Raw genomic sequence first — 112476 nt, 5'->3', positions numbered from 1 at the left:
TTTGGGGTCAAATCTATAAAGAACTTGAGGAAATATGCGGCGATGCAGCGATATGGCAAGTGGTGGACAGGATAGGATTCGAACCTATGTACGCTTGCGCGGGCAGATTTACAGTCTGCTGCCTTTAACCACTCGGCCACCTGTCCACTGGCTTGCCTCTGGCGGGATTTCCCGCCGTGCTGGTGATCTCAAATCAATGAGCTAACCTGCCGAGAGGCGCCCCAATGGCGAAGCTGCGCTTGCCTGTCAATGGGCCTGCTGGCATGGCGCGAAAATCAACCACATTCCGGTTCTCAATTTAGGATAGTTCAATGGCCAAAGGTGGCGGCAAACGTGCATTGAGAGGCCGCGCTGGCCGGATGCAAGGCGGACGCGGCAGCGGGCGCGCCAGCAGTGGTCAAGTGCGCTTTTGGGGGCGGCACGCCGTCGAAGCTGCTTTGCAGAACCCGGACCGCAATCACCACAAGCTGTGGGCGACCCGCGAAGGCATCGCCTCGCTCGATGGCGAATTGCCCGATAATTTCCCGGTCGAGTATGCCGAAGTTGCCGATCTTGGCCGGCTGGTATCGAAGGACACGCCGCATCAGGGCCTGGTGCTTGAATGCGCACCGCTTGAGGATATCCACCTCGATGATGTTCTGACCACCGCTGACGGCAAGCCTTTGCTGGTTCTCGATCAGGTGACAGACCCGCATAATGTCGGTGCGATCCTGCGGTCGGCTGCGGCTTTTGGAGCTGCGGCTATCGTAACCCAAGACCGCCATGCGCCGCCCGAATCCGGGGTCGTCGCAAAGTCTGCATCGGGCGCGTTGGAAACTGTCCCGTGGGTCCGCGTCGTCAACCTAGCCCGCGCAATGGAACAAATGGCCGAGGCAGGATATTGGCGGATCGGCATGGCAGGCGAAGCCGAGGCAACTTTGGCCGAAGCCCTCCCTGCAACGCCGGTGGCATTGGTCATGGGCGCAGAAGGCGACGGCATGCGCCACAATATTGCCGGACATTGCGATGCCCTTGCCAAGCTGCCGATCAGCAGCAGCATCGAGAGTCTCAACGTATCCAATGCAGCGGCAATCGCGCTTTATGCTATCGCGACGCGCGAGGACTGAACGACCATACAAGGAGCTCCTATGAAATTCCCACCTATCCGCCGTATTTCGGCCACCTTGCTAGCGGCATTCAGCGCGGCCATGCTCACAGGCTGCTTTATGATACCGGGGAATTTCGATGCCAAACTTGATCTTAGATCAGATGGAACATTCACCTATTCCTACAATGGCGAGATACGTTTCCTTGGTATGAGCGAACTGGCGCAAAGGTCGCGAGGGCGGAACGAGGTCAGTGAATGGGACCCGGGCTCGCAAACATGCTGGGGCACAGTGTCAACCGAAGCTACCGATGCCGAGATCGAGACAGCAGCGGTGGAGGCTGTAGCCGAAGAAGCAGATGTGGCTGAAGCAGCTGCAGAGGGAACAATTGTCCCTGTGACCATTGAAGATTCTTACGATGACCGCGAATGCACAGAAGAAGAGTTGGCCGAGCGGCGCAAGGAATTTGACGAGCGACAAGAGCGGTCGCGCGAACGCCAAGAACGCGAAGCCAAGCAAATGCAAGCTGTCTTCGGCGGCATTGATCCAAGCGATCCAAGCGCTGGCAAGCAGATTTCCGAACGTCTGGAACGCCAGCGGGGCTGGAATAGCGTCGAATATCTCGGCGAAGGCCTGTTCAAAGTCGATTTCTCGATCACCAGCCGGATCGATCATGATTTCACTTTCCCGACAATGGAAGGGATGAGCGCAGGCCAGCCGTTCCTCTACGCCTTCCGCCGTGACGGTGATACCGTGCGGATTGAGGCTCCTGGCTTCACAAGAGGGGGCAGCAGCGGCGCGCTGGGTGGCGGATCGATGAACTGGCTGATGCTTGCTGGTATGGAGCGCGGAAGCCGTTCAGGCGATCCTGATCTTTCGGAATTGCTCAAGAATACCAATGGCACATTCACCATCACCACCGATGGAGAAATCCTGGCGAACAATACTGACGCGGGATATAGCGATACCGCCGCTGGCAGAACGCTGGTCTGGAAGATCAGCAGCGACAGCATGGATTCCGCAGCGCCCATGGCGCTGGTCAAACTCGCGCAATAATCGCTTCCGGACAGGTCCGGACAAAAGAAAGGCCCCGTTTGCTTGAACTGCAAACGGGGCCTTTTCTTTCGGGCCCAGTCCGGCCCGGTATCAGCAAGAGATCAGTTGACCGCGTCTTTCAGGCCTTTGCCGGCTTTGAATTTCGGCTGGTTCGATGCTTTGATCGTCATCGGTTCACCAGTGCGCGGGTTACGTCCGGTCGATGCCTTGCGCTTCGCGACTGAAAATGTGCCGAAGCCGACCATGCGCACTTCATCGCCATTCGACAGAGCCTTGACGATGGAATCGAAAACACCCTCAACCGCGCTTGCAGCATCGCTCTTCGACAGGCCGCTTGCATCCGCAACTGCACTGATCAGATCGTTTTTGTTCATTCTGTGAACCCCCAATAATATTTTTTGCCTCGAGGCGCAGAAGGCGCCTGAGCGAAGATGCTGGATAGAAGGGATTTTTGCGGCTTCTGTCAAAGGCAATTCTCGCCTGAGCCGCTAGAATTGGGACGAAATGCGCCAAATCGCGATGAATCGCTGACGCCACAGCAAATAAAGGCTCTTGTCGCGCATGATACAGCGCAGCGACTTTCTCCCGAGTCGCTGCGCTGCAGCAATCAATGCGCTGTGCGCGGAATCACATCGCTCGCGGCGGCAGCGCCGGGTTGGCTGGCCAGATCATCAGCCTCTGTCCATTCAATAGCCTCAGGCGCCGAAGTCAGCGCCGTTTCGAGCACCTGATCGACATGCGCGACCGGAATGATTTCCAGGCTGTCTTTCACATTTGCGGGAATCTCGGCCAGATCCTTGACGTTTTCTTCCGGGATCAGAACGGTTTTGATCCCGCCCCGAAGCGCCGCGAGCAGCTTCTCCTTAAGACCGCCGATCGGCAGCACCCGACCACGCAAGGTCACTTCGCCCGTCATCGCCACATCGGGACTCACCGCGATACCCGAAAGCGTCGAAATGATCGAGGTAACCATCCCGATACCGGCGCTCGGACCATCCTTTGGCACTGCACCTTCGGGCAAGTGGATGTGGATATTCTTGCGCTGGAAAATCGACGGTTTGATCCCGTAGGCCGGTGCCCTCGCCTTCACGAAGCTGAAAGCCGCCGCGATAGACTCGGTCATCACTTCGCCAAGCTTGCCGGTCGTCTTCACTTCGCCTTTGCCCGGTGTGGTGACGCTTTCGATGGTCAGCAGTTCACCGCCCACTTCTGTCCATGCAAGACCAGTTACTGCGCCCACCTGCGCTTCCTCGTCGGATACGCCATGCTTGAATTTGCGCACTCCGGCGAAATCACCAAGATTATCCGGCGTGACAGTCACACTGGTCACTTCACCTTCAAGGATCTTGCGCAGGCTCTTACGGGCCAAACGGGCGATTTCGCGTTCCAATGTCCGCACACCCGCTTCACGGGTGTAGTAGCGAATGAGGTCGCGCAGGGCCTCTTCGGTGAGTTCGAACTCGCCTTGTTTCAGGCCATGCGCATCCACCTGCTTCGCCAGCAAATGCCGCTGCGCGATCTCGACCTTCTCATCCTCGGTATAGCCTTCCAGCCGGATGATCTCCATCCGGTCTAGCAAAGGCTGCGGCAGGTTCAGACTGTTCGCGGTCGTGACAAACATAATGTCCGACAGGTCCAGATCGAGCTCGAGATAGTGATCCTGGAATTTCGAGTTCTGTTCCGGATCGAGCACTTCAAGCAGCGCCGATGCCGGATCGCCGCGGAAGTCCTGACCAATCTTGTCAATCTCGTCGAGCAGGAACAGCGGATTGCTGGTCCCGGCTTTCTTGAGGTTGGTTACGATCTTACCCGGCAGCGAGCCGATATAGGTCCGACGGTGCCCGCGAATTTCGGATTCATCGCGCACGCCGCCAAGCGATTGGCGTACAAATTCGCGTCCGGTGGCACGGGCGATGGATTTACCAAGGCTGGTCTTACCCACACCGGGAGGACCAACGAGGCACAGAATTGGACCTTTCAGCTTGTTGGTCCGCGCCTGCACCGCAAGATATTCGATAATCCGGTCTTTGACCTTCTCCAGCGCGTAATGATCCGCATCGAGAATTTCCTGCGCCTTGCCCAAATCCTTTTTGAGCTTGCTTTTCTTGCCCCATGGCAGGCCGAGCAGGACATCTAGGTAGTTGCGAACAACTGTCGCCTCGGCGCTCATCGGCTGCATGCCTTTAAGCTTTTTAAGCTCGCTATCCGCTTTGGTTTTCGCTTCTTTGGATAGCTTCAGCTTTTCGATTTTCTCGGCAAGTTCGGCCAGCTCATTGGCTTCCTCGGCTTCGCCGCCAAGTTCGCTCTGGATCGCTTTCATCTGCTCGTTGAGATAATATTCGCGCTGGGTCTTTTCCATCTGGCGCTTCACGCGGCCACGGATTTTCCGTTCGACCTGGAGTACCGACAGTTCGCCTTCCATGAAGGACATGACCATTTCCAAGCGGCGCAGAGGATCGTTCTCTGTCAGCAGAGTTTGCTTGTCGGAAACCTTGGTGTTGATCGAGGCGGCAATCGCGTCAGACAACGCGCCTGCATCGTCGATTTCGCCGATGTCATCGCTGGCATCTTCGCCGAGCTTTTTGTTGAGCTTGGCGTATTCGCCAAACTGCTCGGTGACGGAACGCATCATCGCGGTAACTTCGCTGCCTGATGCCGTAACGGCTTCCAGTACCTCAACATCGGCAATCACATGTTCGCCTTGAGCGCGCAGCTCGTTCAGCTTCGCGCGCGACGTGCCTTCGACCAAGACGCGCACTGTGCCGTCAGGCAGTTTCAGCAGTTGTAAAACCTGCGCGACGACGCCAACGTCGTAGAGATCTTCCGGCTGCGGATCGTCACAGCTTGGATCCAATTGGGCGAGCAGGAAGATGTCTTTACTGCCTTCCATGGCCACTTCCAATGCAGCCACCGACTTGTCGCGCCCGACAAATAGCGGGACGACCATGCCGGGAAAGACCACGATGTCGCGAAGAGGCAGAAGGGGGTAATTGCTCATAATAATGTCCGTAATATCCGGTGCGCATTAGAAATCGGCGCAGCCTGTATGACAGAGATATGGGAAGCGATACGCCGCCCTGCAATGCTCGATCTGGAAGAAGCTGTGGACCGGAGCTCCAGCACTCCGCCCGCTTACAATTCGACAGTGACAGTCAATGTATCGCGGTAGACGCCTGCGGGGTTGAATGTGCTGACATTCGGGATGTGCCCATAGACGTTGAATGTGCCCTCTGCGGGTCCGCTAGCGCGGAAGCGCACACCTTGCCTGCCGAGGCCCCATGGCCGTGTGCGGGATGCATTGAGATAGACATTATAGGCAAGGAAATCACCATTCTCGTTGATCATGCGACGCTGCCTGCCGCTCGGGTTCTGGCCATAATCGATGGTGACATTGAACACGGTGAAACGGGTGCAGCGCAAATGTACTGTCCCCGCTGCTTCGGAATCGCCGCTTGTTCCGACATTGGCGATCTGAAATCGCATCGGCGTCGCCTGCACATCACAGCGCGCCCGAACCTCGCCGGACACGGGCATGGCTGCGCTATCGGATGCCTGCGCCAAGGCCGGTCCGGATATCAAGGCTGCTGCCGCAAGGCCGAGTGCGCCAATAGTTCTGCGAAAAATCAATTTTGCGATCCCGATATTCTCAACCAGGATCAAATAGCCAATTACGGCTTAAATTAGGTTAACGCCAGAGCGCGAACAGCACCAAGCGTTATGCAAAAACCAGACAGATCAAAAATTCGCTGTCAGCACAACATTATCGCGATAATTATCCTTGGTGGCCGCGCTCAGAAATTCAGTGTGACAGTGATGGTGTCTTGATAGACCCCGGATGGCGTTTCCATATCAACCGTGCTGATCCTGCCATACGCCATGATGCTCTTGCCAGTTGCACCTTCGACGGAGCCTGATACGCCGTCGCCACTGCTACCCCATTCCGTCGATCGCGAAGCATCAGCAAAAATCTGGTAGTTCAGGTAGCGGCCGTCTTCACTTACCATCCGGCGTTGTTCACCCGCTGAATTGGTACCACGATCCATATCGACTGTGAAAGCTGTTGGCGATGTACAGTCGATATTGATGCGGGCGGAGCCGTCGACGCTGCTGCGTCCGGTGACATTGGTCTGGCTGAATACCATGGGCGAGGCCAAGATATTACAATTATTTTCAATCACAGCCGACACGCTCATTGTCGATGAGTTGCTCTTGGCAAAAGCCGGAGCAGAAATCACAAAGGCAATGATAACGGCAAGCATTAAGGAGGACAGGCGCATGTAGCGTCCTTTTGGTAAATGGCCTCCTAGCCACCGACCGATATGGCCGCTTCTTATGAAAAATTTGTTAACAACGGAGTTTTTCATGGCGAACCGGATAGTACCGCTGCCAACATCAGTGTGAAAAAAATTCTAACCGGACAGATTTAGGACACAACGCACTCCGACGGTCAGTCGAAACATTCACCCCATGCCGGGAAGTTCAAAGCCCGGTGGCAGACCCATGCCGCCTTGGATGTTCTTCATTTCCTGTTCGGAAACGCGATCAGCCTTGGCCCGTGCATCGTTGAATGCAGCGGTCACAAGATCCTCGACCATCTGCTTTTCTTCGGGCTTCATCAGGCTTTCGTCGATGTCGACGCCCAGAATGCGCCCCTTCGCCGAACATTTCACTTTGACGAGACCGCCGCCCGCAACGCCTTCAACTTCGATGGCGTCGAGTTTGGCCTGAACATCGTTCATCTGCGTCTGGATGGTTTCGGCGGCTTTCTGGGCAGCCTGGATCATTTCTTCCATCGATTTCATGCGCGTTTACTCCAATTTCGTTGACCCTGAGGGTGAGCCGTATCTTCTTCAACCATTTCGGCATCGGGGAATGCTGCGAATGTGGCCTCGACCAGCGGATGCTTCAAGAGCGCATCTTTGGCGAGCTGCTGCTCAGCCTCCTGCTGCTCGACCAGAGAGGGCTCGCCCTCTTCCGAACATTCTTCAACAATCCACCGCTCACCGGTCGCACCCATCAGTGCATCGCGCAATTGCGGGCCGATATCGTCCTTGAACTGACTGGGCCGCGAAAAGCGCAAAGCACCTGTTTCAAGCGACACCACGCGCACCTGCAATTGCATGATGCTGGCCGCAAGGTGATTGCCATTGGCTTGCACACTTTCGACCAGCTGCGACCAGCTTATATTGGCTGATGGCGCAGAAGCTCCGGAGCCACCGGCAGCAGCATCTGCCGGTGCAGCAGCTACTCCTGTGGTTGCCAGATGCTCCAGCTTCTTCGCCAGCTTGCCCGGATCGGGCAGCTCGGCAGCGTGGAGTACCCGCAGCAACGCCATTTGTGCGGACACCAACGAATCGGGTGCCTGGCGCACCTCGTCATGCCCCTTGAGCAGCATTTGCCACAAGCGATGGAGCTGGCCGGGGGACAAGCGCCCGGCCCACTCTTTCAGAGCCTCGCGCTCTTCGCTGGTAGGCGCATCGGCTTCGCCGCCGCTGACCTGAGCAACCGTAATGCGGTGCACCAAATCCATGATCCCGCGCATCAGAGCGAGAGGTTCAACACCAAGCGAATATTGCTCGTCAATTGCGGCCAGCATGCCTTTCGCGTCGCCGCCGAACAGCAATCCGAGAAGCCGGCGCTGTGCGCCTTTATCGGCCAGACCGAGCATGTCCTGAACGCGGGCGGCCGTCACCTGCCCTTCTCCGCCGAGATCGGCATGGGCAATCGCCTGGTCCAAAATTGACAGACCATCGCGCACGGATCCCTCGGCAGCGCCCGCGATCATGTTGAGCGCTTCATCCTCAGCCTCGACATTCTCCAGGCCGCATATCTTGCCGAAATGCGATTGGAGAAGGTCGGTGGGTATCCGCCGCAGATCGAAACGCTGGGTCCGGCTCAAGACTGTCACCGGCAACTTGTCGACTTCGGTCGTCGCGAACAGAAACTTCACATGGGCAGGCGGCTCTTCAAGTGTCTTGAGCAACGCATTGAAAGCATTGCGCGACAGCATGTGAACTTCGTCGATGATGTAGATTTTGTAGCGCGCCGAAACAGCGGCATAACGCACCGCTTCGATGATCTCGCGCACATCATCAACGCCGGTATGCGATGCTGCATCCATCTCGATCACATCGATATGGCGCCCTTCCGCAATCGCAGTGCATGGTTCGCACTGGCCGCACGGATCGATCGTCGGCCCGCCCTGCCCGTCGGGTCCGACGCAGTTTAGTGCCTTGGCGATCAAACGCGCGGTCGAGGTTTTCCCGACACCGCGAACGCCCGTCATCAAGAATGCATGTGCCAGCCGGTTGCGCTCGATCGCATTTGCCAGCGTGCGCACCATCGGCTCCTGCCCGATCAGTTCGGAGAATGTCTGCGGACGATATTTCCGTGCGAGAACACGGTAGGGTTGGTTCATCTCGACCGGGGCTTCAGCCGGTGCCGGTTCCGGAATCGTTTCCGGTTCAGGTTTTGACGCAGATGTTTCCTTCGCAGCGCCGCCAAACATCGAATCTTGCCCCGCTGCCTCCAGCTCGGCCGCGGTCGGAGCATCGTCTTGCTCCTCGGTCTCCCATGGCGGGTTGCCGGAATTGTCTGGTGAATCGCCCATGCCAGATTGGTAGGCGCTGCGGAGGCGATTGTCATGCGCCTGTTTGCAGGAATATGTATAGAAAAGGAGCCGAGCGACCCGCCGCAAATCGTTGTGGCTGCTTCCTTCCGGACCTGACCAGGTTGGCGAACGCAAACGTCCACCCGACTCCCGAGCGGGCATATGGCGTCGAGGTCCGCCAGAATCAAGCCGCAAAAGGAAGGCTTTGTAAGGTTTGCCCTGCAATCACCGCCTATGGCGCGCGCCTGAAAACCTGATAGAGCATCCCGCCATATCCACTTCTGGAGTGCCCGATGCCGTCAAATTGCCGCCTTTTCCTGCCGTGTACCGCCGTTCTTGCAATGGTAGTGCCGCATCCGGTGATCGCGCAGGACATAGACTTTGGCGATGACACCGGCCGCTATGCCAATGATGGCGAATGCGATGATAGCCGGTTCTCGGGATCGGGAATGACTAGCACGGTCTTGCTCGAATCGGATGTTGCCACAGATGCGAGTGACTGCCGCGCGGCCTATGAACGCGGCGACCTGGCGTTTCTGCCCGGCATACCCCGCCTGCCAGCCGAAGAGATCAATTGGGGCGACGATAGCGGCGAGTGGGCCAATGACAGCGAGTGCGACGACTTTCGCTTTGTCGGGCCAGCGATGGCCGAAGCACTGCTGATCGATGGTGTTGGCAAGGATGCCAGTGACTGCCGCGACGCCTATTCAAAGAAGAGCGTAACGCTGAATCCGCTTTTCAATGCTGGGGCGGACAATACCGGGATCAATTTCGGTAATGACACTTCTGCCTTCGCGAAAAACGGCCACTGCGATGACGTCCGTTTCACCGGCACATATGCGGCCGATACGATCTATCTGGTCGATGATATCGGGAACGACGCGACCGATTGTAAAGCCGCGGTTGATGCCGGGGAAGCCCGCTGGCAAGGCAACGATCTGCCAATGGATCTGGGCCAGGTTCCTGGCGATGACGCAGGCTAACCAAGCCAAGTCTACGAGAAGAAACTACTAGCGGAATCTACTAGCGGAAATTGTCGGCGTAGGCCTGAATTTTGAGAGTTTTATGCGGCGTCGAATGCACGCGTGCGGCAATGCCGTATTTCTCGGCATAGGCCTTTGCCGCGTCTTTGTCCGGGAACGACAATTGCACCTGCGCCTGTGTGTCCGCGCTACCGGTCCACCCCATGAGCGGATCAGGCTTGCGCGCTTCCGATTGTTCGAATTCGAGAATCCATTCGTCAGTCCGGGCTTTGCCGGATTGCATCGCGCTTTGCGGGCGTTGGTAAATTCGTGCGGCCATGAAGGTCCCTTTAGGTCAGCTTTGCCCGCGTGAAAAGGCGTTCTTCGTTTTCAGGCTCGGCTTTTCCAGCCATGGGTGCTCGGGCCAGCGATGTTTCGGGTAACGCCCTTTCATATCTTTGCACACATCCTGCCAACTGCCGCGCCAAAATCCGGGCAAATCGCGCGTGGCCTGAATCGGGCGGCCAGCCGGACTGGTGAGGTTGAGTAACAAGGGTTCGTAGCCAATCATCGGATGCTGATCGAGGCCGAACAGCGCCTGAACTCTGACATCTACGGACGGAGCGCCTTCTCCCACATAGTCGATTGTATGATGCGTATTTGCAGGCGTTGCGAACGCGCGCGGGGCCAGCGTATCCAGCTTCTGCCGGTCATTCCAAGCCATTTGACCGAGGATCGCATCGACCAGTTTGCTCTTCGGCAGTTTGAGATCACGCCGCCCTACAAGCAGCGGCGCAAGCCAAAGCCCGGCATTCTCGACAAGTTGTTCCTGAAAGGACTCCAGACCGATGAAGCGCGCGCGGGCAACAAGCTCTGCAGGCAATATCGCATCGATCCGATCAAGCGCTGTATCGAGCAATAAATCCTGCATAGCGGCTGGATTAGGCTCAGGATCGGGACCGGTTGAAATCGTAATCTCGCCAAGCTTGCGGACCTTCCGCGCTTCGGCGCGTTCGTCTTTGGTATTCCAGCGCAACGTCGACCGGCGTTCGATCACATGGCCGAGATGGGCCTCAACCTCGCTTGGATCGAGCCGGGCCGCAGCGGTAATTCGCGCACCCTTGGCCTGCCCCTGCGCGTCAGCGATAACAAGCCATTCGGCTGAACCCAGCGGTGATGCAGGATCGAGGAAGTAACCCCGTCCACCTGCCGAAGCCCAATTCTCACCCGAGGCGTCGCGCCGTTTGGCGATGTTGTCGGGCTTGGCAAACGCCAGGAACAGCGCCGGATTAATCGGCTCGAATTCCGCTCCTGAGATCAAACGCTCGGCCCGCTCGGTCCAACGCGCGGCCAGTTTGCGGGAGGCTTTTGCGCGCGGTGAAGTATCACTGTTCCATCGATCCAATCGCTGGAGCAAATCCTCACTGCGCCCGCCAAGGCCGCGCTCTTGCAGCAGCAATGCGAGCCGCGCTGCTTGCTCCGCCCGGCTGACTTGCGCGCCATACAGGATCATTGCCGCCGAAACCGGATCCATCGGTAGCGACGCCACTTGATTGCCAAACGGGGTAATCGCATTCACCGCGTCAAGCGCGCCCAGCTTCCGCAGCCGTTCGCGTGCCGAAGCTATCGATGCGGCGGGTGGTGGATCGATCCATGCGAGCGATGCCGGATCCTGCGTACCCCATTTGGCCAGCGCCAGCATTAACGGTGCCAGATCGCTGGTCTCGACCTCAGGCGGATCGAATTTTGGTCGCCCGGCATGTCCGGCTTCTTCCCACATACGGAAAGCGACACCTGGCCCCAACCTGGCTGCGCGCCCGGCCCGTTGCGCAGCCGCTGCCTGGCTCGCCCGAACGGTGACCAAATGCGTTGTCCCCGCTGCCCGGTCAAACTCGGCGCGTCGCGCAAGCCCGCTATCGACGACCACACTGACCCCATGGAGTGTAAGCGAAGTTTCAGCGATCGCGGTTGCCAAGACAATACGCCTAAACCCGTCACGATTACGCTGTATCGCGGCGCGTTGGCCCGCCGGATCAATCTGGCCGTGGAGTGGTAATACCGGCACATCCGGCAGTTTTGTCGTGAGCCGCTCCCGGACACGCTCTATTTCGCGCACACCGGGAAGGAATGCCAGAACATCGCCGTCTTCCTGCCGCCATGCGGCCAGGACAGCCTGGGTCATTCGATCTTCAATACTCAGCTCTGCGCGCGATCCCAGCCATTCGATCCGCAGCGGATGCGCTTTACCTTCGCTCTCGATCACCGATGCTTCGGGACCAAGCAATGCAGCAAAACGCTCGCCATCGATGGTCGCGGACATCACGCAGATGCGCAGATCGTCGCGAAGGACCGCGCGGCTTTCCAACGCAAGCGCTAATCCAAGATCGCTGTCAAGATGCCGCTCATGCGCCTCATCGAACAGAACAGCGCTGACGCCTTGGAGCTCAGCATCCTCGACGATGCGGTTCACGAAGATCGCTTCTGTCATCACCAGAATCCGCGTTCTGGCGGATTGTTTGCTATCCAGACGAGTCAGATAGCCGACCGTCTCGCCCGCCTTCTCGCCCAGCATTTCTGCCATGCGCTCCGCCGCTGCGCGCGCCGCCACTCTGCGCGGGCTGAGCAGAATGATCTGGCCCGTGCACCAAGCCTGATCGAGCAGTGCCGGTGCCACGGCAGTCGTCTTACCCGCACCAGGAGGAGCAATCAGGACAGCAGCGCCGTCTCTGTCGAGAGCCGACAGTAAATCCGGCAAAACTGCATATATGGGAAGATCAGACACCTGTCAGTCCTAACGCCAACAGATGAGCTGCGAAAGCTCGTATCGCGGCCCTAATATCCCCGTGCGACGGCAAAATGCGCCGCTTCGGCCATCGCTTGGCGGGCATTGCTGTCAGGGAAGATCGAAATTGCATCAATCGCACGGTGGGCGAAATGCCTCGCGCGCTCACGAGTGTCTGCGACCGCGTCATATTTGGCGATCAGCGCAATCGCTTCGGCGAGCGCATCATCGCCGGAAGTCACACCTGAAATCGCGTCTTTCCAGAACTTGCGTTCCGTATCGGTCCCGCGCGAATAGGCCAGAATAACCGGCAACGTCATTTTCCCTTCGCGGAAATCGTCGCCCTGGTCCTTGCCCATTTCGGCAGCATCGGAATCATAGTCGATTGCATCATCGACAAGCTGGAACGCGACACCCAGATTGCGGCCATAATCGTCGAGTGCGCGCTCTTGCTGTTCGTCACACTCGGCAACGACGGCTGCAATCCGGCTTGCAGCGGCGAACAGAGCGGCAGTTTTGGCACCGATAATGTTGAGATAACGTTCTTCGCTGGTCTCGATCTGCCGCTGTGCGGTCAATTGATCGACTTCACCTTCTGCAATGATCGCGCTCGCGCTGGAGAGGATTTTGAGAACTTTGAGGCTGCCATCCTCCGTCATCAGCTCGAAGGACCGGCTGAACAGGAAATCCCCGACCAGCACCGTTGCGGGGTTGCCATAAATGATATTCGCGGCCGCTTTGCCCCGGCGCAGATCGCTGCCGTCCACCACATCGTCATGCAGCAGCGTCGCGGTGTGAATGAACTCTACCGCAGCGGCAAGCTTGTGGTGACGATCACCCGTATAGCCGACCAGTTCAGCCCCGGCGAGCGTCAGCATCGGGCGAAGACGTTTTCCGCCACCTGAAATCAAGTGGCCAGCGAGTGCCGGGATCAGCGGTATCTCGCTCTGCATCCGGTCCAGAATAACCGCGTTGACCGAATTCATACCGGACGCAGTAAGCGCCAGCATCGGATCAAGTGTCGCCCGCTTGCGCGGCATGGGAATAACCTTGGCGCTCATGGCCTACGCTCATGGCCGCGCCTGAAAATGTTTGCAAGGCAGAACCGGCGTAGAAACGATGCAAAGAGCGTGATAGAGACTTGCGTGATGAGCAACAATGATACCGACCAACAACTCGCCGCGTTCCGCCGCAGCATCGACAATATCGACGCGGCGCTGATCCACATGCTCGCCGAACGGTTCCGGATCACGCAAGCGGTTGGCGAGTATAAGGCAAAGGTCACGCTGCCTCCCGCCGATCCGGACCGCGAAGCCCGGCAAGTCGCCCGCCTACGCCAACTCGCCGAAGAAGCGCACCTAGATCCGGAATTTTCAGAGAAATTCCTGCGCTTTATTATCGACGAAGTGATCCGCCATCACGAGAAGGCGCGTGAGGGCTGAATCTGCTGCATAGTTGCCGGCACATCGCATTTACCCGAAATTATGGTTTCTAGCGTATTAACCATCAATGGCCAGCGCAGCTCTCAAACCATCGTCCGTTTTCGGAAGCGGCTCAATCCAGCCGGATCAACGCGCCGCTCAGCGATTCCGCGTGCTTATGCCCGGCTCGATCACGCTGCTTGACGGGGTCTTTGATTACGCAATTGAAGACATCTCGCTCTCGGGCGCGCGCTTCATTACCGATGTTCCTTTGGCTAAGCAGCAGGAGGGCATCTTGCACTGCACACCTTTGGAAGTGCTGTTCTCGGTTGTTTGGACCGATGGTAAAACTGCTGGCGTCCATTTTGAAGAAGAGATTGCGCTTGGCACTGTCCGGGCGCTGCGGTGGCACAATGACAGGTTTCGTAGCCAGCACGACGCTGCGCTTCGCGGCCTCGTGCAGGCATGGGCCAGCAAAGAGCCTGTGACCGGAGCGGTTTAACGCGCCCTCGGCAAGCTTAGCTTGACCAGCAATCCGCCCAAATCTTCGCTCTCGTCAAGCTCGACCCCGCCGCCATAAATCTCTGCAACATCGCGCACGATCGCCAGGCCCAGTCCGGTTCCCGGCTTGCCTGTGTCGAGACGCGCACCGCGATCGAAAATCTCGACCCGCTTTTCTTCCGGAATACCCATCCCGTCATCCTCGACCCAGATGACGCATTGCTCGTCGTCGGGCTCGGCATCGACGGTAACAAATACACTGCCTCCGCCATATTTCGCCGCATTCTCGATCAGATTGCCGAGAATTTCATCGAGATCCTGCCGCTCAATCGAGACGACAGCTTTCTTCCGGCCGTCCAGATCGATCCTGACTGCAGGATAGAGCCGCTCGACCGCGCGCAGAACGGCTTCGGCGCTGTCGCAGACTTGGGTGCGCGCGAGCCCGACAGCGCGGCGACCCACTGCCCTCGCCCGGGCCAAATGGTGATCAACGTGGCGGCGCATCGTCGTTGCTTCGCGAATAACCGTATCGGGCAAATCCGGTGCGCGCGCGGTGGCGGCATTGTTCACTACTGTCAGCGGAGTTTTAAGCGCATGGGCCAGATTGCCCGCATGAGTACGCGCTTCCTCCGCCTGTTTCTCCGAATGCGCGAGCAGCATATTGAGCTCGTCCACCAGCGGTTGAACTTCCAGCGGAAGAGGATCGGTCACGCGATTGGTGCCTGTCGTCCGGATGCGCTGGATCGCCATTCGCACACGCCGCAGAGGCCGCAAACCATAGAAACTCTGCAACGCTGCCATCACAAATAGACCCAGGCCGAGGACTGCGAACGACCAGATCAGAATCGAACGGATGCGCGTTATCTGGCCATCAAGCTCTTCGCGCGCTGATGCGACGGCGAATGTCCATTGCGTATCGCTTTCGGGAAGTGTGAGTGACCGTTCGGCGATGCGCAGCGGCTCACCATCGAACTGGTCGCTATCGTAATAATGAACATCGTCATCGACATGATCGAGATTGATCTGAAGCGTGCGATCCCACAGGCTGCGCGAGGGCCAATCCTCATGCCCTTCACCGCTAATCTGCCAATATAATCCGCTATTGGGCTCAAGGAACCGCTGATCCCCTAGAGGACGATAGAAGAATACTTCACCTTCGGGCCCAACCTCCGACGAGGCAATCATGCCGGTCAGCAAATATTCCAGTTGATCGTCGAAATTATCCTCGACCAGATCAACGAGCGCGCGGTCCAATGCGAACCCACCCGCGAATAACAGAACCAGAATCCAACCTGCCGCGATCACCATCATTCGCCGGCTCAGGCTGCCGGTGTGGTGAAGTGCGGTGTCGCTCGTATCGCTGTCTTTAGCGCGCGCTTCTGCCACTAAATCTGGTTCAGGCGCGTTCATCGGAACTTAGGAAGCGCGCGGCGCTTCGTCAGGATCGTCGAGGCTGTAGCCCAGACCGCGGATGGTCGTGATGACTTCCGCGCCGAGTTTCTTGCGGATGCGCGTTACGAAAACTTCGATCGTGTTTGAATCGCGGTCGAAATCCTGATCGTAAATATGTTCAATAAGCTCGGTCCGGCTGACGACTTTACCCTTGTGATGCATCAGATAGCTCAGCAACTTATATTCCTGCGCTGTCAGCTTTACCGGCTCACCGGCCAGAGTGACACGGCCAGAGCGCGTATCGAGACGCACAGTACCGGCGGTCAGTTCGGAAGACGTGTTGCCAGATGCGCGGCGAATAAGCGCCCGCAAACGCGCGATCAGTTCTTCGGTCTGGAATGGCTTCGCCAGATAATCATCCGCGCCTGCATCGAGACCGGCAACCTTGTCCGACCAGCTGTCGCGCGCCGTCAGCACCAGCACAGGGAACGTCCGGCCTTCCTTGCGCCACATGCCGAGCACAGTCAGTCCGTCAATTTCCGGCAGGCCCAAATCGAGAATGACTGCATCATAATCCTCGGTCGAACCAAGGAAATGACCATCTTCACCATCGGTGGAGAGGTCCACAGCATAGCCGTTTTGTTCGAGCGTCGATTTAAGCTGTCCGCCGAGTGTCGGTTCGTCCTCGACAATTAGGATGCGCATAGTGGTATCGTCCCCAGAGTTTCGTTTGTTTGCTAAGTGGTCTTTTGTTGCAAACGCGTCAACTCACCAGCGATTTCTCTATTGGTCTTGCGAGTTCTTTATTGGCTGCGCCGGAGCACCCGATTGGTCCGCGCATCGACATCGATAAAGATCATTTTGCGATCGCGGATAAAACGCAGCCGATAAGCCATCGCCGTCGAGTCATAGGCTGGCCCTAGATATTGGTATCCTTTGGCTTCCATCGGATCCACATGCCGGCTCTCGATCTTACTCAGCGGAAGCACATTTCCCGCGCGCATTTCCTTACGCGCCTCACCCTGGTCGGTGCGCGATTGGGCAGCAGCCGGAACCGAACCGCACCCGGTTGCCACAATCGCGCCGACAAGAGCTGAGAGGAAGAGCTGTTTCATAATAGCTATGTGCCTAAGCCCCATGGATTGAACAAGGTGTGAATATTGCAGCCGCTTGGCGTTCAGGCGCTAGCGCGTCATTTCGTATTTGACGGTAACCGTCACACCGGTGCCGACCATGCCCGGCTGAACGGGAGTGGATTGTTCGACGGCAACGTCATTCGCAACCCTCATGCTCATCATCGGCATCGGCTGGTTTCGGGAAATGCTTTCGCTAACCTCGAGCAGCTTGATCCCCGAATAACCCGACCAAGTGGCATATTCCATCGCCCGCATCTGTGCGGTGTCCATCGCTGCCTTGCGCGCCTGCGCCTTCGCCGCCGTGTCGTCATCTATGGAAAAACTGGGACCGCCAATATCGTTTGCACCTGCCGCGACCAGTGCGTCCAGCACTTCGCCAGTTTGCTTCACATCCCGCAGAATGACGCTCACACGGTTTGATACAGCGTATCCGCGAAACACCTGTTTCTGGGTTTGGCGGTTGTAATCATATTGCGCATTCAGATTGATGCCAGATGTCTGGATATCATCCTCGTCAATGCCCAGCGCCTTTATCCGTGCAATCACCGCAGTCATTTCACGCGCATTGATCTGCATCGCCTCAACCGCAGTTCGCGCCTCCGACGTAACGCCAGCGCTAATGGTGGCCAGATCAGGCGCGGCTTTCACCGTTTCTGTAATGGACAGCTCGACGACCGGACCTGCAGATTGGATCTGTATTTCGGCAGCCGCAAGCGGCGCAGAAATAGCGGTGGCAACAAGCATTGGAATGGCATAACGAACCATAGAAACTCTCCTTAAGTCGTCAGATATGGGTCAGACATTTAGCGCAGCAGGCTTGCGCAGGTCTGAACCGGCGCTACGCTCTTCATTCAACTAATGAGGGGCCACCACACAATGTTCCGAAGTATTTTGCTTGCCATCGCATCGCTTTGGGCAGTCGCTGCGTCCGCGCAAACCGGGATGGAGCCGGTGCCCGAACGCGCCGCGTCGGAAGGCCAAGGCCCTTACAGCACAGTAATTGTGCGCGGGGCGACAATGATCGATGGAACAGGCGCCCCGCCCGAAGGGCCGGTCGATATTGTGATCGAAGATAACCGGATTGCCGCGATTGCGCGCGGCGGTGTGCCCCAGACCGCTCTGGATGAAGCGGTACGCGTGATCGATGCGCGCGGCATGTATGTGATGCCCGGATTTGTCGATGTGCACGGCCATAATGGCGATCCGCGCAAGGCACCGCAGCCTTCTTACGGATACAAACTATGGCTCGCCCATGGGGTGACGACAGTGCGCGGTGTGTCCTTCGGCTTCGGACCGGACAGCGACGATCTCGATCACAAGGTCCGCAGCGCTGCGAACACTATCGTTGCCCCGCGCCTGTTTGCTTATGCGGTGCTGGGCGACAAATGGTCAGGCGGCCCGATCAGCACTCCGGCCAAGGCCCGCGAATGGGTCCGATGGGCGGCAGCAGCCGGTTATGACGGGATCAAATTCTTCAACACCGATGCGCCCGATGTAATGGCAGCGGCAATCGACGAAGCGGAGAAGCAAAAGCTCGGCACCGTCGCGCATTTGGGACAACGCGGCGTAGCGCAGGTCAATGCGGCCAAAGCGGTCGAGATGGGTCTCGGCGGGGTCACGCATTTTTACGGCCATATGGAATCGTTGCTCAAAGACGGAGCGCTGCCGCGCTATCCCAACGCCTATAATTATCTCGACGAGCAATCACGCTTTTCCGAAGTCGCGCGGCTCGCGGACCAGATTGTCGAACCCGGCAGCGACCCATGGAACGCCTATGTCGATCATCTTCTCGAAAGCGGCGTCACGCTGAGCCCGACATTCAACATCTACGCCGCATCGCGCGATGTCATGCGGGAACGCAACGCCGATTGGCATGAAAAATACACCCTGCCCTCACTGATGAACTTCTACGCGCCCAGCCTGACCAATCACGGCAGCTATTATCACGACTGGTCGACCGCCGACGAAGTTGCCTGGCGCAAATTCTATGGTCCATGGATGCAGTTGACGAACGAGTTCAAGAACAAAGGCGGCCGCGTCACGGTCGGGTCCGATCCCGGCTATATCTACCAGACTTGGGGCTTCGCCTACATCGGCGAGTTCGAGATGCTGCAGGAGGCCGGCTTCGCTCCGCTGGAAGTCATTCAGGCTGCGACCATGAACGGTGCGGACGAGATTTATCAGGCGAAAAGCACCCCCGCCCCGTTTGGCACGATCAAAGTCGGCAAGCTGGCCGATTTGGTGATTGCGCCCGAGAATCCGCTCGCCAATTTCAAAACGCTCTACGGCACCGGTCATCTGCGTTTGAACCGCGAAACCAATGTGCTGGAGCGCGTTGGCGGGGTGCGCTGGACGATCAAGGACGGCATTGTTTACGATGCACATGCTCTGCTGAAAGATGTCGAGATGATGGTGGCGGAGAAGAAAGCAGCACCGGAGTAGATCGCACTGCTTGCGGCTACGCGCAGAGTCACCTAACCCGCGCCATCTATGGCACAACCACCGATCCTCAGCTGGGAAGGCCTCGGCCTGCAACAAGGCGGCCGCTGGCTGTTCGGCGGACCTGACACGGACGGTCTCGACCTGCATATCGGCCCGCGCGACAAGCTTGCGCTGATCGGCCGCAACGGGGCGGGTAAGACCACATTGTTCCGCATGATCAATGACCAGATCGAGGCCGATCGCGGCGAGCGTAAAGTGAAACTCGGCACGCGTATCGTGGTGCTGGAGCAGGAACCTGATTTCACGCCGTTCGATACGCTGATGGACTTCGCACTGTCCGGCGAGAACCCGCCCGAGGCCTATGAGGTCGAGGCCATCGCCGGGCAGCTCGGCATTGACATGAGTACGCCCGCAAAAGGCGCCAGCGGCGGTGAAATGCGCCGCGCGGCCATCTCTCGCGCCCTCGCCCAAGATCCCGATCTGCTGCTGATGGACGAGCCGACCAATCATCTCGATCTGGCAGCAATCGAATGGCTCGAAAGCTGGCTGGAACGCTACAAAGGCGCGTTCATCGTCATCAGCCACGACCGGACATTCCTCAAACGCCTGACCAATGCGACGATCTGGCTCGACCGCGGAGTGATCCGGCGCAAGGATGTCGGGTTCGGCGGGTACGAAGCATGGGAAGCCGAAGTCTATGCCGAGGATGCACGGATCGCGCACCGGATGGACGCCAAACTGAAGATCGAAGCCCGCTGGCTGGAACGCGGCGTCACCGCTCGCCGCAAACGCAACCAGGGACGGCTCGAAAAGCTCTGGCAGATGCGCGCGCAGCGTGCCGCGCTCATGGACCCGACCGGAACCGCCAAACTTGGTCTCGAAAGCGACGACAGTAACAAGTCCAAGTCGGTTATTGTCGCTGATAAAGTTTCGAAGTCGTATGGAGACCGTGCAATCATCCGCGACTTCTCGCTGCGCATCCAGCGGGGCGACCGGATCGGTGTCGTGGGTGCAAATGGTGCGGGTAAAACAACCTTGCTCAAACTGCTGACCGGCGAATTGGAGCCCGATGAAGGCACTGTCACAATCGCCAAGACACTGACAGGCGTGAAAATCGACCAGCAACGCGCCTTGCTCACACCCGACAAGACGGTGCGAGACGTAGTCGCAGAAGGCAGCGACTGGATCGATGTGCGCGGCACCCGCAAGCATATTCAGGGCTATCTTAAAGAGTTCCTGTTCGATCCGGGTATCGTCGATACCAAGGTCGCGACCATGTCCGGCGGAGAGCGCTCCCGCCTGCTGCTGGCGCGCGAGTTCTCTCGGAAATCGAACCTGTTGGTGCTGGATGAACCGACCAACGATCTTGATCTGGAGACGCTCGATCTGCTGCAGGAAGTGATCGCCGATTATGACGGTACCGTGCTGATCGTCAGCCACGACCGCGATTTTCTGGACCGGACGGTCACGCTTACGCTCGGGCTGGATGGCAGCGGCTTCGTCGATATCGTTGCCGGCGGCTACGAGGATTGGGAGAAGAAACGCTCGGCACGCAGCAAACCGGCAAAGAGCAAGACTGCAAAAACCGCTACCGATGCCCCCGCCCCGCGCAAATCAGCGAAGCAAAACAGCAAGTTATCATATAAAGACCAGCGCGATTATGAACTGCTGCCCGCCCGGATCGAGGAACTGGAAGCCGCAATCAGCAAGGGTGAAGCGATCCTCTCCAACCCGGATCTTTACACCAGAGACCCGCAGAAATTCGCCGATATTACCAAAGGCATCGAGAATGCCCGCACCGAGAAAGACGAAGCGGAAGAACGCTGGCTGGAGCTGGCCGAACGCGTCGAGGGATGAGCGCGCTTCACCGCGAGATTGCTGCCTGCCGGATCTGCGAGCCGCATTTGGCAGACGGCGTTCGCCCGGTGGTGCAGTTTTCCGATACGCCGCAGATTCTGATCATTGGCCAGGCGCCCGGATCGAAAGTCCACGCCAGCGGCATCCCATGGGATGATGATAGCGGCGACCGGCTGCGCGCATGGACCGGACTAACAAAGGATCAATTCTACGATCCCGGAAAAGTCGCGCTCGTCCCGATGGGCTTCTGCTATCCCGGCAAAGCGAGCGGCGGCGACAGACCACCGCGCAAGGAATGTGCACCGCAGTGGCATGACCGGGTGCTCCAAACACTGCCTAAGGATCGTCTGACATTGCTCGTCGGGACATATGCGCAGGCGTATTACCTACCCGAAACCCGCAAATTATCGCTGACCGAGCGCGTTAAGCGCTATGAAGAGTTCTTACCAAGAACCCTACCTCTCCCCCACCCGGCTTGGCGCAGCAGGATTTGGATGGGCAAGAACCCGTGGTTCGAGGCCGATATTCTCCCTGTCTTGCGCAAGCGCATCAGCGATTTACTCAATTGATCCGATAAAAATCAGCCACCCGATCAAGCGCCAACTTCAGAACCAGCTTCCCACTGCGCGCTGGCCAAGAAAGTGCTTTCTCGGCTTGGGGCAGTCCTTCACCCGCGCAGACCACGCGCCAGAGAATATCGGACAGGCCGCTCCCTGCCTCAGCCAGCGCCCCATCGAAGCGCGCCTTGGCCGCAATCTGGCGTTCGGTGCCGGACAGGCCGCAAGCCGCGCCTTTGCCCTTGATCCGCACTAACTCCCAGCTCATCGTCACGCGCGCGCCCAATTGCGCGCGTTCGTAATCGGCGCGGAGCTTCTCACCTGCCGCAAACAGCCGGTCATCGATATGCCCGCGCGCATGAAGCCACGACAAAGGCGATTCCGCGAGATTGACAGTAGCACTGCGTCTGCGGGCCCGGGCCTTGCCTCGCTTCGGGCCTTCGCTGGTCAATTCGCGTTCGACTAAATGGCGGCGCATGGGGTTCTCCCTCTTCATTGGAAACGTGACTGCGAATCGCCACTTGCCAAACTGGTGTATCTGTAGGAAAGAGAAACCGATATGGTTCGTTTGAACTGGACTTTGGGAAATCTGCATGATCAACCGCATCCGTGATATCCGCAAAGCCAAGGGCTGGACTCTTGCCGATCTGGCAGAGGCCTGCGACCCGCCCACAACCGCGCAGACCATCGGACGGCTTGAAACCGGAATGCGCAATCTGTCGATCAAATGGATGGACCGGATCGCAGACGCGCTCGAAATCGACCCTGAGACATTGGTGCGGTCCGAGAAGGCCAGCACCCCGCAAGTCGTCGCCGCGCTGACAGACAATGGTGCCGAAGCGCTTAAATCGCCCGCCGAAGCGATATTGCCGACCGAACTCGACAGCGGCAGTCCGTTGATGGTTCTCTCCATCACAATCAGCGCGGGCGAGTATCGTAGCGGCGATCAGCTGTGGATGCGGCAATTGACGCCTGATGATGCCGGAAGCGCGATAAATCGTGATGTTCTGGTTCCGCGTTCCGGTGGGCGCTTTGCATTCGGACGCTTGATAGACCGGCAGGGAACGCTCGTCGGGATATTGCCGCCCGGCATCGGTGAGAAGCAGCAGGTGGTAGATGATCCCGCGTGGATTGCTGTCGCCGAAATGCTGGTGCGCCCGCTATGAGCCCCGATGCTGACAGACCCAAACGCGTTTTATCGCTATCGACGCTCTACCCCAATGCGCACACGCCGCGTTTCGGAACATTCGTTGCGCGGTCGCTAGAAGCTTTGGCGAAGCGCGATGATTGGGATGTCACCGTTGTAAACCCCATCGGCATACCGCCCATAGCGTTCGGCAAATACAAGCCGCTGGCGGCCGCAGCAGTCGACGGCGTGGAGAATGGCGTCAGCGTCCACCGCCCCAAATTCACTCTGATCCCGAGCCTGGGCGCGCGTAGCAATCCGGGTGTGATCGCGCGCAAAGTACTGCCGCTGGTGCAGCAACTTCATGCCGAGCAGGCGTTCGATATAATCGATGCGCAATTCTTCTATCCGGACGGGCCAGCGGCGGCATGGATTGCGCGCGAGATGGGCCTGCCCTGCTCGATCAAAGCGCGCGGTTCGGACATCAATTTCTGGGGGAGCAAGGGCTTCGCTCGCGAACAGATGCTGGAGGCGGCAGAACATGCCACAGGCCTGCTCGCAGTATCGGAGGCTTTGGCGCGCGAGATGTCGGGTCTGGGCATGCCTTATAACAAAATATCGCTCCACTATACCGGGCTCGATCGTGACCGCTTTCGGCCGCGCGCGCATGAAGGACTGCGGCTGCAATTGGGCAAGACGCTCGGCATTGATTTGCCCGAAACCAAGCCGCTCCTGGTGTCAGTCGGCGGGCTGATAGAACGCAAGGGGCAGGATCTCGCCATCGGCGCTCTCGCCAGCATTCCCGACGCGCAACTGCTGTTGGTTGGCAAAGGACCGGACGAGAAACATTTACGCAATCTGACACGCGATATGCGGGTGGACGAACGGGTGCATTTCCTCGGCTCGGTCGATCATGATCTGCTGCCCATCATCCTGTCGGCAGCCGACGTGATGGTGCTGCCGTCCGCCAGCGAGGGGCTCGCCAATGCATGGGTAGAATCGCTCGCCTGCGGGACACCGATTGTCATCAGCGACGCGGGCGGCGCGCGCGAATTGGTAACCAGCAGTGACGCCGGGCTTATCGTGGATCGCAATCTGGATTCAGTCGCCGGCGGAGTCAAAGCTCTGCTCGCCAATCCACCGACCACGCAACAAGTCACCGCAATGGCCAGCCGCTTTAGCTGGGAGCAGAACGCGGCCCAGCTGGCAGAATATTACGACCGGCTAATCGCCGCCCAGGCGTAACAATCAGCTCTCGCCGCGCGCGAGCTTTTCCTGCCTGTCGGCGACCGTCTCTTCGGGAACGAAGCTGTTCGAATTGACACCCAGCCAGATCAGGATCGGCGCGGCCATATAGACCGAGCTGTAGGTACCGATAAACAGGCCAAGCGTGATCGCAGCGACCAGGCCGAACAGGCTTGCAGGGCCGTAAAACAGCAGCGGCAGCAAAGCCACGAGCAGGGTCAGCGATGTCATCACCGTCCGCGCCAAAGTCTCGTTCACCGAAAGGTCGAGCAGCTCCGGAAGCGGCATCTTGCGATACTTCTTCAAATTCTCACGAATACGGTCATAGACGACGATGGTGTCGTTCAATGAGTAACCGATAATCGCCAGAATCGCGGCGATGATCTGCAGGCTGAATTCCAATTGGAACAGCGCGAAGAAGCCCAGCGTGAGCGAGACGTCATGCGCCAGCGCGAACAGGGCACCGACGCCGAACTGCCATTCAAACCGGATCCAGATATAGAGCGCAATCGCAATCATCGCGGCAAGCAGCGCGTAGACTGCTTTCTCGCGGAATTCGCCGGAGACTTTACCGGAAACCGAATCCACCCCGTCGATGCGCACTTCGGGGTGTTCGACTTTGATCGCATTGGTAATCGCGACTGTCATCTGGTTGGCGAATTCGGGAACGCCTTCGGCCTCTGGCGGCAATTTGACGCGGATGGATACCTGATTTTCCTCGCCGAAGCGCTGGATCACCGGGTCTTCCACTTGTTCGAGCGCCGAGACTGTTTCGCGCAATTCCGCAACAGGCGCGGTTTCTTCGCCGACAAAGGTCGCGCGAATTTCCTGACCACCGGCGAAATCGACGCCGTAATTGAGGCCCTGTGTGAACACCAGGCCCCAGCTGGCAATCATCAGCAATACGCTGATGATGTAGAACGGAATCCGCAGTTTCAGGAACTTGATGTTCGTGTTTTCGGGGACGAGTTTTAGCAGTCGCATAATCTTTGCTCCCCTTAAACGTTCAAATCTTGTGGCCGCGTCTTACGCAACCAGCCAGCGACCCACATGCGGGTCAGGGTAACGGCGGTGAACACGCTGGTGAACAGGCCGATGATCAAAACCACGGCGAAACCGCGGATCGGACCGGAGCCGAACAGGAACAGCAGCACGCCGGCAATGAAGTTGGTGATGTTGGCGTCATAAATCGCGCGGCTGGCTTCTTTATAGCCATTCTCGACCGCGGCAATGACACGCCGCCCTCGCCTTCGTTCCTCGCGTATGCGCTCGTTAATCAGCACGTTGGCATCGACCGCCGCACCAATAGTGAGAACAAAACCGGCAATGCCGGGCAAGGTCAGCGTCGTGTTGAGCGCCGCCATAATGCCGAGCAACATCATGACGTTGATGCCAAGCGCGGCCGTGGCATAGACACCGAAGCGGCCGTAGCTGGCAACCATCAGCGCGATAACAGCAACCGAACCGATCATCATCGCGATCATGCCGCGCTTGATCGAATCTGCGCCCAGATCGGGGCCAACGGTGCGCTCTTCCACAACCGTCAGATCGACCGGAAGCGCACCCGAACGCAGCGAAATTGCCAGCTGGTTGGCAGTGTCGGTGGTGAAGCTACCCGAGATCTGCGCGCTACCGCCACGGATGGGCTCGTTGATATTTGGCGCGGAAAGCACTTTACCATCGAGGATAATCGCAAATGGCTTGCCGACGTTCTGTTCGGTCAGCGAGGCAAATTTGCGTCCGCCTTCGGCATCGAATGTAATCGAAACAACTGCCTCATTGGTTTGAGGGTCAAAGCTCTGCTGGGCATTTGTAAGGTTGTCGCCCTTGATACCGCCAAGCCGCTTGACCGCCAGGAACTGCCCCTCTTGCGCCGAACCTTCGACATAAGGAAAAATTTGACTTCCCGGAGGCGCAACACCGGCCGCAACATTGCTTGGCAGCGCGTCGAGATCGACGAGCTTGAATTCAAGTTTGGCGGTCTGGCCGAGCAGCGCTTTAAGCTCGTCGGGGTCCTGCAAACCGGGAACCTGCACCACGATGCGGGTATCGCCTTGGCGGATAATGGTTGGCTCGCGCGTACCCAGCGCGTCGATACGTTTGCGAACAACTTCAGTGGCGCTGTCCATCGCCTGCGTCACGGCATTTTCCGCGCCATCATCGGTTTGCGACAGCACGAAGCGAGTCTCGTCGATAACTTGCAAATCCCATTCCTGGATCAGGCCGGTGCCGTTAATCAGCGGCAGCAATTCTTCGCGCGCGCGGTCAACATCGGCTGCGCTTTCGACCATGAAGCTAAGCTGGCCATCACGGGTCGAGACATCGCCAAACCGGATGCGCGGCTCTGCATCGTTCAGCACACCGCGAGCGGACTCTTCCATATTCTCGAGCCGCTGCGCCGCCACCTGCCCGGGATCGGCTTCGAGGAGAATGTGGCTACCGCCCGCAAGGTCGAGGCCAAGATTGACCGTCGGCTCCGGCAGTTGCTCGGGCCAGCTGACATTTGCGGCGGAGAAAATCGACGGAAGCGCCGCCGCAATCGCGAGCAGCGTGATCATCCACAGCCAAATCTTACGCCAACGAGGAAATTCAAGCATTTACCGCAACCCTGTCTCAATCAGCCTGCCACAGAAGAATTTCTGGCGGGCTTAGTCGCCAATCAATCGTTTGCAGCCGCTTTGCCAGCAGGCGGAATGATATCGCCGATCGTGTTCTTGACCGCTTTCACGCGGACACCCTGTGCCAGTTCAATATCGGCATAATCGTCATCCACTTTGATGACTTTGCCGATCAAACCGCCAGCAGTCACGACCTTGTCGTTCTTTTTGATCGCAGCGATCTTTTGCTGGTGTTCTTTTTGGCGGCGCATTTGCGGCCGGATAATCAGAAACCAGAAGATCAGGCCCATGCCGACGAGCGGAAGAAATTGTATCCAGGCCGGCGGCGCACCTGCGCCTGCAGCAGCAGAAAGTATATTGAGCATCGAGTGAACCTGTACCCTTTTAGAAGTCCCGAACCTTGAGGTAGCATCGATACGTGGCGTATCCGCGCTATCCCTCGGCAATAAGTGGGCGCGGTTAGCAGCATTGCAAGGACAGGGCAACGCGCGCGCGCTGTCATATGTGTGCGATTTGGGCGCAAACGGGGCACAAGTGTGGTTGCCTTACATCACACCCGCATCTATAGGCGCGCTCTCACCTGTTTGGGCCACTGATCGGGACGTAGCGCAGTCCGGTAGCGCACTACACTGGGGGTGTAGGGGTCGGAGGTTCGAATCCTCTCGTCCCGACCAGTGGCCCAAAACCCCGAAAATTGCCGGAACGACCCGCGCTTGGCCATTGCGAAGCGCCTGCGCGCGCCCTAATCCCGCGCGGATAGGAGAGTTTCGCGATGTCTACGCCTACCCCATTACCAACCTCATTTCGGGCTAGATCCTGGCTGTTCGCCCCCGGCGATAGCGAGAAGAAGATGGGTAAGGCCGCTGACGCCCAAGGCGAAGCGCGCGCAGATATCATCCTGCTCGATCTCGAAGATTCGGTGATGCCGGAAAACAAACCGGCGGCGCGCGAATTGGTGCGTGACTTTCTGGCGGGCCGCGGTGATCGCAATAGTCTGTGGGTGAGAATCAATCCGCTGTCGGGCGATGATGCGACCGACGATCTCTCGGCGGTCATGCCCTCCGCGCCGGGCGGATTGTTCTTGCCAAAGGCGGAGGGGCGCGCTGACATAGAGATGCTCGACACAATGCTGCGGCACCACGAAGCCGCAAATGGCATCGAAGTCGGTTCGACCAAAGTCGCCGCGCTGGTCACCGAAACCGCCAAAGCCATGTTCCACACCGGCGATTATGCGGGTGCACCGCGTTTGGTGGCGATGAGCTGGGGCGCAGAGGATTTGTCCTCGGCTCTTGGTGCGCGCGTGCAATTCCAGCCGAACGGCGCCTATATGCCGACTTACGAACTGGCGCGGAGCCTGTGCCTTCTCGGTGCCGCAGCGGCCGGCGTCGCGGCTATCGAAACGATCCAGTCCGATTTTCGTGATCTCGATGGTCTGCGTGAGAGGGCCTTGATGGTCCGCAGCCAGGGCTATCGCGGGATGCTCGCGATCCACCCTGCCCAAGTGCCGGTAATAAACGCAGCCTTTACGCCAAGCGCGGAGGAGTTGGACGAGGCCCGCGCTATCATCTCGGCCTTCGATGCCAATCCGGGCGCAGGAACCGTAGGGCTTAACGGGGCGATGCTGGACCGTCCGCATTTGGCGCTTGCGCAGGCATTGCTGGCCAGCGCTGACGAATAACGGTTAGAAAACTTTCCTACACAAACCAATTTGGTTAGCTGAATTGCGACTCATATTTGAATGGAGCGCAATAATGCCACTTCTCGACTCGCTAATCGGCCCCATCACGTCCATCATCGACAAGATTATTCCCGACAAAGAAGCGCGCGCCAAAGCGAAGCTGGAATTGCTCAAGCTCGAAGGCACGCACGAACTGCAATCGATCGAAGCGCGCCTCTCGGCCATTGTCGCAGAGGCCAATTCCAAAGACCCCTGGACCAGCCGCGCACGCCCCAGCTTTCTTTATGTGATGTATGTGCTGCTGCTGTGGGCGCTTCCGATGGGAATCCTGGCCGCATTTAATCCTTCGGCAGCAAAGGAGATCGGTGCCGGAATGAACGCCTATCTCGGCGGCCTGCCTGAACCGCTCTATGCACTGTTTGGTACCGGGTACCTAGGCTACACCGCTGCACGGCAGTGGGGTAAGGTTAAGGGAACGGATCGGTAGAGCGAGAATTTCAAATCGGGCGCAATGCTAGCGTCCGTTAACGATCCAGAACCGGTCATTCTGCTGCAAAGGGCGACGCCGTGCTCAGGGCATCCAATTGTGGCTGACAGGGTGGGAATGGGAGAGGTTGATCTAACGACCTAAATACCGAATTGAAATCAGGTTCTTCTGGGAAAAATCTCTCGATCTGATCAACTCCAGCCTCTGTCTTCCTTAGCCGCCAGACCAACTCATCAATGAGGAAGCAGCTGACTGTAGTGCGCGAGCTCTCGGCTTGTACTTTGCAGTTGAGACCTTCTCTAAGCTCAAAACTTACTCTCTCACCTTTGGGAAGAATGAAGAGAAGTCCAGCATCAAGGCAATGAAATTCATCAGTCGAACAATTGGTTATCCTACCCGTGCCGACGTGACCAAATATTTCAGGACCACCTTGGGTGACTGTCCCATAATCACCATTCTTAAAGTCGATCACGACCCTTCTGTTGTCCGTTTGATCTGACGAAACCGCATCGAACCGATACACAGCAGGTTCGATGCATTCCTTCTCTTCAAAATCGGCTACATTCTTCTCAACGTCAGTTGGTTGGCTACAGGCTAAAGCCGCGAACACGGCTAGTGTGGCAACGAAGCGAAGCTGCATAATAATGTACCTGTAGATCACCGGAGTAATGGGTCAACCAAGGTCCGCTTCCCACCCATTAGCAGACAAGCGACGAAGACGGGAGTCGCACAAGATTTACCCTTTGAACCCTGTTCCATGTGTTCCACCCATTCAGTCTTCCAGTCCTTAGCCTGAACCGCTAAGTCAGCCCAATGAACGTTCCTACAACCAACACCGTCTACGTCCTCAACGGCCCTAACCTCAATCTGCTCGGCACGCGGGAGCCCGATATTTATGGCTCTGAAACGCTCGATGATATTGCGGGCATGCTGGAAGATCGCGGGCGGGAGTTGGGCCTCGAAATCGACCTTCGCCAGTCGAATCACGAAGGGCATCTGGTCGACTGGCTGCATGAGGCACAGGCTGAGGGTGCGAAGGCCGTTTTGCTCAACGCGGCGGCCTTCACCCACACCTCCATCGCGCTGCTCGATGCCATTCGCGCAATCTCCACGCCAGTGATCGAAGTGCATCTTTCGGACCCGACAACGCGCGAGGAATTTCGGCATATTTCCTATGTCGCAATGGCTGCCAAGGAAACCGTGCAAGGCCTTGGCGCAAAAGGATATCTGGTCGCGCTGGACGCTGCGGCGCGGCTGTGATTCCGCGCATTGCAGGTGCAATCAGCCCTTGCCCTGACGGCGCTGGGCGAATAGGCGGAACGCTTACGCATATTCTGCTCACGCTAACATGAGGCATTTATGGCCGCCACAAAGGGCACTACCGGCAAAAACTCCGGTATGAATGTAGATACCAAGCTGGTTCGCGAACTGGCTGAAATGCTCGGGGATACCGGGCTTACCGAAATCGAAGTGAAAGATGGCGAGCGGAAAATCCGCGTCTCGCGCGGCGGCGGTGTTGCCGTGGCAGCTCCTGCTGCGGCTGCCCCCGCCGCTCCAACTGCTGCACCTGCCGCGGCTCCAGCACCATCCGCTGAACCGGCGGCACCTGCAGAAGACACTGCCGATGCGATGAAATCACCGATGGTCGGCACCGTCTATCTCTCGGCTGAACCGGGCGCAGCGCCATTCGTCACTGTTGGCGACAGTGTGAAGGAGGGCGACACGCTGGTGATCGTCGAAGCGATGAAAGTGATGAACCCGATTGCCGCCGACAAATCCGGTACGATCAAATCGATCCTGGTCGAGAATGCACAGCCGGTCGAATTCGGTCAGCCACTCGTCCTAATAGGCTGATCGCATCATGGGTATTTCCCGCATATTGATTGCCAATCGCGGCGAGATTGCGCTGCGGATCCACCGCGCCGCGCATGAAATGGGTATCGAGACCGTCGCGGTCCACTCGACCGCCGATGCAGAGGCGATGCATGTGCGCCTTGCCGATCACGCGGTTTGCATTGGCCCGCCATCGGCAACGGATAGCTATCTGAATACCGCCGCGATTATATCGGCGGCGGAGATTGCCCAGGCTGATGCGATTCACCCTGGCTACGGCTTCCTCTCCGAGAACCAGCAATTCGCGGAAATCGTCGAAGCGCATGACATTGCGTGGATCGGCCCCAAGCCCGAGCATATCGGCACGATGGGCGACAAGGTTGAAGCCAAACGGACAGCGGGCAAGCTGGGCCTGCCTCTCGTTCCCGGTTCCGACGGTGCGATCAGCGACGTTGGCGAGGCCAAGAAGATCGCGGCAGACATCGGCTATCCGGTAATCATCAAAGCTGCATCGGGCGGCGGCGGCCGCGGGATGAAAGTGTGCGAGAGCGAAGACAAGCTTGAATCGCTGATGCAGGCGGCGGGCAACGAAGCCAAAGCGGCTTTCGGCGACGCGACTGTCTATCTCGAGAAATATCTGGGCGATCCGCGCCACATCGAGTTTCAGGTGTTCGGCGATGGCAAAGGCAATGCGATCCATCTGGGCGAACGCGATTGCTCGTTACAACGCCGACACCAGAAAGTGTTCGAAGAAGCGCCCTCACCGGTTCTTTCTAGCGAAGAGCGTAACCGTATGGGTGATATTTGCGCCAAGGCGATGGCCGACATGAGCTATCGCGGTGCAGGCACGATCGAATTTCTGTGGGAAAATGGCGAGTTCTACTTCATCGAAATGAACACCCGCCTGCAGGTCGAGCATCCGGTGACCGAAATGATCACCGGCGTCGATCTGGTGCGGGAACAAATCCGCGTTGCCGATGGCAAGCCGTTATCGGTCAAGCAGGAAGAGGTCGCGTTTAACGGCCACGCGATCGAATGCCGGATCAATGCCGAGGATCCCTTCACATTTGCGCCATCACCCGGCGAAGTCACATCCTATCATGCAGCGGGCGGAATGCATGTGCGCGTCGATAGCGGGCTCTATGCCGGCTACAAGATCCCGCCCTATTACGACAGCATGATCGCCAAGCTGATTGTCTACGGCCGCAACCGCGAAGGCTGCATCATGCGCCTGCGCCGCGCGCTGGAGGAAATGGTCATCGAAGGCGTGAAGCACTCGGTTCCGCTGCATCAGGAACTGATCCGTCAGGACGATATCCTGAACGGTGATTACAGCATCAAATGGCTCGAGGAATATCTAGCGAAGCGCGAAAAAGGCTAGGCTTCTTCCGACGCCAATATTGTCGTGTTTCGCCAACTTTAGCAGCGCTTTGTCGGTTGTCGGATAGCGTAAACGTGCTTCACCCCCCGAAGCATCGAGTAACCTATGAGAATTCCCGATGATCAAAGCCGCTCACTCATGTCTGATCCTAGCCGCGCTTTCCGTGATCGCCACCCCTCTCGCTGAGCAGCGAAAAATGCCTGCGGAACCGGCAGAAAGCGAGGCTACCGCCAAGACAGATCGTGCCCTGCTCTGGCACTAGAAGACCGACATACGCTACCGCTTCTCGTTTGGTGCCCCGTCACGCGATCTCGCGTCGATCCGGCATCTCAAAGCCAATTTCGATTGGTATGCAATATCCGACGATCTGTCCGAGAAATCGGGCATGTTCAACAGCTACCACATGTATATCGGCGTCACCAACGAAGGGCGCCATGAGGGCATTATCTATGATGTTAGCGTAGCCGGTGCAGTCAAATCGGACATCGCTGTCGGGTTGTTAAACAAGATCAGCGGCCTTACCCTTTTGCAGAAGAGGGTGAGGCTTTACTGGTCAATTTGAGCGATGTCCAAAGCGCCGCAATTCCCAGCAAGAAAGATCCCTCGAAGACTGACACCGTACACTTTCGCACATTCCAATTTCCGCAGAAGTCGTACCGAATGATGAATGCGCTACCTGAAGACAATCGTATGCGCTTCCTATATCGCAAACCTGACGGCAAAATCGGAAATTTCGGTTATCACTCATCCGTTCGCGACGACGACAATATTTGTGCCTATACAATCGGTTACGCCAAAGAGTTGAGCCAAGTCGCAGTCAAGCAAGCCGGGCAATAGTCTAGCAATGCATCGGGAATTGGGTTCGGCAGATGGCTAGAGGAATGGTAGGCGGAACGTGAGGTCTGGCCAATCGTTACTGACCTGAATTGGAAAAAGGTCAGGATCAGTGCAGCAGCCGGAACTCAACGAAGCCGATGTCAGCGCTGTCATCGAAATGGCGCTAAGCGATCATGTCAGCTTCGCCGATATCGAACGCGAATACGGCCTGTCAGACAGCCAGACCAAGCAATTGATGCGCAGCTCGCTCAAGCCTTCAAGCTATCGCAACTGGCGCAAACGCGTGCGAGAATTCAGCGACCGGCGCGAGCATTATAAGGAGCGAAATCGCGCCTCGGCTTCTTGCTGACAAATCTGACAGCCATACCGTTCATGGGGAGTGGACGTGCAGGACCCCTCTCAGTTTCTGGGACAGCGGGTCGTCCTAAGGCTCACGCAAAGTCAGGATGTAAGCGCTGATCTTGTCAGCATCCTCATCCGAGAGCTCCAAATTCATCTGGTTCGGGAAATTGTAGGAATCGTGAAGGAAGTTGCCGAGTGTCTGGCGCGTCAGCCCCTCCCGATTGGCGATCGAGACAAAGTCGGGCGCTTCTGCATTGGGAGAAATCTCTCCGTCTGCGACAGCATGGCAGCCTGAACAAAGAGTAACGGCAAGATGCTCGCCTTGCGTTTCCATGCCTGAGGCTTCGACTTTGGAGTCCGTAGCACCATTTTCAACAGGAGTTTGGCAGGCTGCAAGCGCAACAGAAAAACCGATGGCAATACTCGCTTTAATTCGCATTATCTTACTCCAGCGGCACACCCGGCTCATGTTTGGCCGTGCGGATCGTCAGGCTTGTCTTCACACTCTCGACATTGGGGGCTGGCGTTAGCTTGCTGGTCAGGAATTCCTGAAAACTCTGCAGATCGCGGCTGACGATTTTCAGGATAAAGTCGATTTCGCCGTTAAGCATATGCACTTCGCGCACTTCAGGCAGCGCGTTCATATGGTCTTCGAACTCTCTCAACGCGCTTTCTGCCTGACTTTTGAGACTGACCATCGCAAATACGGTGATAGCGAAACCGAGCTGCGAGGCGTCAAGCTCTGCATGGTAACCACGAATGACCCCCTGCTCCTCCAACGCGCGGACGCGGCGCAGGCAAGGCGGCGCAGTCAGGCCTACGCGCTCTGCCAAATCGACATTGGTGACGCGCCCTTCATCCTGCAATTCTGCAAGCAAACGCCGGTCAATTTCGTCCAGATTGGCCATCTATTAAGCCCCTATTCTTCTGCGCGACTGCAATAATGCGAGCACGCGTAATGATTGCCGCTTCGTCAAGCGCTTACGGCTAATATTATTGTTTCTGCCAGCAATTGTCCCGCTTTGCAACGTCCCCTCGCTGGCCTGTTCCTTACCCAATTGAATCGGCTAGACCCCAAGCTGCCCCGGAGTGTTTTCGGGCCATTGACGATTCACGCGCCCCCGCCGGAGACAGACAGACTGCCATGCATTTCGATGACCGCCTTGCCACCGTGTTGCGCCACCGCGCAGCCGGCGAGCGTGCTGCACGAACGCAGTTCCGGCAATTGCTCGACCTGCTCGGCAGCAAGCCGAAACCGCGCGACGGAGAGCGTGACGAAAGCCTGCTAGCCGCCGCATGGCTGCGGCTGGGCGCGCTCGGCGAGGCCATTCCGGCAGACGAACGCGCGGCGATGATCCGCGATCCGGGACTGCGTTTTCGTAGCGCCGAACTGGCCGCGCATCTGGCAGAGGACGAGCCAGAGGTTGCGGCAGCAGCGCTTGGCCGCGCCGATCTCACGCAGGATGATTGGGATGCACTTGTCCCGCGCCTGCCTGTTAGAGCGCGCGGCTTCCTGCGCCTGCGACGGGATTTGCCCGAAGCGACCAAGAACACACTTGAACGGCTCGGCATCCACGACCGCGGTCTGCCTGTGCCGGACAAGGGCAATGATGTGGCTGAGGAGCCTAGGGCAGAGGCTACACCTGCTCCGCCACCAGCTGAAAAAACGCCCCTGCCAGCGCCTGAACCAGCCAATGATGTGCTGGCCCAGGAAGAGGCGCTGCGGGATAGCGCCGATGAAACCGCGATCGGCGCACTGGTCAAACGGATCGAGGAATTCCGCAAGGCGCGCAGCGACCACCGCGAAACCGCTGACGCTCCGCGTCTGCCGCTGGGCGAAAAAATTGAGAGCGGCCACGCTGCGCTGCAAGCCTTCGCATTTACAGCCGACTCAACGGGCAAGGTCGAATGGGCGGATCGTGAAGTGGCGCCGATGATGATCGGGATGATCCTCGACAAGCACGTCGCGGGCACCGCCTTGCGCTACCGTCAACCGATCCAGAAGCGCCAGATGACGCTGTACGGCGCGCCGCTGATAGCCGGCGAGTGGGTCGTCGATGCCCGTCCTCGCTTTACGAAGCCTGACGGGCGCTTCTTTGGTTATGCGGGCATGTTCCGCCGCGCAGATCAGACCGACAATTCTGGCGAGGAACAGCAGGAGTCCAGCGAAGCAGATCATCTTCGCCAATTGCTCCACGAACTGCGCACACCGGTGAACGCGATCCAGGGCTTCTCCGAAGTCATCCAGCAGCAATTGTTTGGGCCAACACCGCATGAATATCGCGCATTGGCTGCGAATATTGCCGGTGACAGCGCGCGGATGCTGGCCGGTTTCGACGAGTTAGACCGGCTTGCACGGCTGGAAACCGGCGCGCTCGATATGACCGCCGGCCAGTGCGACCTCGGCACGATAGTCGGACAGCAACTCATGCAATTGCAGGGTGTGCTCAAGCCTCGCACGGCTTCATTCGAACCGACGCTGTCCGAAATGCCGCCCGTTGCCCTGGACGCACAGGAAGCCGAAGCATTGGCATGGCGCCTGCTCGCGACGCTGGTCGGCACGATTGGCGCAGGCGAAAACATACAGATCGAGCTGGCAGAGCAGGATGGAGCCGCGCGCCTGTGCTGCGAACTTCCCGTATCGCTGGTCTCGGAAACCGATATCTTCGCCGCAACCGGCAAACCGCAAGGCGGCGCAATCAGTGCGGGCATGTTTGGCGCGGGCTTCTCGCTCCGTCTGGCCCGGGCGGAGGCACGCGCGGCCGGCGGCGATCTAACGCGTGTGGATGATTGGCTGCTGCTCACCCTGCCGCTCTTGACCGCGCCTCTGGCCGAACCTAGCCACACAGGCTCTGATAACGCAGCCTAGGGCACCCAGCGCCGCCTAGCGACTGTATCTGAGCAGGGGAGTACCGGCTATTGTCCCGGTCCATGATCGAACCGCCCGTAAAGGGGTCTGAAGCCAAATTCGCGCCGTCCTTTGGCCAGCGTTCGCTTCTGACCGTCGATACCGAAGAGGAATTCGACTGGGACGGCCCATTCAGCGCCAGCGGACACGGGCTCGATCACGTCCCTCGCCTGCGTAAGTTTCAGGAATTCTGTGAAGGGATCGGCGTCAGTCCGGTCTATCTGATCGACTGGCCCATCGCGACATCGAGAGGGGCCATGGAAATCCTCCGCGAGCCGCTTGCGCAGGGCAAAGCGGAAGTCGGCATTCAACTGCACCCGTGGGTCAACCCTCCGTTCGATGAAGAGGTTAACCCGCATAACAGCTATTCCGGCAATTTGCCGCCCGAGCTGGAGGAAAAGAAGTTCCGTAATCTGCGCGATGAGATCGAAAAGAATTACGGCGTTGCCCCGCAGATTTACCGCGCAGGCCGCTATGGGCTCGGCCCGGAAACCAGCCGGATCATGAAGGACGCGGGAGTCCCCATCGACAGTTCGGTGCGGGCAAATTTCGATTACACGCCCGGCGGCGGTCCCGATTACAGCAAACACCCCCTCGATCCGTATTGGGTTGATGAGGAAAAGCAGCTGCTCGAATTGCCTCTCACCACAATCTATTGGGGGATGCTGCGCAAGCAAGGTCGCGCGCTGTATCCCGCTCTTGCCCGCGTACCGAAGATGCGAGGGTTGGCATCCAAGCTGGGGTTGCTCGAGCGTATCTCGCTAACGCCGGAGGGCGTAACAGCCGAAGAGGCACTGCGCGGGATCGATATCGCGATTGATGATCAACTGCCTTTGCTGGTCCTGTCATTCCACAGCCCCTCGCTTGCGCCCGGCTACACGCCCTATGTGCACACGGAAGACGATCTGGACGGGCTGTATGATTGGTGGCGGCGGATATACACCTATCTTGATATGCGCGGTGTGCGGCCAACGACGGTGAAGCAAATCATGCAATCGGTCGAAATCTGACCAATATTTTGCATTTGCAGCAAACTGCCGCTTGCAAGCTGCGAGAGACGCCGCTAGGCGCTTGCCGCTGCTCAGCATTCGCTGCACAGCAACCGCTAAGGCATCCTACGGGCCTGTAGCTCAGTTGGTTAGAGCTGGCCGCTCATAACGGCTAGGTCGGGGGTTCGAGTCCCTCCGGGCCCACCGGATGCCAAACGAGCAAACACCCTTTGCCGTGAGCGGTACGTATGATCGAGTCGGGGAGTGGCGCAGCCTGGTAGCGCACCTGTTTTGGGTACAGGGGGTCGCAGGTTCAAATCCTGTCTCCCCGACCATCATATTCAATAACTTAGCCAAAAACACATTCACCCCGTTAGGGGCTAGGTAAGCACGGAGTAAGCACCGGCATCGACGTGGTAGCGCTTGCGAAGTAAGCCATGACAGCTACGTTCAATTCCGCAAAGGATTACGATGAGACAGTTGCTTAGTTCGCTTAAGGAAGGCTCTATTTGGTTTGCCGCGATCCTCACAACGATCATAGCGGTACTTTTTGTGTTTGGACTCCTAGTCAACGATGAATATGCGAATCGCGGCTCACAAACTATGGTGCTACAACAGGTTGAGGGGACGACCGAGCCATACGAAGTAACCTTGCTTTTGCATCGCTATTTGCGTGAAGAAAACGCGGTTGAGGTTTCTCTGACCGTCGAGGCCAGACAAGAGCTTCCAGAAAGCGTCAGCGCGTCTAAAAAGTGCCTTTCATTGGATGTCCATGAAAGAAGTCCCGACCAGTTATTCTATCCCCAACAGGTGGCATTTGAGTGTAAAAAAGTCGGTGGACGTACGTTTTATGGCGGGCAGTCTAAACGGTTTTCAATACCCGCTCATCAAAGCGTTGCACCATTCCCCTTTGACGACATCGAAATTGTGCCAGCCGCCTTTCTGGCTACGCCAGAAAACAATCCAACAATAAAGTATCAGGTCGTAAAGCTCTTCCCTGATCGGACCATGAGATTGACTGGCAACGAATTGAATTGGGAGGTTACCTTGGAACGATCTGTCGTCGAACAAACGACGATAGCCGTTAGCGCCTTGCTGTTCATATTTCTTGCGGCACTAGTTGCTGTGAGGCTGGTTATGACAGCCGCCCCAATAAGCGGCACACAAGACCTTCTTACACTGGCAGGTTACATTATCGCCGCAGTTGGATTTCGCGATATGTTGGGATTGGCCAAATCTCCAAGTTCAACTGGATTTGAGCTAGTCGTTTTTGTGTTGCCCTTGTGCCTTTTAACAGGCGTGATGGTTTGGCGAAATCTGTCAGACTGGAAATCTAAACGACAGAATGAGCCTTAAGCTCAACTCTGGGTACCTTTATAAAGCCCGCGCTGGAATCCTACGAAGTTGGTGCGGATATCTTTTACACTGCCCAGCCGTTCCGCTGCATCGTGTGTGCTGCCGTACTTGAGGGTCAGCAAGCCTTTCAGATTGTCGGTATCGAGCTGCTCTACACCTTCTGCAACATAATGTGACAGAACGAAGTCGAGGAATTCCTGTGTCTTCGGATCGTACTGCGAGAGTATGTCCCCACGCCTGCCTTTAACACGCTCTGTGCGGGTCGTGGGCGGCCTAGCGTAAGCGATGTAGGCCAGCACATCGAACAAGTCGCTATCCTCGCCCTTGGTTAACTTGCGGATTTCGTCCAGTTGCTCGCCACTAAACCCACGTTCGGCCAGTCCTTCGATCAGCCCCCTGCGTGTTGTTGGATCACTCCAGATTTCGCGAAGCTCGGTTTCATCCTTAAACAGATCAGGTAGCTGGCCGAATAGCGTCTCAATAAACTGGGCAACCGAAAGCGGTGTGCCATCCGGCCCCATAAACATAGTCGCTTCAATGTGCTGGAATGTTCGCTCTTTGCCATCTGCCAGCTTGATCTTGAGCTTTTGCGGTCTGTTAGACTCGCCACCACCCTCTTGGCCTCCTTGACCGCATTCAGTGCCTGTCTCGCCACTGCCCTCACCTGTTTCGGTACCAGACTCTGCGCCAGTCACCGGATCGATTGGATCGCCGTCCCAATCAGGGTCTTGGAAATGGTGATGGGCTTTGACGAAATCCAGAATCGTGAAGTAGTCTTTGCCATCGTAGAGACGCGTCCCACGCCCGATAATCTGCTTGAATTCGATCATTGAATTGATGGGCCGCATCAACACGATATTGCGAACGTTCCGCGCATCCACACCAGTCGATAGCTTTTGCGAGGTTGTTAGTATGGTTGGGACGGTTTTTTCATTGTCCTGAAACTGCCGAAGGTGTTGCTCGCCCAGCGCGCCGTCATTGGCCGTCACACGCACGCAGTAGTTAGGATCAGTGCTTTGCTTGTTCTGGTTGATGATATCGCGGACTAGAGCCGCATGATCCTGCGTCGCGCAGAAAACCAGTGTTTTATCTTGCGGTCTGGTTTTCGACATGAAGGTGCGGACGCGATATTCTTCTCGCTGCCGGATTTCGATGCTGCGGTTAAAGTCGCTTTCGACGTAGCGTTTCCCTTCTTCGACTTCGCCCTCCAACACGTCGTCATCAGGCGTGTAGAGATACTCGTCGATAGTGGTGGCGAGCTGGACTACTTTGAACGGCGTCAGGTAGCCGTCATTGATGCCCTCTTTTAGCGAGTAGGAATAAACCGGCTCGCCGAAATAGGCGTAGGTATCCACGTTGTTGTCGCGCTTGGGAGTGGCAGTCAGACCAATTTGCACCGCTGGGCTGAAATGGTCGAGAATTGCACGCCACGTGCTTTCATCATTCGCGCCTCCTCGATGACATTCGTCGACCACGATACAGTCAAAGAAATCGGGCGGATACTCTCCAAAATATGGGTCCGGCTGGCCAGCCGCATCCGTACCGGACATGAAGGTCTGGAAAATCGTGAAGAAAATACTGGCGTTCTTTGGCACTCTCCCCTTCTTGCGAATATCGGCTGGCTCAACCCGCGACAATGCATCCTCAGGGAAGGCAGAGAAGCTGTTGTAAGCTTGATTAGCCAGAATGTTACGGTCGGCTAAGAATAGGATACGCGGGCGACGTGTAGGCTCGCCTTCGCACTTCCAGTCCCCAAGATTCCAGCGAGAGTGGAAAAGCTTCCAAGCAATCTGAAATGCAATGGCGGTTTTGCCTGTGCCGGTCGCGAGCGTCAGCAATACGCGGTCGTCGCCCTTTGCGATAGCGTCCAGCGCAGCTTCAATGGCGTTGTCCTGATAATAGCGTGGCTCAAATGTGCCGCCACGAGTTTCATAAGGAACAGCGGCGAAACGGTCGCGCCATGCGTTTTCCTCTGCAAAGGTCGCGTCCCACATTTCCTCCGGCGTAGGGTAGCGGTCAACATAGCCTTCCTTGCCGGTTTCCATGTCGATCCGGTAAATGCGACGACCGTTGGTGGAGAAGGCAAAACGGGTCTTTAACGAAGTGGCGTCGCGTTTGGCTTGGCCAACACCTTCGGTATCGGAAAGGTCGCGCTTTTTGGCTTCGATGACCGCCAGCTTGCGGTTGCGATAAGTTAGCACATAGTCGGCAATGCTGGGCTTTGCCCGCTTGCCGCTACCCTGCAATCGCCCCGGAGCAATAGTTTCGCGCCGTACGCGACTTTCCGCCACTTCGCCCCAACCTGCTAGTTTGAGGGCAGGATCGATAAGCTCGGCGCGGGTTTCCGCTTCGTTCATGTAGCTACTTCCCTTGCGCATTGATAAGATGTGCGGAGAAAGCAGAATGGAGAATGCACTCGCGCATCACATTTAGCTCGTCGATCTTCATGGAATAATTGGCTTTAAGTAAACTTATGTTTTTGCTCATCTTATCTAGGTGATCCGTAATCTCTCGCTGCTTCTCCAAGGAGGGAAATGGAAACCTCTCATTCGCGAAGGTCGCCAAATTTATGTTTGCTTGCGCGCTGCCCTTACCTTTAGACTGCAAAGTAGATTTCAGTGATTGCAGCAAATATTCGACGTAGAATTCTGTGGTAAGTCGGTCATCCACCACTATTCCAATAATACTATCGGGGAAGCATGCTTCGAAATCCAGAACTGCTGTTTCCGCTATATTGGCCGCGATGGTTACACACAGCGTTCCTTTCGGCCATAACTTGCTCTGAGCTAATCCGTTATCGTTGTAGGATTGCGAATAAGATCGGAGGATGTGGTTGCTATTTCGCACGTCTCCAGTTTGGACAAACGGATATCGCCCGCCATATAGCTTCGGATCGTTTCTAGGTCGGTGTTTGGACTTTCCTCGTCCAAAGTCGATTGCCGCTTCCGCCAAAGTTAACTGGTTGCAACTATCCGCGAGGCTATCGAATGCCCTGCGCAGCTCGACATCAAACAGTTCCTGCGCATTTGCCAAGTTCTTTTCCGCATTGGCGACGACGGTGCCGATTCCAGCGAGTGCCTTATCCAAAAAGGCTACGATCTGCTTCTGCTTGGCAAGAGATGGAACAGGAATTCGGATTTCCTCAATCTGTTTTGGACTGACATTTTTTTGCGCCGCGCCATGACCTTGCCGTGAAAGAGCATCGCGAAAAGCAGCACTAGAACAGAACTGGTAGAGGAAACACGGATCAAGTTTGTCAGAAGCAACGGTTATTCGCGCGACACGCTGGTTTAAAGCAGCTGGAAGATTAGCTTCATCAACTTTGGCGACACGTCCGACATTTCCAGTAAGCGACGTTAGAATGTCCCCCTCATTCAGTGCAAATTTTCTCGTTTTGTCGTCAAGCGCAACATATTTTGGGCTTGTGAGGGAAATCTGATTTTGCTGAACGTTGCTAATTCTAACTAGAAAATGGCCCTTTTTTACATAGTCGGCACTTCGGAATGCAAATCCACTTTGTAGTTTGATAAGTTCGCCGAGCGGAACGGTCTTCATAGCATTGCCTCGATATCGGCTATGATCGTAATATTTTCAGCGTCCAGCTTCTTCATTTCCGCGATAATTTCTTCCGGCGACCGGAGCGGTGTCTCCTCCGGCGCATTTGGATTTTTCGGTGACAAATCGTAGTTTCTGATATCGCTTTCGTCGACCGCGACAGTCCAGCTATTTTCGCTATCGGCCGACGTCGGATAATGCCTTACAAATTCCGCCATGTCATCGTCATTCAGCGGGTTAGTCTTACCCATGTTGCGGCCCGGATCGAGCTGGTAATACCAAATGCGCTTGGTCGGCTTACCCTTTTCAAAGAACAGCACCACCGTCTTAACTCCCGCACCAAGAAAGGTACCACTTGGCATGTCGAGGATTGTATGGAGATTACAGCTTTCCAGTAGCTCCTTACGCAGGGTCACGCTTGCCTTCTCGGTGTTTGACAAAAAGGTGTTCTTGATAACGATAGCCGCGCGGCCACCTGCTTTTAGCGACCGCATAAAATGCTGGAGGAATAGAAACGCTGTCTCACCCGTCTTTATCGCAAAATTCTGCTGAACTTCTTTCCGTTCCTTTCCGCCAAATGGCGGGTTAGCCAGCACCACATCGAACTTATCCTTCTCTTGAAGGTCCATCACATTCTCAGTCAGTGTATTTGTATGGATTAGGTTCGGTGCCTCAATGCCGTGCAGAATCATATTCATCGTGGCGATGACGTATGCGAGACTCTTCTTTTCCTTCCCCACGAATGTGCTTTCCTGAAGCGTCCGCACATCACCAGTGCTTAGCTTTGGTTTGGCGCGCATATGATCGTAGGCTTCGCACAGGAAGCCGCCAGAGCCACAAGCCCCGTCATATACCGTCTCGCCAACCTGTGGATCGACAACGGCTATCATCGCACGAATGAGCGGCCTTGGGGTGTAATACTCGCCACCATTTCGGCCAGCGTTGCCCATATTCTTGATTTTGGCTTCGTAGAGGTGCGAAAGCTCGTGCTTCTGGTCCTGCGAGCGGAACGATAGCGCATCCACCAATTCCAACGCATCGCGCAACGAATATCCGCTGGTGAACTTGTTTTTGATTTCGCCAAATATCTCGCCGATTTTGTATTCGATGGTGTCGGCGCTTTCCGCGCGAGCCTTAAAGCCGCGCAGATAGGGAAACAAGTCATCATCTAAGAATTGGATCAGGTCATCACCAACCCGCGCGCTGTCATGGTCAAACTCGCCATCATCGTTCTTAGGGGCTGCCCAGCTTGACCACCTGTACCGACGATCAAGGATAGGCGTGTATTCCTTACCCTCTAGCTCTGCTTCGATTTCCCGCGCGGAAGCGAGGTCATTCAGATACTTTAGAAACAGCAACCATGATGTTTGCTCGGTGTAATCCAGTTCGGTTGTGCAGCCCGCCTCCTTCCACAATACGTCTTCGATATTCTTGAAGGTCTGCTCAAACATGCGTAGGAAATCCTTAGTTCAATTGTATCGCCTAGGCTTAGCCGATGACAGGCGATTGCCAATAGGGAAAGCTCCCCCATCAAAACCCTATTAGATGACGCAAAATAGGGAAAACGACCCTATCGGCCAACACTGCCGAATGGGGCATAATCGCTTCAAAGGTCTTTGAAATTCCAAGACGCAGCAACCAGAGTCGGAAAAATACGGCGTTTTCTGATCTGAATACGAGCGTTCAAGGACGTTGGAATCTAGTCCATTTCATAGTCTTCATGCCCAGCATAAACGCCATTCAGAAACGCTTCTAAACAATCATCGTCACGCAAGAAGGCCAGCAACTGTGGATCATGCTCCAGGCCCTCCACTGACACTCCCTCAGAAGGAAATTGCACCTTGGCGATCAGCCATTCGCTCCCTGAAACAAATGCTTGGCCAAACTTGGAAAGGTCGTCGATGGCGACCGTGTTTTCAATTCGTTCAACCTGCTTGAGCAATTTGCGTGCTGCTTGTTCGTTTTCCAGAGCGACCAGCCGATCAATTCGTTTTGCCAGAGCCGTTTGGTAATCAGCCAGCACCAGCTTTCCTTGTGGCTTTTGCGGCAATTCGATTGCGGCAAAGGTACCGGAAGGGGTCCATGCGAAGGTTGTTGCGTCATCGGCGTCAATCTGATCGGCTACACAAGATTCATCCCAGAGGTGGGCAGTCGTTTGTGTCGTTGGCTCTAAGATCACTTTGAGTTTGCAACCTAGCGGCGTTGATTGCTTGGTTTGCTCGACGGTGAAGCCCCCGCCCTCGACTGCAGAAATGGCACGTAGTTGAACATCGTTCATTGAGCCGAAAAGAAGGACATTGTGCCACGTGTAAAGCGCCGCCAAACCGGAAATAGTGGCGGGAAGTTGCCATAAGCTGTCGGCATTCACGAAGTAGAATCCCGCCGTTACGGCTAGCCCAATAAACGTCGCTAGAAGTCCATCAAACGCCCTTCGCTTAACTTGAGCTGCACGCTTAGCAGATATAGTCAACGCAGCTTCTACAGCCTCCTCACGGCGTTGGTGTTGATCTTGGCAATAGCTAGTCATGAAGCCGCAAGTCCCTACCCGATCCAATCCCTCAACCACGCCCTAGTTTCACACGGTTTTTGTGTAAATGACAGGAGGGCCGACACACGCCGCATAACGATTGCGGGTAGCAAATTTGGCCAAGGGCTTTCACGACGAACGGTATCGAAAACTGATTGGCCAGTTGGTTGATCGGCGGAAGAAGCTCGGCTGGTCGCAACGCGAATTGGCTGAAAAGATTGGCCATCATCAACAGCATGTTTCGCGCTATGAGATAGGCGAGCGGCGTCTGGACTTTGTAGAATTTGCCGATGTGGCCGCTGCACTAGAATTAGAGGCCTCAACGCTGATCGACTCAGTGAGACGCTGAAGAAGGATATTGCAATGCCTATCCGACCATCGTTCGCGGAACGACGCCCGTCTTACGGCAATGCCGCCCCTGAAGGGGGCGTATAGAAAAATTGGATATATTTTTTTCAGTCGGGTACTTTCAGATTTGCCCCCACCCCCGTTTGAGATAACCTCAATGGAACCACTGCAGAATCAGGGCCGCGTTCCTGCACCACGTTGGGGTAGGTAGTAGGCGGAGCCGTTGTTATGGCCCCGCCCCTGTCTAAGTAAGCTGGCTCTTTATGCTCGCTCGCCGAACCGTCAGAAACACCACTGCGTGGTATATTATATGTGGTACGATTATCGCACCCGCTAAACTAGGCGATTCCTGCACGACGTGGTTGATTTTCATACTCGTGCAGATATCCGGCGGGTATACCATTCAACCCAGATGGCTTCTTTTTTCGCCACGACAGGGTCAATTGGGCAGCACGTCGCTTTTCCTCTTTTGAAAGCAACTTCTCGTCCATAAATTCCTTTGTTGGCTGAGCCTCCCCAATCTTATGCATCGTCAGCGCATAGGTGGTCGCATGGCGTGTTTTGTTGTTGAACGAACCCGGCACCATGATCTTCAGAAAGCCCCGCTCGATCAATTCATCAATGTACTTTGCTGCAGTTGAATGTTGCCTCACACCGATAGCCAATGCGGCATCACGCTGCGAAATCCATAAGTGGCCGTTATTGGAACCATTATAGAGTCGCAGAAACTCAACAAGCAACGCTCGCGCAGGCGCTGACAGCAATCGATAGGATTTCGATCTTAGCATCCACTCATCGAGCTTCACGAAACGTTCGGTGTCATTGCGGCCAGTTGCGTTTGGCTTTTTCGGTCTTTTGCTATTCTTGGCCATTTTGGGCCTTTCTATGCGTGCATCCATGCGGTTGAGGGGGTTTCTCAGGCGACTTCCATATGGTCGCTCGTGTTGCGGATTTCAGAAGCGACTAGCCAATCATCCAACGATGCTCGCCGATAGATTACACTTCGACCAATCTTGGCGTAGCGTGGCCCTCCACCAAAAACGCGAAACTTCTCTAAGAGGCTTTCAGACACGTCCAGATATTGGGCTGCCTGTGTCGTTCGCATGTTGGGTGGAAATTGGGTTTTCTGCATGTCTAGCCCTTTCGGAAGAGCAACGGATCGAGGCACAATCCAGCTCTGTCTTGATGAAGGCGCTTTGATCCGTTTCGCGCCACACACCCTTTGATGTGCAGCCACAAAAGAGCCTAAGGCAAACACGAATCCAAGAAAAATCTCGCGTAATTTCTGCGTGGAATTTGCGTGGAATTCGCGCAGAATTTGCACCGATTTCGCACCGAATCCGTGTCGAAATAATCCGACCACAATTGTCCGCATATTGCTCAGACAGAAATGCAATGACCGAGCTGGATCAGCGCTTGACTAACGTTGCGATGTGATTGCTCCAAAGTTCCAATGCCGCCCGTTTTTCCGTAGGGTAGTCGTGGTGCTGATATCGACCTGCCACTCCTTCTCGGACTTCGCGGCTCTGTATGGCCTCCACAACATCGCCAGCGACACCGAGGCGCTGTAAACCAGTAGCTACCGTTCGCCGAAGGTCGTGGATTTTCCACGGTGCTGGCGGCAATTCTCCGCGAGCTGACATTTCCTCGGCGAACTTCACATCGATTTTGCGTTTCCAATAGGACCAGTTCTGGATCGGTTTGCTTGCCGACGCAGAGAAAACGAATTCGCAGTCATCAATTTTCGAAGAAAGCAGCTCCTGCATCGCGGCTTCGCTTAGCGGCACGGTGTGGGGTTTGCTGTTCTTGGTGCGAATGCCGCCGGGAAGGCTCCATACAGCCTCCTCAAGGTCAATCTCGCCCCAAACCATATCTGCAACCTCGTCGCGTCGCTGCCCCGTCAGGAGGAGCGTTCTGACAACCGCAGCATATGGGTGATTTATAGTTCCACTGGCAGTCCACAGCGCGGCGATTTCTGTATCGTCCAGATATCGGTCGCCCGCTGCCACCTTTTCGGGTGGCCTCATACCATCCATTGGGTTGGACGAAATATCGCCTCTAGCAAACGCGGTCTTAAGTAACTTTCGGATGTTCGCATATGTGTTGCGGGCAATGCCTTTTCGTTCTGCAAGGTTGTCCATGAGGGCTTGAATGTCGCGCTTGTTGATTGACGGTAACGGCTTGTGCTTGAAATGGGGAATTGCGTTTGTCCGCAAAAGGCGCGCCGCTTCCGGCCAGCTCTTGGGGCAGTCCTTCTTCAGGTATTTTTCGATGTAGAATTCGGCGTAGCTATCGAATGCCAGCGATAGAGCATCGTGCTGGGTTTGCTTACGCTGTTCTTGCGGATCAACGCCTTGAGCAACGGCGATAGCGTGCTTTTCGGCCTCCTTACGGGCCTGCTCTGCTGTAATGCCGTTGTTGGGGCTACCGATGGTCACGCGCCTGTCTGGAAAGCCCCTCCCGCCCATGCGGTATCTGAGGATAAAAGACTTGGCTCCCTTCTTGGTTACCTTCAATCCAAAGCCGCTGAGCTGGTCATCCCAAATGACATATTCTTTTCCAACAGCTTTGGCGGCGTCTACACTTCGTTTTGTCAGCTTTTGCTTAGGCATTCTTATCCTCCGGTAAGCACGGAGTAAGCACCAAAATTGCAAGTCAGTCAAACTTGGAAATCTTTAATTCTTTATTTTTCGATATTATTCCGTTAGTTAGACTATGTATATGAAACTGCAGGAAACACGAAAAGTCATAAACCTCCTGTTTTGGGTACAGGGGGTCGCAGGTTCAAATCCTGTCTCCCCGACCATCATACACTAGGAAGCCGGACGGAACCGGCCTTTGTACCACGCGACAATCTGTTACGTTTTGTGACCTGACATTCAGGTTCTGTGGTGTATCCCTATGCGTCATGACGCCGATAAGTATCGCCTGGAACCGCTTCGGCCTTGGTGGCCGCCCGCAGGATCAACAGCCGGATAATCCGGAGCGCTGGTTGCTCGACCAGTTTGAGCGTTACGATCCCCGCCCGGCAGCAATTGCAAGTCAGCCCAACTCGACCGAAGCTATCCAAAGCTATCTTGGCATCCGCACCATCCGCCGAATGGCGCGCGAGTCCGGAGCAGAAGATCGCGGACAGCAGCAAATCCGTGAAGTCCGCCAGACAGCGCGGCGCAACTATGTTCAGGCGGTGGCCGCGCGCGGCGCGCAAGCGGTCGAGAGCGACGCGCCTTTCGCCGAGCGCATGGTGTATTTCTGGTCCAACCACTTCGCGGTCTCGGTCCAGAAAAACCAGCTGCGCGGCATGGCAGGCGCTCACGAGTTCGAGGCTATCCGTCCGCATGTGTTGGGCAGCTTCCGTGACATGCTGCGCGCAGCCGTGCTGCATCCGGCAATGTTTATCTATCTCGACCAGTTCCAATCGACCGGCCCCAACAGCCAGATCGCGGTCCGGCGGCGGCGCAGAGGCCGTAACGAGGCGGGGCTCAATGAAAACCTCGCACGTGAGATTTTGGAGCTGCACACGCTTGGCGCGCAAGGTGGGTACACCCAGGCCGACGTAACCGAGTTCGCCCGTGCAATGACCGGTTGGACGGTAGATGGCACTGCCCGTGCGCGGCGTGCGGCAACACTGCCGAATGGCTCGGCCTGGGCGGGATATATGCATGAACCGGGATCGCGCACAGTATTGGGCCAAACATACACGCAGGACGGCCATGAGCAGTCACTGGCGATACTCGATACGGTCGCCAAGCATCCTTCCACAGCCAAACATGTCGCTACCAAGCTAGTGCGCCATTTTGCCGGGGACGAACCGCCACAGCCAATGATCGCCCGGCTTGAGCGGACGTTCCTAGAGAGCAATGGTGATTTGCCGTCGCTCTATCGCGCTATCGTAGAATCGCCCGAGGCTTGGACCGAGCAGCCCGTGAAATTCCGCACGCCATGGGAATGGTCGATTGCAATTATGCGAGCGACGGGCGGCAGCCGAATGAATGCGCGCCGCTTTGTTCGTATGCAGCAGGAACTCGGCCAAGTGCCATGGGGACCGCCGTCTCCTCAGGGCTATCCCGATACTTCCAGCAATTGGGCCGCGCCCGATGCACTGATCCGCCGGGTGGAAGTTGCCGCGCAAATCGCCGCTCTGTCGCGCGAAGGGGACATCCCGTCCCTCGCCCGGCACCTGTTCCAGGATGGGCTGAACGATTCCACTGCAACGTGGATCAGCCGCGCGGAAAGTCCCGAACAGGGCCTGGCGCTGCTGCTGTCCTCGCCTGAAATGATGCGGAGATAACCATGTTGAGCCGCCGTAATTTTGTTCTCAGCTCGATCCTCGCGGGTAGCGCCTCGCTGGCACTGCCCCGGCTGGCTGTCGCGCAGACAGCAACGAGCAAACGCTTGCTGTTCATCTTGCAACGCGGCGCGGCCGACGGGCTTGCGACTCTAGCCCCTGTCGCCGATCCGCAGTTCAACGCTTTGCGCGGCGCGCTGGCAGAAGATTATGACGGCGTCGGTCTGTCAGGCGGGCTGTTTGCGCTGCATCCGTCCTACGAAAACGTCGGTGCACTCTACAGCCAAAAGCAGGCGCTATTCGTGCAGGCGGTCGCTTCATCCTATCGCGAGCGGTCACATTTCGAAGGGCAGAATGTTATCGAATCGGGCGGCGCCACGGCCTATTCGGTGCGAGATGGCTGGCTGAACCGTCTGCTTGGCCTCATTCCCGAACAGGATATCCGCGCACTCGCATTGTCACCGTCGATACCGCTGGCAATGCAGGGGGCGCAGTCGATGTCCAGCTATGCGCCCACCGCGCTTCCCGGAGCAGATAAAGATTTAATGGCCCGCGTCGGCCGGATTTACGAAAGCGATCCCGAGCTTGGCGCATTGTTTGCCGAAGCGCAGAAGACCCGCGCAATGGCTGGCGACACGCAGATGCGGAATTTACGCGATGCGGAGAAGGTCGGGGGGCTGGCGGCATCGCTGATGATCGGAGCCGGTGCTGCCAGCGTGATGATGATCGAGTCGAACGGCTGGGACAGTCACGCAGGCCAACGCGGACAGTTTAGCAGGCAAGCGCGGCAGCTAGACGCGCTGCTCGGCGCATACCAGCAAAGTATGGCGGCCGAATGGAACGACACGCTTGTCATCGTCGCGACCGAGTTCGGGCGCACAGTCAAGCTCAACGGCACCAATGGCAGCGACCACGGCACCGGTAGCGCCGCGATGCTGCTCGGCGGCGCGGTAGCAGGCGGAAAAGTGATCGCCGATTGGCCCGGGCTGCGTCAGAACGATCTGTTCGAAGGCCGCGACCTTAATCCCACGAACGCGCTTGAAGCGGTGCTGGCAGGAGCAGTGGCGGGACATTTCGGACTCGATCCCGAGCTAGCGATGCGCACGCTGTTTCCAGCTCGATCTGCTAGCCCGGTCGAGGGGCTTATTCGGACCTAAGTGATATTTTCGATCAGCTTCTCGTCCAGCGCGTCGCCGTGCAACACCGATACATCGCCGGTGGTTTCCAAAACGACAGCACGGACCTCGGAGAAATTGAGGACATTCGCTTCGCGCAATTTTGCGATCAAATCGCTTTCGGCAACACGGGTTCTCTTGAGAGCATCGTAATCGATCACGCCGTCACGCATTAACATCACCGGATCATTTTGCATCGCTGCTTCAACCGCGTCAGAACTTTTGCGCATCCGCGCAGCGACATATTGCGTGAGGAACAGCCCGACCATCGCAGTGATCGCCTGGGCGAACCCGCTCCATTCGCTTGCCTGCCCGGCTCCCGCCACAAGGCTGCCCATCGCGACCGTCATGATGAAATCGAAATTGGTCATTTTCGATAGCGACCGCAGTCCAGTCACGCGAATGAGCAGGACCACCCAGATCAACGCAAACGCGGTGAGAACCAGACCGCGAAGGATCAGATCGAAAGTGGTGTTATCCAGAAAAATGCAATGTCTCCTATGAAAAACAATTGGCGCTATTCGCCTTTGATCGAGCCTTCGTAATTGGCGAGGATACCCGTTACCTGCGTCCACACCGCAACGTTCTGGCGCAATTGCGCCGGATCGATTTTGTCCAGCGTATCATCGGGCGTGTGGTGCAATTCGAAATAGCGCGAGCCATCCTGCTGCAGATCGATAATTGCTGTGTTCTGGTCGCGCGCGATATTGATATCCGCGCCGCCCCGCGCGACGATTGTTGAATTGGCGACACCAAACCGCGCGACGGATTTTGCCAGCTTGGTGTGAAGATCAGGGTTGGTCTCGCGGAAATTGCTCTCGAAGCGCCAGATGCGGTCTGCGCCGAAATCGCTTTCATAGGCAACGCCGATCGGCTCATCGATATGCGCCTTGGAATAGGCGACACTGCCATGCAGGCCGACTTCCTCCGCGCCCGCCATCAACACGCGGATCGTGCGCAGAGGCTGGCCCGCTTTCGACACGTTCAAAGCCGCAGCAGCCGCGATCCCGCACCCCGCCCCGTCGTCAAACGCGCCCGGCGCATTCCACCAGCTGTCGATATGGCATGCGAGCAAAACCGGCGGCAGCGATGGATCGCGGCCCACGATCTCACCCACAACATTGCCGCTTTGCGTTTCCCCGATCCAGCGCGGGGTAAGCGTCAGCTTCAACGTGATCGGGCCGTCAGCACGGTCGAACATCCGTTCCAGATTGGCCGCATCGGGCAGCGTCAAAGCGCCCGCGGGAATCGGATCAACCCCGTCAGGAAAACGGATTATACCGGTATGCGGGTTGCGGTGCTCATCGGTTCCAATAGATTTGATAACAATCGCCACCGCGCCTTTCTGCGAGGCCAAACCGGGGCCGACGAAACGTGCACCGCCGAAATAGCCGTAATGCGAACCATCCTGCGAAGCTGCCATCGCATGCGTCACATAGGCGATCTTGCCTTTGAGGCTGCCCTCTGGCGCCTCCGCAAGCGCATCGACGCTTTCAAATTCGACGACTTCAGCCGTGATGCCGTCAGGGCCAGTCGAAGGCGTCCCGCCCAGCGGCTGTACCACCAGCGGTTGCGGGAACGGGCTGACGATCTCCGCCTTGTGCACTTCGCCCGGCACCCAGGTGTTCATCATGAAAGGCTCGTCGGCGACATTCTCAAAGCCGTGCTTGTTAAGCCAGTTCATCGCCCATTCGCGGCCGCGCTTTTCAGCCTCTGTACCTGCCTGACGCGGACCAACTTCGGTGGTGATGCCCTCCACGAAGTCCCATGCATATTTATCGCCGGTCAGCGCGTCATCGGCCTGTTGCTGAGCGGGATATTTGTACATACCGCCCGGAACTTGAGCGGAAAGCGGAACTGACAATGCGGCGAGCGCCAGGACGAGCGAGTGTGCATATTTTTTCATGGCAGTGATTGCTATCTGCACACACCGGCCAAGTCCAGCGGCGCGAACGCCCTAAGCCCGTAGTCCCGACAAATATTTCACACGTCCGCCCAAACGCATCGCTGACAATTCCATATTGCGCATGCGGTTTGTGCTGAAGCTGCAATGGACCCAGCCAGGTTCGCCAAATTCGTAGATCAGCTGATCGTAATTGAGCCGCCGCTCCATCCACTTACAGACTTCAAGATTGCTGACGCCGGACACAATAAAATCCGCTGCCTCGCCGAGGCAATGCTGGCTGCTGCCCGAGCCGCCAATCGCGCGGTTGAGGCGCGGCGAACGAAAACCGCTGCTGATATTGACCGGCTTACCGAAATGTTCGCGCACCGGCTGGAGCACATTCTCGCACAATATCCTCAGCGCCGTTACTTCGCGCGAACCGGGACTGTTGGGAATGCCGCGCCGGAGTGCCTGCTGCGACCGCACCATCTCCGCCAGCGTAAAATTCTCTGTCAGCTTTGTCACATCACGCCTCCCGGTCCTTTCCACACTGCGCCTCACGCAAGCAATGTAAATTGCCGCCGCACGGCTATCCCCGATGCTATGCGGTCGATTGAGCCGGTGCGCAGGTTCGATCCACTTGCTCTGGTGCCAATCACGCCCTATCTGCGCAGGCATATTCTACCTGATAACCGATTACCCGAAGGACACGCCAAATGGCCGCGCAATACGCATATGTCATGAAGAACATGACCAAGACTTTCCCCGGTGCGAAAAAGCCGGTGCTGTCGAACATCAATCTGCAATTCTACCAAGGCGCGAAGATCGGTATCGTCGGCCCCAACGGCGCGGGTAAGAGTACACTGATCAAGATCATGGCGGGTATCGACACCGATATCACCGGCGAAGCTTGGGCGGGCGAGAATATCACTGTCGGCTATCTGGCACAGGAGCCAGAGCTGGACGAGAGCAAGACCGTTCTCGAAAACGTCAAAGACGGCGCACGTGAAGTGGCTGACATGGTTGAACGCTTCAATGCAGTAACCGCCGAAATGGCCGAACCCGATGCGGATTTCGAAGCGCTGGGCGAAGAGATGGGCGAACTTCAGGAGAAAATCGACGCCGTGGACGGCTGGACGCTCGACAACCAGCTCGAAATCGCGATGGAGGCGCTGCGCTGCCCGCCATCCGATGCGAGCGTCGAAAACCTCTCGGGCGGTGAACGCCGCCGTGTCGCCCTCACCCGCTTGCTGATCCAGAAGCCGTCGATCCTGCTGCTGGACGAGCCGACCAACCACTTGGACGCAGAAAGCGTCGAATGGCTTGAGAACCACCTCAAGGAATATGCCGGCGCCGTCCTGATGATCACCCACGATCGCTACTTCCTCGACAATGTGGTGGAGTGGATTTTGGAGCTCGATCGCGGGTCCTACTATCCGTATGAAGGCAATTACTCGACCTATCTGGAGAAGAAATCAAAGCGTCTGGCGCAAGAAGACCGCGAAGATCAGGGCCGCCAGAAAGCGCTCAACGAGGAACTCGACTGGATCCGTCAGGGAACCAAGGGCCGCCAGACCAAATCCAAAGCGCGTATCCGCAAGTTTGAACAGCTGCAGGAAGCGCAGCAGGACCGCAAACCGGGCAAAGCGCAGATCGTTATTCAGGTGCCCGAACGCCTCGGCAGCAAAGTGATCGAGGCCAAGGGGCTGACCAAAGCATTTGGCGACAAGCTGCTATTCGAAGATCTCGATTTCATCCTGCCCCCGGGCGGTATCGTCGGCGTGATCGGCCCTAACGGCGCGGGTAAATCGACTTTGTTCAAAATGATCACCGGTCAGGAACAACCCGACAGCGGCACCATCGAAATCGGTGAGACCGTGCATCTGGGCTTCGTCGATCAAAGCCGCGACGATCTGAACCCGAAGAACAATGTGTGGCAGGAAGTCAGCGACGAGCTCGACTACATGAAAGTCAACGGCCACGACATGAGCACGCGTGCCTATGTCGGCGCGTTCAACTTCAAAGGGCAGGACCAGCAAAAAATCGTCGGCAAGCTATCCGGCGGTGAACGCAACCGTGTCCATATGGCGAAGATGCTGAAAGAAGGCGGCAACGTCCTCCTGCTGGACGAACCGACCAACGATCTGGACGTGGAAACACTGCGCGCGCTGGAAGATGCCATCGAGAATTTCGCTGGCTGCGCGGTGGTGATTTCGCACGACCGTTTCTTCCTGGACCGTCTGGCAACGCATATTCTGGCGTTTGAAGGCGACAGCCATGTTGAGTGGTTCGAGGGGAACTTCGAGGCGTATGAGGAAGATAAGCGGCGGCGTCTGGGCGATGCTGCGGATCGGCCGACGCGGTTGGCGTATAAGAAGCTGACTAGGTAAAACTCTTCAATCTAGCTCTCTGGAAGAACCAATTTCCATACCACAATTCCGACAATTATCACCGCTGATGCGGATGGGATTATCCAAGTGAATTTCCGAAAATAGAGAGTTAGACGATCTCTAGTTTTCTGAATCGCTCTCATCGGACGATATTTTGAGTATCGACGGGGGAATAGGTGAGACTTTCCGATACGAACGGCCAGGAAATCAACATAGTCGTGGTTAAATGGTAGGTCTCTTACAGCAGCCTCATAACGATCCGCAAATGTCTTTACGACCTCGGGCGTCGGCGCATAAGCAAGCGGACTAAAATTGAGATCATAAAGCAATGCGGCCAGTTTTTCACCGTTATTTTGGAAAATCCTTGCTCGGTAGAAAAAATTAGTCATTGCATCGATAGCACTTGTAAAAATAATGAAGATTGAAAAAACGATTGAACTAGACAATAATATCTGATTTTGCTGGTCAGATACATTTGTCAACGTATTAGGCAAAAGTGATAAAAGTATAACTCCTGTCGATAATGTCGAAACTAGATATATCGATGCCCTATGTCTCGAATAGCATCGGCGGCTAGCGTGCATCCTGACATCTCTCGTGATTTCCGTCTTCCTCCTTAACCTGTTCAATTGATTTTTTGGATCTTCAGGAAGGTGTGTTGGATTAGATGCTTGGAAGAAATCGCTGTCCGGACTCTTCGACCACGCGAGTAAACTCTTAGCAAAATTCTTCAAAACCCACCCCTTTATAAAAATAACTTTGCCGTCTTGTTCAATAGAACTATTAAATTGATCGGAGAAAGGCAAATATTCCTCCAATCAGCACAATTTTGCAATTCGATTTGTCATTCCTAAAAAGTCGGGAATCTAGGGTGTTTTGGTGACTGGTTGCTCTGGGTCCGCGCTCTCGCGGGGGTGACGGACGGAACGTTTAAGACCTAATCTACCAATATCTCAAACCCATAATCCTCGGCCAGATCGCGCCATTGCGGATTGCCTTTCTCGATCAGTTCCAGTTTCCACGCTCTGCGCCATTTCTTGATCCGCTTCTCGCGCAGGATCGCATCTTCCATCGTTTCGTAAAGGTCGAACCACACCAGCCGCTTTGTACTGTTGTCAGCTGAGAATCCGGCGACCGAGCCGTCCCGGTGCTGCGCCACCCGCTGCAGAAGGTGAGACGTCACACCGACATACAGCGTCCGTTTCTCGCGGATGCGACGATATAGACGCAAGGCTGGAACTCGTCATGCACGCAGAGCCCATATCACGCCATCATCACTCCCGCGATTTTCCTACATCGCGCAGCTTTGCTAGCCTCTCATCGGCTCTTTGAAATCGTCAACCGCGCAAACCAGGTCGGGAAAGTTACTTTCGACCCTGCATATGTGCAAAATTCGCTAAGTTACGGCCATCGTCACGCTGCGACTCGCATCCCTAATCTGCCTGCTTACCGCAAATTAACCCACTCATCCTATCGGGTTTCTCAGGATTTTCGGGAGACCCGCGTGAGCGAGGGTATTCAAGCATTACTGACGCCGCTGACCGCGATGATTTTCGCGGTCACGCTGCTTGCGTTGTGGCGCCGTGATCCCGCGCGGCGTGAGACGTTGGCGATGGGTGCCGGGTATTTCTTCCTGAGCATCGGCTTTTTCATGTCGCAGCTCAATCCTGATAGTCTTGGCCGGTCCAACATCAGCATTACGCACATTCCCTATTCGATCGGTGCGATAATGGTTATCTGGGGCATATTATACCGGGTTGGCATAGCCCCGCCGCTTAAGACGATGATCTCCATTGCGGTGCTCGGCGGTCTATTCGGTTTGATCTCGCAAATGTTCGGCGACAGCGTCGAGGCGGATCTGTACATCGCCAATTCGACGTATGGGCTGATTTTCAGCGTTGCGGCCGTGCTGTTATCACAGCGGAAAAACACCGATTTTATCGAAAAGATCGTACTGGCGGTGCTGACGCTCAATGCTGCCCAGTTCTTCATCCGGCCAGCCCTGTCCTTCACATTCTCGTCCGAAATAACCGGCGATGATTACCGTGACAGCGTGTATTACGGGATTTTGATAACAGTCCTGGCGCTGGGGTCGATGGTCATGGGGCTGGCGTTGATTGCCGCCTGTATCAAAGACCAGTTGAACGCACTGCATGAGAGTTTTGCACGGGACAAACTGTCGGGTTTGCTCACACGCCACACATTCGAAGCGCGGGTACAAGATGCAATCGCCAAAGCGCGCCGAGAGGATGTACAGGTTGCGCTGATCATCGGCGATATTGATCACTTCAAACAAGTGAACGATATTTGGGGGCATCAGGTCGGCGATAACGCGATCGCAGCGTTTGGATCGCTGGTGCTCGATACTGTGCGCGACACCGACATTTGCGGCCGGATTGGCGGCGAAGAGTTCTGTATTCTTATTTGGGATGCGGACGGCAAAGTCGCGCGTTCCTTGTCGGAACGACTGCGGATCAGTGTTACCGGACTGCGTATCGAGGGCATGGGTGAAAGCACCCATCTGACGGCCAGCTTTGGCGCCACCGGTTTGGAAGCAGGTGATACATATGGCGAATTGTTCGGGCGCGCCGACAAGGCACTGTATCATGCCAAAAATTCGGGCCGCAACAGAGTCGCGCTCAGCAGCGACACAATCGAAGCCCCTGCCCGCCGCAAGAGCGATCCACGGACCGGTGACACCAAAGCTGCCTAACGATCTGTAAGGCCCAAACTTCTGATCAAATCCAGGCGCCGCAAACGCCCACAAAAGCTGAAGGCATGGTTAATGCGGTCGCAAGAGTTTGTTTCCAATTCATCAAGCAATTTCCTCTAGCAACACTCTTGAAGTCAGAGGCGCACACAATGATAGATGTCGAAATCCAGAACGAAACCACGCAATCGCACGAGAAAGTGAAGTTTTCTGTCGTGCCGCGTATTGGCGAAGGAGTCCGCTTGCAGGACCAGAGCGGGTTTTGGGCATCCTATGACATTCTCGATCTGTGGTATCAGAAAGCCGAATATGGCGATGTCTGGGTGCCTTATCTCCACGTCCGCAAAACTGCAGGCGAGCAGGAAATGGTCGGATCACCGAACTCTTCGGCTCAGAACGGGGAGGTAGTCCCATTCACAATCTGATAAAACGCCGCAATGTGCCGGAAGGCGCGCCTGAGCAGGGACAACCCGATGCGCAGCCATCTCCACCTGAACAGGCAGCGGTTCCCGAGCCGGCTCCGGCAGCGCCAGAAGCGATGGCTCCACCGGCAGATCAATCAGCGGCTGAACCCGCACCATCCTATGGTCGCCGTGTGGCGCCATCGGTACCAACAGCTGTACCAAGCGCCGAGCAACAGCCGCGCAATTGCTTGCTGGTCGACGACTCGCGGATGATCCGCAAAGTCGCGCGCAAAATCGTCGAAAGCCGCGGCTATGTCACGGCACAAGCCGAAAACGGAGCAGAAGCACTGGAAAAGTGCAAACTGGCCATGCCCGATTTGATTATTCTTGATTGGGATATGCCGATCATGACGGGTATCGATTTTCTCGCCGAACTGCGCGCGCTCAATCATCCCAAACGGCCAAAAGTTGTATTCTGCACAACGCATTCGAGCGTGAAGGACATCCACCAAGCAGTTGATGTCGGCGCGGATGAATATGTAACCAAGCCATTCGACGAAGCGAGTTTACTAGCCAAACTGGAAATTATCGGCGCGTCGTGAGCCCCCATTAGGGAACCAGCCAGTTCCCCGTCAGGGTGCCACCCTCGTCCACAACAAGGCGCGCACGGCGATGGCCCGTGTTCGCCAGATACAACCAATCAAATTCAGCGATGTCGATCATCAGGATTGCAAAGTTTTCACGGCCTGCTGCGACCTGCTCCTCGGTCGGTGTAATGCCCTCTGCCCATCCGGGTAGCCCGGATGTCGGCTCTTCGGAGTTAGCGCTCGGTGCGGTCTCTGCAAGATAACATCGTCGGGCAAAAGTGGTCGATTCGCGCCATGCCGAATTGGCGGTAGTACTATCAGTTTCAATCCGCCCGACGCCTTTAATCCGTAGCTGGACTTTAGCGCCTGGATCATAAGCAAGCACGCTAAGCTGCGGATTGGCACGAATGGCCGTAACTTTCGGACTGCGACTGTCTGTGTGAAAGCGCAGCGTGTTAGCAGCAGGGTCAAACTCGCGCAAAACCATCACACGTAAATCACCATCCGCTGTGCCGACCACGGGCGTATGCATTGCCGATTTCCGCATATCTGCGCCGGTACGCAGGTGGTTTGCGATATCGTCTGCAATAGTCTCTAGCGAGATGTCCATAAGGCCCTATAGCCGCGCGCGGGTATCATACGTCAATGGAAACTCTCCCAGTCAGTATGTTCACTTAAGTATGCCCGAACATTAACGAAAGCCTTTACCTTTTGTTCAGATTCGCGTCATCCAAGCTGAACTAGAAGGCAAAACATCAACAGGGCCGCATGGTGGGCGCGGCATTCTAAATGGAGAGCCGTATGACTATCAAACATCTAATGACCGCAGGCAGCGCCTCGGCCCTCGCTATGGCGATGGCCCTGATAGCAGTTCCTGCTCCAGCCGCAGCATCGGCCGAAACGCAACGCGCGGAACGCGGCGACCGTGATCGCGGCCAGGCTCGGCAGAATCGCGAACAACGTCAACAGGCTCGCCAGCAACGACGGTCTGATCGCGGCGTAGAGACACGACGTAATCGTGCTCGCGACGATACACGTGAAACACGTACGAACGATCAACGCCAGCAGGTCCGTCAAGCCAGACAAGAGCGCCGCGCGAATCAGGCGCAGCCAACTCGTCAGGCACGCGAGCAGCGTCAGGTGCGGCAGGATCGACGGGCTGATCGCCGCCAAGACCGTCAGGTTCGCGGTCCAGCGGTTGCACCGGTACAGGCACGGCAACGTGCAGAGCGTCAGCGCGATCGTGCGGATCGTCGGGCTGAACGGAGGCAAGACAACCGCGTTGACCGCAGAGTCGACCGGAGAGTTGAGCGCAGAGTTGACCGGCGTCAGGACCGCCGCGCAGATCGACGTCAAGACCGCCGTCAGGCAGAACGCCGGGCTGATCGCCGCGCAGACCGCAGAGCGGATCGCCGGATAGATCGCAACCGCGCTTATCGGGACGGCCGTCGTGCGGGCTACCGCGATGGCCGCAACCGGACATATTATAACAACCGCCGCGGTGCATATCGCGACGGATATCGCGATGCTCGCCGTGCGGACATCCGCCGGGACCGTCGCCAGGCACGGCGTGATTACCGTCGCTGGAACCGCAACCAATGGCGGAACAACAAGCGTTATAACTGGCATAACCACCGTCGTTACAACCGGAGCATCTTTAACTTGGGCCGGTATTATTCGCCGTATCGCGGATATCGTTACAGCCGGATCAGCGTCGGGTTCTTCCTCGACAACCTCTTCTACAGCAACCGGTACTGGATCAACGATCCGTGGACTTACCGCTTGCCCGAAGTTTACGGCCCCTACCGCTGGGTGCGCTATTACGACGACGTGTTGCTGGTGAATATCTACACCGGCGAAGTGGTCGACACGATCCACGACTTCTTCTGGTAAGTCGCGGCCCATTTTCCGGCATAAGTGGCCGGCGAAAAGAACCCCCGCCAGAGCGATCTGGCGGGGGTTTCCTTTTGTCAGGCTATCGAAACTTGTCAGGCTTTCGGTGTGCCCCAAGGTAGCATTCGCCAGAGATTGCCATCCTTGTCGATCAGCATATGTTTGAGCGCGCCCAGAATGTGCAAGCCGACCAGATAGACCAGAGCTTCACCGCCGGTTTTGTGGAAACCGATGATCGTCTTCCCCATTTCGCGCGACTCGCCAACCGGTAAACCCGGCACCGTAAACGCGCCCCACATATCGATGCTGCCGCCGAAGTAAGAGCTCGCGAGCCACCCCCCGATCGGCAAGCCGATCAGCATCACGTAGAACAGCACGTGCAGTGTCCGCGCGAGCATGTGCTGCCACGCGGGTGTGGTACTGGCCTTGCCCGGAACCGGATGCGTCAATCGCCAGATCAGCCGCGCAATAGTTAGCACCAGAATCGTGACCCCTAACGCCTTGTGATGATCCATCCACCAGCCCTTGTCGGGACCTTCCAGTCCTTGGGCGGTCACGACCACCCGCCAGCTTACAATCACCAGAATCGCGATGATCCAGTGGAACCACATGGCCCCGGTTGAATAGCGTCTTTGCCCCTCAGCATTCATAATCCGTCTCCCTGAAACTACACGCAACCTAGCATTCGCAGCGCGTCCGGCAAGTTGGCGGGTTGAAGCACGGCGATTGGATGCTAGAAAACCGCCATGGCCAAGACATCCATTTCCCCCGACAAAGACGCACTGAAACGTGTTGGCGATTCGGTCCGCAAACGGCTCGACGCCAATCCGGCTGCGGAGCGGCTCGATACTGGCGACAAGGCGGATATGTATGCCGTCAGCCACTTCCTGAAAGGCGCGGAATGCCAAAAGCTGCTGGGAATGGTCGATGCTATCGCCAAGCCGAGCGAGCTGTTTGATCAGGATTATTCGACCGGTTTTCGCACGTCATTTTCGGGCAATCTCAATCCGCATGAACCGTTTATGGCCGAACTTAACGCGCGCATTGACACTCTTCTCGGCCTGAAGCCGCAACTCGGTGAAGCAATCCAGGGGCAGCGCTATCATGTCGGCCAACAATTTAAACCGCATAATGACTTCTTCTATCCCGATCAGGAATATTGGAAGATCGAACGCAAGCGCGGCGGGCAGCGCAGCTGGACTGCGATGGCATTTCTCAATCCGGTCGAGCGCGGCGGCGCGACCCATTTCGTCAATCTCGACCTGCGCATCAAACCCCAGCCGGGTGTACTTCTCATCTGGAACAATGCCGACCGCGAGGGCCTGCCCAACGAGAATATGCTGCACGCCGGAACGCCGGTGGAAGCGGGCGTCAAATATGTGCTGACCAAATGGTACCGCACCCGTCCGCTCAATCACAAAGCCGCCGCCAAGCTCAGTTAACTTCGCTCCAGCGCCTCCGCGATCAGCTTGCGCGAGTTTGCGACCCCGTAAAGCGCGATAAAGCTGCCCATTCTCGGCCCCTGATCGCTGCCCAATAGCGTCTGGTAGAGCGCCTTGAACCAGTCGCGCAGATTCTCGAAACCGAACTGCTCCTGCTTGCCGATTTCATAGACCTTTGTCTGCAAATCCTCGGCCGACATATCCGCCGGAGCATCGGCAAGCTCTGCGTCCAAAGCGCGTAATGCTGCCGCTTCATTCTCCGCCGGAGCGCGCTTGCTCAGCGTCGGGACGATGAAGTCGCGGGTATAGGCCACCGCAGCATCGATCATCTGCTTGAGCTCGGGGCTGTTGGTCGGCTCACCGATATAGCTGTCGAGATATTCCGCGACATTCTCCGACGTCGCCTCTGCGCCCAGCACACTGGCAAGGTTCAGCAGCAACCCGAACGTCACCGGAACAGTATCCCCTGCGCCCGGCGCATCCGGCCCGTCATGCCTCTCATTCGCACGCAGCAAATGCCATGCGGGATTGCCAAGCTGCTTGTCGAGCGGTTGCTCGGCCAGACGCTCGCGGAATTGCCAGTAATCATCGACCGCGCGCGGGATCACACCGACATGTAATTGCTTCGCGCTTTTCGGATTGGGGAAGATGTAGAAGCCTAGACTCTCTTCGGTCCCGTATTCGAGCCATTGCTCGATCGTCAGACCATTGCCTTTGGACTTGGAAATCTTCTCGCCATTTTCATCGAGGAACAGCTCGTAAATCAGCCCCTCGGGCTTACGTCCGCCCAGCACTTTGGCGATCTTGCCCGACTGGATTCCGGTGTCGGTCAGATCCTTGCCATACATTTCATAGTCAACGCCCAGCGCCACCCAGCGCATCGCGAAATCGACTTTCCATTGCAGCTTGGCCTGACCGCCCAAAGCGGATTGCTCCACCTCCGAACCATCTTCATCGGAGAAACGGATCATTCCTGATGCGGCATCGACTACCTCAACCGGAACCTGAAGAACCGCGCCGGTGGTTGGCGAGATCGGCATAATCGGCGAATAGGTCGCCGCCCGCTCCGCCCGCAATGTCGGCAGCATGATGTCGAGAATCGCCTGATTGTTCGCCAGCACATTCTTTAACGCATCATCAAACGCGCCCGAATTGTAGCGGTCCGACGAGGCGATAAATTCATACTCGAACCCGAACCGGTCGAGGAATTCGCGCAGCATCGCATTGTTATGCGCCGCAAAACTCTCGTACTTTTCAAATGGATCGGGAATACGGCATAGCGGCTTGTTCAAATGCTCGGCGAGCATCGCCTGATTGGGCAGATTGGTCGGCACTTTACGAAAACCGTCCATATCATCGCTAAACGCCACGAGCCGCGTCGGCGCGCCGGTCATCGCTTCAAACGCGCGCCGGACAAATGTCGTGCGCAGCACTTCCTGGAACGTACCGATATGCGGCAGGCCCGAGGGTCCGTAACCGGTTTCGAACAGCACCGGCGATCCGTCAGGTTTGACCCCGTCCGGATAGCGTTTGAGCAAACGCTGCGCCTCCTGAAAAGGCCATGCTTTCGAATTACGCGCGGTTTCCATGAGTGTGCTGTCAGTCATAGCGGAGCCTTTTGCGCGCTTCGTGCAATGTTGCAAGTGCGAAGGCGAGTAGTGGGGCAAAGTGGAGCGCATACGGCAGGTATTATTTCTGTGACCTTTCGCCGCTTTATTCGGGAAATCAGGGGTTTGGGCACGCCAGCGAGCGAGCGTCCGTGACCTTTCAAAACAGCACTCTGTGACTGCACAGCGCGGCATGACGACCCAACACCGTCGCCATTCGAACGCTTGGAAAGGAAACTCGGCTGGCCATGCGCGGGGTATAGACACTGCGGGATATGTAGGACAGCGGGCGTGTCGTTAAGCAGTTCGGTGCGGTCGATTATTGAAGATTCAGGCTACGTCCGAAACTAGGGTGGAAAGCGGACATCGAGATCTTCTCGAAAGTTGGCCCTCTGGTCGCGTAGCGCGACATAGGGTAACGTCTGGGAATGATCTTAGCTCTACTCTTGGCCCTTGCCTCACAATCTGCAGATGATGAGCCGGTCTCCGCATGTACTGTTGCAATCATGAACCACGCAGGGAGCAACGTCCTCGAATTGGGCGCAGGCTCCAAGGCTTGTGAGGAAGAAGGTCGCGACGATGATGCGGCCTTTCTCAGTGTCGTAACGAGCATTCGGGCCACTGCAGATGTGACCTTGCTTCCGCCGAAGGACCCTCTCGAATTGTATGAGCGTTCAAATCTTGTCGAGGTTCTTGCCAAAAACGGCAAGTTTGTCGAAGAGAGCCTTGCACGCGATCCCCTGCGCTTTGCAGCACTCATGGACAGAGTGCGCGACGCGGACCTATCGATTCCCGCAAATTACGATCCTGGTTGGATCATAGGTGATGGCGAAAAACGTACGCTCTACGCTGAAGTAATCGATGGCTTGCGGGCCGACAAGTTGGCGATGGAGAGCTACGTAGCAATGCTCGTCAGGGACGAAGTCTATTTCGCGGCATATCTCGAGAGGGTAGCTATGCTGGCTGATCTTCCCGACGATGGCGGGCAATTGCCTGAGCGTTTTGATGAAGTAGCCAAGATCATGCAGGCGCGGATTGATGTTCTGGGTGATCCTCCAACAGAGATCGCCGTGCCCTGGCGAAAGGTTTACAAACCAGGACCGAACGCGCCGTTCACCGTGTTGCACCGGGGTTTCAATGGCCCGGTGAAGAGCGAGGCTCTTCTTTTTCGCTCATCCGCCGAAGTGCGGCAGTCATGGGTTGGAAATGCGCTTTCCCAAGACGAGCTGTCGCAAGTATTGTCACAGATCAATTTTGAAAACGAACTTCTCGGTCTGTACGCGGTTGGAGAAATGCCCAATGCGACCGAAAACTTTTTCGTGACTGAGTTCGGTCCGCAAAAGGATTTTGATAACCATTCGATTGCTGTTCGCGTGGGTGTTGTGGGCGAACATTGTGGTTTCGAACCGAGCCGCTCTTATCCCTTCGTGCTGGTCAAGGCATCTTCGCAGACGGTGGGAGGGCTAGATTCTTTGTCGCGTGCAAACTACCCTGACCAATGCGTGTCCGTGATGGCGGGTAAACCGACCTTAGTGGTCGATTCAGACTGAAACATAAGTGAAGCGGGCCTATGCAACGGTCGCAATCGGGTCGTTAGCGGGCATCCACCATCCACCCCACCGCCGACAAATCCCCCGCCCCCGTTTACTTTCCGTTCCGCGCTTTCCATAGCTTTGGACGATGCCCCAGCCGCTCCCCCTTGCTGCACTTCACGCCTCGCATGCTGGCACGTGGTTGCGCGACGCCAATGGCAATACGCGGGGACTGTCCAAGGGTGAGGCGATTATGGCGGCGGCGGATACGCCTGCGCTGATGCTCAACGCGCCGCTGGTGGCGACGCGGCTCGGCTATCCCGATCTCTCCGGTCTCGATCTATTGGAGCTTTACGCTTTCGTTTTCCCCGCGCGGTTTTGCGTTCCGACGCCGAAAGGCTTGGCCGATGCGCTGGCGCTGGATGAACCCGCCAGCGACGACGCTGTGCCCGCCCTACTCCAGCTCGCAGCCGGAAAAATCCTTGAACATTGTGAAAGCGAGGAGTGGGCGGAACGCGATGGCGCGTGGTCCAGCCTCCAATCGCTGACCAAGATGCGCTGGCCGTGGGCACAAATCCTCAGCCCGCATATTCGCAAGCCTGAGCGGGCGGAGAAGTGGCTGTTCGCCAAGCTACCCGAATGGGAGGAAACGCCCGAGCGCCCGCAGCCCGCGCAGATCTCCATTCCCGAAGACACAATCGAAGCGCAGCTCGATCACCTGACTGGCGACGGAGCCGAACGGCGGCAGGGCCAACGCGACTATGCGAAAGCTGTCGGCAAAGTGTTCGAGCCACGTGACAAGCGCGATGTGCCGCATGTTCTGCTGGCGCAAGCGGGTACCGGAATCGGCAAGACGCTCGGCTATCTCGCGCCCGCATCGCTGTGGGCAAATGCAGCGCGCGGCACAGTGTGGGTTTCGACTTTCACCAAGAATTTGCAGCGGCAATTGCGCTCCGAAAGCCGCCGCGCCTGGCCAGAGCAACGCCCCGATGGGAGCCGCCCCGTTGTCGTGCGCAAGGGGCGTGAGAATTATCTCTGCCTGCTCAATCTGGAAGACGCCATGCAGGGCGGGTTTGGCGGCCGGCCGGCGATCCTTGCGCAGCTGGTAGCACGCTGGGCCAGCTTCTCCCGCGATGGCGATATGATCGGCGGTGATCTGCCCGGCTGGCTCGGCACGCTGTTTCGCAAGCGCGGCATTGCCGCCCTCACCGACCAACGCGGCGAGTGCGTCTATGCGGGGTGCCCGCATTACCGGAAGTGTTTTATCGAGCGCTCCGCCCGCGCCTCTGCACAGGCCGATCTGGTGATTGCCAACCACGCGCTGGTCATGATCAATGCCGCCAGAGGCCGCGACCACGCCCAGCGTCCCAGCCGCATCATCTTCGATGAGGGCCATCATGTGATGCAGGCGGCGGATTCGACTTTCGCCGCTGCGCTGACCGGGCAGGAGACGATCGAACTGCGCCGCTGGATCATCGGGCCCGAGCGCAAGAATAAAGGCCGCAGACGCGGCTTGGCAGCGCGGCTGGCCGATGTTGCCAGCTATGACGATGCGGGCGGTGAAGCGGTTGAGGCAGCGATTGAAGCGGCACAAGCACTGCCGGGCGATGGCTGGCTGCAGAGGCTGAATGATAATGAGCCATGGGGACCGGTTGAAAGCCTACTCGCGGCGGTTCGCTCGCTCACATACGCCCGCGACGAAAGTGCCAATGGTCTGAGGGGACAGGAGGCTGGCTACGGCATCGAAACAGAGGCGGCGCAGCTGCCGGGCAATTTCGTGGAACTGGCGGGACAGGCCGAAAGCGCTCTCGCCGCGATCCGTCATCCGCTCATCAAGCTCGGCGTCCGGTTGGAATCGATTATCGAGGATGCCCCCGATTGGCTCGATGGCCAAGGCCGCGCGCGGATCGAAGGAGCGCGCCATTCGCTCAGCTGGCGCGTCGATCTGCTGGCGGCGTGGGAATCGCTGCTTAACCGGATGGGCGGGCCGAGCGATCCCGAATTTGTCGACTGGCTTTCGGTTGAACGCTCCGAAGCGCGCGAGTTCGATATCGGCATCCACCGCCGCTGGCTCGATCCGATGAAGCCGTTCGCCAAAGTCGTGCTGGAGCCGTCGCATGGGGTGATGCTGACATCGGCAACGCTCAGGGATGGCGAGGATTGGGATAGCGCGGTTGCCGCCAGCGGCGCGCCCTATATCGAGGTCCAGCCGCGGCTTTCCTCTGCCGATAGCCCGTTCGATTATGCGGGACGCGCCGAAGTGCTGATCGTCACCGATATCAAACGCGGCGATCTGCCTGCGCTCGCAGGCGGCTATGCCCGGATGATCGAAGCGGCGGGCGGCGGTGTGCTGGGGCTATTTACCGCAATCAGGAGGCTGCGCGCGGTGCATGGCCGAATTGCCGACCGGCTGGCGCGCGGCGGGCTTCCGCTGTTCGCGCAGCATGTCGATCCGATCGATACCGGCACGCTGGTCGATATTTTCCGCGATGATCCGAGAGCGTCTTTGCTGGGCACCGATGCCTTGCGCGATGGAGTCGATGTCCCCGGCGAATCGCTGCGCTGTGTGGTGATGGAAGGCGTGCCGTGGCCCAAGCCCAGCATTCTGCACCGCGCGCGGCGCGCAGCTGGTGGCGGCAGCGCCTATGATGACCGGATGATCCGCGCACGACTGGCGCAGGCTTTCGGGCGCCTGATCCGCAGCAAGGATGATAAGGGCCACTTCGTTGTACTGTCCGCTGCCTTCCCCAGCCGCCTGCTCAGCGCCTTTCCGCCAGGCACGCCTGTCATACGCCTGACACTGGACGAGGCTTTACAACGGGTCTCAGAAGGTGTTTCGGGTAAGCCAACAACGCCGGAAGCCTCCGGCATCACTCTGGACGAGGATAGCATTCCCTTTTGAAAACGAGCCTTTCTTGAAAACCTTGGCCATCCTCCGCCATGCAAAGTCCGATTGGGACGATATCGGGACGCGCGATTTTGATCGCGGGCTCAATGATCGCGGGCGCAAAGGTGCCAAGCTGATCGGGCGGCATATTGCGGAGTACGGGGCCGAACATGGCACTGATTGGGATGTGGTGCTCGCCAGTTCGGCCGAACGTGTGCAGCGCACCATCGAGATAGCCCTCCCCGATATGGAGCCCCATCTCGACAAACGGCTTTATCTCGCCAGCGTCGATACGATTCTCGATGTGGTGCATGAATTTGGCGGAGATGCGGAGACGGTGTTGGTCGCGGGTCACAATCCGGGACTGCAAGAACTGGTTTATGCGCTGGTACCGCCAGAGGCAGAAAATGCGCTATTTGATACGGCTGCGACGAAGTTTCCCACCGCGACTTTTGCAGTGTTCGAAGTCGATATTGATGATTGGTCGGAGCTTAAAAAGGACTGCGGCAAGTTGATCCATTTTATGCGTCCACGCGATTTGGATCCGCAATTGGGGCCGGAAGGGCTTTAGATCAGCCCGCTAACTGAGAATGTGGCGCGGTCCTGAGCCGCCATCGCCCGCGCGGTCATCTTTATTGTAAAGCTGGCACTTCTTCATGCTCAAGCAACCGCAGCCGATACACCCGTCCAGCCGATCGCGCGTGCGCTCCAGCAAGGCAATTCTGGCATCGAGCTGTTTGCGGATCGACGTGCTGATCTTCGCCCAGTCACGCGCGGTAGGATTGCGGCCTTGCGGCAATTTGCCCAGCTCATCTTCAATCTCCGCCAGCGCTAATCCAAGGTTCTGGGCGATCAGGATAAAGCTGAGGCGCCGGATATCCGACCGCAGAAACCGGCGCTGGTTTCCACTCGTCCGGAGCGACTGCACCAGCCCCTTCTCTTCGTAGAAGCGGATGGCTGAAACCGACAAACCGGTGCGCGCAGCAACCTCGCCAATCGTCAGAAAATCCTTTTTCGTCAGCGCTCTCAAAGCCATTTCTGCCTTCCAAAATATACCTTGACCTCACCTTAGCTTGAGGTTGCAGAATTACCAAGCATCGTGATTCGGCGATGCGTCGCAATCGCAAAATTGCTCAACTGCGAACAGGAGAACCCAATGCCCCAAGCAAAGTTAGAACACGCCAATCTGACCGTCACCAACCCGCAGCGCAGTGCCGCTTTCTTCCAACAATTGTGCGGCTGGCATATCCGCTGGGAAGGCCCATCAATGGGCAATGGCTACACCATCCATGTTGGAAGCGAGACCGATTATCTGTCGCTTTACACCAACGACACCGCAAAAGGCGGGTTTAGCAAAGGCCAACCGCTCAACCATGTGGCACTACAAGTCGATGATCTCGCGGCAGCACGGAAAGTGGTTGTCGATGCCGGACTAGAGCCATTCAGCGACGGCACATATGATCCGGGCCCGAGTTCGTTCTACTTCTTCGACTGGGACGGGATAGAGTTTGAGATTGTCAGCTATGGAATGAGATCATCCTGCGCGAGCCGCTGTTTGACAGCCCACCAAAGCGCCGAGAACGCCGACGAAACCAAAGCGAGCACCCCCAAGAAAAGAGCAAACGCCCGTTCACAACCGCGCCTCACCCTGTATGACGGCACAACATCAATGAGGGGGATACCATGCTGAAATTTTCATACTTGCTGAGCGCTGCTGCCTTGGCGCTTTCAGCCTCCCCGGCATTGGCGGAGACGGTGTTCATTTCGGCTGACCGGATGCTCGATGTCGAAACCGGCGAATATGTCGATGGCCCGTTGATTACCGTGGTGGATGGCAAAGTAACCGAAGTCGCAACCAATCGCGCCCCACCTGCAGGGGCGCAGGTCATCGATCTGAGCGGCCATACGCTGCTGCCGGGCCTGATCGATATGCATGTCCATCTTGACGGCCGGCCGGAATATGGCGGCTATAGCGGCTTGCAATTCTCTGACCGGTTCTGGACCGCTGTCGCTGTCGGCAATGCCAAGAAAATGCTCGACGGCGGCTTCACAACTATCCGCAATTTGGGTGCATCGGATTACAATGTGGTCGGGATCGACCAGGCGATCGAAGAAGGCTGGGTCGAAGGACCGCGCATCGTTGGTGCGGCCCACGCTCTCGGCGCAACTGGTGGTCACTGCGATGAAACCTTCCTACCGCCCAGCTTCGAGGCGAAGAGCCCCGCGGTCGGCGATGGCCCCGAAGAACTTCGCAAACGCGTCCGCGAACAACGCAAATATGGTGCCGAAGTTATCAAGGCCTGCGCGACTGGCGGCGTGTTCTCTCGCAACACTGCACCTGGCATCCAACAACTATCGTTAGAGGAGCTTACCGCGATTGCGGATGAAGCCCATTTCTGGGGCTTAAAGGCAGCCGCCCATGCGCACGGTGCAAAGGGAATCAAAGCCGCAATTCGCGCGGGCTTCGATACAATCGAACATGCTAGCTACATTGACGACGAAGGCATCAAGCTCGCCAAGGAACGCGGCACTTTCCTGAGCATGGATATCTTCAATACCGAATACACGCTGTCGCAAGGTGCAGCAAATGGCGTGCTGGAGGAGAATCTCAACAAAGAGCGCGCACTTAGCCAGGCCCAACGTGACAATTTTCGGAAAGCGCATGAAGCAGGCGTAAAAATGGTCTTTGCTTCCGACGCGGCAGTTATGCCTCACGAGTTGGTCGGCGGGCAATTTCGCGTGATGGTCGAATACGGCATGTCGCCGCTGCAAGCGATCCGGGCTGCGACTGTGAATGCCGCAGATGCTTTGGGTCAGACGGGCCAAGTCGGTGTGATCAAGCCCGGCGCATGGGCCGATATCATCGCTGTCGATGGGGATCCATTGACGGATGTTGGCGAACTGGCCGATGTCGATGCAGTGATCAAAGGCGGCAAGCTGGTCGATTAATGCTGCACGCTAGCCGCCAGCATTACCAACCACAAAACACGCCGCCGCCATCAGCGCGCCCGCCATCCGGTTGGACCTGAACCGCTCGAGAGGATTCGCAGGATCATCTGCGTTCAGCGTCGTCACTTGCCACAGCAAATGGCCCGCCACCGGTATCAGCGTCAGCAAGGCAATCCAGTCTGCCCGAAGCAGCCAGAACGCCAGCGCCCAAAGTGCAACCGCGCCAAGGTAGAACAGTGTGACACCGCCCTTCACGCCGTTGCCCAAGCGCAGCGCGCTGGACCGGATGCCAACCAGCGCATCGTCTTCCCGGTCTTGCAGAGCATAAATGGTGTCGAAGCCGATTACCCACAGGACGGCACCTGCGTAGAGCGCGGCCAGCGCATCAAGATTGTCCGAGCGGATTGTCACCCAGCCGACCAGAACGCCCCAAGTAAACACCAATCCGAGCCACGCCTGCGGCCACCATGTAATCCGCTTCATGAAAGGATAGGCCGCGACCATGGAGAGGCTACCGAGCGCGACCAATTGGGCCTCCCACCGGATCTGCAGCAGCACGATCAAACCGATCAAACTCAACGTGATCAACCACAGCCAAGCCGCCTTCTTCGACACACGACCGCTCGCAACAGGTCTGACCGCGGTTCGCGCGACTTTCCTGTCCAGATCTGCATCGACGATGTCATTATACACGCATCCCGCGCCCCGCATGGCGATGCTACCCAGCATAAACCACGCGAGCAGCGTCCATTGGAATCCCTGCCCCGCAAGCCATAATCCCCACGCACAAGGCCAGAACAACAGCCACCAACCAATTGGCCGGTCAAAGCGCGCCAATTGCGCCAGATCACGCGGCAATTGCGGCAGGCGAGCAACTAAGCCGCGATGCTCGCTATCGGGGACTATCTCGGCGTTATTCGGCATGCTTGGCCGCGCGCCAGCCGAGCAATGCCAGCAGCAGCATTGTGACGTTGCCTGCGAAATCGAGCATCCCGATCGAGGTCAGCACCGGCTCGACATAGTGGAAATGATAATTGAACCAGAAGAACGGCAGCAGCGCCGCCGCGAACACCAGAAACGCGCGCGGAGGCCATTCGACCACAAGCGCCATAACACCGAACAACACCGCCTGCGAACCAAAGCATGCCATGGTAAAGGCCGTCAGATAGGTGCTGTCCTGATATTCCGGCGTAATCGCCAATTCAATCACACTGGCAGGCGCAAACAAGGCCCACCCGCCCAGAGTCAGAAAAACGAGCGCGATCAGCCGCTGACTGGTCAGCGCGCTCATGCGACAAAGCGACAATCGGGCGACAAAGGCGACACCGTGTCGCCTGACCGAAATTCACATTTATATCTATTTTTCATAGCTTTATATCACTATATAATCGACAACATCCAGAGTACTGCCCCGGGGCCGGTTCGATAAATTCTAACGCATACAACCGGCGAGCCCGCCATTATTGTGCTGCCACACAATGGGCGAGTAGGAAAGAATTCTTCTTACCGGATGACGCAGCACCGCCAAACTTGTAACAGACCCACATGCCCGCCACACCCGCTTGGCCGCCCCGAAGCGCACCGCGACTATTCGTCGAGCAGCGGCTTGAGGAAGACGGTCAGATAGAGGTGGGCGGTAATCAGGCGCATTATCTGGCGAAAGTCATGCGGGTGTCTGCGGGGGACATCGTTATCCTGTGCGATGATAAAACAGGCGAATGGGCCGCGCGGGTCCAGGAAGCGGCTAAACGCTCCGTCCAGCTTTCTGTCACCGAGCAATTACGCCCCCGCGAAGAGGTACCCGATTTCTGGCTGTGCCCCGCATTGCTCAAAAAAGACCGCTTTGACTTCGTGTTGGAGAAAGCCACAGAATTGGGTGTACGGCGAATTGCCCCGATTGTGACGCGCCGCTGCGTTGCCAATAAGCTCAATACCGACCGTGCGCGAACGCTTGTCATGGAAGCCGCCGAGCAATGCGCGCGTACCGCCCTGCCCGAACTTTCCGGTGTCCAAAAATTTTCTGCATTGATGGCCAGTTGGCCAAGTGACCGCACGCTCTTCTTCGCCGACGAAACGGGCGGACAAGACGCCGCTTCGGTATTCTCCGAGACCGTAGGGCCAGCCGCTCTCATCACCGGTCCCGAAGGCGGGTTTGACGACGAGGAAAGAAAAATCCTCCTCGCCCATCCCAAAGTGAAACCAATCAGTCTCGGCCCGCGAATATTGCGAGGGGAGACTGCGGCTATCGCGGCGGTCTCGCTATGGATGGGTATCTCAGGCGATTGGCCGAATGGGGGTTCGAATGCGTTATAATTTTTCTGGTCACACAGCCTTCGGTTGCCTAACGAAACTGGCATGAGCACGCGTGACACTTCCGGGTCAGCAGACCCGATTATCGAAAGCCGCGACCAATTGGTTGCGCCGATGCAAGCTGGCGAGAAACCAAAAAGCGATTGGCGTATCGGTACGGAACACGAAAAGTTCGTCTATAAGCGCTCTGATTTTCACGCGCCGTCACACGCAGAAGAAGGCGGAATTCGCGATATTCTCCTTGCGCTGCGCGATTTCGGTTGGAAGCCGATTGAGGAGAACGGCGAAGTCATTGCCATGAGCGGCCCCGATGGCACCGTCAGCCTCGAACCAGCCGGTCAGCTGGAACTCTCCGGCGCTCCGCTCGAAAATCTGCACGAAACCTGCGCCGAGACCGGCCGCCATCTGGAGCAGGTGAAGGCCATCGGCGAGAAATGCGGCGTCGGCTTTATCGGTCTGGGCATGTGGCCTGACAAAACGCGCGAAGAGCTGCCGATTATGCCCAAAGGCCGCTACGGGATTATGCTGCGGCATATGCCTACGGTTGGCGATCTCGGGCTCGATATGATGCTGCGGACCTGCACCATTCAGGTCAATCTCGACTATTCGTCAGAGCAGGACATGGCGAAGAAATTTCGCACCAGCCTGGCGCTGCAACCGCTCGCGACTGCTCTCTTTGCCAACTCGCCCTTCACCGAAGGCAAGCCCAACGGCTATCTGTCCTATCGTAGTCATATCTGGTCGGACACCGACCCGCATCGCACCGGTATGCTGCCCTTCGTGTTCGATGATGATTTCGGGTATGAGCGCTATGTCGATTACATGCTCGATGTACCGATGTATTTCGTGTTTCGCGAGGGCAAATATATCGATGCAGCCGGGCACAGCTTCCGCGACTTTATGACAGGCGAGCTTGCCGTTCTTCCCGGCGAAAAACCGCGCGAGGGCGATTGGTGGGATCATCTCTCCACCGCATTCCCGGAAGTGCGGCTGAAAAGCTTCCTTGAAATGCGCGGCGCAGATGGCGGGCCGTGGAGCCGTATCTGCGCTCTGCCTGCATTCTGGGTCGGTCTCTTATATGATCAAACCGCGCTCGATGCGGCTTGGGATCTGGTCAAAGGCTGGACGATGGAAGAGCGCGAGGCGCTGCGGAATGCAGTCCCGAAACTGGCATTGGATGCGCCCCTTCCCGGCGGAGGGACGTTGCAGGATTTGGGCGTGGAAGTCCTGAAAATCGCCCGCGCCGGTCTGTCCGCGCGCGGGCGCCTGAACACCAGTGGCGACAATGAAACGGGCTTCCTCGAAACGCTGGACGAGATTGTCGCGAGCGGAAAAGTCCCGGCACAACGCCTGCTCGACAAATTCAATGGCGAGTGGGACGGCGACATCAAACGCGTGTACAAATACAGCTTTTAACCCGGTAGGAGAGACCGCATGATCACTGTCATTGGGAAAATCAAATTGCCCGTCGACCAAGTTGAAAAAGCGCGTGAAGCGCTGGTCAAAGCGGTTGCGGCAACCCGTGCCGAAGAAGGCTGTATCGAGTATAATTTCGCCGAGGACGTAACCGAACCCGGTGTCCTGCGGATCAGCGAGGTATGGGACAGCAAGGAACGTCTGGCCCCGCATTTCAAGTCAGCCCACATGGTCGAATTTATGACTGTCGCGGCAACGCTTGACGTAACCGAACGCAAAGTGACGATGTATGAAGTGAGCGGCAGCACACCGCTGTAATTTACTCGGCCGGTTCAGCCTGCATCACCGGACCACGCGGGCGAAGCTTCTTTTTGAGCAATGCGAGCGGACGAGTCAGCAGCCCGTTCTCTTCCATCCATGCGTGATATTCGCGGTATTTCGGATCTTCCTGCAGCAGGTGCTTTTCTTCGGTCTTTGCGCGCCAGTAATAAATCGCGCTGACGCAGCCGAGGAAGAAGGTGTTGCGGATCACATCGACCATTGAATAGCTGGTAACCAGAAACGGCATCGTTGCGCACCACCAGAAGATGTTCTTCGACAGATACGCCGGATGGCGGGTGTAGCGATACGGGCCGTTGGTCAGCACGCCGCGATAGGTCAGGTTGGAGAAACGCAGGCCGAATGCAATCGTCGCCCAGGCGTAAATTGCGGTCAGGAAGATAAGCCAAAATGCCCACGCATAAAGCGCCACACCATTGCCGGCGAACCAATGCGTCCACCCGGCTGTGTTGACTTCATAGGCAATCATCCCGTCACTACCCATGAAAGCGAAGACGAGCGGCGGATAGCAAATGAGCGCCGCTAGCCAGCCCGAAAGAAACGGGTTGCCGCTGCGGATCTGCGCGTCGAGCGGGCGCAATGTAACCAGATAGCCAACCGTGCCGATCTGGACATCGATCACGAACAGCAATTCAATCATCAATATGCCGAACCGTACGGGATCGTTGACGATATCGGTGAGGTCGGCGTTCACGATGGCTGCAAAGCCACCGGGAAGGATCGAAATCATGAAAGCGCCAAAGAAGCCCTTGATGATCCATGCGCGCCAGTGCTTCTTCACTTCCTCCGGATCGTAAGCCTCGCGGCCCAGCAGCATCGCACCGAAATGCCATGCATGGTCGCGCTGATTGACCATGACGCGGTCGACCCAGAACACATAGGGGACGGACAGAATGAACATCGGTATCGCCGCAGCGCCGATCACTTCCATCGCAAACAAATATTGCCCGGACCAATACCAACGCGCGATGCAATAGAGAAAACCGATGATGATCCAGGTGGTCCACAGGCCTGCCAGCTTGGTAAGCGAAGCCTTGCGGATTTCGCTGAACTTGCGCGGATTGTCCCAATCAATGCCTGTCGTTGCTCGGCGGTGGACCTTGTCGACGAACACCGACCACAGGATCATCGGCACGCTGGTGAACAACAAGGCTGCGAGCGCGGCATAGGGCCCGGACATGGGTTCACGCGGTCCGGATAGGTTGAATGCCTCCGCGAATGCTCCGTAATTCCGGCAAAAAACTATCCACGCGAACAGGCCGAACAGGCCGACAAAACCAACCGCCGCAGAGACATCGCTCTGCGGCAGGGTTGCCGCACGTTTTACCGGCGCAGAGGCTTCGTTTGTGCTCATGCCCAAGCGCATAGCGCGAAAGGGTTAAAAGCTGGGTAACGCTTGGCAGCCGAGTATCATACTGGCGCAGTTTTTCAGTGGGAGGTTAACCCGCTGAAATAGACCCTTAGCGAAAGGCGTGGATCCGGCCGCTATCGTCGAGGATATACATCGTCTGGTTTGCGATGATCGGCGCAAGTGAAACGGGTGTTTTCAGATCGCGGTACAGGCTCGCAGACCCCTCGCCCACGCTCAATTTGTAAACCTCGCCCTCGGTACTGGCAGCCCAAAGATTATTGCCCGCCAGAACCGGTCCGGTCCAGAAAATCGGGCCTTCCCTGTCTTTCGGATCGTCAAATTGCTCCAGCTGCGTGATCCAGCGGATCTTGCCCGATGCGCGCGCAATGGCGAGCATCCGCGCATCGTCGGTCAGCGCAAAAATCCACTCGCCTGCAATCGCCGGAGTCGAGATGCCCGCAACGCGGATTTCCCAGATGCGTTGGCCGGTGACCAACTCATAGGCCGCCATCCGGCCGCCTTGGCCAAGCGCATAGACGCGGCCATTATCGATAATCGGATCGGCGTCGATATCGGTCAGCGCGCCAACCTCAGTCGAAATCGAAGTCCGTGCCAGAGCATCAGACCACAGCACACGGCCATTCTCATACCGGTGCGCGACCAGTTCGCCCGAGCTGTAACCGGCAATGATCGAACCTTGCCCAGCCGCAGGTGCAGCAACCCCAAACACGCCTGCTTGCGTGGTCGAGCCCGATTCCTGCCACAGAATATTTCCGTTTGCCGTATTAAGCGCAAGGATCTGGTTATCCTGCGTCATCACGAATGCAGCATTGAATGCTACCGTGGGCGCGCCGCGCAGCGGACCGGCGGGCTTTACTTTCCATTGCTCGGCACCGGTTTCCGCGTTGAGCGCAGCAACTTCGCCAACGCCATTGGTAGCGTAAACCACGCCTGCAGCATAAGTCGCGCCGCCGCCGAAGGCCGAATTTTCAAGATCACCGCCGACGTCCATTTTGTGGGACCAGCGCTTGGCACCGCTCTGTGCGTCGAAAGCATGGACGACACCGCCAGTGTCCACAGCGAACAACATGCCCCCGCCCATAACCGGTGAGGCCGCCAGACGGCGGCGATTGGTCGAGCCGGCGATCTGCGCTGACCATGCCAGTGTCGGATTGTCGGCAAGTGCCAGATGACCGTTGGATTTGGCGGCATTACCGCCTGCTTGGGCCCATTCACTATTCGCGGCTGCCGGCGGCAGGACCACCGAAATGCTCGCAAGCGAGGGATCAACTGTAGCACCGCTTTCAATCCGCGAGAGCACCGGAATACGCTCACCAATGGTCGGCGTATCCTTCTTGCCATCTCCGCCGCCGAATATGCCGCCGCTGCAGGCGGCAACACTGCCGAGCAAAACCATGCTCGCTGCCGTGCGGCCAAGATGCGAAAATTTCTTACCAATCATAGGTCAATTCCTGATTATCTCTCTCGGAGAGGATTATTCGGTTGCTGGCGCCGCGGTGTCGCCGTCGGCTTCCAACTCTTCGAGAACCTCGTCAACATCTTCGATCGCATCCACGCCGAGCACGCCAGCCAGCTGCCGGGCCCGCGAACGCAGGCTTTCCGGCACATCATCTGCCTGAGCGATCTGTGCGAGAAGCGCCCCCGCCTCGGCCCGCTTGCCTTGTTCCAGATAAGCGATGGCGACCATTTCGCCCGCGCTTCCGAAATAGGCATTCTCCGGCACGGCAATCGCGCTCAACCGGGCGACCACATCTGCCGGAGTGCGCAAGTCGAACGTTGCCGCGACTTCGCGGACGGTTGCCAAATCACGAAGCGTTTGCGGCGCATCGCCGTCGGCAGCAATCGCGGCAAACCGCTCGGCTGCTTCTGCGGGCTTGCCCTGTTGCTGGGCGATACCGCCTTGCAACATTTGCGAGGCAGCTTTGGCGCCGCCTCCGCCTTCGGCAATCAGCTGTTCCAGCGTAGAGTTAGCCGTATCGAAATTGTTAGCCTCAAGCTGGTCCATCGCACTGATCAGCGTTTCGGAGTCTTTCTCCATCGCTGCTTCTTGCTGCGCATCCCAGTAGAGATAGCCCGCAAATGCAGCGAGACCTAAGACAATGGCTGCGATCAGCGGTTTGCCATATTTGTCCATGAAATTCGAAAGCTCGTCCTGACGGACGGCTTCATCAACCTCACGCATGAGGACATCTTCTTCGGCGGCCTCACGCTGCTTGCGTTTGTCGGCGGGAGTTTCTGCGGGTGTTGTAGGGGTACGGGCCACTTGTGGCTCATCCAATCTGCTTAAAAAATAGGGTTTCGCGTCTTTAGCCTATAGGCGCAGTGATGCAATTCATGTTTGATCTGTGTCCCCCAGATGTGTGTGCCTTCCAGCGTGAACCGAGGGTTAAGCGCCATCTGCACACCCAGACGCAAACCCCGATACGCACCCGAATGTACACGGGGTCACCGCGGAATGACCTTGCCCATCGCAGAACTATAGAGCCGCCGGTACGTGTCGATCATGACCTTCTCGTCATATTCGGCGAGCGCTTTCACGCGGTTCGCCTCGCCGACAGTTTTCCGGAGATTTGCATCATCGCCAAGCTTTTTCAGTGCATTGGCCAGACCGGTTTCATCGCTCTTCGACACGATAAATGATCCGTTGGCCTCGCTAACCATATCGGCAACGTCACCAACATCGGTTGACGCGACAGGTATCCCTGCTGCCATTGCCTCAACCACAGAGATCGGAAACTGCTCGGTATCGGAGGACAGCGCGAAGATATCGAAAAAGCCGACATAGCGTGCGGGATTGGCAGCAAATCCGGGCAAGTGAACCCGGTCGCTGATTTTCATGCGTTCGGCTTCCTGAAGAATTGCCTCCCTTTCGGGCCCCTCGCCCACAATCACCAAGCGCCAATCCTGCGGCAACGCGGCGAAAGTACGCACCAGGCGCGGTAGATTTTTAACTTCGCGCAGCCCAGCGAGAGTTCCAACCCACTTCTCGCCCGACTGCTTGGTTATTCCGGGCAATGCACCAGGCTTCGGCTTTTTGGCAAAGGCGAGCGTATCGATGCCGTTGGCTATCCGCTTTACGCGCGCCATGGGTTGCTCCCACACATCCAGCGCAATTTCTTCGAGCTGTTCGGATGGAACCACAAGCGCTGTCGATGTGCCCAGCGCCACGCGGCGAAACCAGTTGCGCTTGCGTTTCAGCGTTTCGCGCTCATCCTCGTTAAAGCCATCTTCGTGATGGATCAGCGGCGGCAGCCCCATCGCTTTGCCAAACAAAGTATGCGCCATCACCGCGTCCATCGATCCCCAATTATAGGTGAGGATCAGATCATAGGGCTTCATCGCCTTGGCAATCCGCATCAGTCGCGGCGGCAGCGGCCTTCCTTGAAGCGAAGGGAAGTCTGAAGGATAAGTCACTGGAAGTTTTGGCGAGATCAGCTTTTGCGCTTCCATACTCTCCGGCACCGCAGAGACGATATCATGACGGACCTTGCGGCCAAATGCGTTTATGAGCTGCGCGCAGCGGACTTCCTTGCCGCCAGCGGCAAAGGTTGAGTGAAGGTGCAGGATCCGCGGGGGCGTGTTCGCTCCGCCCCCCTCATTGTCGTTCATGGGATTTGCGCCAATAGCGCATCGATAGCGGCGAGCGCCGGCGCTTCTTCGAGCAGCGGCGCGTGGCCAACATCGGGAATGGTCACCGCCTGCGCATCGGGCAGACGGTTTTGCATCTCTGACAATGTCTCTGCGGTCAGGATGTCTGACAGAGCGCCGCGGACGAATAGCAACGGTTTGCCTGAAAGCGCTTCCAATGCTGGCCACAAATCTGGCGGCGCAGCGCCATCATCGTTTTGAAAAGGCTCGGCAATGGTCATATCGTAATCGTAAGCGATTCTGCCATTTTGCTGCACAACCATTCCGCGCTTCGCCATATCGAGCCATTCATCAATACCGAATGTCGGATGCGAGGACCCATGAACGTCCTGCAAAGCGCGCGCCGCATGCATCCAAGAAGGATAGCTGCGCCCTTGCCCGACATATTCGCGAATCCGGTCGATCCCCGCAGGATCAACCACCGGCCCGATATCGTTGAGTACCGCGGCAGCAATCTTGCTGCTGTCCATCGCCGCCATCAGCATTGTCATCAAACCGCCCAGCGATGTGCCAACCGCAGCGAAGCTCTCAATCTCTTCCTGCGCCAGCAGAGCAAGCACATCACCCACATAGGTAAGGGGATTATAGGTGGCCGAATCTTTCGCATATTCGCTTTCGCCGCGCCCACGCATCTCCGGCACGATGACACGGCGAGTCGCCGACAGATGCTCCGCCAACCCGGCAAAATCGCGCGCATTGCGCGTCAGCCCATGCATGCACAGCACCGGCACTTTCTTCAAACTGCTGGCATCGCGCGCGGCATAGTCACGGAAATGCAGTTTCAGGCCGTCGGGGCTATCCCAGAAACGGTCGACATACGCTTTGGTCATGGTGATGCGGCTTTTCCCGTAACTATTCCAAGCGCGGCTTGCGAAGTGCCCCGCGCCAGCGCACTATCGCGCGATGACGGCAGAACCGCAAGATGTGAGCTACACACCCGATCCCGCAATCAACACTCTGGCCGATTGGCTGGGTGATCCCGTCGCGCCTGCCGATTTTCCCGAGGTGCAGATTCGGTTCCGCAATGATCGGGCTGCTCAGTCAGTCGGGCTGCAAGGGCTGAGTGATACACAATGGGCCGATCATTTCGGTAGATTCATCCCGCTGCCCGACAATCTGCCCCAGCCTCTGGCTTTGAAATATCACGGCCACCAGTTCCGGCACTACAATCCCGATATTGGCGATGGCCGCGGATTTCTGTTTGCGCAGATGCGCGATCGGCACGGGCGTTTGATCGATCTCGGCACCAAAGGAACAGGGCAGACACCCTATAGTCGCGCAGGCGACGGCAGATTGACGCTGAAAGGCGGTGTCCGTGAAATACTCGCGACCGAGTTTCTGGAGGCTTTGGGTGTCAATACGTCGAAAACCCTTTCGATCATCGAGACCGGCGAGGAGCTTACGCGCGGCGATGAACCCTCCCCCACGCGCTCGTCGGTCATGGTCCGGCTAAGCCACGGTCATATCCGGATCGGGACATTTCAACGGCTGCTTGCCAATGAAGAGCGCGACCACATGGAGCAGCTTGTCGCCTATTGCCTCACGCAATTTCCTGGACCGGTGCCGCCCGTGGATGCGCCAGGCCGCGATGAACCGGCGGTTCAACTCATGCATCAAGTGGTCGAAAGGATGGCCGATCTTGCGGCGAGCTGGATGGTCGCCGGATTCGTCCATGGCGTCCTCAATACCGACAATATGAATATCTCTGGCGAGAGTTTCGATTACGGGCCGTGGCGCTGGTTACCGAATTGGGACCCCGGATTCACCGCAGCATACTTCGATCATAATGGCCTCTATGCTTTTGGACGGCAGCCAGAGGCGCTGCATTGGAATTGCGGGCAATTGGCAGTGGCCTTGCGTCTTCTGTCCGATGCGCCGCCCCTGATCGCCGCAATGGAACGGTTCGGGCCGCTCTACATGCAGGCGGTTGCGCGGCGTTGGTGCTGGCGAATGGGCGTCCACTCTCAGGGTGAGGAGCGCGATGCCGCGTTGGTCGCTGCGGCGGAGAAAGCCATGCGCGACAGCGGCGAGCAGCCTGATGCCTTCTTCTATCGCCATCGGGGCGGCTCTGGCGCCAAGGGTGAACTAGCCGATGCGTTGGCCGGATATGCGCCGGCCGAAAGCGATCATCCCTATTGGTCCGAAGGCACCCCGCAGTCGATGCTGATCGATGAAGTCGAAGCGCTTTGGTCCGCCATCGATCAGCGCGACGATTGGCGGCCGCTTAACGATAAGATTGCAGCAATCCGGCGGTGCGGTGCAGCGCACGGCGCTCCTCCGGTATCAAGCGGTCATGCCAGTAACCCTTAGCCCGGTGCGCGTTCGACCATCTGCGCGGGCTGGATATCAATGCCTGCCAGCTTCCATTTGCCCTGTTCCCACTGGAAATACATATCGAAGCCGATCGCAATCGGGCGCAATTGGAAAATGCCCTGCACCCGAAATACACCGTCCTGAATAACCTCGGGCGCGCGGGTGTAAGTTGGCGGGACCAGAAACGCGTTCGATAGATCGATCTGTGAATTGCGGATACCGGCAAAGATCTCAGCCAGCCGCGCGGCGTTGTTCTGTATCTGGAATCCTTGCGAGGAAATATCGCGCAGTACCGAATAATTGCCCGAACGGTTGGCATGATCGACCGCCGCGATTGTCGACCAGATCATCTTTGACAGCTCCAACTGGCTTGGTGTCGGGCGGACCGATGGCGGCGGTTGCACGGTGGGTACAACTTGTTGGGGCTGCGCCTGCGCGAGTGCCTGCGTGGGGCTGAGCGTTGCCACCAATGCAGCGGATACAAAAAATGCCGGAGCAAAACGCCCCGGCATCTTTTTTGTCTTTGTGATCATCATCATGATCACATGTGTAGCGGTTTACCAGGCGACTTGGAAGCCACCGCGTGCACCGACTTCACCGCTATCGAAACCGACACCGACACCAGCCGAGAACGCTGCGTTTTCACCGATACGAGCGGTCATGCCGATTGTACCAGCACCCTGGTTCTCGAAGTAACCAACGCCGCCCGAGAGAGCGAAGTTCGTGTCACCTGGAAGCATTGGCGATTCCATCGCCAGCGCCATTGCGACACCTTCGTTAGCCCGATCAATCGCCGCTGTGTTGGCCGCAGTTGTGCCGAACAACGTATTGATCTGCGACGTCTGCGTTGCAGTCAAAGTCTGCAGGGCAGCGATGTTGGTCGAGTTCGTGCCAATCGCCGTGGTGTTAGCCGCGATGTTAGTCGAGTTGGTACCAATTGCTGTGGTGTTAGCCGCCACGTTTGCATTGGTTGTCGCCAGACCAGTGTTGGCAGCCGTAATTGCCGCGGCGTTCACACCAATTGCCGTTGTATTTGCAGTAACGTTGGCGTTGGTTGCCGTGATTGCTGCGGTGTTACCGGCAATGTTTGTGGCGTTTGTACCAATTGCGGTGGTGTTGGCAGCGATGTTTGTTGCGTTTGTACCAATCGCCGTAGTGTTGGCCGCGATGTTACCAGCGTTAGTCGCAACACCAGCAGTGTTGGTTGCAATATTGCCAGTGTTGGTCGCTACGTTAGCATTGGTCGCCGCTAGCGCCGCGTTGGTTGCCAGTGTCGTCACATCGACACCTTGACCAAGAGTGCCGCTGGCATCCGTAGTCGCGAGGAAGATTGTACCAGTCTGTGCAGCAGTACTTGCAGCAATATCACCGACGGTGACCGAGCTACCCATGCCGCCCAGGACGATTTGGTTGGCACGAGTTGTCATCGCATTCCAACCCAGAGCAGTCGATCCAGCGAACGCAGAGGTCGCACCGAAACCCAATGCCGTCGACTGATCGCCAGTAGCCGATGAGTTCAAACCAATCGTTACCGCTTGATTGCCACTCGCGACGGTCTGGTTACCGATGGCAATCGCTTGCTCGCCGGTCGACACCGCGGCGTTACCAAGAGCAACACCCGAGTCTCCACTCGCCAGCGATTGGTTACCAATAGCAACCGAACCCACATTGGTGGAAATAGCCGCTTCACCAACAGCAACGGAACGGACTCCACTCGCCATCGCCAGATGACCCAAAGCAGTTGCGCGAACACCGGTTGCCATGGCTTGCCAACCGAATGCTGAAGTACCAGGCATTGTTGCCGAACTTTCCGCACCGACCGATACCGAGTTCAGGCCCGAGGAATCGGCGCTTTCACCAATTGCCACGCCATCATCGCCAGAAGCCGATGCGCTATCACCAACAGCGACGCTGGTGTTACCAGTTGCCGAAGCAAGGTTACCGTAAGCTGCAGAACCGACGCCAGATGCAGTCGAATCAACACCCGAAGCAATCGACTCTACGCCGGAAGCAAGCGAGCCCACACCAACAGCAGTAGAGCGGTCAGCCTGCGCAACTGCCTGAGCGCCCAATGCCGTAGAACGACCACCATTCGCCGTTGCGAGACGACCAAGAGCGGTTGAAATCTGGCCAGATGCCTGCGAATCGTTACCAACTGCAGTCGCTCCGCTCGCGCCTGCAAGGGCAAGATAGCCCAAGGCAGTCGAAGCTGCGCCACTCGCGATTGAGTTTGTACCAACAGCAACGGTGTTTGCGTTGCTTGCCAGTGAATTGCGGCCAACTGCTGTAGAGTTGGCGCCGCTTGCTTGCGATCCGCCGCCAACTGCGGTGGCGTTCGGGCTACTCGCCGATGCGCCAGTGCCGCAGGCAAGCGAGTTTACAAAAACGGGGTTCGAAAACGCGCCGCCATCGGTGTCACCGGCGCTCGGTACGCCGTTTTGGTCGCTGTCGAGAAGGCACTCTTCAGCCGCAACAGGTGTCGCGGTAAACACACCCATAGCGAGCGCAGCCGCAGAAGCGGTCGCGGCAAAGCCTGCCAATTTGTTGATCTTGTAACGCATAATCTACTACCCTCTTTGTTTATCAGGCAAACGCCCGAACTCGTCGCGCCGGGACCAATCCTGGCGTTAATTTCTGTGCGACCCAGAGGGGGGAGATCGGTCAGGCGAAAGCGCCAGCCAATCGATTATTGCCCCCATCGATGGCTTTGCAGCCACCTGTTTTCGGATTTGGTTTTTTGTCCATCAATCGCTAACCAGCGGCCATTAAATTGACCTTGGAGCGACTCGGACTACAAGCCCCCAACCCTTAACATGGCTTAACCATAGGGATTTGAGCTAAAACCTCAAACCAAAAAGAGAAAGTTTTACGGCGTGTCCCAAACAGAGATCATATCCTTCCAACCTGCGACCGGTGAGGAATTATGGCGCGGCAAAGTCGATGATGTGGATGAGGCGGTTGATCGTGCGCGCCGTGCATGGCCTGCCTGGGCCGCTCAACCGCTTGCATACCGGATCGAGGCGTGTCGCCGATTCGCCAATGAAGTGCGCAAAGTTTCGGACAAAATGGCCCAGCTGATTTCCAAAGAGACGGGCAAACCGCTGTGGGAAGCCCATACTGAAGTCGAAGCGGTTATTAACAAGGTGGATATTTCCGTCACTGCCTATGCAGAGCGTACCGGACAGAAAAAGCTGAACAGCGCGCTTCAGGGAAACGCCGCGGTCCGGCACAAACCGCACGGCGTTATGGTTGTCTTGGGGCCCTATAATTTCCCGGCCCATTTGCCCAACGGACATATTATCCCAGCATTGATTGCCGGCAATGTGGTTATTTTCAAGCCGAGCGAGAAAACCCCAGCGGTCGGCCAATTGTTGATGGAATGTTTCAACAAGGCAGGCATTTCGGCGGCAGTTGCTCAGTTCTTCGTCGGCGGCCCGGAAGAAGGTAAAGCGCTGGTTTCGCATAATGGCATCGACGGAGTGCTATTTACCGGATCCGCGCAAGCAGGAATCGCCATTAATAAAAAGCTGGCCAACAATCCGGGTAAGATCGTAGCGCTCGAAATGGGCGGCAACAATCCGATTGTCGTAATCGATACTCCTAAAGTGACCGACGCCGCGACATTGATCGTGCAATCGGCTTTCACCTCGGCCGGGCAGCGCTGCACCGCCGCGCGCCGTCTTATCGTAACCGAGAGCATGTATGATTCGATTATCGATGAGGTAAAAAATCTGGTCAGCCGGGTGATTGTCGGAGAGCCATTCGCCGAGCCGGCACCGTTCATGGGGCCAGTGATCGATAATGCCGCTGCCGAACAATTGGTCGAAAGTTTTCTCTATTTCCTGTCCAATGGCGGTAAAGCTATCCGCCATATGCGCAGGCCGGATGACAATCTGCCATTCCTCTCACCCGCGATCATCGACACAACCGACATGCCGGACCGCCCCGATGTCGAGCTATTTGGCCCGCTGCTACAGGTCATCAAAGTCAAGGATTTCGATTCCGCAATAGCCGAAGCGAACCGCACGCGCTTCGGTCTGTCCGCATCGCTGATTGGCGGAAGTCCACAGGATTACAACAGGTTCTGGGCCAATGTTCGCGCCGGTATTGTCAATTGGAACCGGCCAACCAATGGTGCGTCGTCTAACGCTCCGTTTGGTGGACTGGGCCTTTCAGGCAACCACCGTCCTGCCGCTTATTACGCAGCAGATTATTGCGCCTACCCCGTGGCCAGCACCGAAATGGATCAGCCACGCGCGACCATTGGCGTCGGGCTCAGCCAAGACTAACGGGTCGGGGTTAAAGTCCGTTGGTGATCAGGTCGATTTCGGTCAGGCCTGACGATAAACGGCGCCCATACACAACATAGGACGCGCCGCCCTTTACGCCGCTGACAATTGTATCCTGATCGGCGACCGCATATTCGGTGGTGTAGCCAGCGGTTTTGGCCCGGCTGTAATAAAAGGTCAGCACCTCCTCCAGCGGAACAGGTGTCAGGAAGGTAATCGCACGCAGTGCACAATCACCTTGATCGGTGCCCGCTGCATCCTTAGTCGCACCACGTGGGTAAACCGGGAAAATCGCTGGTAGCTTAGCCGCCCAAGATGCTGAATATGTGACATTTTCAGCGCATTTGGTGCCGTCCGCCGTGATCGCTGCTTTAGAGGCTGCGGTCAAAGTAGCAGTTTCAGGAATGGGATAGCTATACTGCGTGGGTGCCGGAAGTTCGGTCAGCCCGTCGCTGCCGCCCACCAGCGCAAATGCCGCGTCGCGCGCGGCCTGAATGGCTTCAGGTGTCATGTTCTCTGGCGGGATCGACTGGTCTGTTCCGCCCGTGAGGGCAGCGTTGGCCTCGTTCTGATTGGCCAAATCGGGATCGACCATAATCTGTTCATTGAGCGCCTGTTCGGTCGCCGGATCAGCTGCACCGCTCTCTCCATCAGCAGGGCTATCGCCGCACGCGGCAAGTGCCAGAAGCGGCAGGTGAGCAGTAGTCAGAAGAAAGCGATTTTGCATTGCGATACTCCGCAGTCAGGTGGAGGGGTAAAACCATGCCACCCGCTCTCTGCGATCAGAGTTAACGAAATACTGTATAACAGGGTTAAATTTTCAAGTGTCCCTTTTAGGGAAACTCTTGATGTGATGATTACCCACAATAATTGGGCGCCTGACCATCGGTGAATGCGATCAGACGCCCTTCACGGCTCATTGGAACCGCGCCGCAGCTGCCGGTGGGGGCAGCTGAAGCTAGGAATTTGGATTAACGGCAGCGCGAATTGCTGCGGTCGATTGCGCGACCAAGAATCGCGCCCCCAGCCGCGCCAAGGATCGCACCCAATGTGCGGTCACCGCGCCCCGCAACTTCATTACCGATCAGGCCGCCAACTGCGGCACCGATAAGCAGGCCGGTCGTGCCATTTTCTTTGCGGCAGTAATAGCGCCCGTCGCGGCCACGCCAGATACGGGTGTCGCGATAGACGGGTTGGCCCTGATAGCCGTAATCTCCGCGATACTGGTCACGGTAATGGCCACGACCGCGCTTGTAACGATGATCGCGCCCGCGATGATGTTCGGCGACAGTCTCACTTTGGAATGTCACGAATTGGGTATGCGAAGCGCTCGGCGCAGCAAGCGTCGGCACAGAGGCCGCCGATCCAGGCGTTGCAAAAGCCAAGCATGGGACGGCCAAGGCGATTGCGGCGGTTTTAGCTGTTTTCAGGGTCATAATTCATTCCTTCACTGATGTTTGACGGGCGAAGGGAGGAAGTCGATTCGTCCGGTGAGTTCATAAATAGTTCGACTTTTATGAACGAACTGCAACACGGATGTCAGGATTGGATTTTGACGACGAAGCGAACAATTTTGACCGATGAAACGATGCTTGCGGGGATATTTGGCGAAGCCTAAGGGCCGCAAATGACCGACAAGGATCAAACCCAGTCGCCTTCGGGCCTACCTGCCGCGTTGGGCGCCTACACGATCTGGGGTTTGCTGCCGCTCTATCTCATTCTGGTTCAAAGCGTCCCACCGTTCGAATTTGTCGGTTGGCGGATCATCTGGACACTACCGCTGTGCTTACTGATTGTGGCGCTTCGCAAACAATTTTCGGAACTGTTCACGGCAATCCGCGACCGCAAGGTGCTGCTTACCCTCATGGCAAGTGCGACACTGATCGGCGTCAATTGGCTGGTTTATATCTGGGCGATCCAGAACGGAAATGTCTATGCCGCCAGTCTCGGTTACTATATGAACCCCTTGCTGAATGTGGTTTTGGGCACGGCCATATTAGGCGAGAAGCTTTCTGCCCGCCAATGGATCGCTGTGGCGCTTGCCGCTTGCGGTGTCGCAATTCTCGCCATGGGCGCGTTGACGACTCTATGGATCAGCATGACTCTGGCTGTGACATTCGGCACCTATGGTCTGCTCCGCAAACAAGTTGCTGTCGGCTCACTTCCGGGCTTAACGATTGAGTCAACGCTGCTGCTGCTGCCAGCATCTGGGATCGCGCTCTACTACGCTGGCCTACCGCAAGGCTCTGCCTTCACCGTCGACCCGCTATTAAGTTTCTACATAGTCCTCGGCGGCGTGGTCACGGCTGTGCCGCTGCTGCTATTTGCAGTCGCGGCGAGGCGCATGGACTACTCGACACTCGGATTCATCCAGTTTCTCGCCCCGTCGATTGTATTCCTGCTCGGCTTATTCGTGTTCAAGGAAGATCTCAAACCCGCACAGCTGGGGTGTTTCCTGCTGATCTGGTCCGCGCTAGCCATTTTCCTCTGGGATCTATGGTCGCGCCGACCGAAAGCGGCGTCCACCTAACCGACCAATTTCCAGCCGAGTGTATCGCCGGCATGAAAGGGAACAATTGTGGTGCCATTCGCGTCAATCGTCATGGGCACCGCATTGTCCGTTCTTTGTAATGTCACCGTGCCTTCATTGCGCGGCAAGCCGTAAAAATCCGGACCGTTCTCCGAAGCGAAGGCTTCAAATTTGTCCAGCGCACCCTCTTGTTCGAACACGGCGAGATAGCTTTCCAGCGCGTATGGCGCATTGAAAATACCCGCGCAGCCACAGGCACTTTCCTTGTCTTCCCGCGCGTGCGGCGCACTGTCGGTACCCAGGAAAAACTTCTTCGATCCGGATGTTACTGCCTTGCGGAGCGCCAGCCGGTGAGTCTCGCGTTTGGCGACCGGCAAGCAATAGGCATGCGGCCGCAATCCGCCGACCAGCATCGCATTGCGATTGATGTGGAGATGCTGGGGTGTGACCGTCGCCGCAACATTCGGACCGGCCTCGCGAACAAAAGTCGCGGCATCGGCGGTCGTGATATGCTCGAACACGATTTTGAGTGTCGGATAGTCAGCCACAAGTTGCCGCATCGTCCGCTCGATAAAGACCTTTTCCCGGTCGAAAATGTCAACGTCATGGTCGGTCACTTCGCCGTGAATGAGCAACAGCATCCCGATATCCTGCATTCTTTCAAGAACGCTTCGAAGTTCAAGAATGTTGCTCACACCATGGGCGGAATTTGTTGTCGCATTCGCCGGATAAAGTTTCGCGGCGGTAAAAACGCCGGACTCATATCCGCGTGCAAGTTCATCCGGATCGCTCGCGTCGGTCAGGTAGCATGTAATGAGCGGTGTAAAATCGACACCGTCCGGGACAGCCGCAAGAATCCGGTCTCGATAGGCTGTCGCTGCGGCCACATCGGTCACGGGTGGAGACAGATTTGGCATGACAATCGCGCGGGCAAACTGGCGAGCCGTGTGCGGCACAACGCCGCGCATGATGTCGCCGTCACGGAAGTGGAGATGCCAATCGTCAGGGCGGCGGATAGTGATTTCGTTCATACTAATGCTGGCTCTACTGAATGGATGGAACAGATGGAACAGGGTCCAATGCAGAAACACTTCCGTTGGGACACGCTCCGATATCACCCTTAGCCGGTGCAAAATTGGCGATATTCAAAGCGCATATCATGATGCCGCCCATGGCATATAGTGGCCGCGTAGGACAGTCCCTGCTGAATGCCCGCCCGGACTTCGCCGACACTTGATTAACTCCAGCAAAGCGCCACCTTTACCTCATGCCAAATCCACGCCTGTTCGACCGCGCGATCATCCGCCTTTCTTCCCTCGACGACGGAGAGAATGTTGCCGACTTCCTTCAGGGATTGGTGACGAACGATGTCAGCGGCGAATTGCCCATATGGGCCGCGTTGCTCAGCGCGCAGGGCAAGGCCATGTTCGATTTTCTCGTCTGGCCCGGAGGCGAAGGCGAACTGGTGATCGATTGCGAAGCCGAATTGGCGGATGATCTGGTCAAGCGCCTCTCGCTCTACCGTCTGCGCAGAAAGATCGCGATCGAGCGTGACGATACTATAGGCGTGTTCTGGCAGCCCAGACTAAGTGTCGGCGGCACACCCGATCCGCGCCTGGCCGAATTGGGGCAGCGCTGGATTGGCCCGACATCACAAGAGGACGTACCCGCTGATGGCGAGTGGCTCGCCCACCGGCTGTTGCTTGGCGTTCCGGAAGGTAGCGCCGAACTCGGCGATATTCTGTGGCTTGAAACCAACGCGGCTGACCTTAACGGCGTGAGTTTCGAGAAAGGCTGCTATATTGGGCAGGAAAACACCGCGCGGATGAACTGGCGGCAAAAGGTCAATCGGCGGCTGGTGGTGGTGCCAATCGATCAATCGACAGAGAAACGGCAGAAAGCCGCCTATCCTGACTTAGGTCTGGCGGTCGATCATTTGCGGGTTGCCGATATTCCAGCCGAGTTTGTGCCGGATTGGATGACTTTGGGTAGCTAATTTCCCGCTCACCTTGGGCCTGCCGAAGGGCCGCCCTCCACTCCCTCCATTGCGCCAGAAGAAACGGACGATGTTTCGACAGGCTCAGAATGATCGGGTGTTTTATCGGCACAGCTTGGTACTTACGGAAATTCGTAGGCGCAAATCGCTGCCCATCAATCGCAGCATTCTTCCGCTGTGCGCGCCTCGATAGACTCGGTCAGCAAAGCCTCCGCCCGGTCGCGCGCCGCGCTGTCGGGGAGGTTGAGCGCCCGCGCCAAGGCTTTGCCCATCAGAGCATCACCTAGCGCCAGCAGCACTAGCGTAAGCGTATTCTCATGCATCGCCATCACGCCGCCGTGATTCTCGGCTTCCTCTGGCGCTAATTCGTCCACCACCTGATGGATCGTCTCGATAATCGGATCGAGCGCGTCTTCGTTGCCGGTCAGCAGCATCCAGCTGGCGAGGCCCCCTGCCCCTTCTTTGTCGAACGCATCGAACGCCAGATCGACCACTTCGCGCGGACTGCCCAGCCCGGCTCTGCTTGCGCGCACCGCATCCTTGATGGTTTCGCACACAGTTGTCGCCAAATGCGCGGCGAGCGCTTTTTGTAATCCTGAGGCTGACCCAAAATGGTGCAGCAGGTTTGCATGTGTGCGGCCGACCCTTGCTGAAACAGCCTTAAGAGTTACCGATTGTGGCCCGGTTTCAATAAGTAACGCACGCGCCGCTTCTAGCGCGGAACTGCGCGACTCTTCGGGCGTTAATCTTTTACGAGTTGTCATTAACACTTATGCCTAGTAGATTCTTAATATGAACAAGCAGACCTCTATCGACCTAGAACGGTCCGAACCGCTCGACAAGTCGGCTGACAAGCCCGCTACCGGAATTTCCAGCTCGACACCGGAAGAGCACGCGCTGATTGTCCGCAATCGCCGGTTTGACCGCGAGCACAAGACCCCTCGCCACTGGCATTCGGGCGACCCGGTTGCGACCGCTTGGTACAATTCCGTCTCCGCCAGCCTGCCGCGCGGCGAAGCGTTTTTCATCGATACAATGCGGATGTTCCGTGACGATGTTCCGGACGATATTGCGCGCGAGATGAAAGTGTTCATTACCCAGGAAATCAACCACACGCGCGAGCATGTGGCATTCAACCGGCTGGTGTCCGACCACGGCTATAATGTCGAAAGCATCGACCAGGGCATTCAGGCCATGCTTGAGCTGACCGAGGGTCGACCCAAAGAATTCAACCTCGCGATCACAATCGCGCTCGAACATTTTGCGGCGATGATCAGCCATCATCTGCTCGCCGATCCGCGCTATCTTGAGGGCGCCGATCAGGAAGCGGCAGACATCTGGCGCTGGCATGCGACCGAGGAGATCGAGCACAAAGGCATCACCTACGACGTCTGGCTGCACGCGACCAAGGATTGGAGCCGGTGGAAACGCTACCGCGTAAAAACGCTGATCGCGCTGCTGATTACCAAGAAATATTTCGGCAACCGTATCCGCGATGCGATTGGCCTGCTGGAGCAGGACGGCTTTTCCCGCCGCAAAGCCAAATGGAAGCTCTACGCCTTCCTATGGTGGAAACCCGGTATGATGCGGCGGATGTTCTGGGAATGGTCGAAAATCCTGATGCCGGGCTATCACCCGTGGAATCTGGATGATCGGGCGCTGATCAACAAGCCTGACAGCCCTTACGCAGACGCGGCGATGCCGGCGGAATAGCTAGAAATCACCGCTCTTCTTTAGAGGAGGGGCAGCGAGACTTAATGAGCGTGAGCGAATGTAGTCGCAGCAGGGTGGTGCTGTCGGCGCAAACGGCGCTGTCGCGTCGCAACCACCCCCAACCCCCTCGTTTGAAAAGAGGGGCGACGCGTTGTTATTGACACTGATGTAAGTAAGCGCTACTTACACTCTTGTCAGTAACCCTCGGAGTATGCCGTGAACGCCCCCGCCCAGATCGACCTCGATCAGACCACCAATAACCCCACCCCATCCGATCTCGACATCATCGTACGTGACGAGCGGTTTAATCGCGAGAGCACGCCAAAGCGATGGTGGGCAGGCGATGCATTCGGCACTGCATGGCACAACGCTCTGTCGGCAACTTTTCCGCGCGGCGAAGCATTCTTTATCGAAGCCGTGAAAGCACACCGCGAAGGCACTCCGCCGAAACTGGCCGCAGAAATCCGCGCATTCGTTAAACAAGAAATCAATCACACGCGTGAGCATATAGCATTCAACCGTCTTGCCGCCGACTCCGGCTATGACATTGAAGCGATCGACCAGCGCGTGAAGGAAATGCTCGAACTGACCAAGGGTCGGCCCGCGATTGCCAACCTCGCGGTAACGATGGCGCTGGAGCATTACACCGCGATGATGGCGCATGAATTCCTCGCCAACCCTGCACATTTCGAGAACGCCGATCCGGAAGTCCGCGATATGTGGCGTTGGCATGCGGTTGAGGAAGTCGAGCATAAGGGCGTCGCTTACGACACGTGGAACCATGCCACAAAGGACTGGTCCGGCTGGAAAGCTTGGAGAGTCCGCAGCCTGGTGATGCTGACGGTGACCGGCCGCTTCTTCAAGAACCGCTGGACCGATTCGATCAACCTGCTCGCGCAAGACGGCATCACCGGCTGGAAAGCCCGCTGGGGTTTGCTCAAATATCTGACCGTAACGCCCGGTGTTGTGCGCCGCATTTTCCCCGCATGGCTGTCTTACTTCAAGCCAAATTTCCACCCGTGGGACCACGATGATCGCGAGCTGATCAAGCTCTATGAGGGTGAATTCAGCGATGCGCTGATGCCGGCCGAGTAACCGTTACCACCACTCGATCAAAAAGCGGGCGGCCCTGTCAGGCCGCCCGCAGTGATTCTGTGCTGTCCAGACTGAGCGCGTAGGCGGTCGCTTGGACTTTCTCGCCGCGTCCCAGACACATCCGGGTTTCGGTCTGGCCTGTCGGCAGGAAACCCAGTTTCCGCAGAACACGGCCCGACGCGGGGTTGTCGATGTAGTGGCTCGCAACCATTCGTGCGTGCCCCATCATTCGCGCAATCTCCAGAACAGCCTGCCCGGCTTCGGTGGCGAAACCCTTCGCCCAATGATCACGCGCAATCCAATATCCCATTTCTGCCTCGCCCTCATGCGGGTCGATGCCGATACAGCCTACCGGCTCGCCATTGCCAGGCAGAGTAATCAGGAAACGCGGGTTCACCGGATCGTGCGGCAAGGCCGCGAAGTCGCGCGCATGATCCTGCTCATAAGGCCACGGTGCCCTAGCGAGGTTCCGCACCACGCCCTCGTCGGCGATACCGTGATAGATCGCTTGCCAATCTTCAGGCCATATCGGCCGTAAGAACAACCTCTGCGTGCGATGGAACATGATGCATTCTCCTCAAGCCCCGCATCGAGCCGATAGGACCAATGCGTGACATTCCCGTGGCAGCGAAAGCGCTTTTCGCTGTTGTGAGAGGGAGATACGACAAGAGGGAGACAGGCTGGCCCATCTCCCTCTTCGGTGCCGGTCTGAACCGGCTGGACCATCCTGTCGGATAGTCCTGTCAGTGAACTATCCAGTTATTCTGCGGCTTCGGCTGCCATGTCCACGGACACATATTTGCGTCCCTGTTTGCCGCCGTGGAAGCGCACTCGACCGCCTTCTAGGGCAAATAGAGTGTGGTCCTTGCCCATGCCGACATTGCTGCCAGGATAGAACTTTGTGCCGCGCTGACGCACGATAATGTTGCCTGGAATCACTTCCTGGCTACCGAACTTTTTCACACCGAGGCGCCGACCTGCTGAGTCGCGGCCATTGTTGGTTGAACCGCCTGCTTTTTTATGTGCCATTGTCTCTTACTCTTCGAAAAATCTGTGTTGTCAGCTACGAAAATGCTTATTTCTTAGCAGCGGGCTTTTTGGCTGCTGCCTTCTTAGGCGCAGCTTTCTTGGCTGGTGCTTTCTTAGCCGCGGCTTCCTTCTTTGGAGCGGCCTTTTTGTCCGCCTCCTTTTTAGGAGCAGCTTTCTTCGCCGGTGCCTTCTTCTCTTCAGCAGCCTTGGGTGCAGCTTCCTTCTTCGGAGCCGCAGCCTTCTTGGCAGACGATTTCTCGCTTGAACCCACGTCTGTGATGCGCAGAAGCGTCATCGACTGACGGTGACCGGCCTTCCGGCGATAGTTATGGCGGCGGCGCTTCTTGAAAACGACCACCTTCTCGCTGCGAGCCTGTGCGATGATCTCAGCCGAAACCGAAACCTTCGAAGCGTCAGCAATCGAATCGCCTTCACCGGCCAGCAGAACGTCACCCAAGGTAACGGTGTCGCCGGCTTCGCCAGCCAGTTTCTCAACTGCGATTTTATCTCCAGCGGCAACCCGGTATTGTTTGCCGCCAGTGCGCACTACTGCGAACATGGTCGTATCACTTTCAATTTATCTGCAGTGCCGTTTTCATTGTAAAAACGGCGCACCCGATGACCCGCCTGAAAGGCAGTCCGCCGGAAAGAAGGCAGCCGATAAGCGAATGCCCCGCCCAAGTCAACGTTCCGCCCGTGTTTTTTGGGATTGTTTTTTGGCGGATCGGCCTGCGATATTGCGCTTCAGGCTGGAAAGCCGCTTTCACCGTGCTAAGGCAAATGGAATGCGAAACACAGTGCCTTTTGTTCTTGTCGTAGTCAGCGGCCTCATACTGGGCGGCTGCGCATCGTCCAGCAAAACCTATCCGTCGCTGGCGATTCGCGATGCTGAACGGGTCAGCGGCACGTTCTCGGTGCCCGAAACTATCGAGCCAGCACCGCTCAGCACACAGGTGATCGGTCAGCTTGGCCAGATACGCGCCGATGCCGCTGCAGCACACCAAGCGTTTGTGGCTGCGGCGCCCGGAGCACGTGGCACAGTTTCGGCAGGTACGCGCGCCGAAGTGACCAGCAATGCTTGGGCCGCCGCGCAGATCGCTATGGCGGATCTCGATTCGCTGCGCAGCGTAACCGCGGTGGCGCTTGCTGATCTGGACTTGCTATTTGTTGACGCGACACTCGCTTTTGAGCAGCGGCAGAAGGTCGCCGAGGCCCGCGATGAAGTGATTGCCTATCTGCGTGAGGAAGATGCGACGCTAGCCGACCTGCGGGCCCGCGCCGGCAATTAAACCGCTACTTCCACCGCGCGAGATCGGCATGATCTTCACCGCGCGGTTCGATCCAGTGCCAGCGGCCATTACGCTTTTCGCGCTTCCAGAACCACGCCGCGCTTTTCAGATGATCCATGCAGAAATCGACCGCCTCAATAGCGGCACGGCGATGTTTTGCTGCCGCCGACACACACACAATGGGCTCTCCGGGATAAAGCCTGCCGACCCTGTGCACCATTAGCAGCCCCATCAGGTCAAACCGCTCCAACGCGGCGTCGGCCAAATCATCCATCCCGGGAAGCGTCAGCGGCGCGTAGTGCGTAAGCTCAAGCGCCTCTACACCGCCTTCCCCGCGCACTTCCCCGACAAAAGTACAAATCCCGCCCAGCCCCGGATTGGCGTTGGAGAACGGCCCCATCAACGTGCCCGGAATAAACGGTTCGGTCAGCAGTCGAATATCGCGCATGGGTCAGCCGCCGCTGACAGGTGGGAGCAAGGCAACTTCATCACCGTCCTGCGCCAGCAGATCGGTCTTGTCCGCCAGGACTTTGCCCGCACAGGCAACGTTGACCCTTTCGCCCTGCAATTCCTCGGCCAATTCTTGACTGACCAGCGAGAGCAGCGCCGCCCAATCAAGCGGTGTTACAGCTTCCATTTCTGGTGTTCGGGCCAGATCTGCCAAGGGCCCCAGAAAGAGAATGCGAGCTGTCATATCATCCTCCGGTCATCGACATATGGCGCGGCTGCGCGGGCTTTGCCCCCGCCTCGTCAATGCGGAAATGGTGCCGTTCGGGCTTGATACGCATGGCTTCGTCGAGCGCTGCGGAGAGCCTGCCGTTCGGACCTTCGGATCGCATCGCGGCGCGCAAATCAACCTTCTCGCTTCCGCCAAGGCAGGGATAAAGCTGGCCGGTCGTAGTTACACGCACACGGTTGCAACTTGCGCAGAAATTGTTCGTCAGCGGCGTTATCAGGCCAATCCTGCCGCCTGTCTCTGCAACATCATAATAACGCGCTGGTCCGCCCGTTCTGTAAACCGAAGGTACCAACTGCCACCGTGCGTCGAGATCATCTTGGACTACTGTCAGCGGCAGATAATGGTCAATCCGGTCTTCATCCACTTCGCCCAGCGGCATCGTTTCGATCAATGTGATATCGCAGCCACGCTTATGCGCCCATGCAACCAGACGCGGAATTTCGCGATCATTGATACCCTTCAGCGCAACCGTGTTGAACTTCACGCGCAGGCCCGCCTGCTGCGCGGCATCGATCCCTGCCAACACTTTTGGTAGAACATCACGGCGCGTCAGCTTGGCGAAAGTCGCTGGCTCAAGCGTATCCAACGACACATTCACGCGCTTGATGCCCGCATCGGCAAGACCTTGCGCATAGTCGGCCAGCTGGGTTGCGTTGGTCGTCAGCGTGAGTTCGTCGAGCTCGCTGCCCACATGACGGCCGAGCCGTTCGACCAGCGTCATCACATCGCGCCGTACCAACGGCTCACCGCCGGTCAGGCGAATTTTGGTGACACCCCGCTCCATAAACCCGCGCGACAGGTCGTAGAGTTCTTCCAGCGTCAGCACTTCTGCCCGCGGCAGAAACTGCATCCGCTCGGGCATGCAGTAAGTACATCGTAGATCGCAGCGATCGGTAACCGACAGGCGCAGGTAAGATATTTGCCGCCCCAACGTATCGATCAAAGGCGCGGTACTATCCATCTGCGCGCGCGCCAGTGTGTAGGGGCAAATATTGGCCCGTCACGCCGTTGGCTTTCGATAGGTACTCAACCGATTCCTCGACTGCCTCATCCGAGCCTTCAGTAATGAAATTCACGCGGGTCGGAGCATAGGCACGGGCCAAATCACGCACCATGGCGCGGCGCCAGTCATCATGGTCATAGGACGCTTGCGGCAGCAGCACGACCAAGTGCTCCCCTTTGCTCAAATGATCGCGGATCGCGGGGAGCCAATCCGATGCGATAGCCTGCGCCGCATCCAATGCTGCGCCGGGTAAGGTCTTTATGGGCAAGACCGCTTGCATGGCGGTCAGCGCCGCTCACGCGTCATGGTGATACCGATCTTCTCGTTACCCTCGGCAATTGCGAGCTTCACGATTTTGACCGTCACCGCTTTGATCCGGCTATCCTGCACCAGCAAAGTCTCGCAAATATGGTCCGCGAGCGACTCGATCAGTTTGAAATGGACACCGTCGGGTAACGCATCGGTCGCCGCGAATTTGAGGTCCATATAGTTTTTGCTGGCTTCCAGCGGAGTGTCGGGATCATAGCGATCCGCGATCTTCATCTCCGCCTGGATCGTAATGCGAAGCGGCTGCGGTTTGCCGGTCTCCTCGGAGTAAATGCCCGTCAGGACATCGTGCTCAAGATCAGCAACTTCCAGGATCAGCGAATCGGCCATAAGGTTCCTTAGCTTGGATTGGACCAGCGTGCGAAGATTGCGGTGGGGAGCAAGCGTCCATTGGCCTCACCGCCGACATCCTCTTCGCGAACGGCCAGATCGCCATGCTCTATGATTCCAGGTAAATCAGCGAACATTTCCGCCAGCAGTCCTGCGAGCGACAGGCTCGACATGCGCACGGCATAGACGGTGAGGAACAGAAACTTGCTGTTCTCGTCCAGCAGATCGCGGCAGTCGGAAACCAGATCAGCCAGCCCCTCTTCAATCCGCCATGTCTCGGCCTTCGGGCCGCGACCGAATTTGGGAGGATCGAGGATAATTCCGTCATAGCGGCGACCGCGCCGAACCTCGCGCGCGGTGTATTTGGCTGCGTCATCAACCAACCAGCGGATCGGGCGATTGTCCATGCCGGCGAGTTCGGCGTTCTCGCGCGCTTGGGCCACCGATTTCTTCGACGCATCGACATGCGTGACTCGCCCAGCTTGCGACAATGCCAACGAACCGACACCGGTATACCCGAACAGGTTGAGCATCTCGGCGTCGGTCTTGCCGTTAAGCTGCTCCAGCATCCAATCCCATACCGGTGCCATGTCAGGGAAGAATCCCAGATGCCGGAAAGGGGTACATTTTGCAGTGAACGCAGCATCACGCCATTTGAGCGGCCATCCGGCTTGCGGAACCGGCTTGTCATATTGCCACCGGCCGCCGCCATCTTCGTCAGACCCTGGCACGAACTCCCCATGGGCATCCCATGTCCCAAGGCGCGGCTGCCACATCGCCTGAGGTTCTGGGCGAATGAACCGGTAATCGCCGTAACGCTCCAGCTTGCGACCGTTGCCGCTATCGACCAGCCCGTAATCGTCCCATGACGATCCGGCGAGTATCTGCGGCTCTTCGCGCAGCCGCGCCATCAGCGCGACTCCGTGGCGCGCTCGGCGACATAGCTAGCAATCGACTCATAATCGCCAGCTAGCTCGTCATACCGTTCTTCGCGCGCGAACAGATCGCCGACTCTTGTCGGCAGACTTGGCCGTGTCCCGGTCGCACGCTCGACCGCATCGACGAATTTCGCCGGATGCGCGGTGGCGAGCGTTACAACGGGAATATCGGCCGAAACATCCGATTGCCGTGCCGCGAACAAGCCAATCGCAGTGTGCGGATCGATTATTTCGCCAGCGGCATCATTCGCCCAGCGCATTGCCATGGCCATATCATCGGCATCGGCACGGGCACTTGTGAACAGACCAGCGGCACCAGTGCGCTGCGCGTTGGTCAGTTGCATCGCTTTGTCGGCCTCAAAACTCCGCATTTGTTCTGCCATCGCCCTGCCATCGCGCCCGCCACAATCGAACAACAGCCGTTCGAAGTTGGAACTGACCTGAATGTCCATCGACGGCGCAGCGGTGGGAGTAACCGTTCCGGCTGAATAATCACCATCGGCCAAGGCCCGATGGAGGATATCGTTGACGTTGGTCGCGACGATAAGGCGCTCGATCGGTAATCCCATTTGCGCGGCGACATAACCTGCAAACACATCGCCAAAATTTCCTGTCGGTACCGAGAATGCGACTTTACGCTGCGGAGCACCAAGCTGGAGCGCTGCGGCAAAGTAATAGACCACTTGCGCCATCAGCCGTGCCCAATTGATCGAGTTCACCGCGCCGATCCGGAAGCGCCCACCTTTTGAAGACGCCATATCGCTATCGTTGAACATCCGCTTCACCGATGCCTGCGCATCATCGAAGCTGCCGTCGATCGCGATATTGTGAACGTTGGGCGCAAGCACCGTTGTCATCTGGCGGCGCTGGACATCGCTAACCCGCCCCTTGGGATGCAGCATAAAGATGTCGATCTTGTCCCGGCCCGCTACTGCATCGATTGCCGCAGATCCGGTATCACCGCTGGTCGCGCCGACAATGGTCAGATGCGCATCGCTGCGCGACAGGAATGTCTCGAACAGCAGCCCGAGCATTTGCAGCGCAACATCCTTGAAGGCCAGCGTCGGACCGTGGAACAGCTCGAGCAGCCATTGTTGCTCGTCGAACTGCTTCAGCGGAGTAACCGCTGCGTGGGCAAACCGGCCATAGGCAGTTGCGCACAATTCGTGCAGTTCGTCCGGTGTCAGCGAATTGCCAACGAAGGGGCTCATGATCTTCGCGGCCAGCTCGGCGTAGGGCAGCCCGGCTAGCCCGGCGATTTCCGCCTCGGTAAAGCGCGGCCATTCCTGCGGCACGTAGAGCCCGCCATCGCTGGCGAGGCCTGCAAGGGTGACACCTTCGAAATCAAGCGACGGAGCGCTACCGCGAGTGGAGATATAGTGCATGGTCAATGGCGGTTAGCCGTGCCCGCGATAGGGAGCAAGTAAGCCGCTCTATTCCCGCGCAGACTTCAGCTATCTTTCGTGCGGCCGCGAAGCACGAATATGTACATTATCAATGCTGTCAGGGCGAAGAAGAACCACTGGCCCGCATAGGCCATATGGTTGTTAGGCAAATCGCGCGGATCGGGCGGCGCAAGTTGTTGCAGGCCAAAGGTTGGCGGCGATGCGACGAGCCTCGGGCCCTCTTTCGATGGTGCGACGTAGCCGGTGACCACACCGCCTTCCCACAGACTGTCAAATGGGCGCGCGGTCCAACCAAGCATGATCTCGGCCTGACCGCCGCCGGCCAGATTGCACAAGGCCACTTGCGCCAGACCGCTGGTACCGTTTGGATCACGCGCGGCGGTGCTTCGGGTCGATAGAACCTGCGTGCACTCGACCTCGCTGCGGCGGTACAGTGCTGCGTCCACGTCTTCTGCTTTGCGCGGGAATGGAACGACTGTTTGCTGCTCACGCACGGCGAGAAAGCTTTCAACCATCGCGTCTTTCTCATCCGCCCGGCTCATCTGCCAAAAACCGAGTGCAATCATGATCGCAATCGCAATGCCTACGATGATGGTCGGCACAATCGGAATCGAACGCGGTTTCATTTCTTGAGGCCTGCCTCGCCGGCATCATTGTTGTATTCGGCGTACAGCAAAGCGGCTTTCGCAGCGCGCAGTCCAAAGAATACCGCCGCAACGGTCAGGGGAACCCACAACATCGCATGGATCCAAAATGGCGGCGTGACGCTGACTTCCAGCCACAGCGCCAGTCCGACAATCAGCGCGCCAATTATGAGCGTGAGAAACCCGGCAGGCCCGTCGCCCACGTTGAATTTCGAATAGTCGAGTTCGCAGGATGTGCATTTGGGCGCAAAGGTCGCGATCCCGTCAAACAGGGTTCGCTCTGCGCATTTGGGACACAAACCGAAAAGGGCAGCCGCGGCGATACCGGGCTGCCCTTTCGTTTGGTGTTTGTCAGTGGTCATCCAGCGTAGACGGGAGCACCCCAACCGCCCCAGACATAGATTGCGACGAACAGGAACAGCCACACGACGTCAACGAAGTGCCAGTACCACGCAGCCGCTTCGAAGCCGAAGTGCTGGCGCGGAGTGAAGTGGCCCTTATACGTCCGGAACAGGCAGACGATCAGGAAGATCGTGCCGACCAGAACGTGGAAGCCGTGGAAACCAGTCGCCATGTAGAAGGCTGAGCTATACGGATTGCCGCCAAAGGCGAATGGCGCGTGATCATACTCGTAAATCTGCACCGCAGTAAACACGAGGCCGAGCAGAATTGTCGCCCACAGGCCCTTCTTAAGGCCCTCGCGGTCGCCGTGGATCAGCGAGTGGTGTGCCCATGTGACCGTGGTGCCCGAACACAGCAGGATCAGCGTGTTCAGCAGCGGCAGCTCGAACGCATTCAGAACTTCGATGCCCTTGTGCGGGAACTGCGTGATGGCCGCAGCGCCGGGGTCACCGAACAGGCTAATCGTTGCACCATCGATGATTTCAATTGGCTGAGGGAACAGCGAAAAGTCGAACCAGCTCCAGAACCAGCCGACGAAGAACATCACTTCCGAGGCGATAAACAGGATCATGCCGTAGCGCATGTGCAGCTGGACAACCGGCGTATGGTCGCCGCCTTCTGCTTCACGCACGATATTGGCAAACCAGCTGAAGAACGTAGCGATCAGACCGGCGATACCAAGGCCCAGCACAAGATGCGCATTGGCCATATCGTTCATCAGGAAGACCATTCCGGTCGTGAACGTCAGCGCCGAAAGCGAGCCAATGAACGGCCAGATATCGGGTTCCAGAATGTGGTAATCGTGGTTCTTTGTGCCAGCCATGAATAGTCTCTTCTTGTCGGAACAAGTCCGTCTTGGTTTAGGGCGTTCGTTCTGGACAGTGCCTTAAGCGCACACGCGCCCAAGGTCCAGCCTCAGGACGCTGGTTTTTCCGTTGAATCCTCTGTTGGATCATACGCTTTGTGGAAGGTGTAACTCAAAGTAATCTGCTCGACATCCTTGGCGTTCTCGTCCTGCAAGATCGCAGGATCGACATAGAACAGCACTGGCATGCGGACTTCTTCGCCCGGTTGCAGGGTTTGCTCGGTGAAACAGAAGCACTGGATCTTGTGGAAATAGATGCCGGTCTGCTCTGGCTCGACATTGAAAGTCGCCGCCCCGGTTATCGGTACGTTACTGTCATTTCGCGCGGTGTAGAATGCAAGGTCGCGCTGGCCGATCTTGACCGTCTGCGTCGGTTTCTCGGGCTTGAAAGTCCACGGAACATCGCGCGCAATAGATCCATCGAAACGGATTGAAATCGTTTTGCCTGCCGCAGCAGCGGCAAGGCGCTCGGCTTCGGCAGCTTCGGCTTCGGTGGCCACCTGCGTGGTCCCGCCAAAGCCCGTAACACGGCAGAACAAATCGTAAAGCGGCACGGCCGCATAGCCGAGGCCCAACATCGCCAATGCGCCAGCAAAAGCCAGCAGGCCGGTTTTCAAATTTTGTTGTTCAAGAGTCGCGCTGGTCATCGTCAGTCACCCATACGGACAATCGTGATGGCGTAGAACAACACAACGAAAAACAGCAGTGTTGCGCCAACCGCCAGATTGCGGCTTTTGCGCCGACGTTCGATTTCCGTTTGCTCGTCAGGGGTCATGATATCCATCCTTGATAGAATGCGACGCGGTCCAGCACCAATGCGCCGAACAATACGAAAAGGTAGATGATGCTATATGCGAACAGGCGCTTTTCAGGCTTGAGCGTATCACCTTCGGTAATTGTGCGGAATGTTACCGGCACTGACAATGCGAGGAAACCCAGCGTCAAAGCCAACGCCGCAACGCCGTAAACTGCCGTCGTCCCACCGATAAACCACGGGCTCGCGGCTATCGGCACCAAAAGAATGCTGTATGCAAAAATCTGCTTACGCGTGGCGGCCTCGCCCTTCACGACTGGCATCATCGGGATGCCGGCTTTGGCGTAGTCGCTCTTCACAAACAGCGCGAGCGCCCAGAAGTGTGGCGGCGTCCAGAAGAAGATGATCGCGAATAACAGCACAGGCATAGCAGTGATATCGCCGGTAACCGCAATCCAGCCGATCATCGGCGGGAATGCTCCCGCACCGCCGCCGATCACGATATTCTGAGGCGTATTGGGCTTGAGCCAGATCGTGTAGGCAACCGAGTAATAGACAATCGCCAGCGCCAGAATACCGGCAGCCAGCCAACCTACCGCGATACCCATAATTCCGACCGAAGCAGCGGACAGGAATATGCCGAAATTGCGTGCATCATCGCGGTTCATCCGGCCCGCTGGCAGCGGACGGGCGGCAGTGCGCTTCATCCCCGCATCGATATCAGCTTCCCACCACTGGTTCAGCGCGGCGGAACCGCCTGCTCCCATCGCAATGCACAGCACAGCGGTAAATCCGATGATCGGGTGAATGCTTCCAGGTGCAGCCAGCAGGCCGCATAGACCAGTGAAGATCACCAGCCGCATCACGCCCGGCTTGGTCAGCGCGAAGAAATCACGCCAATCGGTCGGCATAATGTGCTGCGCTTCGGCGGCCTGAGGGGTTGGTCCGGATGACATTTCTATATCGTGTGCGGTCTCGAGAGACTGGCTCCTATAAAGGGGGGCGCACCGTTCCCGATGCGCCCCTCCCCATGTTCATGCGTTTGCCGCTTGGGAATGGCCCCGGCAGCGTGGCGAGTGCTTACGCGCTCACCGGACGGTGATCGTGATAATCTGCATTATCGTCGATTACCGGCAAAGTTTCGAACTGGTGGAACGGCGGAGGTGACGACAATGTCCACTCCAGCGTCGTTGCGCCTTCGCCCCACGGGTTATCCGCAGCCTTCTTACCGGCAAGAAACGCATAAGCGAGGTTGACGAAGAAGATCAGCATCGAGCCGGCCATAATCATATAGCCCATCGAGGAGATCTGGTTCCAATATTCATAAGCAGCGGTGTAATCCGGATACCGGCGCGGCATGCCCTGGATACCCAGGAAGTGCTGCGGGAAGAAGATTACATTAACGCCCACGAAGAACGTCCAGAAGTGCAGGTGCGATAGAAACTCGCTGTGCATCCGGCCGCTCATTTTCGGGAACCAGTAATAGAAGCCAGCGAACAGCGAGAACACCGCGCCCATCGACAGCACATAGTGGAAGTGTGCCACTACGTAATATGTGTCGTGAAGGTTGTCGTCGATACCGCCATTGGCCAGCACAACGCCGGTTACACCACCCACTGTGAACAGGAAGATGAAACCTAGTGACCATACCAGCGGCGATTTGAATTCCAGCGAACCGCCCCACATGGTTGCGATCCAACTAAAGATTTTCACGCCGGTTGGAACCGCGATGACCATAGTCGCTGCGGTGAAGTACATCTTGGTGTTAACGTCCAGGCCGACGGTGTACATGTGGTGCGCCCACACGATGAAACCGACAACGCCGATTGCCACCATCGCATAAGCCATGCCGAGATAGCCAAAAACTGGCTTGCGGCTGAAAGTCGCCACAATCTGGCTGACCATACCGAAGCCCGGCAAGATCATGATATACACTTCGGGGTGGCCGAAGAACCAGAACAAGTGCTGGTACAGGACCGGATCACCACCGCGCGAACCATCGAAGAAGGTCGTGTCGAAGTTACGGTCTGTCAGCAGCATGGTAATCGCCGCAGCAAGCACAGGAAGCGCAAGAAGCAGCAGGAATGCTGTAACCAGAACCGACCATACGAACAAAGGCATCTTGTGCAGGGTCATACCCGGCGCACGCATGTTGAAAATGGTGGTGATGAAGTTGGTCGCACCAAGGATCGAACCCGCACCGGCTAGGTGGAGCGAGAAGATCGCGAAGTCGACCGCTGGCCCATTGGCGTAGGTTGTCGAAAGCGGCGCATAGACTGTCCAGCCGGTACCCGCACCCAAACCAGCCGCGCTACCGGGCACAAACATCGAGAACATCAGGCTGGCGAAACCGGCAACGGTCAACCAGAACGAGATGTTGTTCATCCGCGGAAACGCCATATCCGGTGCACCGATCATCAGCGGCACGAACCAGTTACCGAAACCGCCAATCATTGCTGGCATGACCATGAAGAAGACCATGATCAGACCGTGCGCGGTGATCAGAACGTTCCACATGTGCAGATTGGCATCGAACGACGCCTCGCCGCCCATGAAGTTCACCCACCAGCCAAGATATTGGATACCCGGGGCTGCCAGTTCCATCCGCATGATGCCCGAAATCGCGCCGCCGATAATACCGGCCAGAATCGCGAAGATAAGGTACAGCGTACCGATATCCTTGTGGTTGGTCGACATGAACCAACGCGCAAAGAAGCCGGGCTTGTGATCTGCATCATGCCCGTGATCAGCGCTGTGATCATCTGGGACCGGGAATGTTTCAGCGGTTGTTGCCATGGCGTTTCTCTAACCTTGAATTAAGTAGGCGTTATATTCGGTATCGGGCTTATTCAGCCGGTGCTGATTCTGCAGGAGCTTCCTCGGTGGATGCTTCTTCAGCCGGCGCTTCTACCGCAGCTTCTTCAGCACCGCCAACGGTGCCGCCCTGCGAAAGAACCCATGCATCGAACTGCTCGCGCGGAAGCGCTTCGACGGTGATCGGCATGTAGCCGTGACGGGCACCGCACAGCTCTGAACACTGGCCGTAATAGATGCCAGGCTCGTTGATCGTCAGCAGGCGCTCGTTCAAGCGGCCCGGTACGGCGTCCATCTTGAACCACAGCGATGGGACTGCGAATGCGTGGATCACGTCCGCCGCGGTTGTTTGCAAACGGATCGGCGTATTGGCGGGAAGAACCATGCGGTTATCCACTGCAAGCTGTGCAGGTTCACCGCGCGCGATTGCCTCTTCTTCAGGCAGCATATTCGAAATGATCTCGAAGCCGCCATTATCGGGATAGGTGTACCCCCAATACCACTGATAACCGGTTGCTTTGACAGTGACGGCATCCTCGGGCGGGGTTTCGTACTGGCGCGCCAGCAGAGTGATTGATGGGATCGCAATCCCCACCAGAATCAGCACAGGTACCAGCGTCCACACCACTTCGATGAACGTGTTGTGCGTCGTTTTCGAGGGCTCCGGGTTGGCCTTGCGGCGATAGCGAACAACAACCCACAGAAGCAGGCCCAGCACGAACAGGCTGATCGCGGTGATAACCGGCATCAACAAATATGTGTGCATCTTGTACGCGAACTGGCCGTCGTCGGTATATTGCGGCTGGAAATCGATTCCGCCATCAACCGGCTGACCCTTAATCCACTCAGGACCGAGCGGAGTGTAGCCCGGCGTTGCAGCAGCAGGCGCTTCAGCCGCAGCCTCGACCGCAGCAGGCGCTTCCGCTGCTTCATCCTGCGCAATTGCCGCTTGTGGCGTGAGAGCCAGCAGAGCCGCTGCCCACAGCGTTGTTACAATCCGAAGAGTCCGACGGGACCAATCACCAAGAGCCATTATGTTGACGCTTTCCGTTTATTGTTTGGAGCCACGATGTGTAGCCCAGACGATCCCCAACGGGGTACTATTCTGCCGCGCCTATACGCATGGTTGCCCACTGCCTCAAGCGCTTCTAGGAGAAAAATCCGCAAGTCACGTTGCTCAATGGGCAACCATCAACAGGATTACCAGCGTTTTACTATGACAGAAGACGACGTTCTTTCCGAATTCCGCGCCAGCGAAGCGCTGCTCGAAGGCCACTTCAAACTGTCCTCCGGACGGCATAGCGGGCATTATTTGCAATGCGCGCGGGTACTGATGGACCCGATGCGGGCCAGCCGACTCGCAGCGGCATTGGCAGCGAAACTGCCGCGCGAGATCCGCAGCGCCATTGACGTGGTTATCTCCCCGGCCATGGGCGGCATCATCATCGGCCATGAAATGGGCCGCGCGCTCGGTAAGGAAGCCATGTTTCTTGAGCGCCCTGACGGGACCTTCGGCCTGCGCCGCGGATTCGCAATCGAGAAAGGTGCAAAGATCATCGTCGTCGAAGATGTCGTCACAACCGGCTTGTCTTCCAAAGAAGCAATGAAAGCTGTGGAAGACGCTGGCGGCGAGGTCCTGGCGCTGGTGTCTGTGGTCAACCGGACCGGCGGCGATGTCAGCTTCGACGTGCCTTATCACGCATTGGTCGAGATCACCTTCCCGACTTACGCCGATGATGAAGTGCCTGCCGAACTCGCAGCCATTCCCGTTACCAAACCGGGAAGCCGTAAATGATGACGAGTTCCCACAAGCCCCACCCCTTAAGATTGGGCGTCAACATCGATCACGTCGCGACTATCCGCAATGCGCGCGGCGGCGATCATCCTGATCCGGTGCGCGCAGCAGAGATCGTCGCTGCGGTCGGTGGCGACGGAATTACCGCGCATTTGCGCGAAGACCGGCGGCATATCCGCGATGATGACCTAAAGCGTATTCAGGACGCGACCAACCTTCCGCTCAATCTGGAAATGGCCGCAACTGACGAGATGCTGGAGATTGCCATTCGCCACAAACCGCACGCCGCATGTATTGTGCCGGAAAAGCGTGAGGAACGCACCACCGAAGGCGGCCTCGATGCCACAGGTCAGCACAACCGGATTGCCCCAATCGTATCGCAACTGGCCGACGCAGGCATACGCGTGAGCCTGTTCATCGAAGCGGACGAGCGGCAATTGGAAGCCGCTTTGCGACTCGGCGCGCCAGTGGTGGAGTTCCACACCGGCGAATATGCACACGCGCATCTCGATGGTGACCGCGATCTTCTTGCCTCCGAATTGAAACGCATCGCCGATATGTCCGCCCTCGCCGCGAAAAACGGAATCGAGCCACATGCCGGCCACGGTCTGACATATGAGAATGTCCAACCGATCGCGGCCATCCCGCAATTGGCCGAACTCAATATCGGGCACTATCTGATGGGCGAAGCAATCTTTGTCGGTCTGGAAAACGCCGTTCGCAAAATGCGCGATCTGATGGACGATGCAAGGTGAGCGATGCACCGGCAAAACTGACGGGCGAACAGAAACGCTGGGCAATCAGCGCCGCCGCGATCTTCGTTCTGTCGATTGGATTCCTCGGATATGCGCTCAACACGCGGGTCTTGGTGACGTTCGCTATCGGCTGGGTCGCGTTGCAGATCTTCGGCTATGTCGGATCGATCAAGCGAGCCAATGGCGACTTCTCTCACCCATTGTTCAAAAGCCAGGTGATGCTGAATGTGATCGCGCTCAGCCTGCTCATTGCGCTTTTTCTTCGGGGGACGGCATGATTATCGGCCTTGGATCAGACCTTTGCAATATCGATCGGATTGCCAAAGCGCTCGACCGCCATGGTGAGCGGTTCGAGAAACGCAGCTTCACCGAAGTCGAACGCGCCAAAGCGGCCAAACGCCCCTACACCCGCGCGGGAACCTATGCGAAGCGGTTCGCCGCAAAAGAAGCATTCTCCAAAGCGGTCGGCACCGGTTTCTATCGCGGCGTCTACATGAAGGATATCGGCGTGGTGAACGCCAAGTCGGGCGCCCCCACTCTCGCTCTCACCAATGGAGCGGCTACGCGGCTTGCGGAATTGACGCCGGATGGGCATGAAGCCGTCATTCATCTTACTCTCACCGATGATCATCCATGGGCGCAAGCATTCGTGATTATCGAGGCCGTTCCCAAAGCATCCTAGACCATGAGCACTGACACCCCAATTGTGACCGACAATTCTGAAACCGATTCCGGCGATAGTGCCGCGAAAGTAAACTGGCTCGCCGAATTTCGCGGGTTAGCGCTAATGCTGCTCGCTGTGCTGGCCTTCCACAGCTTTATCGCAAAGCCTTTCTATATTCCTAGCGCGTCGATGGTGCCCAATCTGCTGGTGGGGGACCGATTGGTGGTTAGCAAATATCCCTATGGCTGGTCATGGGCGTCCGCATCATTTCACCTGTTGCCGCGCAGTGAAACGCGCATTTGGGCAGATACGCCCGAATATGGCGACATCGTGATCCCGGTCCATCCGGATCGCGATGAAGACTATATCAAACGTGTGGTTGCACGTCCGGGTGACCGCTTCGAAGTGCGCAAAGGACAGATCATTTTGAATGGCCAGCCGGTGAAGCAGGAAATGGAGCCCCCCCTGCGCATTCCTATCGATGCCAACATGCCGTGTGATTTCGGATACGACATGGAGAACGGTGCGCCGTTCGACTACAAAGTGACATTGCCCGATGGGCGGATTGCCTGCGAACCACCCATCCAGCGCGAGACAATGCCCAACGGAGCGTCCTATCTGATCATTGACCACAACACCCAATCTTCGGATGATTTTGCCGAGATCACAATTCCGGAAGGTCATGTTTTCGTGATGGGCGACAATCGCGACCATTCAGCTGACGGCCGCGACTTCAGCGGCAATGGCTTGAGCGGCCCGATCCCGCTGGAAAATATTGGCGGAAGGGCGGAATTTATAACTTTCTCGCTTGACGGTAGCACAAGCTGGAACCCGATTAGCTGGTGGACATCCTTGCGCGGCGGGCGGGCGTGGACCACTCTGCGACCTGCAATTGCCGAGGGAGCAGACCAAGAGTGAGCCGTAAACGCGAACAATCAGACGAAAATCTTGGCACCAGCCCATCGCGTATTTCCAGCCCGGAACTGCGTTTCGAAGCGCAGCGCGCATTTGTGTGGGCAGCGGTTATCGGCTCGGTCGTGCTCGCTCTCTACATATCGCAGGCGCTGTTGATCATCTTCGGGGCGCTCGTGGTCGCATCCATGATCGATGGTGGTGCTCGCTTACTCGGCCGGGTGCTGCCCATTCCGCGGACATGGCGAATATCGTTGGTGCTCCTGGCTGCGGTCGGGTTTTTATACTGGCTTGTGACCTACGCCGGATCGCAAATTTCGCAAGAAGCAGCGCAATTTCCAGCGATCATCCAGCAGCAAGCAGCCGTCGCTTTTGAATGGTTGCGCGGCCAAGGCTTCGCGATAGATGCGCCGGATTTCCAGGCACTTTTGACCAATCTGATGAGCGGCGTGGGCACAGTCACGCGGGCGATCAGCGGCCTCCTGGGCTGGCTCACCACATTGCTGTTGGTCTCAATCATCGGGATCTATCTGGCGTTCGAGCCGCGCATGTATGAACGCGGCGTGGCGTGGATGCTACCCGCCCATCGCCGCAGCGAATTCTTCGAGACCGCTTCACAAATGGGGCGGACAATGCGCCGCCTGATGGCTGGCCGGCTCGTTGGCATGGTGTTCGAGGGAGTTTTTACTTACGTGATGCTGGCCGGCGTCGGTCCGCTAATCGGAATTGGGACTGTGCCCATGGCGGCCCTGCTTGCGATTCTGACCGGACTGCTGGCGTTTATTCCCAATCTCGGCGCGATACTGTCGGGCGTTTTGATGGTGCTGGTCGGCTTTTCCGGCGGAACCGATATGGGACTCTACACGATCTTCGTCTATTTTCTGGTCCAGAATGTCGATGGCTATCTGGTAATCCCGCTCATCGCTCGGAAAACTGTTGATCTCGCCCCTGCCCTGGTCCTGTCATCGCAGCTTATTATGGGCATCCTGTTCGGTATCTTGGGCCTGTTCCTTGCCGATCCGCTGCTTGCGATGATCAAAGTGGCGCTTCAACGCCGGGCCGAGCAAAACCAGAACGAAGACGAAAACGCTAAGGAAGCCATAAATGGCACGTAAGTTTCTCTATTTTATCGCGTTCCTGATCGTGTTGGCGATTGCCGCTTTCTTCGTTCTGCGCATCTGGTCGCAGGAACTGACCGAATACGCGTTTGTGCCACGCGAGGAGTTCGACGAACAGGCACCACTCGAAGAAAATGCCTACCAGGACCCCGCAATGTGGTTCTCGCGCCCTGGAATTGGAATCAGCGATCCGGCGCGCTGGCAACCTCCGACACGCGCGCGCGACCGCATGGTACCCAAACCGGCTGATCCGAAACAAGATTTCGCAGTATTCTTCATCCATCCGACCAGCTTCCTCGACAGCGGATCGTGGAATGCGCCATTGGATGACGCGGAATCGCAGCGCATTGCCAAAATCTATGTGCGCGGCATGGCCAGCCCGTTCAATCAGGCATCGGAAATCTGGGCACCGCGCTATCGCCAAGCCACAATGGGCGCATTTCTCGCCGACTCTGCGGATGCCGAACAAGCTATCGAAGCCGCTTATGATGACGTGAAGCAGGCCTATGCATTCTTTCTGACCAGCGTGGATGCCGACACGCCCATCGTTCTCGTAGGCCATAGCCAAGGTTCGCTCCATTTGCTTCGCCTGCTGCGCGAAGAAATCGCGACTTCCGATGCGAAGAGCCGGGTTGCCGCCGCATACGCCATTGGCTGGCCCATTTCGGTCGAGCATGATTTGCCTCTATTGGGCTTCCCTGCATGCGCAACGCCGCTGCAGGCTGGCTGTGTGCTGAGCTGGTCGAGTTTCGCAGAGCCAGCTGGCCCCAAGCAAGTGCTCGACAGCTATCGGCTTTCGACCGGATTTGACGGCGAGCTGCGCGGCGATAGCGCGATCCTGTGTACCAATCCGCTAACGGGCGAAATTGGCGGTGAGGCTGCGAAAGAGCT

The 112476-nt window shown here is 57.2% G+C and carries 119 protein-coding genes, 4 tRNA genes and 1 other RNA gene (1 of these 124 cut by a window edge); 54 read left to right on the top strand and 70 right to left on the bottom strand.

What is annotated here, in order from left to right; all coding sequences use genetic code 11:
* Positions 1-60: 60 nt before the first annotated feature.
* Positions 61-146 (bottom strand) — tRNA-Tyr (locus GRI35_RS07820).
* A gap of 165 nt (positions 147-311) precedes the next feature.
* Between GRI35_RS07820 and rlmB the strand changes: the two genes are divergently transcribed.
* On the top strand, positions 312-1106 hold the full coding sequence (rlmB, locus tag GRI35_RS07815; RefSeq protein WP_160613645.1) for a 23S rRNA (guanosine(2251)-2'-O)-methyltransferase RlmB: 795 nt from the start codon (positions 312-314) through the stop codon (positions 1104-1106).
* Between the two features lie 21 nt (positions 1107-1127).
* Entirely contained in the window at positions 1128-2141 is a 1014-nt protein-coding gene (locus GRI35_RS07810; protein ID WP_160613644.1) for a hypothetical protein, read from the top strand.
* A 101-nt stretch (positions 2142-2242) separates the two neighbouring features.
* Here GRI35_RS07810 and GRI35_RS07805 read toward each other — a convergent pair whose 3' ends face one another.
* The 7 genes from GRI35_RS07805 to ffs form a co-directional block, all read right to left on the bottom strand.
* The gene (locus GRI35_RS07805; protein ID WP_160613643.1) at positions 2243-2515 is read right to left on the bottom strand and encodes an HU family DNA-binding protein; all 273 of its coding nucleotides are present in this window, start codon (positions 2513-2515) and stop codon (positions 2243-2245) included.
* A gap of 233 nt (positions 2516-2748) precedes the next feature.
* Positions 2749-5139, bottom strand: a complete 2391-nt coding sequence (lon, locus tag GRI35_RS07800) for an endopeptidase La (RefSeq protein ID WP_160613642.1) — start codon at positions 5137-5139, stop codon at positions 2749-2751.
* Positions 5140-5273: 134 nt separating this feature from the next.
* Positions 5274-5768 (bottom strand): Csu type fimbrial protein, encoded by a 495-nt coding sequence (locus tag GRI35_RS07795; protein WP_160613641.1) that lies wholly within the window; start codon positions 5766-5768, stop codon positions 5274-5276.
* 164 nt (positions 5769-5932) lie between these two features.
* Positions 5933-6418, bottom strand: coding sequence for a Csu type fimbrial protein (locus GRI35_RS07790; protein ID WP_235900161.1), 486 nt, complete (start codon positions 6416-6418; stop codon positions 5933-5935).
* A gap of 183 nt (positions 6419-6601) precedes the next feature.
* Positions 6602-6943: a YbaB/EbfC family nucleoid-associated protein gene (locus tag GRI35_RS07785; protein WP_160613639.1), complete on the bottom strand. Its 342-nt coding sequence runs from the start codon at positions 6941-6943 to the stop codon at positions 6602-6604.
* The gene (locus GRI35_RS07780) at positions 6940-8751 is read right to left on the bottom strand and encodes a DNA polymerase III subunit gamma/tau (protein WP_160613638.1); all 1812 of its coding nucleotides are present in this window, start codon (positions 8749-8751) and stop codon (positions 6940-6942) included. Before GRI35_RS07780 ends, GRI35_RS07785 begins: the two co-directional genes overlap by 4 nt.
* A 59-nt stretch (positions 8752-8810) precedes the next feature.
* An RNA gene (gene ffs / locus GRI35_RS07775) (signal recognition particle sRNA small type) lies at positions 8811-8905 on the bottom strand.
* A gap of 139 nt (positions 8906-9044) precedes the next feature.
* On the opposite strand from ffs, the gene GRI35_RS07770 reads away from it, so the two are divergent.
* Positions 9045-9734 (top strand): hypothetical protein, encoded by a 690-nt coding sequence (locus GRI35_RS07770; protein WP_202390529.1) that lies wholly within the window; start codon positions 9045-9047, stop codon positions 9732-9734.
* Between the two features lie 40 nt (positions 9735-9774).
* Here GRI35_RS07770 and GRI35_RS07765 read toward each other — a convergent pair whose 3' ends face one another.
* The 3 genes from GRI35_RS07765 to GRI35_RS07755 are packed head-to-tail and all read right to left on the bottom strand — an operon-like array spanning position 9775 to position 13556.
* The gene (locus tag GRI35_RS07765) at positions 9775-10053 is read right to left on the bottom strand and encodes an ETC complex I subunit (protein ID WP_160613637.1); all 279 of its coding nucleotides are present in this window, start codon (positions 10051-10053) and stop codon (positions 9775-9777) included.
* Positions 10054-10068: 15 nt separating this feature from the next.
* A complete protein-coding gene (gene hrpB / locus GRI35_RS07760; RefSeq protein ID WP_160613636.1) occupies positions 10069-12495 on the bottom strand; it encodes an ATP-dependent helicase HrpB in 2427 nt (808 codons plus the stop codon).
* A 50-nt stretch (positions 12496-12545) separates the two neighbouring features.
* On the bottom strand, positions 12546-13556 hold the full coding sequence (locus GRI35_RS07755) for a polyprenyl synthetase family protein (protein ID WP_160613635.1): 1011 nt from the start codon (positions 13554-13556) through the stop codon (positions 12546-12548).
* 87 nt (positions 13557-13643) lie between these two features.
* On the opposite strand from GRI35_RS07755, the gene GRI35_RS07750 reads away from it, so the two are divergent.
* Complete coding sequence (locus GRI35_RS07750) at positions 13644-13937, top strand: chorismate mutase (RefSeq protein ID WP_160613634.1); 294 nt, start codon at positions 13644-13646, stop codon at positions 13935-13937.
* Between the two features lie 67 nt (positions 13938-14004).
* The gene (locus GRI35_RS07745; RefSeq protein ID WP_160613633.1) at positions 14005-14418 is read left to right on the top strand and encodes a PilZ domain-containing protein; all 414 of its coding nucleotides are present in this window, start codon (positions 14005-14007) and stop codon (positions 14416-14418) included.
* On the opposite strand, the gene GRI35_RS07740 is transcribed toward GRI35_RS07745, so the two are convergent.
* The 4 genes from GRI35_RS07740 to GRI35_RS07725 all read right to left on the bottom strand — a co-directional run bounded on the left by GRI35_RS07740 (position 14415) and on the right by GRI35_RS07725 (position 17710).
* Positions 14415-15728, bottom strand: coding sequence for a sensor histidine kinase (locus tag GRI35_RS07740; RefSeq protein ID WP_235900287.1), 1314 nt, complete (start codon positions 15726-15728; stop codon positions 14415-14417). The two genes, GRI35_RS07745 and GRI35_RS07740, sit on opposite strands and share 4 nt — an antisense overlap.
* A 105-nt stretch (positions 15729-15833) precedes the next feature.
* Entirely contained in the window at positions 15834-16514 is a 681-nt protein-coding gene (locus GRI35_RS07735; RefSeq protein WP_160613631.1) for a response regulator transcription factor, read from the bottom strand.
* 98 nt (positions 16515-16612) lie between these two features.
* Positions 16613-16924 carry a hypothetical protein gene (locus GRI35_RS07730; RefSeq protein ID WP_160613630.1) on the bottom strand — a complete coding sequence of 104 codons (312 nt, stop codon included), beginning with the start codon at positions 16922-16924 and terminating at the stop codon, positions 16613-16615.
* A gap of 69 nt (positions 16925-16993) precedes the next feature.
* A complete protein-coding gene (locus GRI35_RS07725) occupies positions 16994-17710 on the bottom strand; it encodes an SIMPL domain-containing protein (protein WP_160613629.1) in 717 nt (238 codons plus the stop codon).
* Between the two features lie 111 nt (positions 17711-17821).
* Between GRI35_RS07725 and GRI35_RS07720 the strand changes: the two genes are divergently transcribed.
* The 3 genes from GRI35_RS07720 to GRI35_RS07710 are packed head-to-tail and all read left to right on the top strand — an operon-like array spanning position 17822 to position 21813.
* On the top strand, positions 17822-19387 hold the full coding sequence (locus GRI35_RS07720; protein ID WP_160613628.1) for an amidohydrolase family protein: 1566 nt from the start codon (positions 17822-17824) through the stop codon (positions 19385-19387).
* Positions 19388-19435: 48 nt separating this feature from the next.
* Positions 19436-21244, top strand: coding sequence for an ABC-F family ATP-binding cassette domain-containing protein (locus GRI35_RS07715; protein WP_160613627.1), 1809 nt, complete (start codon positions 19436-19438; stop codon positions 21242-21244).
* Entirely contained in the window at positions 21241-21813 is a 573-nt protein-coding gene (locus GRI35_RS07710; RefSeq protein ID WP_160613626.1) for a uracil-DNA glycosylase family protein, read from the top strand. The genes GRI35_RS07715 and GRI35_RS07710 overlap by 4 nt, the downstream gene beginning before the upstream one ends.
* Here GRI35_RS07710 and GRI35_RS07705 read toward each other — a convergent pair.
* Positions 21806-22279 carry a DUF6456 domain-containing protein gene (locus GRI35_RS07705; RefSeq protein WP_160613625.1) on the bottom strand — a complete coding sequence of 158 codons (474 nt, stop codon included), beginning with the start codon at positions 22277-22279 and terminating at the stop codon, positions 21806-21808. The two genes, GRI35_RS07710 and GRI35_RS07705, sit on opposite strands and share 8 nt — an antisense overlap.
* Positions 22280-22394: 115 nt before the next feature.
* Between GRI35_RS07705 and GRI35_RS07700 the strand changes: the two genes are divergently transcribed.
* Positions 22395-22967, top strand: coding sequence for a helix-turn-helix domain-containing protein (locus GRI35_RS07700; RefSeq protein WP_160613624.1), 573 nt, complete (start codon positions 22395-22397; stop codon positions 22965-22967).
* Complete coding sequence (locus GRI35_RS07695; RefSeq protein ID WP_160613623.1) at positions 22964-24172, top strand: glycosyltransferase; 1209 nt, start codon at positions 22964-22966, stop codon at positions 24170-24172. Before GRI35_RS07700 ends, GRI35_RS07695 begins: the two co-directional genes overlap by 4 nt.
* A gap of 3 nt (positions 24173-24175) precedes the next feature.
* Here GRI35_RS07695 and secF read toward each other — a convergent pair whose 3' ends face one another.
* From secF to yajC, 3 genes are all read right to left on the bottom strand, one after another.
* Positions 24176-25156: a protein translocase subunit SecF gene (secF, locus tag GRI35_RS07690; protein ID WP_160613622.1), complete on the bottom strand. Its 981-nt coding sequence runs from the start codon at positions 25154-25156 to the stop codon at positions 24176-24178.
* Between the two features lie 14 nt (positions 25157-25170).
* Positions 25171-26769 (bottom strand): protein translocase subunit SecD, encoded by a 1599-nt coding sequence (secD, locus tag GRI35_RS07685; RefSeq protein WP_160613621.1) that lies wholly within the window; start codon positions 26767-26769, stop codon positions 25171-25173.
* 62 nt (positions 26770-26831) lie between these two features.
* Positions 26832-27155 (bottom strand): preprotein translocase subunit YajC, encoded by a 324-nt coding sequence (gene yajC / locus GRI35_RS07680; protein WP_160613620.1) that lies wholly within the window; start codon positions 27153-27155, stop codon positions 26832-26834.
* A 232-nt stretch (positions 27156-27387) separates the two neighbouring features.
* Here yajC and GRI35_RS07675 point away from each other — a divergent pair.
* From GRI35_RS07675 to GRI35_RS07665, 3 genes are all read left to right on the top strand, one after another.
* Positions 27388-27464 (top strand) — tRNA-Pro (locus GRI35_RS07675).
* Positions 27465-27562: 98 nt separating this feature from the next.
* Positions 27563-28468, top strand: a complete 906-nt coding sequence (locus tag GRI35_RS07670) for an HpcH/HpaI aldolase/citrate lyase family protein (RefSeq protein WP_160613619.1) — start codon at positions 27563-27565, stop codon at positions 28466-28468.
* A gap of 73 nt (positions 28469-28541) precedes the next feature.
* Complete coding sequence (locus GRI35_RS07665) at positions 28542-28955, top strand: holin family protein (RefSeq protein WP_160613618.1); 414 nt, start codon at positions 28542-28544, stop codon at positions 28953-28955.
* A 55-nt stretch (positions 28956-29010) separates the two neighbouring features.
* Here the strand turns inward: GRI35_RS07665 and GRI35_RS07660 are convergent, their stop codons facing one another.
* Positions 29011-29595: a hypothetical protein gene (locus GRI35_RS07660; RefSeq protein ID WP_160613617.1), complete on the bottom strand. Its 585-nt coding sequence runs from the start codon at positions 29593-29595 to the stop codon at positions 29011-29013.
* 173 nt (positions 29596-29768) lie between these two features.
* Here GRI35_RS07660 and aroQ point away from each other — a divergent pair, with 173 nt between their 5' ends.
* The 5 genes from aroQ (at position 29769) to GRI35_RS07635 (ending at position 33355) form a co-directional block, all read left to right on the top strand.
* Complete coding sequence (gene aroQ, locus GRI35_RS07655; RefSeq protein WP_160613616.1) at positions 29769-30215, top strand: type II 3-dehydroquinate dehydratase; 447 nt, start codon at positions 29769-29771, stop codon at positions 30213-30215.
* Between the two features lie 99 nt (positions 30216-30314).
* Entirely contained in the window at positions 30315-30809 is a 495-nt protein-coding gene (gene accB / locus GRI35_RS07650) for an acetyl-CoA carboxylase biotin carboxyl carrier protein (RefSeq protein ID WP_235900160.1), read from the top strand.
* A 7-nt stretch (positions 30810-30816) separates the two neighbouring features.
* A complete protein-coding gene (gene accC / locus GRI35_RS07645) occupies positions 30817-32169 on the top strand; it encodes an acetyl-CoA carboxylase biotin carboxylase subunit (protein ID WP_160613615.1) in 1353 nt (450 codons plus the stop codon).
* Between the two features lie 660 nt (positions 32170-32829).
* A complete protein-coding gene (locus tag GRI35_RS07640) occupies positions 32830-33006 on the top strand; it encodes a hypothetical protein (protein ID WP_160613614.1) in 177 nt (58 codons plus the stop codon).
* A 109-nt stretch (positions 33007-33115) separates the two neighbouring features.
* Positions 33116-33355: a TIGR03643 family protein gene (locus GRI35_RS07635; protein WP_290258746.1), complete on the top strand. Its 240-nt coding sequence runs from the start codon at positions 33116-33118 to the stop codon at positions 33353-33355.
* Positions 33356-33430: 75 nt separating this feature from the next.
* On the opposite strand, the gene GRI35_RS07630 is transcribed toward GRI35_RS07635, so the two are convergent.
* Positions 33431-33787 carry a c-type cytochrome gene (locus GRI35_RS07630; RefSeq protein ID WP_160613613.1) on the bottom strand — a complete coding sequence of 119 codons (357 nt, stop codon included), beginning with the start codon at positions 33785-33787 and terminating at the stop codon, positions 33431-33433.
* Positions 33788-33791: 4 nt separating this feature from the next.
* Positions 33792-34256: an Lrp/AsnC family transcriptional regulator gene (locus tag GRI35_RS07625; protein ID WP_160613612.1), complete on the bottom strand. Its 465-nt coding sequence runs from the start codon at positions 34254-34256 to the stop codon at positions 33792-33794.
* A 236-nt stretch (positions 34257-34492) separates the two neighbouring features.
* On the opposite strand from GRI35_RS07625, the gene GRI35_RS07620 reads away from it, so the two are divergent.
* The 5 genes from GRI35_RS07620 to GRI35_RS07600 all read left to right on the top strand — a co-directional run bounded on the left by GRI35_RS07620 (position 34493) and on the right by GRI35_RS07600 (position 38601).
* Positions 34493-36217 carry a HAMP domain-containing histidine kinase gene (locus GRI35_RS07620; protein ID WP_160613611.1) on the top strand — a complete coding sequence of 575 codons (1725 nt, stop codon included), beginning with the start codon at positions 34493-34495 and terminating at the stop codon, positions 36215-36217.
* 62 nt (positions 36218-36279) lie between these two features.
* Positions 36280-37266, top strand: a complete 987-nt coding sequence (locus GRI35_RS07615) for a polysaccharide deacetylase family protein (RefSeq protein ID WP_160613610.1) — start codon at positions 36280-36282, stop codon at positions 37264-37266.
* 109 nt (positions 37267-37375) lie between these two features.
* Positions 37376-37449 (top strand) — tRNA-Ile (locus tag GRI35_RS07610).
* Between the two features lie 54 nt (positions 37450-37503).
* Positions 37504-37580: transfer RNA gene (locus tag GRI35_RS07605), tRNA-Pro, on the top strand.
* 136 nt (positions 37581-37716) lie between these two features.
* Complete coding sequence (locus GRI35_RS07600) at positions 37717-38601, top strand: hypothetical protein (RefSeq protein WP_160613609.1); 885 nt, start codon at positions 37717-37719, stop codon at positions 38599-38601.
* Positions 38602-38603: 2 nt separating this feature from the next.
* Here the strand turns inward: GRI35_RS07600 and hsdR are convergent, their stop codons facing one another.
* The 4 genes from hsdR to GRI35_RS07580 form a co-directional block, all read right to left on the bottom strand.
* A complete protein-coding gene (gene hsdR / locus GRI35_RS07595; RefSeq protein ID WP_160613608.1) occupies positions 38604-40958 on the bottom strand; it encodes an EcoAI/FtnUII family type I restriction enzme subunit R in 2355 nt (784 codons plus the stop codon).
* A gap of 4 nt (positions 40959-40962) precedes the next feature.
* Complete coding sequence (locus GRI35_RS07590; RefSeq protein ID WP_160613607.1) at positions 40963-42156, bottom strand: restriction endonuclease subunit S; 1194 nt, start codon at positions 42154-42156, stop codon at positions 40963-40965.
* Entirely contained in the window at positions 42153-43607 is a 1455-nt protein-coding gene (locus GRI35_RS07585) for a class I SAM-dependent DNA methyltransferase (protein ID WP_160613606.1), read from the bottom strand. The genes GRI35_RS07590 and GRI35_RS07585 overlap by 4 nt, the downstream gene beginning before the upstream one ends.
* A gap of 248 nt (positions 43608-43855) precedes the next feature.
* Positions 43856-44683 carry a hypothetical protein gene (locus GRI35_RS07580; protein WP_160613605.1) on the bottom strand — a complete coding sequence of 276 codons (828 nt, stop codon included), beginning with the start codon at positions 44681-44683 and terminating at the stop codon, positions 43856-43858.
* A 115-nt stretch (positions 44684-44798) separates the two neighbouring features.
* Here GRI35_RS07580 and GRI35_RS07575 point away from each other — a divergent pair, with 115 nt between their 5' ends.
* Positions 44799-45032 carry a helix-turn-helix domain-containing protein gene (locus tag GRI35_RS07575; protein WP_160613604.1) on the top strand — a complete coding sequence of 78 codons (234 nt, stop codon included), beginning with the start codon at positions 44799-44801 and terminating at the stop codon, positions 45030-45032.
* A 337-nt stretch (positions 45033-45369) separates the two neighbouring features.
* On the opposite strand, the gene GRI35_RS07570 is transcribed toward GRI35_RS07575, so the two are convergent.
* The 3 genes from GRI35_RS07570 to GRI35_RS07560 all read right to left on the bottom strand — a co-directional run bounded on the left by GRI35_RS07570 (position 45370) and on the right by GRI35_RS07560 (position 47643).
* Positions 45370-45903, bottom strand: a complete 534-nt coding sequence (locus tag GRI35_RS07570) for a hypothetical protein (RefSeq protein WP_160613603.1) — start codon at positions 45901-45903, stop codon at positions 45370-45372.
* A 44-nt stretch (positions 45904-45947) separates the two neighbouring features.
* On the bottom strand, positions 45948-46136 hold the full coding sequence (locus GRI35_RS07565; RefSeq protein ID WP_160613602.1) for a helix-turn-helix transcriptional regulator: 189 nt from the start codon (positions 46134-46136) through the stop codon (positions 45948-45950).
* Positions 46137-46440: 304 nt separating this feature from the next.
* Positions 46441-47643 (bottom strand): tyrosine-type recombinase/integrase, encoded by a 1203-nt coding sequence (locus GRI35_RS07560; protein ID WP_160613601.1) that lies wholly within the window; start codon positions 47641-47643, stop codon positions 46441-46443.
* Between the two features lie 296 nt (positions 47644-47939).
* Between GRI35_RS07560 and GRI35_RS07555 the strand changes: the two genes are divergently transcribed.
* Both GRI35_RS07555 and GRI35_RS07550 read left to right on the top strand, forming a co-directional pair.
* Positions 47940-49322: a DUF1800 domain-containing protein gene (locus tag GRI35_RS07555; protein ID WP_160613600.1), complete on the top strand. Its 1383-nt coding sequence runs from the start codon at positions 47940-47942 to the stop codon at positions 49320-49322.
* 2 nt (positions 49323-49324) lie between these two features.
* Positions 49325-50476: a DUF1501 domain-containing protein gene (locus GRI35_RS07550; protein WP_160613599.1), complete on the top strand. Its 1152-nt coding sequence runs from the start codon at positions 49325-49327 to the stop codon at positions 50474-50476.
* Here the strand turns inward: GRI35_RS07550 and GRI35_RS07545 are convergent.
* The 3 genes from GRI35_RS07545 to GRI35_RS07535 all read right to left on the bottom strand — a co-directional run bounded on the left by GRI35_RS07545 (position 50473) and on the right by GRI35_RS07535 (position 52904).
* Positions 50473-50910 carry a DUF421 domain-containing protein gene (locus GRI35_RS07545; protein WP_290258754.1) on the bottom strand — a complete coding sequence of 146 codons (438 nt, stop codon included), beginning with the start codon at positions 50908-50910 and terminating at the stop codon, positions 50473-50475. The two genes, GRI35_RS07550 and GRI35_RS07545, sit on opposite strands and share 4 nt — an antisense overlap.
* A gap of 101 nt (positions 50911-51011) precedes the next feature.
* Positions 51012-52400: a M28 family peptidase gene (locus tag GRI35_RS07540; protein WP_160613598.1), complete on the bottom strand. Its 1389-nt coding sequence runs from the start codon at positions 52398-52400 to the stop codon at positions 51012-51014.
* A gap of 51 nt (positions 52401-52451) precedes the next feature.
* The gene (locus GRI35_RS07535; protein ID WP_290258757.1) at positions 52452-52904 is read right to left on the bottom strand and encodes a D-Ala-D-Ala carboxypeptidase family metallohydrolase; all 453 of its coding nucleotides are present in this window, start codon (positions 52902-52904) and stop codon (positions 52452-52454) included.
* 191 nt (positions 52905-53095) lie between these two features.
* Here GRI35_RS07535 and ettA point away from each other — a divergent pair, with 191 nt between their 5' ends.
* Entirely contained in the window at positions 53096-54769 is a 1674-nt protein-coding gene (ettA, locus tag GRI35_RS07530) for an energy-dependent translational throttle protein EttA (protein ID WP_160613596.1), read from the top strand.
* A gap of 11 nt (positions 54770-54780) precedes the next feature.
* On the opposite strand, the gene GRI35_RS07525 is transcribed toward ettA, so the two are convergent.
* Together GRI35_RS07525 and GRI35_RS07520 are read right to left on the bottom strand one after the other, a co-directional pair.
* The gene (locus tag GRI35_RS07525) at positions 54781-55587 is read right to left on the bottom strand and encodes an SLATT domain-containing protein (RefSeq protein WP_160613595.1); all 807 of its coding nucleotides are present in this window, start codon (positions 55585-55587) and stop codon (positions 54781-54783) included.
* A 119-nt stretch (positions 55588-55706) separates the two neighbouring features.
* Positions 55707-56000, bottom strand: coding sequence for a GIY-YIG nuclease family protein (locus GRI35_RS07520; protein ID WP_328598428.1), 294 nt, complete (start codon positions 55998-56000; stop codon positions 55707-55709).
* A 273-nt stretch (positions 56001-56273) separates the two neighbouring features.
* Between GRI35_RS07520 and GRI35_RS13995 the strand changes: the two genes are divergently transcribed.
* The 3 genes from GRI35_RS13995 (at position 56274) to GRI35_RS13990 (ending at position 58485) form a co-directional block, all read left to right on the top strand.
* Positions 56274-57482: a GGDEF domain-containing protein gene (locus tag GRI35_RS13995; RefSeq protein WP_160613594.1), complete on the top strand. Its 1209-nt coding sequence runs from the start codon at positions 56274-56276 to the stop codon at positions 57480-57482.
* A 149-nt stretch (positions 57483-57631) separates the two neighbouring features.
* The gene (locus GRI35_RS07510; RefSeq protein WP_160613593.1) at positions 57632-57904 is read left to right on the top strand and encodes a hypothetical protein; all 273 of its coding nucleotides are present in this window, start codon (positions 57632-57634) and stop codon (positions 57902-57904) included.
* Between the two features lie 14 nt (positions 57905-57918).
* Entirely contained in the window at positions 57919-58485 is a 567-nt protein-coding gene (locus GRI35_RS13990) for a response regulator (RefSeq protein ID WP_328598427.1), read from the top strand.
* Between the two features lie 7 nt (positions 58486-58492).
* Here GRI35_RS13990 and GRI35_RS07500 read toward each other — a convergent pair whose 3' ends face one another.
* Together GRI35_RS07500 and GRI35_RS13715 are read right to left on the bottom strand one after the other, a co-directional pair.
* Positions 58493-59080, bottom strand: coding sequence for a PNPOx family protein (locus GRI35_RS07500; RefSeq protein ID WP_235900159.1), 588 nt, complete (start codon positions 59078-59080; stop codon positions 58493-58495).
* 237 nt (positions 59081-59317) lie between these two features.
* Positions 59318-60037, bottom strand: coding sequence for a hypothetical protein (locus GRI35_RS13715; RefSeq protein ID WP_202390679.1), 720 nt, complete (start codon positions 60035-60037; stop codon positions 59318-59320).
* Between the two features lie 95 nt (positions 60038-60132).
* Here GRI35_RS13715 and GRI35_RS13820 point away from each other — a divergent pair, with 95 nt between their 5' ends.
* Positions 60133-60363, top strand: a complete 231-nt coding sequence (locus GRI35_RS13820; RefSeq protein ID WP_235900158.1) for an RcnB family protein — start codon at positions 60133-60135, stop codon at positions 60361-60363.
* A gap of 95 nt (positions 60364-60458) precedes the next feature.
* Here the strand turns inward: GRI35_RS13820 and GRI35_RS07490 are convergent, their stop codons facing one another.
* Positions 60459-61013, bottom strand: coding sequence for a cytochrome b (locus tag GRI35_RS07490; RefSeq protein WP_160613592.1), 555 nt, complete (start codon positions 61011-61013; stop codon positions 60459-60461).
* Positions 61014-61109: 96 nt separating this feature from the next.
* Here GRI35_RS07490 and GRI35_RS07485 point away from each other — a divergent pair, with 96 nt between their 5' ends.
* A complete protein-coding gene (locus GRI35_RS07485) occupies positions 61110-61805 on the top strand; it encodes a prolyl hydroxylase family protein (protein ID WP_160613591.1) in 696 nt (231 codons plus the stop codon).
* Here GRI35_RS07485 and GRI35_RS07480 read toward each other — a convergent pair.
* Complete coding sequence (locus GRI35_RS07480; protein ID WP_160613590.1) at positions 61802-63412, bottom strand: lysine--tRNA ligase; 1611 nt, start codon at positions 63410-63412, stop codon at positions 61802-61804. The two genes, GRI35_RS07485 and GRI35_RS07480, sit on opposite strands and share 4 nt — an antisense overlap.
* A gap of 536 nt (positions 63413-63948) precedes the next feature.
* On the opposite strand from GRI35_RS07480, the gene GRI35_RS07475 reads away from it, so the two are divergent.
* The 3 genes from GRI35_RS07475 (at position 63949) to GRI35_RS07465 (ending at position 68402) form a co-directional block, all read left to right on the top strand.
* On the top strand, positions 63949-64962 hold the full coding sequence (locus GRI35_RS07475) for a hypothetical protein (RefSeq protein WP_160613589.1): 1014 nt from the start codon (positions 63949-63951) through the stop codon (positions 64960-64962).
* Positions 64963-65092: 130 nt separating this feature from the next.
* Positions 65093-67846, top strand: coding sequence for an ATP-dependent DNA helicase (locus GRI35_RS07470; RefSeq protein WP_160613588.1), 2754 nt, complete (start codon positions 65093-65095; stop codon positions 67844-67846).
* Positions 67847-67859: 13 nt separating this feature from the next.
* Positions 67860-68402 (top strand): SixA phosphatase family protein, encoded by a 543-nt coding sequence (locus tag GRI35_RS07465; RefSeq protein WP_160613587.1) that lies wholly within the window; start codon positions 67860-67862, stop codon positions 68400-68402.
* Positions 68403-68411: 9 nt separating this feature from the next.
* Here GRI35_RS07465 and soxR read toward each other — a convergent pair whose 3' ends face one another.
* Positions 68412-68867, bottom strand: a complete 456-nt coding sequence (soxR, locus tag GRI35_RS07460; RefSeq protein ID WP_160613586.1) for a redox-sensitive transcriptional activator SoxR — start codon at positions 68865-68867, stop codon at positions 68412-68414.
* Positions 68868-68987: 120 nt separating this feature from the next.
* Between soxR and GRI35_RS07455 the strand changes: the two genes are divergently transcribed.
* Positions 68988-69521 (top strand): VOC family protein, encoded by a 534-nt coding sequence (locus tag GRI35_RS07455; RefSeq protein WP_160613585.1) that lies wholly within the window; start codon positions 68988-68990, stop codon positions 69519-69521.
* Positions 69515-70780 (top strand): Xaa-Pro dipeptidase, encoded by a 1266-nt coding sequence (locus GRI35_RS07450; protein WP_160613584.1) that lies wholly within the window; start codon positions 69515-69517, stop codon positions 70778-70780. The genes GRI35_RS07455 and GRI35_RS07450 overlap by 7 nt, the downstream gene beginning before the upstream one ends.
* Before the next feature lie 9 nt (positions 70781-70789).
* Here GRI35_RS07450 and ubiA read toward each other — a convergent pair whose 3' ends face one another.
* Together ubiA and GRI35_RS07440 are read right to left on the bottom strand one after the other, a co-directional pair.
* Positions 70790-71704: a 4-hydroxybenzoate octaprenyltransferase gene (gene ubiA, locus GRI35_RS07445; protein WP_160613583.1), complete on the bottom strand. Its 915-nt coding sequence runs from the start codon at positions 71702-71704 to the stop codon at positions 70790-70792.
* The gene (locus tag GRI35_RS07440) at positions 71694-72071 is read right to left on the bottom strand and encodes a hypothetical protein (protein WP_160613582.1); all 378 of its coding nucleotides are present in this window, start codon (positions 72069-72071) and stop codon (positions 71694-71696) included. Before GRI35_RS07440 ends, ubiA begins: the two co-directional genes overlap by 11 nt.
* Before the next feature lie 254 nt (positions 72072-72325).
* Between GRI35_RS07440 and GRI35_RS07435 the strand changes: the two genes are divergently transcribed.
* The 3 genes from GRI35_RS07435 to GRI35_RS07425 are packed head-to-tail and all read left to right on the top strand — an operon-like array spanning position 72326 to position 74824.
* Positions 72326-73093 carry a 16S rRNA (uracil(1498)-N(3))-methyltransferase gene (locus tag GRI35_RS07435; RefSeq protein ID WP_160613581.1) on the top strand — a complete coding sequence of 256 codons (768 nt, stop codon included), beginning with the start codon at positions 72326-72328 and terminating at the stop codon, positions 73091-73093.
* A 42-nt stretch (positions 73094-73135) separates the two neighbouring features.
* Positions 73136-74506, top strand: coding sequence for a glutamate--cysteine ligase (locus GRI35_RS07430; protein WP_160613580.1), 1371 nt, complete (start codon positions 73136-73138; stop codon positions 74504-74506).
* Between the two features lie 18 nt (positions 74507-74524).
* Positions 74525-74824 (top strand): putative quinol monooxygenase, encoded by a 300-nt coding sequence (locus tag GRI35_RS07425; RefSeq protein WP_160613579.1) that lies wholly within the window; start codon positions 74525-74527, stop codon positions 74822-74824.
* Position 74825: 1 nt separating this feature from the next.
* Here the strand turns inward: GRI35_RS07425 and GRI35_RS07420 are convergent, their stop codons facing one another.
* The 5 genes from GRI35_RS07420 to GRI35_RS07400 all read right to left on the bottom strand — a co-directional run bounded on the left by GRI35_RS07420 (position 74826) and on the right by GRI35_RS07400 (position 80695).
* Positions 74826-76199, bottom strand: a complete 1374-nt coding sequence (locus tag GRI35_RS07420) for a methyltransferase family protein (protein ID WP_160613578.1) — start codon at positions 76197-76199, stop codon at positions 74826-74828.
* A gap of 106 nt (positions 76200-76305) precedes the next feature.
* A complete protein-coding gene (locus GRI35_RS07415) occupies positions 76306-77658 on the bottom strand; it encodes a PQQ-binding-like beta-propeller repeat protein (RefSeq protein WP_160613577.1) in 1353 nt (450 codons plus the stop codon).
* Between the two features lie 33 nt (positions 77659-77691).
* Positions 77692-78480 carry a tetratricopeptide repeat protein gene (locus GRI35_RS07410; protein ID WP_290258771.1) on the bottom strand — a complete coding sequence of 263 codons (789 nt, stop codon included), beginning with the start codon at positions 78478-78480 and terminating at the stop codon, positions 77692-77694.
* 182 nt (positions 78481-78662) lie between these two features.
* Positions 78663-79826 (bottom strand): glycosyltransferase, encoded by a 1164-nt coding sequence (locus GRI35_RS07405; protein WP_160613576.1) that lies wholly within the window; start codon positions 79824-79826, stop codon positions 78663-78665.
* Complete coding sequence (locus GRI35_RS07400; RefSeq protein ID WP_160613575.1) at positions 79823-80695, bottom strand: alpha/beta fold hydrolase; 873 nt, start codon at positions 80693-80695, stop codon at positions 79823-79825. The genes GRI35_RS07405 and GRI35_RS07400 overlap by 4 nt, the downstream gene beginning before the upstream one ends.
* Before the next feature lie 73 nt (positions 80696-80768).
* Between GRI35_RS07400 and GRI35_RS07395 the strand changes: the two genes are divergently transcribed.
* Entirely contained in the window at positions 80769-82175 is a 1407-nt protein-coding gene (locus tag GRI35_RS07395; RefSeq protein WP_160613574.1) for a protein adenylyltransferase SelO family protein, read from the top strand.
* Here the strand turns inward: GRI35_RS07395 and GRI35_RS07390 are convergent.
* Together GRI35_RS07390 and GRI35_RS07385 are read right to left on the bottom strand one after the other, a co-directional pair.
* Positions 82172-82717, bottom strand: a complete 546-nt coding sequence (locus GRI35_RS07390; protein ID WP_235900157.1) for a hypothetical protein — start codon at positions 82715-82717, stop codon at positions 82172-82174. The genes GRI35_RS07395 and GRI35_RS07390 overlap by 4 nt on opposite strands.
* 18 nt (positions 82718-82735) lie before the next feature.
* Positions 82736-84739, bottom strand: coding sequence for a YadA-like family protein (locus GRI35_RS07385; RefSeq protein WP_160613573.1), 2004 nt, complete (start codon positions 84737-84739; stop codon positions 82736-82738).
* A 312-nt stretch (positions 84740-85051) separates the two neighbouring features.
* On the opposite strand from GRI35_RS07385, the gene astD reads away from it, so the two are divergent.
* Entirely contained in the window at positions 85052-86467 is a 1416-nt protein-coding gene (gene astD, locus GRI35_RS07380; protein ID WP_160613572.1) for a succinylglutamate-semialdehyde dehydrogenase, read from the top strand.
* A 10-nt stretch (positions 86468-86477) separates the two neighbouring features.
* Here astD and GRI35_RS07375 read toward each other — a convergent pair whose 3' ends face one another.
* Together GRI35_RS07375 and GRI35_RS07370 are read right to left on the bottom strand one after the other, a co-directional pair.
* Entirely contained in the window at positions 86478-87194 is a 717-nt protein-coding gene (locus tag GRI35_RS07375) for a hypothetical protein (protein WP_160613571.1), read from the bottom strand.
* A gap of 244 nt (positions 87195-87438) precedes the next feature.
* The gene (locus GRI35_RS07370) at positions 87439-87903 is read right to left on the bottom strand and encodes a glycine zipper 2TM domain-containing protein (protein WP_160613570.1); all 465 of its coding nucleotides are present in this window, start codon (positions 87901-87903) and stop codon (positions 87439-87441) included.
* A gap of 191 nt (positions 87904-88094) precedes the next feature.
* Here GRI35_RS07370 and rarD point away from each other — a divergent pair, with 191 nt between their 5' ends.
* The gene (rarD, locus tag GRI35_RS07365) at positions 88095-88997 is read left to right on the top strand and encodes an EamA family transporter RarD (protein WP_160613569.1); all 903 of its coding nucleotides are present in this window, start codon (positions 88095-88097) and stop codon (positions 88995-88997) included.
* Here the strand turns inward: rarD and pyrC are convergent.
* On the bottom strand, positions 88994-90028 hold the full coding sequence (pyrC, locus tag GRI35_RS07360) for a dihydroorotase (RefSeq protein WP_160613568.1): 1035 nt from the start codon (positions 90026-90028) through the stop codon (positions 88994-88996). The genes rarD and pyrC overlap by 4 nt on opposite strands.
* Before the next feature lie 236 nt (positions 90029-90264).
* On the opposite strand from pyrC, the gene ygfZ reads away from it, so the two are divergent.
* Positions 90265-90993 carry a CAF17-like 4Fe-4S cluster assembly/insertion protein YgfZ gene (ygfZ, locus tag GRI35_RS07355; RefSeq protein WP_160613567.1) on the top strand — a complete coding sequence of 243 codons (729 nt, stop codon included), beginning with the start codon at positions 90265-90267 and terminating at the stop codon, positions 90991-90993.
* Positions 90994-91148: 155 nt separating this feature from the next.
* Here the strand turns inward: ygfZ and GRI35_RS07350 are convergent, their stop codons facing one another.
* Positions 91149-91757 carry a TetR/AcrR family transcriptional regulator gene (locus GRI35_RS07350; RefSeq protein ID WP_160613566.1) on the bottom strand — a complete coding sequence of 203 codons (609 nt, stop codon included), beginning with the start codon at positions 91755-91757 and terminating at the stop codon, positions 91149-91151.
* Between the two features lie 28 nt (positions 91758-91785).
* Between GRI35_RS07350 and GRI35_RS07345 the strand changes: the two genes are divergently transcribed.
* Together GRI35_RS07345 and GRI35_RS07340 are read left to right on the top strand one after the other, a co-directional pair.
* On the top strand, positions 91786-92706 hold the full coding sequence (locus GRI35_RS07345; RefSeq protein ID WP_160613565.1) for a metal-dependent hydrolase: 921 nt from the start codon (positions 91786-91788) through the stop codon (positions 92704-92706).
* A 216-nt stretch (positions 92707-92922) separates the two neighbouring features.
* Complete coding sequence (locus tag GRI35_RS07340; protein ID WP_160613564.1) at positions 92923-93801, top strand: metal-dependent hydrolase; 879 nt, start codon at positions 92923-92925, stop codon at positions 93799-93801.
* 37 nt (positions 93802-93838) lie between these two features.
* On the opposite strand, the gene GRI35_RS07335 is transcribed toward GRI35_RS07340, so the two are convergent.
* The 3 genes from GRI35_RS07335 to rplU all read right to left on the bottom strand — a co-directional run bounded on the left by GRI35_RS07335 (position 93839) and on the right by rplU (position 95389).
* Positions 93839-94366 (bottom strand): GNAT family N-acetyltransferase, encoded by a 528-nt coding sequence (locus GRI35_RS07335; RefSeq protein ID WP_160613563.1) that lies wholly within the window; start codon positions 94364-94366, stop codon positions 93839-93841.
* Between the two features lie 194 nt (positions 94367-94560).
* Entirely contained in the window at positions 94561-94830 is a 270-nt protein-coding gene (gene rpmA, locus GRI35_RS07330) for a 50S ribosomal protein L27 (protein WP_160613562.1), read from the bottom strand.
* Positions 94831-94876: 46 nt separating this feature from the next.
* Positions 94877-95389, bottom strand: a complete 513-nt coding sequence (gene rplU / locus GRI35_RS07325; RefSeq protein ID WP_160613561.1) for a 50S ribosomal protein L21 — start codon at positions 95387-95389, stop codon at positions 94877-94879.
* A 238-nt stretch (positions 95390-95627) separates the two neighbouring features.
* On the opposite strand from rplU, the gene GRI35_RS07320 reads away from it, so the two are divergent.
* A complete protein-coding gene (locus GRI35_RS07320; protein WP_160613560.1) occupies positions 95628-96119 on the top strand; it encodes a hypothetical protein in 492 nt (163 codons plus the stop codon).
* Positions 96120-96123: 4 nt separating this feature from the next.
* Here GRI35_RS07320 and GRI35_RS07315 read toward each other — a convergent pair whose 3' ends face one another.
* The 15 genes from GRI35_RS07315 to coxB all read right to left on the bottom strand — a co-directional run bounded on the left by GRI35_RS07315 (position 96124) and on the right by coxB (position 107374).
* Positions 96124-96567, bottom strand: a complete 444-nt coding sequence (locus GRI35_RS07315; protein WP_160613559.1) for a molybdenum cofactor biosynthesis protein MoaE — start codon at positions 96565-96567, stop codon at positions 96124-96126.
* A 3-nt stretch (positions 96568-96570) separates the two neighbouring features.
* Positions 96571-96813 carry a MoaD/ThiS family protein gene (locus tag GRI35_RS07310; protein WP_160613558.1) on the bottom strand — a complete coding sequence of 81 codons (243 nt, stop codon included), beginning with the start codon at positions 96811-96813 and terminating at the stop codon, positions 96571-96573.
* Position 96814: 1 nt separating this feature from the next.
* The gene (gene moaA, locus GRI35_RS07305) at positions 96815-97819 is read right to left on the bottom strand and encodes a GTP 3',8-cyclase MoaA (protein ID WP_160613557.1); all 1005 of its coding nucleotides are present in this window, start codon (positions 97817-97819) and stop codon (positions 96815-96817) included.
* A complete protein-coding gene (locus GRI35_RS07300) occupies positions 97812-98129 on the bottom strand; it encodes a Rossmann fold domain-containing protein (RefSeq protein ID WP_160613556.1) in 318 nt (105 codons plus the stop codon). The genes moaA and GRI35_RS07300 overlap by 8 nt, the downstream gene beginning before the upstream one ends.
* A 17-nt stretch (positions 98130-98146) precedes the next feature.
* Positions 98147-98518 carry a dihydroneopterin aldolase gene (locus GRI35_RS07295; protein ID WP_160613555.1) on the bottom strand — a complete coding sequence of 124 codons (372 nt, stop codon included), beginning with the start codon at positions 98516-98518 and terminating at the stop codon, positions 98147-98149.
* A gap of 8 nt (positions 98519-98526) precedes the next feature.
* Positions 98527-99429 carry a class I SAM-dependent methyltransferase gene (locus GRI35_RS07290; RefSeq protein WP_160613554.1) on the bottom strand — a complete coding sequence of 301 codons (903 nt, stop codon included), beginning with the start codon at positions 99427-99429 and terminating at the stop codon, positions 98527-98529.
* Positions 99429-100841, bottom strand: a complete 1413-nt coding sequence (gene thrC / locus GRI35_RS07285; protein ID WP_160613553.1) for a threonine synthase — start codon at positions 100839-100841, stop codon at positions 99429-99431. Before thrC ends, GRI35_RS07290 begins: the two co-directional genes overlap by 1 nt.
* Positions 100842-100906: 65 nt before the next feature.
* Positions 100907-101488, bottom strand: a complete 582-nt coding sequence (locus GRI35_RS07280) for an SURF1 family cytochrome oxidase biogenesis protein (protein WP_160613552.1) — start codon at positions 101486-101488, stop codon at positions 100907-100909.
* Entirely contained in the window at positions 101485-101868 is a 384-nt protein-coding gene (locus GRI35_RS07275; RefSeq protein ID WP_160613551.1) for a DUF983 domain-containing protein, read from the bottom strand. The genes GRI35_RS07280 and GRI35_RS07275 overlap by 4 nt, the downstream gene beginning before the upstream one ends.
* Positions 101865-102731 carry a cytochrome c oxidase subunit 3 gene (locus GRI35_RS07270; RefSeq protein ID WP_160613550.1) on the bottom strand — a complete coding sequence of 289 codons (867 nt, stop codon included), beginning with the start codon at positions 102729-102731 and terminating at the stop codon, positions 101865-101867. Before GRI35_RS07270 ends, GRI35_RS07275 begins: the two co-directional genes overlap by 4 nt.
* Before the next feature lie 92 nt (positions 102732-102823).
* A complete protein-coding gene (locus GRI35_RS07265; RefSeq protein WP_160613549.1) occupies positions 102824-103420 on the bottom strand; it encodes a cytochrome c oxidase assembly protein in 597 nt (198 codons plus the stop codon).
* Between the two features lie 2 nt (positions 103421-103422).
* On the bottom strand, positions 103423-103548 hold the full coding sequence (locus GRI35_RS13930; RefSeq protein WP_268894022.1) for a hypothetical protein: 126 nt from the start codon (positions 103546-103548) through the stop codon (positions 103423-103425).
* Complete coding sequence (locus tag GRI35_RS07260; protein WP_160613548.1) at positions 103545-104483, bottom strand: heme o synthase; 939 nt, start codon at positions 104481-104483, stop codon at positions 103545-103547. Before GRI35_RS07260 ends, GRI35_RS13930 begins: the two co-directional genes overlap by 4 nt.
* Before the next feature lie 124 nt (positions 104484-104607).
* Entirely contained in the window at positions 104608-106323 is a 1716-nt protein-coding gene (ctaD, locus tag GRI35_RS07255; protein ID WP_160613547.1) for a cytochrome c oxidase subunit I, read from the bottom strand.
* A gap of 49 nt (positions 106324-106372) precedes the next feature.
* Entirely contained in the window at positions 106373-107374 is a 1002-nt protein-coding gene (gene coxB, locus GRI35_RS07250) for a cytochrome c oxidase subunit II (protein ID WP_160613546.1), read from the bottom strand.
* 183 nt (positions 107375-107557) lie between these two features.
* Between coxB and pyrE the strand changes: the two genes are divergently transcribed.
* The 7 genes in view from pyrE to GRI35_RS07215 are tightly spaced (at most 3 nt apart) and all read left to right on the top strand, a layout consistent with a single transcriptional unit that may run on beyond the window.
* Positions 107558-108136, top strand: a complete 579-nt coding sequence (gene pyrE / locus GRI35_RS07245; protein ID WP_160613545.1) for an orotate phosphoribosyltransferase — start codon at positions 107558-107560, stop codon at positions 108134-108136.
* A complete protein-coding gene (locus GRI35_RS07240) occupies positions 108136-108891 on the top strand; it encodes a pyridoxine 5'-phosphate synthase (RefSeq protein ID WP_160614800.1) in 756 nt (251 codons plus the stop codon). Before pyrE ends, GRI35_RS07240 begins: the two co-directional genes overlap by 1 nt.
* Complete coding sequence (locus GRI35_RS07235; protein ID WP_160613544.1) at positions 108888-109169, top strand: pyridoxal phosphate biosynthetic protein; 282 nt, start codon at positions 108888-108890, stop codon at positions 109167-109169. The genes GRI35_RS07240 and GRI35_RS07235 overlap by 4 nt, the downstream gene beginning before the upstream one ends.
* On the top strand, positions 109166-109573 hold the full coding sequence (gene acpS, locus GRI35_RS07230; protein ID WP_160613543.1) for a holo-ACP synthase: 408 nt from the start codon (positions 109166-109168) through the stop codon (positions 109571-109573). Before GRI35_RS07235 ends, acpS begins: the two co-directional genes overlap by 4 nt.
* Before the next feature lie 3 nt (positions 109574-109576).
* Positions 109577-110473 carry a signal peptidase I gene (gene lepB / locus GRI35_RS07225; RefSeq protein ID WP_160613542.1) on the top strand — a complete coding sequence of 299 codons (897 nt, stop codon included), beginning with the start codon at positions 109577-109579 and terminating at the stop codon, positions 110471-110473.
* Positions 110470-111582 (top strand): AI-2E family transporter, encoded by a 1113-nt coding sequence (locus GRI35_RS07220; RefSeq protein ID WP_160613541.1) that lies wholly within the window; start codon positions 110470-110472, stop codon positions 111580-111582. The genes lepB and GRI35_RS07220 overlap by 4 nt, the downstream gene beginning before the upstream one ends.
* Positions 111572-112476, top strand: the 5' portion of a protein-coding gene (locus GRI35_RS07215; RefSeq protein ID WP_160613540.1) for a DUF3089 domain-containing protein. The gene runs 232 nt beyond the window's last position; the window shows 905 of its 1137 coding nt (coding positions 1-905); it begins with the start codon at positions 111572-111574; its stop codon lies beyond the right edge, outside the window. Before GRI35_RS07220 ends, GRI35_RS07215 begins: the two co-directional genes overlap by 11 nt.

This window comes from Pontixanthobacter aestiaquae (assembly GCF_009827455.1).
In the GTDB taxonomy this organism is placed as follows: domain Bacteria; phylum Pseudomonadota; class Alphaproteobacteria; order Sphingomonadales; family Sphingomonadaceae; genus Pontixanthobacter; species Pontixanthobacter aestiaquae.
This window is presented reverse-complemented; position numbering and strand designations above follow the sequence as displayed.

Coding starts and splice junctions, on each gene's coding strand:
- GRI35_RS07565 (WP_160613602.1), bottom strand. CDS start 46,136: ATGCGAACGACACAGGCAGCCCAATATCTGGACGTGTCTGAAAGCCTC.
- thrC (WP_160613553.1), bottom strand. CDS start 100,841: ATGCACTATATCTCCACTCGCGGTAGCGCTCCGTCGCTTGATTTCGAA.
- GRI35_RS07715 (WP_160613627.1), top strand. CDS start 19,436: ATGGCACAACCACCGATCCTCAGCTGGGAAGGCCTCGGCCTGCAACAA.
- GRI35_RS07400 (WP_160613575.1), bottom strand. CDS start 80,695: ATGACCAAAGCGTATGTCGACCGTTTCTGGGATAGCCCCGACGGCCTG.
- GRI35_RS13930 (WP_268894022.1), bottom strand. CDS start 103,548: ATGACCCCTGACGAGCAAACGGAAATCGAACGTCGGCGCAAAAGCCGC.
- GRI35_RS07585 (WP_160613606.1), bottom strand. CDS start 43,607: ATGTTTGAGCAGACCTTCAAGAATATCGAAGACGTATTGTGGAAGGAG.
- secF (WP_160613622.1), bottom strand. CDS start 25,156: ATGCGACTGCTAAAACTCGTCCCCGAAAACACGAACATCAAGTTCCTG.
- GRI35_RS07770 (WP_202390529.1), top strand. CDS start 9,045: ATGCCGTCAAATTGCCGCCTTTTCCTGCCGTGTACCGCCGTTCTTGCA.
- GRI35_RS07485 (WP_160613591.1), top strand. CDS start 61,110: ATGGCCAAGACATCCATTTCCCCCGACAAAGACGCACTGAAACGTGTT.
- GRI35_RS07405 (WP_160613576.1), bottom strand. CDS start 79,826: ATGAACGACAATGAGGGGGGCGGAGCGAACACGCCCCCGCGGATCCTG.
- GRI35_RS07450 (WP_160613584.1), top strand. CDS start 69,515: ATGCTGAAATTTTCATACTTGCTGAGCGCTGCTGCCTTGGCGCTTTCA.
- GRI35_RS07570 (WP_160613603.1), bottom strand. CDS start 45,903: ATGGCCAAGAATAGCAAAAGACCGAAAAAGCCAAACGCAACTGGCCGC.
- moaA (WP_160613557.1), bottom strand. CDS start 97,819: ATGGATAGTACCGCGCCTTTGATCGATACGTTGGGGCGGCAAATATCT.
- pyrC (WP_160613568.1), bottom strand. CDS start 90,028: ATGAACGAAATCACTATCCGCCGCCCTGACGATTGGCATCTCCACTTC.
- GRI35_RS07275 (WP_160613551.1), bottom strand. CDS start 101,868: ATGACCACTGACAAACACCAAACGAAAGGGCAGCCCGGTATCGCCGCG.
- GRI35_RS07555 (WP_160613600.1), top strand. CDS start 47,940: ATGACGCCGATAAGTATCGCCTGGAACCGCTTCGGCCTTGGTGGCCGC.
- GRI35_RS07695 (WP_160613623.1), top strand. CDS start 22,964: ATGAGCCCCGATGCTGACAGACCCAAACGCGTTTTATCGCTATCGACG.
- GRI35_RS07270 (WP_160613550.1), bottom strand. CDS start 102,731: ATGGCTGGCACAAAGAACCACGATTACCACATTCTGGAACCCGATATC.
- GRI35_RS07425 (WP_160613579.1), top strand. CDS start 74,525: ATGATCACTGTCATTGGGAAAATCAAATTGCCCGTCGACCAAGTTGAA.
- GRI35_RS07490 (WP_160613592.1), bottom strand. CDS start 61,013: ATGAATGCTGAGGGGCAAAGACGCTATTCAACCGGGGCCATGTGGTTC.
- GRI35_RS07810 (WP_160613644.1), top strand. CDS start 1,128: ATGAAATTCCCACCTATCCGCCGTATTTCGGCCACCTTGCTAGCGGCA.
- GRI35_RS07700 (WP_160613624.1), top strand. CDS start 22,395: ATGATCAACCGCATCCGTGATATCCGCAAAGCCAAGGGCTGGACTCTT.
- GRI35_RS07500 (WP_235900159.1), bottom strand. CDS start 59,080: ATGGACATCTCGCTAGAGACTATTGCAGACGATATCGCAAACCACCTG.
- GRI35_RS07730 (WP_160613630.1), bottom strand. CDS start 16,924: ATGAAACAGCTCTTCCTCTCAGCTCTTGTCGGCGCGATTGTGGCAACC.
- GRI35_RS07370 (WP_160613570.1), bottom strand. CDS start 87,903: ATGACCCTGAAAACAGCTAAAACCGCCGCAATCGCCTTGGCCGTCCCA.
- GRI35_RS07750 (WP_160613634.1), top strand. CDS start 13,644: ATGAGCAACAATGATACCGACCAACAACTCGCCGCGTTCCGCCGCAGC.
- GRI35_RS07560 (WP_160613601.1), bottom strand. CDS start 47,643: ATGCCTAAGCAAAAGCTGACAAAACGAAGTGTAGACGCCGCCAAAGCT.
- yajC (WP_160613620.1), bottom strand. CDS start 27,155: ATGCTCAATATACTTTCTGCTGCTGCAGGCGCAGGTGCGCCGCCGGCC.
- GRI35_RS07540 (WP_160613598.1), bottom strand. CDS start 52,400: ATGAAAAAATATGCACACTCGCTCGTCCTGGCGCTCGCCGCATTGTCA.
- rplU (WP_160613561.1), bottom strand. CDS start 95,389: ATGTTCGCAGTAGTGCGCACTGGCGGCAAACAATACCGGGTTGCCGCT.
- GRI35_RS07345 (WP_160613565.1), top strand. CDS start 91,786: ATGAACAAGCAGACCTCTATCGACCTAGAACGGTCCGAACCGCTCGAC.
- rarD (WP_160613569.1), top strand. CDS start 88,095: ATGACCGACAAGGATCAAACCCAGTCGCCTTCGGGCCTACCTGCCGCG.
- lon (WP_160613642.1), bottom strand. CDS start 5,139: ATGAGCAATTACCCCCTTCTGCCTCTTCGCGACATCGTGGTCTTTCCC.
- GRI35_RS07455 (WP_160613585.1), top strand. CDS start 68,988: ATGCCCCAAGCAAAGTTAGAACACGCCAATCTGACCGTCACCAACCCG.
- GRI35_RS07420 (WP_160613578.1), bottom strand. CDS start 76,199: ATGAGCACAAACGAAGCCTCTGCGCCGGTAAAACGTGCGGCAACCCTG.
- GRI35_RS07615 (WP_160613610.1), top strand. CDS start 36,280: ATGATCGAACCGCCCGTAAAGGGGTCTGAAGCCAAATTCGCGCCGTCC.
- soxR (WP_160613586.1), bottom strand. CDS start 68,867: ATGGCTTTGAGAGCGCTGACGAAAAAGGATTTTCTGACGATTGGCGAG.
- GRI35_RS07805 (WP_160613643.1), bottom strand. CDS start 2,515: ATGAACAAAAACGATCTGATCAGTGCAGTTGCGGATGCAAGCGGCCTG.
- GRI35_RS07265 (WP_160613549.1), bottom strand. CDS start 103,420: ATGACCAGCGCGACTCTTGAACAACAAAATTTGAAAACCGGCCTGCTG.
- GRI35_RS07660 (WP_160613617.1), bottom strand. CDS start 29,595: ATGCAGCTTCGCTTCGTTGCCACACTAGCCGTGTTCGCGGCTTTAGCC.
- GRI35_RS07705 (WP_160613625.1), bottom strand. CDS start 22,279: ATGCGCCGCCATTTAGTCGAACGCGAATTGACCAGCGAAGGCCCGAAG.
- GRI35_RS07510 (WP_160613593.1), top strand. CDS start 57,632: ATGATAGATGTCGAAATCCAGAACGAAACCACGCAATCGCACGAGAAA.
- GRI35_RS07745 (WP_160613633.1), top strand. CDS start 14,005: ATGGCCAGCGCAGCTCTCAAACCATCGTCCGTTTTCGGAAGCGGCTCA.
- GRI35_RS07430 (WP_160613580.1), top strand. CDS start 73,136: ATGAGCACGCGTGACACTTCCGGGTCAGCAGACCCGATTATCGAAAGC.
- rlmB (WP_160613645.1), top strand. CDS start 312: ATGGCCAAAGGTGGCGGCAAACGTGCATTGAGAGGCCGCGCTGGCCGG.
- GRI35_RS07625 (WP_160613612.1), bottom strand. CDS start 34,256: ATGGCCAATCTGGACGAAATTGACCGGCGTTTGCTTGCAGAATTGCAG.
- GRI35_RS07710 (WP_160613626.1), top strand. CDS start 21,241: ATGAGCGCGCTTCACCGCGAGATTGCTGCCTGCCGGATCTGCGAGCCG.
- GRI35_RS07590 (WP_160613607.1), bottom strand. CDS start 42,156: ATGAAGACCGTTCCGCTCGGCGAACTTATCAAACTACAAAGTGGATTT.
- accC (WP_160613615.1), top strand. CDS start 30,817: ATGGGTATTTCCCGCATATTGATTGCCAATCGCGGCGAGATTGCGCTG.
- GRI35_RS07785 (WP_160613639.1), bottom strand. CDS start 6,943: ATGAAATCGATGGAAGAAATGATCCAGGCTGCCCAGAAAGCCGCCGAA.
- GRI35_RS07395 (WP_160613574.1), top strand. CDS start 80,769: ATGACGGCAGAACCGCAAGATGTGAGCTACACACCCGATCCCGCAATC.
- lepB (WP_160613542.1), top strand. CDS start 109,577: ATGAGCACTGACACCCCAATTGTGACCGACAATTCTGAAACCGATTCC.
- GRI35_RS07740 (WP_235900287.1), bottom strand. CDS start 15,728: ATGATGGTGATCGCGGCAGGTTGGATTCTGGTTCTGTTATTCGCGGGT.
- GRI35_RS07600 (WP_160613609.1), top strand. CDS start 37,717: ATGAGACAGTTGCTTAGTTCGCTTAAGGAAGGCTCTATTTGGTTTGCC.
- GRI35_RS07640 (WP_160613614.1), top strand. CDS start 32,830: ATGATGAATGCGCTACCTGAAGACAATCGTATGCGCTTCCTATATCGC.
- GRI35_RS07240 (WP_160614800.1), top strand. CDS start 108,136: ATGACGAGTTCCCACAAGCCCCACCCCTTAAGATTGGGCGTCAACATC.
- GRI35_RS07720 (WP_160613628.1), top strand. CDS start 17,822: ATGTTCCGAAGTATTTTGCTTGCCATCGCATCGCTTTGGGCAGTCGCT.
- ubiA (WP_160613583.1), bottom strand. CDS start 71,704: ATGCCGAATAACGCCGAGATAGTCCCCGATAGCGAGCATCGCGGCTTA.
- accB (WP_235900160.1), top strand. CDS start 30,315: ATGGCCGCCACAAAGGGCACTACCGGCAAAAACTCCGGTATGAATGTA.
- GRI35_RS07550 (WP_160613599.1), top strand. CDS start 49,325: ATGTTGAGCCGCCGTAATTTTGTTCTCAGCTCGATCCTCGCGGGTAGC.
- acpS (WP_160613543.1), top strand. CDS start 109,166: ATGATTATCGGCCTTGGATCAGACCTTTGCAATATCGATCGGATTGCC.
- ctaD (WP_160613547.1), bottom strand. CDS start 106,323: ATGGCAACAACCGCTGAAACATTCCCGGTCCCAGATGATCACAGCGCT.
- GRI35_RS07350 (WP_160613566.1), bottom strand. CDS start 91,757: ATGACAACTCGTAAAAGATTAACGCCCGAAGAGTCGCGCAGTTCCGCG.
- GRI35_RS07780 (WP_160613638.1), bottom strand. CDS start 8,751: ATGGGCGATTCACCAGACAATTCCGGCAACCCGCCATGGGAGACCGAG.
- GRI35_RS07335 (WP_160613563.1), bottom strand. CDS start 94,366: ATGTTCCATCGCACGCAGAGGTTGTTCTTACGGCCGATATGGCCTGAA.
- secD (WP_160613621.1), bottom strand. CDS start 26,769: ATGCTTGAATTTCCTCGTTGGCGTAAGATTTGGCTGTGGATGATCACG.
- GRI35_RS07295 (WP_160613555.1), bottom strand. CDS start 98,518: ATGGCCGATTCGCTGATCCTGGAAGTTGCTGATCTTGAGCACGATGTC.
- GRI35_RS07310 (WP_160613558.1), bottom strand. CDS start 96,813: ATGACAGCTCGCATTCTCTTTCTGGGGCCCTTGGCAGATCTGGCCCGA.
- GRI35_RS07755 (WP_160613635.1), bottom strand. CDS start 13,556: ATGAGCGCCAAGGTTATTCCCATGCCGCGCAAGCGGGCGACACTTGAT.
- GRI35_RS07630 (WP_160613613.1), bottom strand. CDS start 33,787: ATGCGAATTAAAGCGAGTATTGCCATCGGTTTTTCTGTTGCGCTTGCA.
- GRI35_RS07280 (WP_160613552.1), bottom strand. CDS start 101,488: ATGAAACCGCGTTCGATTCCGATTGTGCCGACCATCATCGTAGGCATT.
- rpmA (WP_160613562.1), bottom strand. CDS start 94,830: ATGGCACATAAAAAAGCAGGCGGTTCAACCAACAATGGCCGCGACTCA.
- GRI35_RS07435 (WP_160613581.1), top strand. CDS start 72,326: ATGCCCGCCACACCCGCTTGGCCGCCCCGAAGCGCACCGCGACTATTC.
- ettA (WP_160613596.1), top strand. CDS start 53,096: ATGGCCGCGCAATACGCATATGTCATGAAGAACATGACCAAGACTTTC.
- GRI35_RS07315 (WP_160613559.1), bottom strand. CDS start 96,567: ATGCGCGATATTCGACTGCTGACCGAACCGTTTATTCCGGGCACGTTG.
- GRI35_RS07480 (WP_160613590.1), bottom strand. CDS start 63,412: ATGACTGACAGCACACTCATGGAAACCGCGCGTAATTCGAAAGCATGG.
- GRI35_RS07440 (WP_160613582.1), bottom strand. CDS start 72,071: ATGAGCGCGCTGACCAGTCAGCGGCTGATCGCGCTCGTTTTTCTGACT.
- GRI35_RS07385 (WP_160613573.1), bottom strand. CDS start 84,739: ATGCGTTACAAGATCAACAAATTGGCAGGCTTTGCCGCGACCGCTTCT.
- GRI35_RS07390 (WP_235900157.1), bottom strand. CDS start 82,717: ATGATGATGATCACAAAGACAAAAAAGATGCCGGGGCGTTTTGCTCCG.
- GRI35_RS07790 (WP_235900161.1), bottom strand. CDS start 6,418: ATGCGCCTGTCCTCCTTAATGCTTGCCGTTATCATTGCCTTTGTGATT.
- ygfZ (WP_160613567.1), top strand. CDS start 90,265: ATGCCAAATCCACGCCTGTTCGACCGCGCGATCATCCGCCTTTCTTCC.
- GRI35_RS07260 (WP_160613548.1), bottom strand. CDS start 104,483: ATGTCATCCGGACCAACCCCTCAGGCCGCCGAAGCGCAGCACATTATG.
- GRI35_RS07415 (WP_160613577.1), bottom strand. CDS start 77,658: ATGATTGGTAAGAAATTTTCGCATCTTGGCCGCACGGCAGCGAGCATG.
- GRI35_RS07725 (WP_160613629.1), bottom strand. CDS start 17,710: ATGGTTCGTTATGCCATTCCAATGCTTGTTGCCACCGCTATTTCTGCG.
- GRI35_RS07670 (WP_160613619.1), top strand. CDS start 27,563: ATGTCTACGCCTACCCCATTACCAACCTCATTTCGGGCTAGATCCTGG.
- GRI35_RS07470 (WP_160613588.1), top strand. CDS start 65,093: ATGCCCCAGCCGCTCCCCCTTGCTGCACTTCACGCCTCGCATGCTGGC.
- GRI35_RS07735 (WP_160613631.1), bottom strand. CDS start 16,514: ATGCGCATCCTAATTGTCGAGGACGAACCGACACTCGGCGGACAGCTT.
- GRI35_RS07665 (WP_160613618.1), top strand. CDS start 28,542: ATGCCACTTCTCGACTCGCTAATCGGCCCCATCACGTCCATCATCGAC.
- GRI35_RS07765 (WP_160613637.1), bottom strand. CDS start 10,053: ATGGCCGCACGAATTTACCAACGCCCGCAAAGCGCGATGCAATCCGGC.
- GRI35_RS07375 (WP_160613571.1), bottom strand. CDS start 87,194: ATGCAAAATCGCTTTCTTCTGACTACTGCTCACCTGCCGCTTCTGGCA.
- GRI35_RS07580 (WP_160613605.1), bottom strand. CDS start 44,683: ATGACTAGCTATTGCCAAGATCAACACCAACGCCGTGAGGAGGCTGTA.
- pyrE (WP_160613545.1), top strand. CDS start 107,558: ATGACAGAAGACGACGTTCTTTCCGAATTCCGCGCCAGCGAAGCGCTG.
- hsdR (WP_160613608.1), bottom strand. CDS start 40,958: ATGAACGAAGCGGAAACCCGCGCCGAGCTTATCGATCCTGCCCTCAAA.
- GRI35_RS07620 (WP_160613611.1), top strand. CDS start 34,493: ATGCATTTCGATGACCGCCTTGCCACCGTGTTGCGCCACCGCGCAGCC.
- GRI35_RS07290 (WP_160613554.1), bottom strand. CDS start 99,429: ATGGCGCGGCTGCGCGAAGAGCCGCAGATACTCGCCGGATCGTCATGG.
- aroQ (WP_160613616.1), top strand. CDS start 29,769: ATGAACGTTCCTACAACCAACACCGTCTACGTCCTCAACGGCCCTAAC.
- coxB (WP_160613546.1), bottom strand. CDS start 107,374: ATGGCTCTTGGTGATTGGTCCCGTCGGACTCTTCGGATTGTAACAACG.